This is a genomic window from Geobacter pickeringii, from assembly GCF_000817955.1.
GTDB lineage: Bacteria > Desulfobacterota > Desulfuromonadia > Geobacterales > Geobacteraceae > Geobacter > Geobacter pickeringii.
The window spans coordinates 1,777,180-1,890,994 of record NZ_CP009788.1 but is presented as its reverse complement, the minus strand read 5'-3'; the positions used below and the strand labels follow the sequence as shown (position 1 = coordinate 1,890,994).

118 protein-coding genes, 4 tRNA genes, 1 other RNA gene and 1 riboswitch (2 of these 124 running past the window's edge) are annotated in these 113,815 nt (G+C 56.9%); of the genes, 64 read left to right on the top strand and 59 right to left on the bottom strand.

What is annotated here, in order from left to right; genetic code table 11:
- The 15 genes from GPICK_RS17000 to GPICK_RS08455 all read left to right on the top strand — a co-directional run.
- A protein-coding gene (locus tag GPICK_RS17000) for a glycosyltransferase family 9 protein (RefSeq protein WP_084201387.1) crosses the window boundary here: on the top strand, positions 1-108 show its final stretch. The gene continues 990 nt to the left of window position 1, outside the view; only the last 108 of its 1,098 coding nucleotides appear in the window; its start codon lies off the left edge, out of view; it ends in the stop codon at positions 106-108.
- A 54-nt stretch (positions 109-162) separates the two neighbouring features.
- Positions 163-237, top strand: a tRNA-Val gene (locus tag GPICK_RS08515).
- Positions 238-312: 75 nt separating this feature from the next.
- Positions 313-2,223, top strand: a complete 1,911-nt coding sequence (gene thrS, locus GPICK_RS08510; RefSeq protein ID WP_039742210.1) for a threonine--tRNA ligase — start codon at positions 313-315, stop codon at positions 2,221-2,223.
- Between the two features lie 11 nt (positions 2,224-2,234).
- Positions 2,235-2,753, top strand: coding sequence for a translation initiation factor IF-3 (gene infC / locus GPICK_RS08505; protein WP_039742207.1), 519 nt, complete (start codon positions 2,235-2,237; stop codon positions 2,751-2,753).
- Between the two features lie 36 nt (positions 2,754-2,789).
- The gene (gene rpmI / locus GPICK_RS08500; protein ID WP_039742205.1) at positions 2,790-2,987 is read left to right on the top strand and encodes a 50S ribosomal protein L35; all 198 of its coding nucleotides are present in this window, start codon (positions 2,790-2,792) and stop codon (positions 2,985-2,987) included.
- Between the two features lie 85 nt (positions 2,988-3,072).
- A complete protein-coding gene (gene rplT, locus GPICK_RS08495) occupies positions 3,073-3,426 on the top strand; it encodes a 50S ribosomal protein L20 (RefSeq protein ID WP_039742202.1) in 354 nt (117 codons plus the stop codon).
- Positions 3,427-3,497: 71 nt separating this feature from the next.
- A complete protein-coding gene (pheS, locus tag GPICK_RS08490; RefSeq protein ID WP_039742199.1) occupies positions 3,498-4,514 on the top strand; it encodes a phenylalanine--tRNA ligase subunit alpha in 1,017 nt (338 codons plus the stop codon).
- Between the two features lie 56 nt (positions 4,515-4,570).
- Positions 4,571-6,976: a phenylalanine--tRNA ligase subunit beta gene (pheT, locus tag GPICK_RS08485; RefSeq protein WP_039742196.1), complete on the top strand. Its 2,406-nt coding sequence runs from the start codon at positions 4,571-4,573 to the stop codon at positions 6,974-6,976.
- A gap of 96 nt (positions 6,977-7,072) precedes the next feature.
- Positions 7,073-7,348 carry an integration host factor subunit alpha gene (locus GPICK_RS08480; protein WP_039742194.1) on the top strand — a complete coding sequence of 92 codons (276 nt, stop codon included), beginning with the start codon at positions 7,073-7,075 and terminating at the stop codon, positions 7,346-7,348.
- A gap of 19 nt (positions 7,349-7,367) precedes the next feature.
- Complete coding sequence (locus GPICK_RS08475) at positions 7,368-7,721, top strand: MerR family transcriptional regulator (RefSeq protein ID WP_201773191.1); 354 nt, start codon at positions 7,368-7,370, stop codon at positions 7,719-7,721.
- A gap of 7 nt (positions 7,722-7,728) precedes the next feature.
- Positions 7,729-7,805, top strand: a tRNA-Pro gene (locus GPICK_RS08470).
- Between the two features lie 59 nt (positions 7,806-7,864).
- Positions 7,865-8,611 (top strand): 5'/3'-nucleotidase SurE, encoded by a 747-nt coding sequence (gene surE / locus GPICK_RS16995; protein WP_084201386.1) that lies wholly within the window; start codon positions 7,865-7,867, stop codon positions 8,609-8,611.
- A gap of 58 nt (positions 8,612-8,669) precedes the next feature.
- Positions 8,670-9,320 (top strand): protein-L-isoaspartate(D-aspartate) O-methyltransferase, encoded by a 651-nt coding sequence (locus tag GPICK_RS08465; protein ID WP_039742190.1) that lies wholly within the window; start codon positions 8,670-8,672, stop codon positions 9,318-9,320.
- Between the two features lie 25 nt (positions 9,321-9,345).
- The gene (locus tag GPICK_RS08460) at positions 9,346-10,317 is read left to right on the top strand and encodes a sigma-70 family RNA polymerase sigma factor (protein ID WP_039742188.1); all 972 of its coding nucleotides are present in this window, start codon (positions 9,346-9,348) and stop codon (positions 10,315-10,317) included.
- A 19-nt stretch (positions 10,318-10,336) separates the two neighbouring features.
- Positions 10,337-10,837 carry an adenine phosphoribosyltransferase gene (locus tag GPICK_RS08455; RefSeq protein WP_039742185.1) on the top strand — a complete coding sequence of 167 codons (501 nt, stop codon included), beginning with the start codon at positions 10,337-10,339 and terminating at the stop codon, positions 10,835-10,837.
- Between the two features lie 41 nt (positions 10,838-10,878).
- On the opposite strand, the gene GPICK_RS08450 is transcribed toward GPICK_RS08455, so the two are convergent.
- Positions 10,879-12,038 (bottom strand): IS3 family transposase gene (locus tag GPICK_RS08450; protein ID WP_144400011.1). Its coding sequence is split into 2 segments (ribosomal slippage): positions 10,879-11,777 and positions 11,777-12,038, totalling 1,161 coding nucleotides; the frame shifts between segments, so codons are not numbered across the junction.
- Positions 12,039-12,209: 171 nt separating this feature from the next.
- Here GPICK_RS08450 and GPICK_RS08440 point away from each other — a divergent pair.
- Positions 12,210-12,286 (top strand) — tRNA-Arg (locus GPICK_RS08440).
- 178 nt (positions 12,287-12,464) lie between these two features.
- Here GPICK_RS08440 and GPICK_RS08435 read toward each other — a convergent pair.
- The 5 genes from GPICK_RS08435 to gap all read right to left on the bottom strand — a co-directional run bounded on the left by GPICK_RS08435 (position 12,465) and on the right by gap (position 16,127).
- Positions 12,465-12,551, bottom strand: a tRNA-Leu gene (locus tag GPICK_RS08435).
- 54 nt (positions 12,552-12,605) lie between these two features.
- Entirely contained in the window at positions 12,606-12,971 is a 366-nt protein-coding gene (secG, locus tag GPICK_RS08430) for a preprotein translocase subunit SecG (protein WP_039742182.1), read from the bottom strand.
- Between the two features lie 71 nt (positions 12,972-13,042).
- Entirely contained in the window at positions 13,043-13,798 is a 756-nt protein-coding gene (gene tpiA, locus GPICK_RS08425) for a triose-phosphate isomerase (RefSeq protein ID WP_039742178.1), read from the bottom strand.
- 15 nt (positions 13,799-13,813) lie between these two features.
- Positions 13,814-15,013: a phosphoglycerate kinase gene (gene pgk / locus GPICK_RS08420; protein WP_039742175.1), complete on the bottom strand. Its 1,200-nt coding sequence runs from the start codon at positions 15,011-15,013 to the stop codon at positions 13,814-13,816.
- Positions 15,014-15,128: 115 nt separating this feature from the next.
- A complete protein-coding gene (gene gap / locus GPICK_RS08415; RefSeq protein WP_039742172.1) occupies positions 15,129-16,127 on the bottom strand; it encodes a type I glyceraldehyde-3-phosphate dehydrogenase in 999 nt (332 codons plus the stop codon).
- A gap of 233 nt (positions 16,128-16,360) precedes the next feature.
- Here gap and GPICK_RS08410 point away from each other — a divergent pair, with 233 nt between their 5' ends.
- The 8 genes from GPICK_RS08410 to pyrE all read left to right on the top strand — a co-directional run bounded on the left by GPICK_RS08410 (position 16,361) and on the right by pyrE (position 27,603).
- A complete protein-coding gene (locus GPICK_RS08410) occupies positions 16,361-18,433 on the top strand; it encodes an ATP-binding protein (protein WP_039742170.1) in 2,073 nt (690 codons plus the stop codon).
- 128 nt (positions 18,434-18,561) lie between these two features.
- Positions 18,562-19,332 (top strand): MBL fold metallo-hydrolase, encoded by a 771-nt coding sequence (locus GPICK_RS16990; protein ID WP_084201385.1) that lies wholly within the window; start codon positions 18,562-18,564, stop codon positions 19,330-19,332.
- Positions 19,333-19,395: 63 nt separating this feature from the next.
- Positions 19,396-20,691, top strand: a complete 1,296-nt coding sequence (gene purB / locus GPICK_RS08400; protein ID WP_039742164.1) for an adenylosuccinate lyase — start codon at positions 19,396-19,398, stop codon at positions 20,689-20,691.
- A complete protein-coding gene (locus GPICK_RS08395) occupies positions 20,684-21,766 on the top strand; it encodes a mechanosensitive ion channel family protein (protein WP_039742161.1) in 1,083 nt (360 codons plus the stop codon). Before purB ends, GPICK_RS08395 begins: the two co-directional genes overlap by 8 nt.
- Positions 21,766-24,756, top strand: coding sequence for a phosphoribosylformylglycinamidine synthase subunit PurS (locus GPICK_RS08390; RefSeq protein WP_039742158.1), 2,991 nt, complete (start codon positions 21,766-21,768; stop codon positions 24,754-24,756). The genes GPICK_RS08395 and GPICK_RS08390 overlap by 1 nt, the downstream gene beginning before the upstream one ends.
- Position 24,757: 1 nt before the next feature.
- The gene (locus GPICK_RS08385) at positions 24,758-25,585 is read left to right on the top strand and encodes a phosphoribosylformylglycinamidine synthase subunit PurQ (RefSeq protein WP_039742155.1); all 828 of its coding nucleotides are present in this window, start codon (positions 24,758-24,760) and stop codon (positions 25,583-25,585) included.
- Between the two features lie 51 nt (positions 25,586-25,636).
- Positions 25,637-27,037 (top strand): amidophosphoribosyltransferase, encoded by a 1,401-nt coding sequence (gene purF / locus GPICK_RS08380; protein WP_039742152.1) that lies wholly within the window; start codon positions 25,637-25,639, stop codon positions 27,035-27,037.
- 17 nt (positions 27,038-27,054) lie between these two features.
- On the top strand, positions 27,055-27,603 hold the full coding sequence (gene pyrE / locus GPICK_RS08375) for an orotate phosphoribosyltransferase (protein ID WP_039742144.1): 549 nt from the start codon (positions 27,055-27,057) through the stop codon (positions 27,601-27,603).
- Between the two features lie 156 nt (positions 27,604-27,759).
- Here pyrE and GPICK_RS18110 read toward each other — a convergent pair whose 3' ends face one another.
- Positions 27,760-28,137 (bottom strand): hypothetical protein, encoded by a 378-nt coding sequence (locus GPICK_RS18110; RefSeq protein WP_330217042.1) that lies wholly within the window; start codon positions 28,135-28,137, stop codon positions 27,760-27,762.
- A gap of 302 nt (positions 28,138-28,439) precedes the next feature.
- Here GPICK_RS18110 and GPICK_RS08365 point away from each other — a divergent pair, with 302 nt between their 5' ends.
- Entirely contained in the window at positions 28,440-28,757 is a 318-nt protein-coding gene (locus GPICK_RS08365) for a TFIIB-type zinc ribbon-containing protein (RefSeq protein WP_039742140.1), read from the top strand.
- A gap of 67 nt (positions 28,758-28,824) precedes the next feature.
- Here GPICK_RS08365 and GPICK_RS08360 read toward each other — a convergent pair whose 3' ends face one another.
- The 3 genes from GPICK_RS08360 to purM all read right to left on the bottom strand — a co-directional run bounded on the left by GPICK_RS08360 (position 28,825) and on the right by purM (position 30,876).
- Complete coding sequence (locus GPICK_RS08360) at positions 28,825-29,097, bottom strand: cytochrome c7 (RefSeq protein WP_039742138.1); 273 nt, start codon at positions 29,095-29,097, stop codon at positions 28,825-28,827.
- 61 nt (positions 29,098-29,158) lie between these two features.
- Positions 29,159-29,791: a phosphoribosylglycinamide formyltransferase gene (purN, locus tag GPICK_RS08355; protein WP_039742136.1), complete on the bottom strand. Its 633-nt coding sequence runs from the start codon at positions 29,789-29,791 to the stop codon at positions 29,159-29,161.
- 38 nt (positions 29,792-29,829) lie between these two features.
- The gene (gene purM, locus GPICK_RS08350; protein ID WP_039742135.1) at positions 29,830-30,876 is read right to left on the bottom strand and encodes a phosphoribosylformylglycinamidine cyclo-ligase; all 1,047 of its coding nucleotides are present in this window, start codon (positions 30,874-30,876) and stop codon (positions 29,830-29,832) included.
- Positions 30,877-30,996: 120 nt separating this feature from the next.
- On the opposite strand from purM, the gene rimI reads away from it, so the two are divergent.
- The 4 genes from rimI to GPICK_RS08330 all read left to right on the top strand — a co-directional run bounded on the left by rimI (position 30,997) and on the right by GPICK_RS08330 (position 34,339).
- Complete coding sequence (gene rimI / locus GPICK_RS08345) at positions 30,997-31,488, top strand: ribosomal protein S18-alanine N-acetyltransferase (protein ID WP_236685504.1); 492 nt, start codon at positions 30,997-30,999, stop codon at positions 31,486-31,488.
- Complete coding sequence (locus tag GPICK_RS08340) at positions 31,478-32,293, top strand: dihydroorotate dehydrogenase electron transfer subunit (protein ID WP_039742133.1); 816 nt, start codon at positions 31,478-31,480, stop codon at positions 32,291-32,293. Before rimI ends, GPICK_RS08340 begins: the two co-directional genes overlap by 11 nt.
- 10 nt (positions 32,294-32,303) lie before the next feature.
- On the top strand, positions 32,304-33,221 hold the full coding sequence (locus tag GPICK_RS08335; protein WP_039742130.1) for a dihydroorotate dehydrogenase: 918 nt from the start codon (positions 32,304-32,306) through the stop codon (positions 33,219-33,221).
- A 77-nt stretch (positions 33,222-33,298) separates the two neighbouring features.
- Positions 33,299-34,339: a KamA family radical SAM protein gene (locus tag GPICK_RS08330; protein ID WP_039742129.1), complete on the top strand. Its 1,041-nt coding sequence runs from the start codon at positions 33,299-33,301 to the stop codon at positions 34,337-34,339.
- 9 nt (positions 34,340-34,348) lie between these two features.
- Here GPICK_RS08330 and epmA read toward each other — a convergent pair whose 3' ends face one another.
- From epmA to infA, 3 genes are all read right to left on the bottom strand, one after another.
- Complete coding sequence (gene epmA / locus GPICK_RS08325) at positions 34,349-35,272, bottom strand: EF-P lysine aminoacylase EpmA (protein ID WP_039742128.1); 924 nt, start codon at positions 35,270-35,272, stop codon at positions 34,349-34,351.
- A gap of 3 nt (positions 35,273-35,275) precedes the next feature.
- Entirely contained in the window at positions 35,276-35,839 is a 564-nt protein-coding gene (gene efp / locus GPICK_RS08320) for an elongation factor P (protein WP_039742127.1), read from the bottom strand.
- Between the two features lie 356 nt (positions 35,840-36,195).
- The gene (infA, locus tag GPICK_RS08315; RefSeq protein ID WP_012469967.1) at positions 36,196-36,414 is read right to left on the bottom strand and encodes a translation initiation factor IF-1; all 219 of its coding nucleotides are present in this window, start codon (positions 36,412-36,414) and stop codon (positions 36,196-36,198) included.
- Between the two features lie 119 nt (positions 36,415-36,533).
- On the opposite strand from infA, the gene GPICK_RS08310 reads away from it, so the two are divergent.
- The 11 genes from GPICK_RS08310 to GPICK_RS08260 all read left to right on the top strand — a co-directional run bounded on the left by GPICK_RS08310 (position 36,534) and on the right by GPICK_RS08260 (position 47,892).
- Positions 36,534-37,817, top strand: coding sequence for an aspartate aminotransferase family protein (locus GPICK_RS08310; RefSeq protein ID WP_039742125.1), 1,284 nt, complete (start codon positions 36,534-36,536; stop codon positions 37,815-37,817).
- On the top strand, positions 37,814-39,145 hold the full coding sequence (locus tag GPICK_RS08305; RefSeq protein WP_144400070.1) for a cyclic 2,3-diphosphoglycerate synthase: 1,332 nt from the start codon (positions 37,814-37,816) through the stop codon (positions 39,143-39,145). The genes GPICK_RS08310 and GPICK_RS08305 overlap by 4 nt, the downstream gene beginning before the upstream one ends.
- An 82-nt stretch (positions 39,146-39,227) precedes the next feature.
- The gene (locus tag GPICK_RS08300; protein ID WP_039742120.1) at positions 39,228-39,629 is read left to right on the top strand and encodes a hypothetical protein; all 402 of its coding nucleotides are present in this window, start codon (positions 39,228-39,230) and stop codon (positions 39,627-39,629) included.
- Complete coding sequence (rlmD, locus tag GPICK_RS08295; protein ID WP_039745531.1) at positions 39,622-40,944, top strand: 23S rRNA (uracil(1939)-C(5))-methyltransferase RlmD; 1,323 nt, start codon at positions 39,622-39,624, stop codon at positions 40,942-40,944. Before GPICK_RS08300 ends, rlmD begins: the two co-directional genes overlap by 8 nt.
- 73 nt (positions 40,945-41,017) lie before the next feature.
- The gene (locus tag GPICK_RS08290; RefSeq protein ID WP_039742118.1) at positions 41,018-42,037 is read left to right on the top strand and encodes a tetratricopeptide repeat protein; all 1,020 of its coding nucleotides are present in this window, start codon (positions 41,018-41,020) and stop codon (positions 42,035-42,037) included.
- 105 nt (positions 42,038-42,142) lie between these two features.
- A complete protein-coding gene (locus tag GPICK_RS08285; protein ID WP_039742116.1) occupies positions 42,143-42,418 on the top strand; it encodes an HU family DNA-binding protein in 276 nt (91 codons plus the stop codon).
- 91 nt (positions 42,419-42,509) lie between these two features.
- Entirely contained in the window at positions 42,510-44,078 is a 1,569-nt protein-coding gene (locus GPICK_RS08280) for an OmpA family protein (protein WP_039742113.1), read from the top strand.
- 2 nt (positions 44,079-44,080) lie between these two features.
- Entirely contained in the window at positions 44,081-44,533 is a 453-nt protein-coding gene (locus tag GPICK_RS08275) for a hypothetical protein (protein ID WP_052263363.1), read from the top strand.
- A gap of 147 nt (positions 44,534-44,680) precedes the next feature.
- Entirely contained in the window at positions 44,681-45,319 is a 639-nt protein-coding gene (locus GPICK_RS08270; protein WP_039742112.1) for a hypothetical protein, read from the top strand.
- Positions 45,320-45,340: 21 nt separating this feature from the next.
- Positions 45,341-46,972, top strand: coding sequence for a Na/Pi cotransporter family protein (locus GPICK_RS08265; protein ID WP_039742110.1), 1,632 nt, complete (start codon positions 45,341-45,343; stop codon positions 46,970-46,972).
- A 2-nt stretch (positions 46,973-46,974) separates the two neighbouring features.
- Positions 46,975-47,892 carry a Ppx/GppA phosphatase family protein gene (locus tag GPICK_RS08260; RefSeq protein WP_407920199.1) on the top strand — a complete coding sequence of 306 codons (918 nt, stop codon included), beginning with the start codon at positions 46,975-46,977 and terminating at the stop codon, positions 47,890-47,892.
- A 75-nt stretch (positions 47,893-47,967) separates the two neighbouring features.
- Here GPICK_RS08260 and GPICK_RS08255 read toward each other — a convergent pair whose 3' ends face one another.
- Positions 47,968-48,285: a c-type cytochrome gene (locus GPICK_RS08255; protein WP_039742099.1), complete on the bottom strand. Its 318-nt coding sequence runs from the start codon at positions 48,283-48,285 to the stop codon at positions 47,968-47,970.
- A gap of 207 nt (positions 48,286-48,492) precedes the next feature.
- Here GPICK_RS08255 and iorA point away from each other — a divergent pair, with 207 nt between their 5' ends.
- The 11 genes from iorA (at position 48,493) to GPICK_RS08200 (ending at position 59,788) form a co-directional block, all read left to right on the top strand.
- On the top strand, positions 48,493-50,250 hold the full coding sequence (gene iorA, locus GPICK_RS08250; protein WP_039742096.1) for an indolepyruvate ferredoxin oxidoreductase subunit alpha: 1,758 nt from the start codon (positions 48,493-48,495) through the stop codon (positions 50,248-50,250).
- Positions 50,247-50,825, top strand: coding sequence for an indolepyruvate oxidoreductase subunit beta (locus GPICK_RS08245; RefSeq protein ID WP_039742094.1), 579 nt, complete (start codon positions 50,247-50,249; stop codon positions 50,823-50,825). The genes iorA and GPICK_RS08245 overlap by 4 nt, the downstream gene beginning before the upstream one ends.
- 14 nt (positions 50,826-50,839) lie before the next feature.
- Positions 50,840-52,144 (top strand): phenylacetate--CoA ligase, encoded by a 1,305-nt coding sequence (locus GPICK_RS08240; RefSeq protein WP_039742092.1) that lies wholly within the window; start codon positions 50,840-50,842, stop codon positions 52,142-52,144.
- 51 nt (positions 52,145-52,195) lie between these two features.
- On the top strand, positions 52,196-52,627 hold the full coding sequence (locus tag GPICK_RS08235) for an ACT domain-containing protein (RefSeq protein WP_039742089.1): 432 nt from the start codon (positions 52,196-52,198) through the stop codon (positions 52,625-52,627).
- Between the two features lie 33 nt (positions 52,628-52,660).
- Positions 52,661-53,797 (top strand): ABC transporter substrate-binding protein, encoded by a 1,137-nt coding sequence (locus GPICK_RS08230; RefSeq protein WP_039742086.1) that lies wholly within the window; start codon positions 52,661-52,663, stop codon positions 53,795-53,797.
- A gap of 18 nt (positions 53,798-53,815) precedes the next feature.
- Positions 53,816-54,958 (top strand): ABC transporter substrate-binding protein, encoded by a 1,143-nt coding sequence (locus GPICK_RS08225; protein WP_039742082.1) that lies wholly within the window; start codon positions 53,816-53,818, stop codon positions 54,956-54,958.
- A 140-nt stretch (positions 54,959-55,098) separates the two neighbouring features.
- Complete coding sequence (locus GPICK_RS08220) at positions 55,099-55,983, top strand: branched-chain amino acid ABC transporter permease (RefSeq protein WP_039742079.1); 885 nt, start codon at positions 55,099-55,101, stop codon at positions 55,981-55,983.
- A gap of 22 nt (positions 55,984-56,005) precedes the next feature.
- Positions 56,006-56,986 (top strand): branched-chain amino acid ABC transporter permease, encoded by a 981-nt coding sequence (locus GPICK_RS08215; protein ID WP_039742076.1) that lies wholly within the window; start codon positions 56,006-56,008, stop codon positions 56,984-56,986.
- Entirely contained in the window at positions 56,979-57,731 is a 753-nt protein-coding gene (locus tag GPICK_RS08210) for an ABC transporter ATP-binding protein (RefSeq protein WP_039742074.1), read from the top strand. Before GPICK_RS08215 ends, GPICK_RS08210 begins: the two co-directional genes overlap by 8 nt.
- A 4-nt stretch (positions 57,732-57,735) precedes the next feature.
- Positions 57,736-58,479, top strand: a complete 744-nt coding sequence (locus tag GPICK_RS08205) for an ABC transporter ATP-binding protein (protein ID WP_039742071.1) — start codon at positions 57,736-57,738, stop codon at positions 58,477-58,479.
- Between the two features lie 7 nt (positions 58,480-58,486).
- Complete coding sequence (locus tag GPICK_RS08200; RefSeq protein WP_039745527.1) at positions 58,487-59,788, top strand: phenylacetate--CoA ligase family protein; 1,302 nt, start codon at positions 58,487-58,489, stop codon at positions 59,786-59,788.
- 366 nt (positions 59,789-60,154) lie between these two features.
- Here GPICK_RS08200 and GPICK_RS08195 read toward each other — a convergent pair whose 3' ends face one another.
- The 4 genes from GPICK_RS08195 to GPICK_RS18170 form a co-directional block, all read right to left on the bottom strand.
- Positions 60,155-60,661, bottom strand: a complete 507-nt coding sequence (locus GPICK_RS08195; protein ID WP_039745525.1) for a hypothetical protein — start codon at positions 60,659-60,661, stop codon at positions 60,155-60,157.
- Between the two features lie 8 nt (positions 60,662-60,669).
- A complete protein-coding gene (locus GPICK_RS08190) occupies positions 60,670-60,828 on the bottom strand; it encodes a hypothetical protein (RefSeq protein WP_236685503.1) in 159 nt (52 codons plus the stop codon).
- A 37-nt stretch (positions 60,829-60,865) separates the two neighbouring features.
- Positions 60,866-61,288, bottom strand: a complete 423-nt coding sequence (locus tag GPICK_RS08185) for a helix-turn-helix transcriptional regulator (protein ID WP_039742060.1) — start codon at positions 61,286-61,288, stop codon at positions 60,866-60,868.
- A gap of 459 nt (positions 61,289-61,747) precedes the next feature.
- The gene (locus GPICK_RS18170) at positions 61,748-61,924 is read right to left on the bottom strand and encodes a cytochrome c3 family protein (protein WP_407920198.1); all 177 of its coding nucleotides are present in this window, start codon (positions 61,922-61,924) and stop codon (positions 61,748-61,750) included.
- Here GPICK_RS18170 and GPICK_RS17815 point away from each other — a divergent pair.
- Entirely contained in the window at positions 61,916-62,053 is a 138-nt protein-coding gene (locus tag GPICK_RS17815) for a hypothetical protein (protein ID WP_236685502.1), read from the top strand. The genes GPICK_RS18170 and GPICK_RS17815 overlap by 9 nt on opposite strands.
- Positions 62,054-62,365: 312 nt before the next feature.
- Positions 62,366-62,443, bottom strand: a riboswitch (cyclic di-GMP riboswitch).
- 125 nt (positions 62,444-62,568) lie between these two features.
- On the opposite strand, the gene GPICK_RS08175 is transcribed toward GPICK_RS17815, so the two are convergent.
- The 3 genes from GPICK_RS08175 to queD are packed head-to-tail and all read right to left on the bottom strand — an operon-like array spanning position 62,569 to position 64,418.
- Entirely contained in the window at positions 62,569-63,291 is a 723-nt protein-coding gene (locus tag GPICK_RS08175; RefSeq protein WP_039742056.1) for a creatininase family protein, read from the bottom strand.
- Positions 63,292-63,304: 13 nt separating this feature from the next.
- Positions 63,305-64,057, bottom strand: a complete 753-nt coding sequence (locus GPICK_RS08170; protein WP_039742054.1) for a 7-carboxy-7-deazaguanine synthase QueE — start codon at positions 64,055-64,057, stop codon at positions 63,305-63,307.
- On the bottom strand, positions 64,050-64,418 hold the full coding sequence (gene queD / locus GPICK_RS08165; protein ID WP_039742052.1) for a 6-carboxytetrahydropterin synthase QueD: 369 nt from the start codon (positions 64,416-64,418) through the stop codon (positions 64,050-64,052). The genes GPICK_RS08170 and queD overlap by 8 nt, the downstream gene beginning before the upstream one ends.
- Before the next feature lie 169 nt (positions 64,419-64,587).
- Here queD and GPICK_RS08160 point away from each other — a divergent pair, with 169 nt between their 5' ends.
- Positions 64,588-64,938: a hypothetical protein gene (locus GPICK_RS08160; RefSeq protein ID WP_039745522.1), complete on the top strand. Its 351-nt coding sequence runs from the start codon at positions 64,588-64,590 to the stop codon at positions 64,936-64,938.
- A gap of 33 nt (positions 64,939-64,971) precedes the next feature.
- On the opposite strand, the gene pgl is transcribed toward GPICK_RS08160, so the two are convergent.
- From pgl to tkt, 5 genes are read right to left on the bottom strand one after another with little or no spacing between them, the layout of a single operon-like run.
- A complete protein-coding gene (gene pgl, locus GPICK_RS08155) occupies positions 64,972-65,706 on the bottom strand; it encodes a 6-phosphogluconolactonase (RefSeq protein ID WP_039742047.1) in 735 nt (244 codons plus the stop codon).
- The gene (gene zwf, locus GPICK_RS08150; RefSeq protein WP_039742040.1) at positions 65,703-67,217 is read right to left on the bottom strand and encodes a glucose-6-phosphate dehydrogenase; all 1,515 of its coding nucleotides are present in this window, start codon (positions 67,215-67,217) and stop codon (positions 65,703-65,705) included. Before zwf ends, pgl begins: the two co-directional genes overlap by 4 nt.
- A complete protein-coding gene (gnd, locus tag GPICK_RS08145; protein WP_039742036.1) occupies positions 67,214-68,245 on the bottom strand; it encodes a phosphogluconate dehydrogenase (NAD(+)-dependent, decarboxylating) in 1,032 nt (343 codons plus the stop codon). Before gnd ends, zwf begins: the two co-directional genes overlap by 4 nt.
- Positions 68,245-68,742, bottom strand: coding sequence for an RpiB/LacA/LacB family sugar-phosphate isomerase (locus GPICK_RS08140; protein WP_052263362.1), 498 nt, complete (start codon positions 68,740-68,742; stop codon positions 68,245-68,247). The genes gnd and GPICK_RS08140 overlap by 1 nt, the downstream gene beginning before the upstream one ends.
- Positions 68,739-70,826 carry a transketolase gene (gene tkt / locus GPICK_RS08135; protein WP_039742034.1) on the bottom strand — a complete coding sequence of 696 codons (2,088 nt, stop codon included), beginning with the start codon at positions 70,824-70,826 and terminating at the stop codon, positions 68,739-68,741. The genes GPICK_RS08140 and tkt overlap by 4 nt, the downstream gene beginning before the upstream one ends.
- A gap of 248 nt (positions 70,827-71,074) precedes the next feature.
- Between tkt and GPICK_RS08130 the strand changes: the two genes are divergently transcribed.
- Positions 71,075-71,665 carry an OmpH family outer membrane protein gene (locus GPICK_RS08130; protein ID WP_039742031.1) on the top strand — a complete coding sequence of 197 codons (591 nt, stop codon included), beginning with the start codon at positions 71,075-71,077 and terminating at the stop codon, positions 71,663-71,665.
- Positions 71,666-72,115: 450 nt separating this feature from the next.
- On the opposite strand, the gene ssrA is transcribed toward GPICK_RS08130, so the two are convergent.
- From ssrA to GPICK_RS08085, 10 genes are all read right to left on the bottom strand, one after another.
- Positions 72,116-72,471, bottom strand: a transfer-messenger RNA (tmRNA) gene (gene ssrA, locus GPICK_RS16975).
- A gap of 32 nt (positions 72,472-72,503) precedes the next feature.
- Positions 72,504-72,959, bottom strand: a complete 456-nt coding sequence (smpB, locus tag GPICK_RS08125; protein ID WP_039742028.1) for an SsrA-binding protein SmpB — start codon at positions 72,957-72,959, stop codon at positions 72,504-72,506.
- Between the two features lie 67 nt (positions 72,960-73,026).
- Positions 73,027-74,289: an amidohydrolase family protein gene (locus GPICK_RS08120; RefSeq protein ID WP_039742024.1), complete on the bottom strand. Its 1,263-nt coding sequence runs from the start codon at positions 74,287-74,289 to the stop codon at positions 73,027-73,029.
- A 13-nt stretch (positions 74,290-74,302) separates the two neighbouring features.
- A complete protein-coding gene (panD, locus tag GPICK_RS08115; RefSeq protein ID WP_039742022.1) occupies positions 74,303-74,701 on the bottom strand; it encodes an aspartate 1-decarboxylase in 399 nt (132 codons plus the stop codon).
- Positions 74,702-75,553, bottom strand: a complete 852-nt coding sequence (gene panC, locus GPICK_RS08110; protein ID WP_039742019.1) for a pantoate--beta-alanine ligase — start codon at positions 75,551-75,553, stop codon at positions 74,702-74,704.
- Between the two features lies 1 nt (position 75,554).
- Positions 75,555-76,358: a 3-methyl-2-oxobutanoate hydroxymethyltransferase gene (panB, locus tag GPICK_RS08105; RefSeq protein WP_039742016.1), complete on the bottom strand. Its 804-nt coding sequence runs from the start codon at positions 76,356-76,358 to the stop codon at positions 75,555-75,557.
- Positions 76,359-76,596: 238 nt separating this feature from the next.
- On the bottom strand, positions 76,597-78,588 hold the full coding sequence (locus GPICK_RS08100; protein ID WP_039742015.1) for a methyl-accepting chemotaxis protein: 1,992 nt from the start codon (positions 78,586-78,588) through the stop codon (positions 76,597-76,599).
- Between the two features lie 199 nt (positions 78,589-78,787).
- Positions 78,788-79,879 (bottom strand): 6-phosphofructokinase, encoded by a 1,092-nt coding sequence (locus tag GPICK_RS08095; RefSeq protein WP_039742013.1) that lies wholly within the window; start codon positions 79,877-79,879, stop codon positions 78,788-78,790.
- Positions 79,880-79,913: 34 nt separating this feature from the next.
- Positions 79,914-80,894 (bottom strand): ROK family protein, encoded by a 981-nt coding sequence (locus GPICK_RS08090; protein WP_039742011.1) that lies wholly within the window; start codon positions 80,892-80,894, stop codon positions 79,914-79,916.
- A 5-nt stretch (positions 80,895-80,899) separates the two neighbouring features.
- Complete coding sequence (locus tag GPICK_RS08085; RefSeq protein WP_039742009.1) at positions 80,900-81,388, bottom strand: HIT family protein; 489 nt, start codon at positions 81,386-81,388, stop codon at positions 80,900-80,902.
- A gap of 294 nt (positions 81,389-81,682) precedes the next feature.
- Between GPICK_RS08085 and GPICK_RS08080 the strand changes: the two genes are divergently transcribed.
- Both GPICK_RS08080 and GPICK_RS08075 read left to right on the top strand, forming a co-directional pair.
- Positions 81,683-83,941 carry an NADP-dependent malic enzyme gene (locus tag GPICK_RS08080; RefSeq protein WP_039742007.1) on the top strand — a complete coding sequence of 753 codons (2,259 nt, stop codon included), beginning with the start codon at positions 81,683-81,685 and terminating at the stop codon, positions 83,939-83,941.
- A gap of 130 nt (positions 83,942-84,071) precedes the next feature.
- Positions 84,072-84,764, top strand: a complete 693-nt coding sequence (locus tag GPICK_RS08075) for an energy transducer TonB (RefSeq protein WP_039742004.1) — start codon at positions 84,072-84,074, stop codon at positions 84,762-84,764.
- 13 nt (positions 84,765-84,777) lie between these two features.
- Here the strand turns inward: GPICK_RS08075 and GPICK_RS08070 are convergent, their stop codons facing one another.
- The 4 genes from GPICK_RS08070 to GPICK_RS08055 all read right to left on the bottom strand — a co-directional run bounded on the left by GPICK_RS08070 (position 84,778) and on the right by GPICK_RS08055 (position 90,675).
- Positions 84,778-86,835 carry a tetratricopeptide repeat protein gene (locus tag GPICK_RS08070; protein WP_039742003.1) on the bottom strand — a complete coding sequence of 686 codons (2,058 nt, stop codon included), beginning with the start codon at positions 86,833-86,835 and terminating at the stop codon, positions 84,778-84,780.
- Between the two features lie 108 nt (positions 86,836-86,943).
- Positions 86,944-88,884 carry a transglutaminase family protein gene (locus tag GPICK_RS08065; protein WP_052263361.1) on the bottom strand — a complete coding sequence of 647 codons (1,941 nt, stop codon included), beginning with the start codon at positions 88,882-88,884 and terminating at the stop codon, positions 86,944-86,946.
- Positions 88,871-89,644: a DUF58 domain-containing protein gene (locus tag GPICK_RS08060; RefSeq protein WP_236685685.1), complete on the bottom strand. Its 774-nt coding sequence runs from the start codon at positions 89,642-89,644 to the stop codon at positions 88,871-88,873. Before GPICK_RS08060 ends, GPICK_RS08065 begins: the two co-directional genes overlap by 14 nt.
- An 89-nt stretch (positions 89,645-89,733) precedes the next feature.
- On the bottom strand, positions 89,734-90,675 hold the full coding sequence (locus tag GPICK_RS08055) for an AAA family ATPase (protein WP_039742000.1): 942 nt from the start codon (positions 90,673-90,675) through the stop codon (positions 89,734-89,736).
- A gap of 175 nt (positions 90,676-90,850) precedes the next feature.
- On the opposite strand from GPICK_RS08055, the gene thrC reads away from it, so the two are divergent.
- Positions 90,851-92,236, top strand: a complete 1,386-nt coding sequence (gene thrC / locus GPICK_RS08050) for a threonine synthase (RefSeq protein WP_039741998.1) — start codon at positions 90,851-90,853, stop codon at positions 92,234-92,236.
- A 25-nt stretch (positions 92,237-92,261) separates the two neighbouring features.
- Complete coding sequence (gene yrfG, locus GPICK_RS08045; RefSeq protein ID WP_039741995.1) at positions 92,262-92,948, top strand: GMP/IMP nucleotidase; 687 nt, start codon at positions 92,262-92,264, stop codon at positions 92,946-92,948.
- Positions 92,949-93,004: 56 nt separating this feature from the next.
- Here yrfG and GPICK_RS08040 read toward each other — a convergent pair whose 3' ends face one another.
- From GPICK_RS08040 to GPICK_RS16970, 9 genes are all read right to left on the bottom strand, one after another.
- On the bottom strand, positions 93,005-94,315 hold the full coding sequence (locus tag GPICK_RS08040; RefSeq protein ID WP_039741993.1) for a homoserine dehydrogenase: 1,311 nt from the start codon (positions 94,313-94,315) through the stop codon (positions 93,005-93,007).
- A 41-nt stretch (positions 94,316-94,356) separates the two neighbouring features.
- A complete protein-coding gene (nusB, locus tag GPICK_RS08035) occupies positions 94,357-94,773 on the bottom strand; it encodes a transcription antitermination factor NusB (protein WP_039741991.1) in 417 nt (138 codons plus the stop codon).
- A 2-nt stretch (positions 94,774-94,775) separates the two neighbouring features.
- Positions 94,776-95,240: a 6,7-dimethyl-8-ribityllumazine synthase gene (ribH, locus tag GPICK_RS08030; protein ID WP_039741989.1), complete on the bottom strand. Its 465-nt coding sequence runs from the start codon at positions 95,238-95,240 to the stop codon at positions 94,776-94,778.
- 81 nt (positions 95,241-95,321) lie between these two features.
- On the bottom strand, positions 95,322-96,524 hold the full coding sequence (locus GPICK_RS08025; protein ID WP_039741986.1) for a bifunctional 3,4-dihydroxy-2-butanone-4-phosphate synthase/GTP cyclohydrolase II: 1,203 nt from the start codon (positions 96,522-96,524) through the stop codon (positions 95,322-95,324).
- A gap of 40 nt (positions 96,525-96,564) precedes the next feature.
- Complete coding sequence (locus tag GPICK_RS08020; RefSeq protein WP_039741984.1) at positions 96,565-97,215, bottom strand: riboflavin synthase; 651 nt, start codon at positions 97,213-97,215, stop codon at positions 96,565-96,567.
- Positions 97,200-98,288 carry a bifunctional diaminohydroxyphosphoribosylaminopyrimidine deaminase/5-amino-6-(5-phosphoribosylamino)uracil reductase RibD gene (gene ribD, locus GPICK_RS08015; protein WP_039745515.1) on the bottom strand — a complete coding sequence of 363 codons (1,089 nt, stop codon included), beginning with the start codon at positions 98,286-98,288 and terminating at the stop codon, positions 97,200-97,202. Before ribD ends, GPICK_RS08020 begins: the two co-directional genes overlap by 16 nt.
- Positions 98,289-98,317: 29 nt before the next feature.
- Positions 98,318-98,770, bottom strand: a complete 453-nt coding sequence (nrdR, locus tag GPICK_RS08010; RefSeq protein ID WP_039741982.1) for a transcriptional regulator NrdR — start codon at positions 98,768-98,770, stop codon at positions 98,318-98,320.
- The gene (locus tag GPICK_RS08005; protein WP_039745512.1) at positions 98,767-99,231 is read right to left on the bottom strand and encodes a deoxycytidylate deaminase; all 465 of its coding nucleotides are present in this window, start codon (positions 99,229-99,231) and stop codon (positions 98,767-98,769) included. The genes nrdR and GPICK_RS08005 overlap by 4 nt, the downstream gene beginning before the upstream one ends.
- An 86-nt stretch (positions 99,232-99,317) precedes the next feature.
- Positions 99,318-99,641 (bottom strand): peptide chain release factor family protein, encoded by a 324-nt coding sequence (locus GPICK_RS16970; RefSeq protein WP_039741981.1) that lies wholly within the window; start codon positions 99,639-99,641, stop codon positions 99,318-99,320.
- Between the two features lie 126 nt (positions 99,642-99,767).
- Here GPICK_RS16970 and GPICK_RS07995 point away from each other — a divergent pair, with 126 nt between their 5' ends.
- Both GPICK_RS07995 and GPICK_RS07990 read left to right on the top strand, forming a co-directional pair.
- Positions 99,768-100,313, top strand: a complete 546-nt coding sequence (locus GPICK_RS07995; RefSeq protein WP_039741980.1) for an HD domain-containing protein — start codon at positions 99,768-99,770, stop codon at positions 100,311-100,313.
- A gap of 110 nt (positions 100,314-100,423) precedes the next feature.
- Positions 100,424-101,881: an RtcB family protein gene (locus GPICK_RS07990; RefSeq protein ID WP_039741978.1), complete on the top strand. Its 1,458-nt coding sequence runs from the start codon at positions 100,424-100,426 to the stop codon at positions 101,879-101,881.
- A 35-nt stretch (positions 101,882-101,916) separates the two neighbouring features.
- On the opposite strand, the gene GPICK_RS07985 is transcribed toward GPICK_RS07990, so the two are convergent.
- The gene (locus GPICK_RS07985) at positions 101,917-102,369 is read right to left on the bottom strand and encodes a YaaR family protein (protein ID WP_039741976.1); all 453 of its coding nucleotides are present in this window, start codon (positions 102,367-102,369) and stop codon (positions 101,917-101,919) included.
- A gap of 14 nt (positions 102,370-102,383) precedes the next feature.
- Positions 102,384-102,755: a hypothetical protein gene (locus tag GPICK_RS16965; RefSeq protein WP_236685684.1), complete on the bottom strand. Its 372-nt coding sequence runs from the start codon at positions 102,753-102,755 to the stop codon at positions 102,384-102,386.
- A gap of 301 nt (positions 102,756-103,056) precedes the next feature.
- Here GPICK_RS16965 and GPICK_RS07980 point away from each other — a divergent pair, with 301 nt between their 5' ends.
- From GPICK_RS07980 to GPICK_RS07965, 4 genes are all read left to right on the top strand, one after another.
- Positions 103,057-104,148: a phosphotransacetylase family protein gene (locus GPICK_RS07980; protein WP_039741974.1), complete on the top strand. Its 1,092-nt coding sequence runs from the start codon at positions 103,057-103,059 to the stop codon at positions 104,146-104,148.
- A 17-nt stretch (positions 104,149-104,165) separates the two neighbouring features.
- A complete protein-coding gene (locus GPICK_RS07975) occupies positions 104,166-104,597 on the top strand; it encodes an archease (protein WP_039741972.1) in 432 nt (143 codons plus the stop codon).
- 67 nt (positions 104,598-104,664) lie between these two features.
- A complete protein-coding gene (locus GPICK_RS07970) occupies positions 104,665-105,069 on the top strand; it encodes a CoA-binding protein (RefSeq protein ID WP_039741969.1) in 405 nt (134 codons plus the stop codon).
- Positions 105,059-105,922 carry a winged helix-turn-helix transcriptional regulator gene (locus tag GPICK_RS07965; RefSeq protein ID WP_039741967.1) on the top strand — a complete coding sequence of 288 codons (864 nt, stop codon included), beginning with the start codon at positions 105,059-105,061 and terminating at the stop codon, positions 105,920-105,922. The genes GPICK_RS07970 and GPICK_RS07965 overlap by 11 nt, the downstream gene beginning before the upstream one ends.
- Positions 105,923-106,004: 82 nt before the next feature.
- Here the strand turns inward: GPICK_RS07965 and GPICK_RS07960 are convergent, their stop codons facing one another.
- From GPICK_RS07960 to GPICK_RS07925, 8 genes are all read right to left on the bottom strand, one after another.
- Positions 106,005-107,498 (bottom strand): TolC family protein, encoded by a 1,494-nt coding sequence (locus GPICK_RS07960; RefSeq protein WP_039741964.1) that lies wholly within the window; start codon positions 107,496-107,498, stop codon positions 106,005-106,007.
- A 332-nt stretch (positions 107,499-107,830) separates the two neighbouring features.
- A complete protein-coding gene (gene glyA / locus GPICK_RS07955; RefSeq protein ID WP_039741962.1) occupies positions 107,831-109,078 on the bottom strand; it encodes a serine hydroxymethyltransferase in 1,248 nt (415 codons plus the stop codon).
- 96 nt (positions 109,079-109,174) lie between these two features.
- Complete coding sequence (gene rpiB, locus GPICK_RS07950) at positions 109,175-109,621, bottom strand: ribose 5-phosphate isomerase B (protein WP_039741960.1); 447 nt, start codon at positions 109,619-109,621, stop codon at positions 109,175-109,177.
- Between the two features lie 12 nt (positions 109,622-109,633).
- The gene (fabF, locus tag GPICK_RS07945) at positions 109,634-110,866 is read right to left on the bottom strand and encodes a beta-ketoacyl-ACP synthase II (RefSeq protein ID WP_039741958.1); all 1,233 of its coding nucleotides are present in this window, start codon (positions 110,864-110,866) and stop codon (positions 109,634-109,636) included.
- Positions 110,867-110,961: 95 nt separating this feature from the next.
- Complete coding sequence (gene acpP, locus GPICK_RS07940; RefSeq protein ID WP_039741956.1) at positions 110,962-111,195, bottom strand: acyl carrier protein; 234 nt, start codon at positions 111,193-111,195, stop codon at positions 110,962-110,964.
- 98 nt (positions 111,196-111,293) lie between these two features.
- Positions 111,294-112,034, bottom strand: coding sequence for a 3-oxoacyl-[acyl-carrier-protein] reductase (gene fabG / locus GPICK_RS07935; RefSeq protein ID WP_039741954.1), 741 nt, complete (start codon positions 112,032-112,034; stop codon positions 111,294-111,296).
- Positions 112,035-112,043: 9 nt separating this feature from the next.
- Positions 112,044-112,967 carry an ACP S-malonyltransferase gene (gene fabD / locus GPICK_RS07930; protein WP_039741951.1) on the bottom strand — a complete coding sequence of 308 codons (924 nt, stop codon included), beginning with the start codon at positions 112,965-112,967 and terminating at the stop codon, positions 112,044-112,046.
- Positions 112,968-112,992: 25 nt separating this feature from the next.
- Positions 112,993-113,815 carry the 3' portion of a beta-ketoacyl-ACP synthase III gene (locus GPICK_RS07925; RefSeq protein ID WP_039741949.1) on the bottom strand. Its footprint extends 158 nt past the window's final position, so 823 of the gene's 981 nt are visible here — the last part of the coding sequence; its start codon lies off the right edge, out of view; it ends in the stop codon at positions 112,993-112,995.

Genomic DNA, 113,815 nt, shown 5'->3' with positions numbered 1-113,815 from the left:
CCAAAATGTCCCATTGATGCCCGCTGCATGGCGGAAATAACCGTTGACGAAGTTGAGGATGCGGTATTGACTCTTTTGGCGCGGGGAAAATGTGACGCACATCAATAAAAAGCCTTGACTTCTTTTGAGTCAGTTGATATTTAGATAATCCGCTTTGCATGAAGGCACGTAGCTCAGGGGGAGAGCGCTACCTTGACACGGTAGAGGTCGGCGGTTCGAGACCGCCCGTGCCTACCATTCAAACTGCTGGTGTGGCACTCAACGTAAGGGGCATCGAAGGTTCGATGCCTCTTTCTGTTAAGGGGTATCTTTATGGGTGACGTCAAGGTTAGGTTGCCGGATGGTTCGGAAAGAGTGCTCGCTGAAGGCTCGACCGTGCGTGATTTGGCTGCTTCGATCGGTGCTGGTCTGGCCAAGGCCGCAATTGCTGGGAAGCTGGATGGCACTCTGGTGGATATTGCTACGCCGCTTTTTGACGGTGCAGCGGTTGAGATCGTCACGGAAAGGTCTCCTGAGGCCTTGGAGATAATCCGGCACTCAACGTCACATCTCATGGCTCAAGCCGTGAAGCAGCTTTTTCCTCAGGCAAAGGTCACTATCGGTCCGGCCGTTGAAAACGGATTTTATTACGATTTTGATATCGATCACCCCTTTGGTCCTGAGGACATTGAGAAGATAGAGACCCGGATGGGGGAGCTTGCCAGGACGGGTCAGAAGATCGAGCGGCAGGTGGTCTCAAAGGGTGAGGCGCTCAAGCTTTTTCGGGACATGGGAGAGAGCTACAAGGTTGAGCTCATTGAAGCAATTGATGGCGACACGGTTTCCCTGTACCGGCAGGGGGATTTCGTCGACCTATGTCGCGGTCCCCATCTTCCGTCCACGTCTTTATGCAAGGCTTTCAAGTTGACCACGCTTGCTGGTGCCTACTGGCGCGGGGATGAGAAAAATAAGATGCTTCAGCGGGTCTACGGAACCGCATTTGTGGATAAAAAGGAACTTGATGCTTATCTGGAGCGCCTTGAGGAGGCCAAGCGCCGCGATCACCGGAAACTCGGGCGCGAACTTGACCTCTTTTCATTTTCGGATGAGGTTGGCGCCGGTTTCGTTATCTGGCATCCGAAGGGAGCGATGCTTCGTACCGTTCTGGAGGATTTCGAGCGCAAGGAGCATCTGAGGCGCGGTTATGATATCGTGGTTGGGCCACAGATACTCAAGACCGAGCTTTGGCAACGTTCGGGGCATTATGATAACTACCGTGAGAATATGTATTTTACTGAGGTTGAAGGTCAGGGGTTTGGCATCAAGCCGATGAACTGCTTGAGCCACATGATGATCTACAAGTCTCAGCTCCGTAGCTATCGTGATCTGCCACTCCGTTTTTTCGAGCTCGGAACGGTGCATCGTCATGAGCGCGCTGGCGTTCTTCACGGTCTTCTCCGGGTCAGATGCTTCACTCAGGACGATGCACACATCCTCTGTACCCCTGAACAGTTGGATGCGGAGATCAGGGGGGTCATCTCGTTCGTCAATGATGTGATGGGTATCTTCGGCTTCGAGTATGAGATGGAGCTCTCGACTCGTCCTGAAAAGTCCATTGGTTCCGATGAGGACTGGGAACGGGCTACTGGAGCCCTGTTGGGGGCACTGAAGGCTTCGGGTCGGTCATATGAGATCAATGAGGGTGATGGCGCCTTCTACGGTCCAAAGATAGATATCAAGCTGCGGGACTCTCTTGACAGAAAGTGGCAGTGTGCTACAATCCAGTGCGATTTTACGCTCCCCGAACGATTTGATCTGACGTATGTTGACGCGGATGGAGAGCGTAAGCGTCCTGTTATGGTACACCGGGTAATACTCGGTTCAATCGAGCGTTTCATTGGTGTCCTCATAGAGCACTTCGCCGGGAATTTCCCGCTCTGGCTCTCGCCGGTTCAGGCAATAGTTCTGACTGTGACCGACAGCCAGCTGTCTTACGCATCAGAAGTCTTCGAACTGTTGCGTTCGCTGGGTGTAAGAGTGCTGAAGGATTTCCGCAATGAAAAGCTCGGCTACAAAATCCGCGAAGCACAGTTGCAGAAAATTCCCTACATGCTTGTCATTGGTGATAAGGAAGTCGAAAGCGCGACGGTGACTCCCCGGTACCGGAACGGGGCGAACCTTGCTGCCATGAAGCCGGAAGAATTTGCCTCGTTTGTTTCAGATGAAGTGAAAAGCTTTAAATAGGAGGTGGAGCCATAGCTAAGCCTACAGTAAATATCAATCAAGCCATCAGGGCACGTGAAGTTAGGGTTGTTGGTGCTAACAGCGAACAACTCGGGATCATGCCGCTTCATGAGGCTCTGTCGCTTGCTGATAGCCAGCAACTGGATCTTGTTGAGGTTTCACCGACGGCGGTGCCGCCGGTCTGCCGGATCATGGACTATGGCAAGTTCAAGTACCAGCAGAGCAAGAAGATGCAGGAAGCAAAAAAGAAGCAGACGCATGTTCAGTTGAAGGAAGTGAAGCTGCGTCCGAAGACCGATGAGCATGATCTGCAGTTCAAAATCAAGCACGTCAGGCGCTTCATTGAGGAAGGCAATAAGGCCAAAGTGACGTTAGTTTTCCGCGGCCGTGAGATTACCCACACCGATATCGGTCTGAAGGCCCTTGAGCGGGTTGCCAGTGAGTTGGATGACATCGCTGTGGTTGAGTTCAAGCCTAAAATGGAAGGCCGTAGCTTGTACATGATTGTCGCCCCGAAGGGGAAGAAATAGTAAGTTTATTTTATTCACGCATAAAAGGAGAAAGCAATGCCCAAGATCAAGACCAATCGTGGCGCTGCCAAGCGTTTCAAAAAGACGGGAACCGGAAAGATCAAGAGAAGTCACGCGTTCACGAGTCACATCCTCACCTCCAAGACGAGAAAGCGCAAGCGTCAACTTCGGTCCGGCGCTTTGGTTGCTGCTGTTGATCAGAAGAACATCGCAAAGCTGATCCCCTACGTGTAGTTAAGGGGCATGATTTCGTCCGCGAACCGTGAGGAAACGTCTCCCCTTGCGGATCCGGCGCAATACCAGAGAAAAGGAGTAGTAAATGCCAAGAGCAAAACGTGGATTCAAAGCGAGACAGAGAAGAAACAAAGTTCTCAAGTTGGCAAAAGGGTACCGTGGGGCAAGAAGCAAACTGTTTCGGAGCGCAACAGAAGCGGTCGATAGAGCCCTCAACTATGCGTTCCGTGACCGCAAGGTCAAGAAGCGTGATTTTCGAGCCCTCTGGATAACCCGAATAAATGCCGCCTCACGACTCAACGGACTTTCCTACAGCAAGCTTATTTTTGGGCTTAAAAAGGCGAGTGTAGAGATCGACCGGAAGGTCTTGGCAGACTTGGCGGTTTCCGACCCGCAAGGGTTCGCAGAGATTGCAACTCTCGCAAAAGCGCAGTTTTAATCAAATATTCGGATAAAAAAAGAAATGGAATGCTAAGCGTTCCATTTCTTTTTTTATAGAGGTCAACCTAAATGAAGGAACAACTTGATCAACTGCTTCAGTCCGCTCTACAGGAGATAGCCGGAACGAAAAGTGAAGATGCTTTGCAGGAGTTGCGCATCAAGTATCTCGGCAAGAAGGGGGCTCTCACTGCTCTCATGAAGGGACTCGGTACTCTTCCCGCGGAAGAACGTCCGGCTGTGGGGCAAATTGTCAATACGGTCAAGATGCAATTGGAAGCGAGGCTTGACGATGCATTGGCTTGCGTCAGGGAGGCTGCCAAGAAGGAGCGCCTGGAAACTGAACGTCTTGACGTAACCCTGCCGGGGCGTCGCGTGGGACGTGGAACTAAGCACCCAGTTTCGTTGGTGATCGAGGAAGTTTCCGAGATTTTTGCAGGTCTGGGCTTTCAGGTAGCTGAAGGTCCGGAGATCGAGCTCGATTTTTATAACTTCGAAGCGCTCAATTTTCCAAAAGATCATCCTGCCCGGGATATGCAGGATACCTTTTTTGTTGATGATAACATCCTTCTTCGCACGCACACCTCTCCGGTACAGGTGCGAACCATGCTCAAGCATGCACCGCCCGTCCGGATCATTTCGCCGGGCACGGTTTACCGGTGTGATTCCGACGCCACTCATTCACCGATGTTTCATCAGGTTGAAGGATTGATGGTGGATAACGGGGTGACGTTCGGTGACCTCAAAGGCATTTTGACAACCTTCGTCAATCAATACTTCGGGAAAGGGACGGGGGTTCGGCTCCGCCCGAGTTTTTTCCCTTTTACTGAGCCAAGCGCCGAGGTTGATATTGCATGCGTAATGTGCCGCGGCGCTGGGTGTCGAATCTGCAAACAAAGTGGATGGCTGGAGATCCTTGGGGCAGGAATGATCGATCCTGAAGTATATCGACACGTTGGCTATGACTCTGAGAGTATTTCGGGGTTCGCCTTTGGAATGGGGGTCGAGCGTATTGCCATGTTGAAATACGGAATAGGTGACATGCGCTTGCTCTTTGAGAACGACGTGCGTTTTCTTTTGCAATTTTAGATAGAAGCGGCAATTGTCTGTGGAGATTGTTTAACAAAACTACTGCGAGTGAGATTATGATCATTACGTATAACTGGCTTAAGGAATTTGTCGACTGCGACCTCTCACCGAAAGATTTGTCAGATCTTCTGACCCTGCTCGGTCTTGAGGTCGAAGCAATGCGTCATGTTGGTGGTGACCTAGACGAAGTCGTAGTCGCTCTCGTTGAGGCTAAGGAAAAACATCCGAATGCAGACAAGCTGTCGCTCTGCAAGGTTAACAATGGAACTGGTATCCTGGATGTAGTGTGCGGGGCACAGAATTTCAAGGCAGGAGATAAGGTGGCTCTTGCCCAGGTCGGCGCACTCCTCCCAGGCGAATTCAAGATCAAGCGTTCAAAAATCAGAGGCGAAGAATCGTGCGGAATGCTCTGCTCGGAAAAGGAGCTGGGCCTCTCCTCAGAATCGTCCGGCATCATGATTCTTCCTGAAGATTTGCCGCTTGGCGTGCCCCTTTTTGAAGCTCTCGGGCTTAAGGATACGATTTTTGAGATTGGTCTGACACCAAATCGTGCTGACTGTTTAAGCGTTGCGGGGATTGCTCGGGAGATCGCGGCAAAGCTCGGACGCAAATTCAATCTTCCCGAGATAAAAGTTCGAGAGTCAGGTAAGGAGGTGCACGAGTATGCCACCGTGGCGGTCGAGGCACCGGATCTTTGCCCCCGCTACACGGCGCGCTATATCAGCGGGTGTACAGTCGCGCCCTCGCCAGCTTGGCTCGTGAGACGCCTGGAAGCCGTTGGCATGCGATCAATCAACAACGTCGTTGACGTAACCAACTATGTGTTGATGGAGTATGGTCATCCGCTTCACGCTTTTGACGCCGATTGTCTTGAGGGTGGCAAGATTATTGTTCGTCGTGCTGCAGATGGGGAGCAGTTCACGACGTTGGATGGACAGGAGAGGGTGCTAAACGATTCTGACCTGACTATACGCGACTTACGGAGGGGTGTTGCTCTCGCCGGAATCATGGGGGGAGAGAATTCCGAAATTCAACAATCGACGGCGAATATTTTACTTGAAAGTGCCTATTTCAACCCCTCGGCGATTCGCAAGACTTCGAAGCGGTTGGGGATTCATTCGGAATCTTCCCATCGTTTTGAACGGGGAGCTGATATTAACATCTTGCCACGTGCCCTTGACCGGGCGGCTTCGTTGATAGCGGAACTTGCTGGCGGCAGCATTGCTCAGGGGATGATCGATGAGTATCCGACGAGTATTGCACCTCGAGCCATCGATTTTAGAGTAGAACGGTGCAATGGATTGTTGGGCATCATCCTCTCTGCAGAAACGATCAGAGATATTCTTGAGCGGCTTGGCTTTACCGTGGACGAGGTATGCGCGGGGCAATTTAAGGTGACGGTTCCAACCTCTCGAGTCGATCTCGAGCGTGAAATCGACCTGGTTGAAGAGGTCGCCCGCATGAACGGCTACGAAAAGATTCCGGTTACCATGCCTAAGGCGCGCGTTTTTTCCGACAGGCCAACCCGCCACCAAAGGTTTGAGCGGCGGCTCCGATCGCTCATGGTGGGGAATGGGTTTACGGAAATTATAACATTCAGTTTCATGGCCCCTGCCGTGCTTGACAAACTTCTTCTGGATGCCTCGGATATCCGGCGAAATGTGGTTCGCCTTCGTAATCCGCTGGTCGATGAGCAGTCAGTCATGCGTACGACGTTGTTGCCGGGAATGCTGGAGGCCGCTGCTGCCAACATTAACCATCGTTCGCTTGACCTTCGCATGTTCGAATTACGTCGGATATATCAGCCGGTTGCCGGTCAGGAGTTGCCGCACGAACCACTTTATCTGGCGGGGCTAATCACAGGGTTAAGAATTCCTGAAAGCTGGAACGAGGCAAAGAATTCCACCGATTTTTATGATGCCAAAGGAGCTGTCGAGATCGTCTTGGATGCGTTTGGCGTATCTGCGGCAACATTTTCGGCAACGGCGGTTGATCCCTTTTATCACCCGGGTAAGAGCTGTATTGTGAGTTCTGCTGGTGAGGCGTTGGGGACACTGGGAGAGATACACCCCGACGTGCAGGACAATTTTGGTATCAATCAAAAGGTTTATTATTTCGAACTCAATTTTGAGAAGCTCTTGGCGAGAGTTTCAGAAAAAGTTACGGTGAGGGCTCCATCGAGATTTCCTGATACTTTCCGTGATATAGCAATGCTCGTTCCGGACGAGATACCTGCTGCACGTGTCGTTGACACAATTGCGGGTTTAAAGATACGAGAGATAGAATCATCATCAATCTTCGATCTCTACAAGGGGGCTTCGATTCCTTCTGGATTGAAGAGTCTCGCTGTCAGGGTTCGCTACAGGTCTTCAGAGAAGACGTTGACCGACGACGAAGTTGGCGTGCTTCATAACCGTGTGATAGGCTGCCTGGTGGAAAAGTTGGGCGTGACTGTGAGGTAAAAACAGGTTGATTATCTTTCAGCGCTGTGATATAAAACCAAACGCCTTAGGTGAACGGGCTCTGTTGAGTTTAGTGTAATAATTTTGAGGGAGTATATGACCAAGGCAGACATTGTTGAGCAGATCTACGAGAAGGTTGGTTTCTCGAAAAAAGAATCCGCCGAGCTTGTTGAGCGAGTCTTCGGGTTGATTAAGGAAACTCTCGAGAAGGGCGAAAAGATAAAGATCGCAGGCTTCGGAAATTTCGTGGTCAAGGAGAAGGCGGATCGTCGTGGACGTAACCCTCAAACGGGTGATGAAATCATAATTTCGGCCCGCAAAATTCTCACCTTCAAGCCAAGCCAGGTTTTGAAGACCTCTATTAATTCCTGATACTCTTTCCGGAGAGAAGGTGGAAGCAGCGCTTCCAGATAAGATGTATTTCAAGATCGGAGAGGTGTCTCGAATAACCGATCTTAAGCCCTCAGTCATTCGCTTCTGGGAGTCTGAGTTTAAAGAGCTTTGTCCGGCAAAAAGCCGAAGTGGGCAGAGAGTGTATAGGCACTCGGATATTCAGTTGCTTCTCCGGATCAAGACATTTCTTTACTCGGAGCGGTTAACAATTGAGGGTGCTCGATGTCGACTTGCTCAACAGGCCTTCAAAAGTGATTCAGACATGCAGAAACATGAGGGTAATGACCCGGTTGTTCTCAAGCTTCTAAGGGATGTAAAGGCGGAACTCCAAGAGCTTTATTCAATGTTTTAGATTGTTTCGGGGCGTAGCGCAGCCTGGTAGCGCACTAGACTGGGGGTCTAGTGGTCGCTGGTTCGAATCCAGTCGCCCCGACCATTTTATAGATAGACGGCTTTAATAGGCCGTCTATTTTTTTATCAAAATGGGGCACACTCATGCTTGTTCTGGTCACCAACGACGACGGAGTTTATTCTCCGGGAATTGTTGCACTCGCTAGCGCGATGCGTCATGTGGGGGATGTTCTGGTGGTTGCACCAGACAGGGAACGAAGTGCGGTCGGACATGCGTTGACTTTACACCATCCTTTGAGGGTCTCGGATCTTGGTGATGGGGTCTTCTCAATAGATGGAACACCAACCGATTGCGTAAATATCGGCATCCACAAACTGCTTTCAAAAAAACCGGACATCGTTGTCTCAGGCGTCAACCACGGCGGTAATCTTGGAGATGATATAACATACTCCGGGACGGTGTCGGCAGCCATGGAAGCGACTCTTATGGGGATTCCTGCCATTGCGGTTTCGCTGGTTACTACCGGGGCAGGGAAGAATTTTTCTTCCGCCGCCGCAATCGCAGCTCGTCTTACCAGTTTTGTTGTCATGAAAGGATTGCCACCTGACACGTTTTTGAATGTGAATGTTCCCGATATGGAGGAGGACCAGCTTTGCCCTCCGATAATTACCTCTCAAGGCAAGCGCGAATACGAAGGTGAAATCATTGCTAAGGTTGACCCTCGGGGACGCAATTATTATTGGATTGGTGGGAATGCTCCGCAATTCCGGGACGACGAAGGAACCGATTATCATGCGATCAAGCGTGGTCATGTATCAATAACGCCACTTCATCTTGATCTTACGAATTATGCATCCATGGCAATACTTCGAGAATGGCGCATATCCTAATCTAGACAGTGATAGAGGCGTTTGTTATAGTCATACCTCCCCAAGCCGGAGATTTATTATGAACTTTGATGTAGCACGAAAACGGATGGTGGATTTGCAGATCATCGCACGCGGCGTTTCCGATCGCCGGCTTATAGATGCGATGTTGAAGATTCCTCGCCATATATTTGTTGAAGAGGCCATGGCTGCACAGGCATACAGTGACACGCCTCTGCCGATAGGAGAAAAACAGACAATTTCTCAACCTTATATGGTTGCACTGATGACTGAACTGCTTGTGCTTGACGGGTCTGAAAAGGTTCTGGAAATTGGGACCGGTTCCGGATACCAAGCGGCAATCCTTGCGGCATTGGCAGACCGCGTCTACACGATTGAACGAATTCGTCCTCTTGCCTTGAGGGCCCGTAAGGCGCTTGACAGTTTAGGGCTTCTCAATGTGAATATCAGGATATCCGATGGAACTACGGGGTGGGAGGAAGAGGCGCCCTTCGACGCAATCATCGTGACCGCGGGGGCACCTGACATCCCCCAGAAATTTATTGACCAACTTGCCCTTGGCGGCAGGTTGGTCATACCTGTCGGAAGCCAGTTCGAGCAGGTATTGGTGAGGATTACAAAAGATGTTGATGGAACACTGAGTCGTGAACAGATAACCGGTTGCCGCTTCGTCAAACTCGTCGGTGCCTATGGATGGAATACTGAGGATTAAACTTTCAACCTGTCGGGAGTGAAATATGGAAGACGGTGTATTTGTCGATAAGGAGCTGGAGGAGCCGGAAGAATCCAGTGAAGATTTCATTGAGCCCGAACCGTCTTCCTTTGAGCTGGATGAGGCTGAAGAAGAGGAGCGCGAGGAAGAAGTCAAGGTGCTGGAGCAGGAGCATTTTGATGATGCTATTAAGCTCTATCTCAGGGAAATTCAGAAGACAACATTGCTTACGGCTGATGAAGAGAAAGCGCTCGCCAGTCGGATTGCCAAAGGTGACAAATCTGCTCGCGACAAGATGATAGAGTCGAACCTTCGTCTCGTTGTCAAGATCGCAAAGCGTTACATAAACCGCGGGCTTCCGTTTCTCGACCTGATTGAGGAGGGAAACATGGGGCTAATCAAGGCGGTAGAACGGTTTAAGCTTTCCAAGGAATGCCGTTTTTCCACCTACGCTACATGGTGGATCAGGCAATCGATTGAACGCGCCCTTGTTAATCAGTCAAGAACCATCCGATTGCCGGTTCACGTTTCAGATGACATTAACAAGATGCTCAAAATTACACGGGAACTTGTTCAAAGACTGAACCGCGAACCCAATGTAAAAGAAGTAGCAACGGCAATGAATGTAAATTCTGCTTATATTCGCAGGCTGATGGTACTTCTAAAAAAGACATATTCTATCGAACGACCAATGGGAGAGAATAGCGACTATTTCCTCATTGATACAATTGAGGATACATCAACTGTATCACCTGCAGTTCTCCTTGAAGATTTAAATAAATATGAGATTGTCTCTAAATGGTTCTCTTCGCTTTCAGAAAATGAGCAGAGAATTCTTACGCTTCGTTTCGGTCTTGATGACAAGGAACCGCAAACACTGGACACAATTGGTCGAAGCTTTGGTGTGACCCGCGAACGAATCAGGCAAATTGAGGCAAAATCGCTTGAAAAACTCAGACGGTTTATCGAGGGAAGTGATTCTCAGTCAATCGATTGAATTTCAGCCGGAGGTATGTATGGAGGAACTAAAGAACATTATCAGAGATGTCCCTGACTTCCCTAAAAAGGGTATAGTGTTCAAGGACATCACAACGCTTCTCGCCGATGCCAAATCTTTTCAGCGCATGGTGGACTTGCTCGCTCATCGTTATGTTGGAGAGAGGATCGATAAAGTTGTCGGGGTCGAAGCCCGCGGATTTATCATTGGAGCAGCTTTGGCGTATAAGCTCGGTGCAGGTGTCGTGTTGGTGCGCAAACCGGGGAAACTTCCCTCTGAGACTTTTAGCAAAAGCTACGAGCTTGAGTATGGAACCGATACCCTGGAAATTCACCGCGATGCCATTAAGCCTGGAGAGAAAATACTGATTGCAGATGATGTGCTCGCTACAGGGGGAACCATGGCCGCGGTAGTAGACATGGTCAAGACCCTCGGCGGTGAGATTGTTGATTGTTGCTTCATGGCAGAACTGGACTTTTTGCAAGGTCGTTCAAGGTTGAGAGGTGGTCCCAGTTTGTAGGACAGGTTGGCGGCGGGAATAAGGTGGATTGCCGGTTGTAGTCATGCCGCCAGTGAGAGAATACGGCCGGCGTAGCCAGGCCGGGGTTTTTGCCAATATGCCTCATGCGGCGTCCGGTCGTCTAGTTTCGAGTGCGGGCGGCGCATGTTGTAGAAATTGATCCAGCGGCTCAAACCTTGACGAACCTCGCTGCCGGTCTCGAAGGCGTGCAGGTAGATGCACTCGTATTTCAGAGAACGCCATAGCCGCTCGATCATGACGTTGTCCCGCCAGCGCCCCTTGCCGTCCATCGAAATGCGGATCTCAGCGTCCTTGAGGACCTTGGTGAACGCATCGCTGGTGAACTGGCTCCCTTGGTCGGTGTTGAAGATCTCGGGTTTGCCGAAGCGAGCCAGGGCGTCTTCGAGCGCGGCAACGCAGAAATCGGCGTCCATGGTGTTGGAAAGCCGCCATGACAGGACCTTGCGACTGGCCCAATCCATGATCGCCGCCAGGTAGAGGAAACCTCGCCTCAGCGGAATATAGCTGATATCGGCGCACCAGACCTGGTTTGGCCGGTCGATGGTCACGCCACGCAGCAGGTAAGGATAGACCCTGTGCTGCGGATGCGGCTTCGACGTGTTCGGCTTCTGGTAGATAGCCGATAGTCCCATCAACTGCATCAGCCGACCGATGCGCTTGCGATTGACGGCATGACCCTCCCGGCGCAAGTGCCGGGTCATCTGTCGGGTGCCATACCACGGTGTTTCGAGATGCTGCTCGTCGATCAGGCGCATCAGTTCCAGGTTCTGTGGGCTTTCGCCCACTGGCTGGTAATAGTAGGCCGATCGTTTGATCGAGAGCAGTTCACACTGCCGGGCAATACTGAGTCGGTCATGGTCGGGTTCGACCAGGGCCTTCCTTCGGGTTGTACTCAGCGACAGCGACCGAAGGCTTTGGCCAAAAAATCCCGCTCCACGGTGAGTTGTCCGATCTTGGCGTGCAGGTCCTTGATCTGATCGTCATTCGCCTTATTGCTGTGCTCGGCGGCTCCGGAAAACACCGCTGCCATGTTCTCGATGGCCTGCCGTTTCCAGTTGGTGATCATATTGGGATGCACTTCATAGCGGGCGGCCAGATCGCTCAGGGTCTGCTCGCCCCGGATCGCTTCCAGGGCAACCTTGGCCTTGAACTCGGCGGAAAAACGACGACGGCTCTTCATGGGTGATCCTCCTTCAACAGGGTAAGGCTGTCCACCTTAACACACTGTCCGATTTTCGGGGACCACCTCTTTGCCGTCAGGGAAGGTCTACTCGCTCATTAAGTTTTAAACTTGCGCGGTGGAAAGAGGTTGCATTAATTGACAAGATAAGTTATATAAGCTCTTCGTTTTGTCCCCGTAGCTCAGCTGGATAGAGCACTTCCCTCCTAAGGAAGGGGTCGGACGTTCGAATCGTCTCGGGGACGCCAGGAATATCAAAGGCTTACAGTTTAGAACTGTAAGCCTTTTTGTTTTGCATGCGGCTCCGAATTGTTAGACAGGGGGAATTGCGCGTGACCTTCTAGATGTGGGGTAAAGAACAGGCTGATTTCGGAAATCGAAAAGCGCCTAAATCTGAGAGATTTAGGCGCTTTCAATGAATGATACTGGTGCCGAAGGCGAGACTCGAACTCGCACGAGCTATTGCCCGCCACCCCCTCAAGATGGTGTGTCTACCAATTCCACCACTTCGGCAGGGACCAACTTTATATCACTGTTACCGTTTTTGTGTCAATAGGTTTTTCGAATTTATTTTGCAGGAGCCTGGACGGGAGCCGGTTGCGTCGGGAGGGCTGGCTGCTGCGGTTGCGTGGCCGGCGAAGGCGCCGTCTGCTGGGGTGCCGGTTTCGTTGTTCCCTTTGAGGACATAATGGACGACGACCCTGACTGACCGGAGAGGTAGGCAAGGGTGAGCGAGGTAAGCATGAAGATGATCGCGGCACCAGTGGTGAGTTTGCTCATGAACGTCGTTCCACCGCCTGCACCAAAAACGGACTGGCTCCCGCTCGCACCGAAGGATGCTCCCATTTCTGCCCCTTTCCCAGACTGGAGAAGGACTATTGCGATAAGGGCCACTGAAACCAGAACGTGAAGAATAATAAGAAGAATCATCATGTTGAATTAACTCCGATTACTTTTGTAATCTTTTGTAAATACCATAACAGCCGGATAATGCCAAGACTAAATTATTCGTTATAGTTTGCAATAGCTGCGAAGGAGTCGGCGTTGAGACTTGCTCCACCCACAAGGGCACCGTCAATGTCTCGCTGGGCCATAAGTCCCTTGATGTTCTCGGGCTTAACACTCCCGCCGTAGAGGATCCTGACTGTTTCGGCGGCGTCGTGGTCATACAGTCCAGCAAGAAAGGCCCTGATGTGGGAATGGGCTTCCTGGGCCTGTTCATTTGACGCTGTTTTGCCCGTGCCTATTGCCCAGACAGGTTCATAGGCGATGATCATCTTTGAGATGTCCTCCCGTCTGATACCGGCAAGGCCATCACGGATCTGGGAATTGAGAATGTCGAACGTTTTTCCTGATTCGCGTTCAGCAAGCGTTTCCCCGATGCAGAAAATGACGGTGAGTCCGGTGGAGAGGGCTGCTGTTATTTTTTTGTTCACGGTTGCATCGGTTTCCCCAAAATATTGCCGGCGCTCTGAATGTCCGATAATTACGTGACTACAGCCGGCGTCGCGCAGCATGCCGGGTGAGACTTCACCAGTGTAGGCCCCTTCTTCTTCCCAGAAGCAATTTTGAGCCGCAAGCATTACGCTTGTGCCGTCAATAGCATCCTTTACTTTGCCAAGGACTGTAAAAACCGGCGCGATAATAATTTCTACCCCCGCTGTCTCTTTAACCAGAGGAAGAATGTTTGTGACAAGGTCCTGCGCCTCAGCGCTTTTTTTGAAGAGCTTCCAGTTTCCAGCAATGACAGGTTTTCTCATTTCCGGCCTCCGTAACTATTTCTTCCCGTTTTCTTCGAGAACTCTGATTCCAGGAAGCTTCTTCCCTTCGAGAAGTTCGAGAAATGCTCCGCCACCTGTGGATATGTAGCTGATTTTGGCGTATTCGCCAGCGCGATGGACCGCTACGTCGGTATCGCCGCCACCAACAATGGTAAGAGCATAGGAGTTGGCAACCGCTGAAACCATGGCAAACGTGCCACGGGAGTAGGCATCCATTTCGAAGACCCCCATGGGGCCGTTCCAGATGATGGTTTTGGCGTTCTGGAGCGCTTCAGTAAAGAGCGCCACCGTTGCGGGACCAATGTCGAGGGCCATCCATTCTTCCGGAATCTCCTGGACCGTGGTCACCTTCGTTTCTGCCTCGGGATTGAAGCGATCTGCCGCAACGCAGTCGACCGGCAGATAAAACTTGATCCCTTTTTCGCGGGCCTTGTTATAGGTGTTGAGGGCGGTCTCAAGAAGGTGTTCCTCAACAAGAGACTTGCCCACGTTGTAGCCAAGGGCCTTCAGAAAGGTGAACGCCATTCCACCACCGATGATAATTTTGTCAACCTTGTTGACGAGGCTCTCGAGTACTTCGAGCTTTCCAGAGACTTTTGCCCCCCCCAGTATGGCTACCAGCGGCCTGATAGGATTCTGCATCGCCTTCTCGAAGTAGTTCATCTCGTTCTTCATAAGAAAGCCGGCTGCCACTACCGGAAAGTATTTGGTGATGGCTTCGACGGAAGCATGGGCACGATGGGAGACGGCAAAGGCATCGTTGATGTATATGTCGCAATCGTTGGCAAGAGCCTTGGCAAAATCGCTGTCGTTCTTTTCTTCACCTTCATAGAACCGGACATTTTCCAGCATTATGATGTCGCCGGGATTGAGAGCAGCGATCATCTTCTTGACTTCGTCGCCGAGGCAGTCCGGTGCGAGTTGGACTTCTTTGCCCAGTAGCCGCGAAAGGCGCTTTGCGGCGGGAGCCATTGAATACTTCGGTTTGCGTTCACCTTTCGGACGTCCCAGGTGCGACGCCAGAATGATCTTTGCACCGGCATCGAGGGCATAGTTGATAGTAGGGAGAACTGCCCTTATCCGCGTATCTTCCGTGATGTTCTGGTGTTCGTCGAGGGGGACGTTGAAGTCGACCCTTATAAACACTTTTTTCCCTGCAAGATCCGTAATCTCATCAATGTACCGGATTGACATTGGATTCCTCCTGAAGCAGATGGACTCAATTGGTTGATGTGGGGTGGGGGCTGGGGGGTGCTCTGTTACGCAAAAAGAGGGGGGATTACTCCCCCCTCTTTTTGTTGGCATGGGCTTATTTTGCGATCAGTTTCAGGAGGTCGACAACGCGATAGGAGAAGCCGGTCTCGTTATCGTACCAGGAAAGGACCTTGACCATGTTACCGTCGAGTACCTTGGTGCAGCTCGCATCAACGATGGACGAGAGGTTGTTGCCATTGAAGTCGATTGATACGAGCGGGTCTTCGCTGAATCCGAGAATTCCTTTGAGAGCGCCTTTGGATGCTTTTTTGAGGGCAGCGTTTACCTTTTCGGCATCTGTCTTCTTTTTGAGAGTAGCCACAAGGTCAACCACGGAGACATTGGGGGTCGGAACCCTGATTGCCATGCCATCAAGCTTGCCTTTGAGTTCGGGCAATACCAGTGAAACTGCCTTGGCGGCACCGGTTGTTGTGGGAATCATCGACATGGCTGCGGCGCGTGCCCGGCGCAGGTCTTTGTGGGGGAGGTCGAGAATCTGCTGGTCGTTAGTATAAGAATGGACGGTGGTCACGAGACCTTTCTCGATTCCGAAGGTTTCGTGCAGAATCTTGGCAACCGGCGCGAGGCAGTTGGTAGTGCAGGATGCGTTGGAGATAATGTTGTGTTTCTTCGAGTCATAGGCGGTGTGGTTAACGCCCATGACAATGGTAATGTCTTCATTGGTGGCCGGGGCAGAAATAATAACCTTCTTGGCGCCTGCCTTGAGGTGCAGTTCCGCCTTCTCCCGCGCAGTGAAGAGGCCGGTCGACTCAAGAACTACATCAATTTTTTCTTTCTTCCAGGGGAGTTGTTCCGGGTTGCGCTCGGCAATAATCTTGATGGCCTTGCCATTGACAATAATCTCGTTGGTTCCGACTTCAACCTTGGCAGGGAAAATGCCATGGATAGAGTCGTACTTGAGAAGATGTGCCAGAGTCTTGGCATCGGTGAGGTCGTTAATGGCGACGATCTCAATTCCTTTCTCCTTATACACTGCACGGAGCACGGAACGCCCGATTCTTCCGAAACCATTGATTGCAACCCTTAGAGCCATTGATCCCTCCCGTTAAAGTAAGTATGTGCAAGCCTGATGGCTATGCTATAAACGCGACAATAATATAGAGTTACCCTCCCAACGTCAACTTCTTTTCACGACGCTGAACCCTCTTCCGATAAGGCCCCACGGGCGATGCTGGCGAACAAATTAATGCGTGAGCCTGCTGCGTCAGTTGTGCTACTATGTGAAAGTGAAGAAATATCCAAGGTCACTTGCCTCTTACTATTTTAATGAAGAATACTCTTGAAAAACGGATCATATTGCTCGCTTTTGCGATTCTGTTCCTGACCATTGCCGCAAACTCGGGGATGGATATCGTGGGGTTTCGGCGTGATTATGTTCAGGCCCTTATCCTGAGATCGCAAAGCCTTGGCACGTCGCTCAAAGCGAGCATTGAAAAGGTTGTCGGGCTCGGCCTCGATGTGCGTGAAATCACCGGATTGACAGAGCGTTGTCGCGAACTTGTGCAGGCCAGCCCCGAGATTGCCTACTGCGTCATTACCGACAGCGAAGGCAATGTCTTGTTTTTCAACGATGCCTCCCTCAGCAGACTCCGCTTTGACATAATTAAGAAGGCGTTTACCACGCGACTGGACCAGAGCATTCATCTGATCGGCGACGAGAACGCGTACTACGACACCGTCACACCGGTTCGAGCACCTGACGGCAAGCAGGTCGCGCTCATTCATATCGGTTTTTCCGATGATGTGGTAGGGCAAAAGGTTGACCGTATCATCCTTCGCTCCCTGATGGTTCTCGCGCTTTTTTTCCTCATTTCCTTCTCACTGGTGGTCATATTTGTCAAAAGAAGCATTGTTCAACCGATTTCTGCTCTGCTCAGCGGGGTAAAGAAGATTTCAGAAGGGGATTTTGAACAGAGAATCAAGTCACTACCTGTTTACGAATTCGATGAACTGGCAAAGAGTGTCAATGTCATGTCAGAGGCTCTCAGAAACAGGGAAGAGGAGATCAGACGCAATTATCAGGAGCTTGAGAATATTCACAATGACCTTCACTCTTCATACCTCAAGCTCGAAACCTTGAGTCTCGATCTCGAAAAATCGGAAGAACTTTATAAGTCGCTTCTTGAAGATGCAAGCGATGCCATTGTCGTTATTGATGAGAATGAGATCGTCAAAATGGTCAACAAGATGGCGGAGGAGTTTTTTGGACATACTTCCGATGAAATTGTCGGGTTCCCCCTTGGCCGAATGCTTACCCATATCGGAGCACTCAACGCGCCGGTAGTCTATTCTTTTTTTCAGCAGGCAGGGAAGGGCAAGCCGGTAGCTGAAGAAATACATTTCCAGCGTACGACGGGCGAACACGTTGTTGGCCTCATCCATGCCAATATCGTTACCATCGGGAGCGAAAAACTCATTCAGGCCATCATTCGGGATGTAACGAGGGAACGAGAGATTCTCTTCAACCTTGAAAAAAGCGCCACCGACTTGGCGCGCCTCAACAAGATGAAAGACTCGTTCCTCGGCATCGCCTCCCATGAGCTCAAAACTCCCCTCACGGTCATCATGGGATATGCGGAACTGATTCTGTCCGATATTCCCGACAAGGTCGATCACAACATCCTGGAGATGATCCAGAACATTGCCAACGCCGCTGCAAGGCTTGACGGCATTGTCAAGGATATGGTGGACATCTCCATGATCGACGAAAAGCGACTCCAGCTGCGCTTGGATGAGGTCAACGTCAATCAGTTGGTATCGGATTCCGTCAATGAGCTTCGTTTTTTCGTTTCGATGCGCAAGCAGCAGATCGGCCTGGAATTGGACGAGACGATCCCCTTGATAAATGGAGACAGTGTTCGGTTGATGCAGCTGCTTTCGAATGTCATTGGAAATGCCATCAAATTTACTCCCGATGCGGGGAAAATCACGGTTTCGACCCGGGCAAAATACCTCCTGCGGTCCAAGCAGTCTCCGTCGGCCGAACCGGTGCAGCAGGTGGTCAACATAGGCAAGGATCAGCACCTTTACGTAGAGATAACCGTTGCCGATACCGGAATCGGCATCGATATTGACGACCAGCTCCGAATCTTCGACAAATTTTACGAGGCCGGCAATATAGAGGAGCACAGTTCCGGCAAGGTCGCCTTCAAAGCTCGCGGAGCCGGACTTGGTCTGTCGATAGCAAAGGGAATCGTCGAGATGCACGGAGGAGAGGTCTGGGTCGAGTCCCCCGGTTACAATCCGGAGTACTTCCCCGGCTCCACATTCCATATCGTTTTGCCTCTTAATCCCGTCACCGGCGATGGCACGATAGATTACCTGAATCTTCTCAAGTAACAACTCTCCTGTTAATTAAAAAAAACTACCGTGTTTCACCTTGAATATCTGCCGGCATTTCGGTATAAAAAATTGGTTATGCCATGGGGCTGGGCCAGCGTCTTTGGGGCCAATAAATCGGAGGGTTCGTGAAGGTCTGCCTGCTCGCCAGCGGAAGCAAGGGGAACTCCCTTTATGTCGAATCGGGCGAGAGCAGGGTCCTTGTTGACGCAGGGCTTTCGGCGCGGGAGATCGTGCGGCGGCTCGCTGCTATCGGTGTCGATGCCGCTGATCTGGACGGCCTGTTCGTCAGTCATGAACACGTAGACCATGTACGCGGGGTAGGGGTGCTTGCCCGTAAGTATCATCTGCCCGTCTATGTAAGTTATCCGACACATCGGGCATTGGGAGACGCACTCTCGGGAGTGGTGGTTACCGAGTTCGAATCGGGTTACTCGTTCATGTGCCGGGATATTCTGGTCGATCCTTTTCCCATTACCCACGATGCCTGTGACCCGGTCGGATTCACCTTCGAAAGTGGTGAAGGTAAGGTCGGTGTCGCCACCGATTTCGGCGTCGCGACCCGTCTCGTTGCCGAAAAGCTCAAGGATTGCCGGGTGCTGGTGCTCGAATCGAATCATGACGAAGAGATGCTCATCAATGGCCCCTATCCCTGGCACCTTAAACAACGGATCAAATCCCGTCACGGGCATCTTTCCAATAACGATTCTGCGGCCCTGCTGTCGGATTTACTGAGCCCCGGTCTTAAAGGCCTTTTCCTTGCACACCTTTCCGAAATCAACAACGACCCGACCGTTGCACGGGACGTGACACAGAACCTCTTGAACTCGCAGAGCGTCTGCTTGCCCCGGCTCATTGTCGGTGAACAGTCCCAGCCAAGTGAAGTCCTCCGCCTCTGATCATCGCAGGGCCGACGCGAAGTCAGCCCTTTTACTTCCGTTTTCGACGAAGGAGAATCTACCGTGATCGAACGTTACAGCCGTCCTGAAATGACCCGCATCTGGGAGCCGAGGAACCGCTACCAGAAGTGGCTTGACATCGAAATCTACGCCTGCGAGGCCCATGCTGACCTGGGAAACATTCCGGCGGAAGCGGTCGAGCGGATCAAGTCCAAGGCCAACTTTGACGTGGAGCGCATTGACGAGATCGAGCGGACCGTAAAGCATGACGTCATCGCCTTCCTCACCTCGGTCGCCGATTACATCGGTGACGATTCGCGCTTTGTCCATCTTGGGCTCACCTCTTCGGATGTTCTCGACACCTCTTTCGCCATGCTGCTTGCAGAGGCCTCCGACCTCATTATTGAGGACATCAAGCGCCTGATGGAGGTTATCAAGCGCCGGGCACTCGAGCACAAGGATACCCCGATGATGGGGCGTTCCCACGGAATCCATGCAGAACCGGTGACTTTCGGTATCAAGATGGCGCTCTGGTATGACGAGATGCGCCGAAACCTCCGCCGGATGGAGGCGGCTCGAGAGACCGTGGCTTACGGGAAGATTTCCGGTGCGGTCGGCACCTTCGCGAATATCGATCCCCGGGTCGAGGAGTACGTCTGCCTCAAGGCGGGGCTGAAGCCCGCTCCCTGCGCAACGCAGGTCATCCAGCGCGACCGCCACGCCGAGTTCTTCTCGACGCTGGCGATTATCGCAAGCTCCATCGAGAAGTTCGCCGTCGAGATCCGTCATCTTCAGCGGACGGAGGTCCTGGAGGCCGAGGAGTTCTTCAGCAAGGGGCAGAAGGGATCGTCGGCCATGCCGCACAAGCGTAACCCGGTCCTGTCCGAGAACCTCACCGGATTGGCCCGCCTGGTGCGCGGTTACGCCGTATCGGCTCTGGAGAACGTGCCGCTCTGGCACGAGCGCGACATCTCCCACTCCTCCGTAGAACGGATCATCGGTCCGGACGCGACGATCGTGATGGATTTCATGCTCAACCGCTGCATCGGTCTCATCGATAACCTCGTGGTCTATCCCGAAAACATGATGAAAAACCTCAACCTCATGCGGGGACTTATCTTTTCGCAGCGCGTCCTGCTTAAACTGGCCACTGCCGGCGCTTCCCGCGAAAAGGCCTACGAGCTCGTCCAGCGCAACGCCATGAAGGTGTGGGAGCAGGGAAAGGATTTCCAGACCGAGCTCCTGGCCGATGACGAGGTGAGGGGGTACCTCCCTGAGGAAGAGATTTGCGAGGCATTTGACCTCAACTATCACCTCAAGCACGTAGACACCATTTTCTCGAGGGTCTTCGGTGGATAATATCCTCGAGCTCTTCAGAAGCGGAGCGGGCGACAACTCTCTGGTGTTCTGGCTCAAAGAACTCCTGGCGGCTGTCGTCATCTTCACTTTCTACTGGGTTCTTTCGCTCGTCGCCCGTTATCTTCTGACCCGTTGGGCTCCGCGGCTGACGTCGTTCACGCGCACTGATCTGGACGACCGGATCCTCAGGCGGGTGACGCCGCCCACGTGCCTCCTCGTGGTGCTGGCAGGTCTCTACTTCGCCGTAAAGTCCCTGCCGCTGCCCGAGAAGGCCCATGTTGCCCTGTCGGGCGCCGTGTTCATTCTCAACGTCATAGTCGTCACCAACATCGCCTGGCGCGCAATCGACGAGCTTTTGGTGTGGTACGGCACGCGCCTCGCCGAGCGCCACGGGACGGGGGTGGACCGGCAGATCATCCCACCGCTCGAAAAACTGATCACCATCTTCCTCGCGGGCATTGCCCTGATGGTGACGCTGCGGCATTTCAACTACGACATCCTGTCGGTCGTGACCGCCCTCGGAATCGGTTCTCTGGCCATCGGTATGGCGGCCAAGGATACCCTGGCCAACATGATTTCAGGTTTCACCCTCATGGTGGACCGGCCGTTCCGGATCGGCGACCGCGTCCAGCTCACCTCCGGTCAGTGGGGGGACGTTGCCGATATCGGGCTCCGCACCACCAAAATCAAAACCGTCGACAACACGCTCCTCATCATCCCAAACTCCGAACTATGCAACACGACGATCATCAACATGGCGTTTCCCGATATGCGTGCCAAGGGAAAGGTGAGCGTCGGCGTCGGATATGGGAGCGATGTGGGGATCGTGAAGCGAATCCTGACCGAGACGGCCCTCGACTTTCCCGATGTACTCAGGGATCCCGCTCCGGAGGCTTTTCTGGTCTCCTTTGGCGAAAGCGCCCTCAATATGGCGCTCTTCTTCTGGGTTGAGGATTATGGTCGGGTCTTTGCGACCACCGATCGTATCAACGAACGTATCATAACCCGTTTCCGGGAGGAGGGAATCGAGATTCCGTTCCCGACCCGGACAGTTTTCTTGGAAAAGGAACAGTAATGGCGAGACGAATCGAGATAGCCCTCAGGAATGGGGTACGCGACGCCCGCGGCGAGCGGATCAAGCGCGAAATCGAACATTTCCTCCATCTTTCGGTTGAAGGCGTCCGGACCATCGACGTCTACACCGTGGATGCCGAGCTGGCCGAGGACGATCTGGTGAAGGCGGCCTCTGAGCCTTTCTGCGATCCGGTCATTCAGGACTGGAGCATCGACCGGCCGGTGGCGACGGGGTTCGATTTCCTCGTTGAGGTCGGGTTTCGCCCCGGCGTTACCGACAACGTCGGTCGGACCGCCCGTGAAGCGATCGAGTACATATCCGGTCGCCCCTTCGCTGCGGGAGAGGGGGTCTATACATCGGTCCAGTATCTGCTGAACGGTGCGCTATCCCGAACCGACGTGGAACGGATTGCAAAAGACCTGCTGTGCAACACCCTCATTCAGCGTTTCGTCATCCTCGACCAGGCCGAATTCATGGCCCAGGGAGGGGTACCCGTCTCCGTTCCGAAGGTTACCGCCGAGACCCGGAGCCAAGTGCGCGAAATCGATCTGAACGTTACGGACGAGGAGCTGATGCGGATCAGCAAGGATGGGGTACTGGCCCTCACCCTTGATGAGATGAAGATCATCCAGGCTCACTATCGTGATCCCGCGGTCCTTGCCAAACGCCAGGAGATGGGGCTTTCGGACAAACCGACCGATGCGGAGCTTGAGGCGCTGGCCCAGACCTGGTCCGAGCACTGCAAGCACAAGATCTTCTCCGGAAACGTCGAGTACATCGATGAGCACGGGAATCGCGAAGAGATCAAGTCCCTGTTCAAGAGTTACATCCAGCGGACCACGGCCACGGTTCGCCAGCAGCAGGGGGAGAATGACTACTGCCTGTCAGTGTTCAAGGACAACGCGGGCGTCATCAGGTTTAACGATGACTGGTCACTGGTCTTCAAGGTCGAGACCCACAATTCTCCGTCGGCACTCGATCCCTACGGCGGGGCCCTGACCGGCATCGTCGGCGTTAACCGCGATCCCTTCGGCACTGGCATGGGGGCCCGGCTTATCTTTAACACCGATGTCTTCTGCTTTGCCTCTCCGTTCTACGAAAAACCGCTCCCCAGTCGTCTCCTGCATCCCCGTCGCATCTATGAAGGGGTTGTGGAAGGGGTGGAACACGGCGGGAACAAGAGCGGCATCCCGACGGTGAACGGTTCTCTGGTCTTCGATGACCGCTTTGCCGGCAAGCCCTTGGTCTTCTGCGGTACCGCCGGTCTCATGCCGGCCACCATCAACGGCAAGCCGGCCCACGAGAAACATATCAATCCGGGCGACCTCATCGTCATGACCGGCGGACGGATCGGCAAGGACGGCATCCACGGTGCCACCTTCTCGTCTGAGGAGCTGAACGAAAATTCCCCGGTGACCGCCGTCCAGATCGGCGATCCGATCACCCAGAAGCGGATGACCGACTTCCTCATCCGTGCCCGTGACAGGGGACTCTACAACTTCATCACCGACAACGGTGCTGGCGGGCTCTCCTCATCGGTCGGCGAGATGGCCAAGGAGTGCGGCGGCTGCCGGATGGATCTCTCAAGGGCGCCGCTCAAATATCCGGGACTCGATCCTTGGGAGATTCTCATCTCCGAGGCCCAGGAGCGGATGAGCCTCGCCGTGCCGCCGGCCCATATCGACGAATTCCTGGCCATGGCGAAGCGCTTCGGAGTGGAGGCAACGGTGCTCGGTGAATTCACCGATACGGGCATCTTTCATATCGAGTTCGGCGAGCGGACCATCGCCTATCTGCCGATCAGCTTTCTCCATGAGGGGCTCCCTCCCATGGAGATGCGGGGGGTCTGGGAGATCAAGCGGCACGAGGAACCGGCCATCGAGGTTTCGTCCGATTATACCGCCGATCTCAAGCAACTTCTCGGCGCGCTCAACATCTGTTCCAAAGAGTCGGTGGTCCGCCGTTATGACCACGAGGTTCAGGGGGGGAGCGTGGTGAAGCCCTTCACGGGCGTTGCCAACGACGGTCCTTCCGACGCAGCCGTGGTTCGTCCGGTGCTTGATTCCTTCGAGGGGGTCGTGGTGGGCCACGGCATCTGCCCCCGCTACAGCGACATCGATACCTATCACATGACCGCCAACGCCATCGACGAGGGATTGCGCAACTACGTGGCCGTCGGCGGCTCGCTGGATCTGGTGTCCGGACTCGACAACTTCTGCTGGTGCGATCCGGTCCAGTCGGAGAAGACGCCGGACGGCGAGTACAAGATGGCCCAGCTGGTCCGCTCCAACAAGGCATTGTACGACTACTGCGTCGCCTATGGCATCCCCCTCATTTCCGGCAAGGATTCCATGAAAAACGACTTTTACGACGGAGCGGTCAAGATTTCCATTCCGCCGACGCTCCTCTTCTCGGTCATCGGCAAGATCGATGATGTGCGCAAGGCCGTCACCATGGACGTCAAGCGCCCCGAAGATATCGTCTACCTTCTTGGTGAAACGGCAAACGAGCTTGGTGGCTCCGAGTACTTCGCCCTCCGCGGGGAGATCGGCAACAATGTGCCGAAGGTCAATGCCGAGGCTGCCCTTACGCGTTACCGCGCGCTCCACCGGGCCATTACCGACGGGTTGGTCGCCTCCTGTCATGATCTTTCCGACGGTGGCCTCGCCGTGGCCCTGGCGGAAAAGGCCTTTGCCGGCGGCTTCGGGATCTCGGCCGACCTGAAGAGCGTCCGGTGGAGCGGTGACAGCACCGAGAAGAACGATGCCGTTCTGCTCTTCTCCGAATCGGCTTCGCGGCATCTGGTAACCATCCGCCCCCATCACCGTCAGGCCTTTGAGTCGGTGATGGGGGAATGTGGAGTTTCGGCCATCGGGGTTGTTACGGAGGAGGCCGTTCTGCGTATTGACGGCCTGGCAGGTACACCGGTGATCAACGAGCGGATAGACGAACTCAAGCAAGCGTGGCAGAGCCCGCTGAGGGAGCTGTAAGATGGCGAAAGCACGAGCGATAGTCATGACCGGCAACGGTACCAACTGCGAGACGGAGGCGGCCCATGCCTGCCGGCTCGGCGGTTTCGACGATGTCGTCATTGCCCATATTTCCGATCTATTGGCGGGTGAGGTGAGGCTGGACAATTTCCACTTCCTGAATCTGACCGGCGGGTTTCTCGACGGAGACGATCTCGGCAGTGCCAAGGCCCAGGCCAACCGGCTCAAATACGCAAAGGTCGACGATCTCCGTGAACACCTGCTCGATCAGCTGACACGCTTCATCGCTGACGGCAAGCTGATTCTCGGTGTCTGCAACGGCTTCCAGCTGATGGTGAAGATGGGGCTTTTGCCTGCGTTTGACGGGCGCTATCTGACACAGGCAGCGACCCTTACCTTCAACGACTGCGGCCGGTTCCAGGACCGGTGGGTGTATCTCAAGACCGATTCCGCTTCGACATGCGTCTACACGAAAGGGGTAGCGAAGGGGCTGTACCTTCCGATCCGCCACGGCGAGGGGAAATTCGTTGTCGACAGCCAGGCAACCCTGGACACCATCGAGGCGAAGCATCTGGCGGTCTTCAAGTATTCCGACAGCTCTTATGCAACGCCTACCATGGAGTTTCCTCTCAATCCGAACGGCTCGGTGAATGCCATTGCGGGACTCTGCAACGAAACCGGCCGTCTCATGGGGATGATGCCGCATCCCGAGGCTTTCGTCCACCGGATCAACCATCCGCGCTGGACCCGCGAAGAGCTTCCCGAGGAAGGCGACGGACTCATCCTTTTCAAGAATGCCTCAGAGTATGCCAGGAAGAATCTGCTGTAACACCCGGGCGGCTGTAATCGTGCAGCCGCTTTTATCGTACATGGAGACGTAATGAAGCTTTACAGACCAACGGAAGAGTGTGGCATTTTTGGTGTTTATGGGCATCCGGAAGCAGCCAACCTGACCTACCTCGGCCTTTATGCCCTGCAGCACCGCGGCCAGGAGAGCTGCGGCATCGTGTCGTCGGACGGCAGGACCCTCTTCTCCCACAAGAGCATGGGGCTTGTGGCGGATGTCTTCGGCGACCAGGAGATATTCAAGAAACTGCCGGGGCGCTCGGCCATCGGTCATGTCCGGTACTCCACTACCGGAGATTCGGTCATCAAGAACGTCCAACCGATCATGGTCGACTACTCCCGAGGCTCCATCGCCGTCGCGCACAACGGCAACCTTGTGAACGCCCAGACGGTGAAGGACGAGCTGGAGGCCTGGGGCTCCATCTTCCAGACCACCATGGATACGGAGGTGCTCCTGCACCTTCTCGCCACGTCCAAGCAGAATTCGTTGGAAGACCGTATCGCCGAGGCTCTCGGGAGGGTTAAGGGGGCTTACTGTCTTCTCTTCCTCACGGAGACCCGCATGATCGCCGCCCGCGACCCCCAGGGATTCCGCCCCCTGTGCCTCGGAAAGCTTGGCGAAGGGTGGGTGGTCGCCTCCGAAAGCTGTGCCCTTGACCTTATCGAGGCCGAGTTCATCCGTGAGATCGAGCCGGGGGAGATCGTTGTCATCACCAAGGATGGCGTCTCCTCCCATTTTCCTCTCGCCAAGACCGAAGCGGCGCCCTGTATCTTCGAGTTTGTCTACTTCGCCCGCCCGGATTCGTACATTTTCGGCAAGAACGTCTACATGGTGCGGAAGGAATTCGGGCGCCAGCTTGCTCGCGAGCACCAGGTCGACGCCGATATCGTCATTCCGGTTCCGGATTCGGGAGTTCCCGCGGCCCTCGGCTATGCCCAGGAATCGGGGATTCCCTTCGAGCTCGGTCTCATCCGCAATCACTACATCGGCAGGACCTTCATCGAGCCCCAGCAATCGATCCGCCATTTCGGCGTCAAGATCAAGCTCAATCCCGTGCGTGACATCCTGAAGGGGAAGCGGGTCGTGGTCATCGACGATTCCATCGTCCGCGGCACGACGTCGCGCAAGATAGTCAAGATGGTGCGCAATGCCGGTGCCAAAGAGGTTCATGTCCGCATTTCCTCTCCGCCGACGAGCTATCCCTGCTACTACGGCATCGACACGCCGACCCGGAAAGAGCTCATTTCATCGTCGCACACCATTGACGAGATCAGGCGGTATATCACTGCCGATTCCCTCGGATACCTGTCCGAGGAAGGTCTGCTGGAGGCCGTGGGGACCGGTACGAACCCCTACTGCAAGGCCTGCTTCTCCGGCGGCTACCCCATCCGATTCCCCAAATTGGCGGCTGAACCCCAGCTTGACCTCTTCTGAAAGGAGCACCTTCGATAATGACCGATAGGGAACGACTCAAACAAATCATCCTGCAGCTCTCCTATGAAAAGCGGAAAGTCACTCTCGCCTCGGGACGCGAGAGCGATTTTTACTTCGACGGGAAGCAGACCACCCTCCATGCAGAGGGCGGACTCCTGGTCGGTAAGCTGTTCTATGAAGCCATCAAGGACGTGGAAGGTGTTCAGGGGGTAGGGGGGATCACCTTGGGAGCCGACCCCATTGCCACCGCCACCTCCATTGCTGCCTATCTCGAGGGGCGGCCGATGCACGCCTTTATCATCCGCAAGGAGCCGAAAGGTCATGGCACCGGTCAATGGCTTGAGGGGCGGAAGAATCTTCCTCCCAGCTCTAAGGTCATCATTGTGGAGGACGTCGTCACCACGGGCGGCTCCTCCATGAAAGCGGTCCGCCGTGCGGAAGAGGAAGGGCTTGAGGTTCTCGGCATCGTCTCCCTCGTCGACCGTCAGGAGGGGGGGCGCGAGAACATTGAAAAAGAGGGGTTCTGGCTGAAGACCATCTTCACCAAGGCAGACCTTCTCGCGTAACGTCTCCGGCGGAGCGAAACATTCAGCATAGCAAAGGCGGGGAAGCTCTCCCGCCTTCTTTTTTGGGGCATTATGGATCGAATACTTTCCGAATACGGCGCTCTTCTTTCCGAGGTGGACCGCTGGTTTCACCATTGCCTCAGCAGTGCAGGGACATCAATCCGCTGCAGTGAGGGATGTTCCGAATGCTGCCGCGGTCTCTTTGACATTACGCTTCTCGACGCTGCGTACCTGAAGGCTGGCTTCAATCAGCTCGATGAAGGTACCAGGTCGCAGGTTCTCGACCGGTGCCGAAAACGCTCCGATGGATTCCGAGAGCACTGGCCTGAGTTTACGGAACCGTATCTCCTCAATTATCGCCCCGAGGATGACTGGGAACTTCTCATGCCGGATGATGATGAAACGCCCTGTCCCCTGATCGGGTCTGACGGAAACTGTCTCATCTACCCGTATCGACCCATGACCTGCCGGCTTCACGGAATCCCACTCGTTGACGTTTCCGGAGAGGTGCTCCACGACGAGTGGTGCAGCCATAATTTTGTCAGTGAAGATCCGCTTGACGACAGACGACTCCGGGGGGAATTGTCGTCGATCTTCCGCCGTGAGGTCCAGTTGTTCCGGCAATTCTCCCAGGAGCTCACGGGAGATTTATTCCTGGAATTGGATACCTTCATACCGACTGCAGTGCTGATGGATTTCGATGGATACGAATGGACGTCCCTTGCTGAATGGTTTAGGTGCCACAGGCGTTGAATCCGAGGTGAGTCCTGCGCGATGAACGCGATCTGGTATACTGCTACTAAGGGAAAGCGCTATCGTGCGGGAGGGACCACACCATGAAAAACATCTGGCAAGAGCGCGAGAAGGCATTGGAGAATCAGTATATCTTCAGGCAGGATCGGGAAAAGATCGAGCAGATGCGCGCAGAAACGAAAGAAAAACTCATCCGTGAACTCTGCAAGGATCGTTGTCCCAAATGTGGAGACGAGATTGAAGCCATGACATTCAGAGGAGTGCCGCTCGACAAATGCCCCGGGTGTGGCGGTGTCTGGCTTGGTCCCAACGACCTGAGAATTCTGGCCTCGAAAGACCACAGAAGTTGGTTCGATAAATGGTTCAAGGGCGAGAATGAGGCGCCCGAAACTTTCGAGTGACGTCTGAAACGAAAAAGCCGGTTCCCATTGGAACCGGCTTTTGATTTGCTCTCTGAATCGGTGAATACTACTTCTTGTGGCACAACCCGCACTTGGTCGGTCCCGCACCCCGCAGTTCATGGCATCCCTTGCAGGTCTTATGTGCAAAGTCTTTCCCGAAGCCGGCGATTCTGCCCGGGGACTTGTCGTGGCAAAATCTGCATTCACGCAACATGTCGTTGTGCTTTTTGTGATTGAACGCAACGTTTCCATTTTTGGATGGGAACACGAGGGTGTCCGCACCCGCTGCCAGCGATGCCCACCACAAAGATGCAATCAGAAGGATAATGACCCTGTTCATATCACGTTCCCTTTCCCCGCATGAGCATAGGCTGCAGCCATCGGTGAAATGCTGACTTTCGTCATGATTGGGTACTGATCACATCGGTAATGGTTACTTTGCGGCCCACAACCTGCAGCCGGCCTTCCGCGAAGAGTCTGACCGCTTGGGGGTAGATGCGATGCTCTTCAACCTGGATCCTGGCGGCAAGCGTCTCCTCGGTATCATTGCCCATGACCGGCACAGCCGCCTGGATAACAATGGGGCCCGTATCCGTTCCTTCGTCCACGAAATGAACCGTACAGCCGGAAATCTTTGCCCCGTACTGGAGCGCCTGCCTTTGGGCGTGGAGTCCGGGGAATGCGGGAAGAAGCGCTGGATGGATGTTCATGATCGAAAGGGGGAACGCTTCGAGGAGGACCGGCGTTATGATTCTCATGAAGCCGGCCAGCACCACAAGGCGGACGCCGTACCCCCGGAGTGTCTCGACGACGGCAGCATCGTAAGCCTCGCGGCCGGCAAAGGCGCGGTGATCCAGAAAGAAAGCCGGTATCCCGTGCCGTTTCGCCCGCTCCAGTGCGAAGGCATCGGATTTGTTGGCAATAACGCAGGCTATCCGGGCCTGGATGACGCCCGTTTCAACCTGATCGATAATGGCTTGAAGGTTCGAGCCGTTTCCGGAGGCCAGTACGCCAATTTTCAGTGGTTCAGCCATTACTCGGTATCCGTTTGGGACGACAGATATGATTTGGTTCAGATGAGGTCTACGGATTCAGTGCCGGCATCGCATTTTGCTACCTCGCCGATAACAAAAGCTTTCTCATGAAGTCCCGAGAGGCGGATCAGAATTTCGTCGGCCTCTTTTTCCGGTACGGCCAGGACCATGCCGATGCCACAGTTGAAGGTGCGGTGCATCTCAGCCATGTCAATCTTGCCGGCATCCTGAATAATGCGGAAGATGTCGGGAACTGCCCAGCTGTCGAGTCGAATGACCGCTTTGCATCCTTTCGGAAGGACACGCGGCACGTTCTCCAGAAGTCCTCCGCCGGTGATGTGAGCAATGCCGTTGATGCGGAAATCACGCAGGAGGTTGAGAACCGATTTAACGTAAATCCGAGTGGGGGTGAGAAGGGCGTCGGCCACGCTCTGGGAAAGTCCCGGGAGGGTGTCGTTGATCCCGAGCCCCATGACATCGAAGATGACCTTGCGGGCCAGAGAATAGCCGTTGCTGTGGAGACCGCTTGAGGCTATGCCGATGAGTTTGTTGCCGACGGTGATGGACGAGCCGTCGATGATCTTTTCGCGGTCCACGACGCCGACGGTGAATCCTGCAAGATCGTATTCGCCGGGCTGGTAAAAACCGGGCATCTCTGCGGTTTCACCGCCGATGAGCGCACAGCCGGCCTGAACACACCCCTCGGAAATCCCCTTGACGAGTTCGGCTCCCTTGGCCGGATCGAGTTTGCCGGTGGCAAAATAATCGAGAAAGAAAAGGGGCTCGGCCCCCTGGACGACGATATCGTTCACGCACATCGCCACCAGGTCGATACCGACGGTATCGTGGCGGTCAGCCATCATGGCAATCTTGAGCTTGGTTCCTACACCGTCGGTGCCGGAAACCAGTACCGGATTCTTGTATTTGCTGGCATTCAGCGAAAACAGGCCGCCAAATCCGCCGATGTCGGAGATGACCTCCGGCCGCGACGTGGCCTTTACGAACGGCTTGATCATCTTGACAAACGTATTGCCGGCGTCGATGTCAACGCCTGCATCCTTGTAGGTTACTCCGGTATCGTTCAAGCTGTTCCTCCCGTGAAATGAGGAAGAAAATTTAACCCATGAGCAGGCAAAAGTCAAACCCTATCTGGCGCTGCAACTGCCCGAAAAAACAGTTTACAAGCGGGGTGAGCTTCGCTTAAGATGCTGCCCGAGATGGATCTCGACGCTGCCACAATTCATCCGATGACCGCCGCCGATCTCGACGAGGTAATCGCGATTGAAACGGACTCATTCCCCCGGCCCTGGACCAGGGATCACTTCCTTGCAGAAATAGATTCTCACCGTTCTCTCCCCCTTATTGCCCGAATCGGGCAAGGTCAGCTTGCGGGCTACATCTGCGCGACGTTTGTCCTGGATGAAGGCGAGATACTGGATGTGGCCGTTCGCCGCGATTGCAGGGGGCGAGGCGTTGGCAGGATGCTGGTAGACACGGCCATCTCGGCCCTCGCTGCCCACGGGGTCAGAACGGTAGGACTTGAGGTCCGGGTGTCCAACGAATCTGCCATAGCGTTGTACCGGCGAATCGGTTTCGAGGATGTCGGCGTCAGGAAGAGTTATTACGAGAACGGAGAAGACGCCATCTTGATGGCATACACAATAAACGACAGTGAGGGTAGAGCCGATGCAGTTTAAATCGACGGTCATCTCCAATCAGGAGGTCTCTCCGGGCTATTTCAGGATGCGGATGACCGCCCCCCCGGAACTGGCCGGTTCGCAGCCGGGTCAGTTCATCATGGTACGGGTTCGGGATGCGATTGATCCGCTTTTGCGCCGCCCCTTCGGCATCTTCGACGTCGGCGTGGCCGAGTCGGAGTTCCCGGGCCTTGGAGCAGCCACCTACCTCGAAATGTTGTACAAGGTTGTGGGTAAGGGTACCGAGGCACTTTCCGGTTATCATCACGGGGACCATGTTGACGTGATTGCGCCACTGGGAGCCGGCTTTGATCTCGGTGACCCTGAAGAAGAGAAAATTCTTGTCGGAGGCGGAATCGGCATTGCACCGCTCTACTACCTGGCCAAGACCCTGGTGCAGCATTCCCGGGTCCGGTTTTTCCTCGGAGGGAGGACCAGGGACGACATCCTCTGCGTCACGGAATTCGAGCGGCTCGGTGTGGAGACGTATGTCTCGACCGATGATGGCACGCTGGGGGACCGGGGCCTCGTGACCGAGGTCATGGAACGGCACATCCGTGAGAACAGGAGCCGGAAGACCCTGTACGCCTGCGGTCCGATGCCGATGCTGAAGGCGGTTGCAGAGATTGCCCAGCGCACGGCCACACCCTGCCAGGTTTCACTCGAGGCGTACATGGCCTGCGGCATGGGGGCCTGCCTCGGGTGCGTCGTCAAGGGGAAGGAACATTCGGACGAGACCCCCGATTACCGCTGCGTCTGCAAGGACGGGCCGGTGTTCGCCTTCGATCAACTGAAATGGGTATAGTGGAGCTACGATGAGCAAGCCTGATCTTTCTGTCGAAATTGCGGGTATAACGTTTAGAAACCCGGTCATGACCGCCTCCGGGACCTTCGGGTATGGCGAGGAGTTTGCGGACTATGTCGATCTGGAATCGATCGGCGCCATCATCACCAAGGGACTTTCCATCAAACCCAAGGCCGGCAATCCGACGCCGCGCATCCAGGAAACGACCGGCGGCATGCTGAATGCCATAGGTCTTCAGAACGTGGGTATCGAAGCCTTTGTCGAGCACAAGGTACCATTCCTGCGCACCGTTTCGACGCCGGTGATCGTGAATTTCTTCGGCAATACCGTTGAGGAGTATGCCGAACTTGCCGAGCGACTCGATCGGATTCCCGAGGTGACGGGGGTCGAGATCAATATTTCCTGTCCCAACGTGAAACATGGCGGCATCGTCTTCGGCACCGATCCCAAGGCGGCCTACTCAGTGGTCAAGGCGGTACGCGAGGCGACCATCAAGCCGGTTATCGCCAAACTTTCTCCCAACGTAACCGATATTGTCGAAATGGCGTGGGCCTGTGCCGATGCTGAGGCCGACGCGCTCTCTCTCATCAATACCCTGACCGGAATGGCCATAGACGTGAAGAGACGCCGACCGGTGCTGGCGAATGTGACCGGTGGCCTTTCCGGGCCTGCCGTGAAGCCGGTGGCGCTGAGGATGGTATGGCAGGTCGCCAGGGCGGTGAAGATTCCGGTTATTGGCATTGGCGGCATCATGTCGGGAACCGATGCCCTCGAGTTCATGCTGGCCGGGGCGTCTGCCGTTCAGGTGGGAACGGCCAACTTCCTCGATCCGTCGGCTGCCCAGCGGATCGCCGGCGAGATGGAGACGTATCTGGAACAAAATGGTATCCATGATGTAAAGGAACTGATCGGCGCGCTGGAAGTCTGAGAGAAGTCAGCGCAAAATCAGGGGATGCGAAGGCGGGGAAGTCCCCCGCCTTTGTCCGTTTGGAGAAGGAGTAGGGGATGGAATTGTGGCGTCGCCGGCTCGCGGAAAGCGTCACCGCGCCGGAAGAGATTGCGGAGAAGTTCGGCATGGACCCGGCGCTCCTGGCCCCCGTGGTGCGGCGGTATCCGCTCCGGATCACCCGCCACTACCTCGGGTTGATCCAGGGAGTGGGAGACCCGATCTGGCGGCAGTGCGTCCCCGATCTCCAGGAGTTGGAGGACGACCAGCAAGCCGACCCCCTTGACGAGGAGCGGCTTTCACCGGTCCCCGGTCTCATCCATCGTTACCCTGACCGGGTGGTCTGGCTTGTGTCCAATGAATGTGCTGTCTACTGCCGCTTCTGTATGCGCAAACGCCGGGTCGGGTGCCCGGGGCAGTCGGCAGATGACCGAACGGTCGAAGACGCGCTTCGCTACATTGCCGAAACCCCTCAGATTCGCGACGTAATCCTTTCGGGAGGGGATCCGCTCCTCCTTGATGACGACTTTCTGGAGCTGATCCTCGCGCGGTTGGCGGCGATCCCCCACGTGGAAATGGTCAGAATCGGCACCCGTGCCCCCGTTACGCTGCCGGAACGGATTACGCTTCGTCTCTGCCGGATGCTCCGGCGGTATCACCCGCTCTATGTCAACACCCATTTCAACCATCCCCGCGAAATTACGCCGGAGGCTGCGCACGCATGTGCGCGGTTGGCCAATGCGGGGATTCCACTCGGCAACCAGACGGTGCTCCTGCGGGGTGTCAACGACGACCCGGCGGTAATGGCGCTGCTCATGCAGCGGCTTCTCGCCATCCGCGTCCGGCCGTACTACATCCACCAGATGGATCTGGTGCGGGGAACCCGCCATTTTCGGACAACGGTCGATACCGGGCTCTCGATCATGGAGCGGCTGCGCGGGCACACCTCGGGGATGGCGGCTCCGTATTACGTCATTGATGCGCCGGGAGGGAAGGGGAAGATCCCGCTCCTTCCCGATTGTGCGAGTCGCCGTGGAGATGTCTGGCTTCTTCGCAATTACTGCGGGGAGATCATCGAATATGAGGATCTGGCGGGTTAGTCGTGATGGCTAGAGTTCTTCCGGTGTGAAGGCGATCACGTCGTCGATGGTGGCGGCGTCGAGGAGAATCATCACCAGCCGGTCGACGCCGAGGGCAATGCCGGCGGATGGGGGCATATCGGCGAGTTCGTCGAGAAATTTCGCGGGAAGCGGAATGGGGAGGTTGCCGACAGATTCACGGTACGCCGATTCCTGCTCGAAGCGGAGTCGCTGTTCGGCGGGGTCTGTCAGTTCCGAAAATGCATTGGCCAGTTCAACCCCGGCAATATAGAGCTCAAAACGCTCCGCGACCGTAGGATCATCCCCCCGCAAACGGGCCAGGGCGCTGCGTGTTGCCGGATAATCGCAGATAAAAGTCGGCCGTACTCTTCCCAACTGCGGCTCTATCCGTTCCACCATCACCTCGTCGAACAGATCATCTTCCAGCGCCTTATCCATCCTCATCCCACCGAATTTGACAAAGGCTTCCCGCACCGTTATCCGTTCCCACGGCGGGGTGAGGTCGATCTCGCTCCCCCGAAACGACACGCTGCCGCCGATGCCGGATTTCACCGCAACCGAGCGGACGAGTTCTTCGCATTCGGCCATGAGCGCGAAATAATCGGCATCCGCACGATACCATTCGAGCATGGTGAATTCCGGAACGTGCATCCTGCCGCGTTCGCCGGCACGCCAGCAGTGGCATATCTGGAAAATGCGATCAAAATCTGCAGCCATCAGCCGCTTCATGCAGATTTCCGGGGAGGTGTGGAGATACCACCCGTCGGCGCAGACCGGGTCGATGTGCGATTCGGGGGCAGGGGCGGGAATACGAAGGGGGGTCTCCACTTCGAGATACCCCCCTTCAATGAAAAAACTCCGTATGTGCTGAACGATATGGGCCCTGGCCCGGAGCGTTTCCCGCTTGCGGGCCAGGGCCCAGTTTTGCGACATTGTCTACCCTTTTACCCGTGTCGAGTACTCACCGGTTCTCGTGTCGACGACAATCATTTCACCCTCCTCGATAAAGGGGGGGACGCGGAGGACGTAACCGGTTTCCATGGTAGCGGGTTTGGAGTCACTGCCGGAGGTGTCCCCCTTTACCCACGGATCGGTCTGCACGACCCGCAGGTTGACGAAGTTGGGAAGAGTGACACCGATAGCCTTTTCGCCGAAGATGAGGATGTCGACTTCAAGGTTGTCGATGAGGAAGTTCTTGGCATCGCCGACGGCATCCTCGCTCATCTGCACCTGCTCGAACGTCTGGTTGTCCATGAAGGTGTAGTGGGTATCTTCCTTGTAAAGATACTGCATCCTCCGTTCCTCGAGGCTTGCAGGCTCAAAGGTTTCGCCGGAACGATAGGTCCGGTCGAGAGTTACCCCGCTGATCATGTTTTTCAGTTTGGTGCGGTAGAGCGCCTGGCCCTTGCCCGGCTTGGAAAACTCAAAGGCAACGACCACATAGGGGGCGCCGTCCAGCGTAAGTTTCAGTCCTTTTTTCAAGTCAGCAACAGTGTACATACTTCGATCCTCGTTTTTCTGATTGGTAGTGTTTTGCGACAATAGTGCCCAGAGGCACCATAATCGCCGTAAAAAGTACGGAATGAGCCGAGCCGTTCTGGACAGCCACGGTGTTTCCCGTAAAATTGAATTTACAGCTTAATGAAGGTCAGAGCTCATTTGAACCAAAGCCACAGGGGTCAGGGTGTGGAATGAAGCAGGGGTCATTCCGGCGGGATCAGCCTGCGGATTCGAGTCAATTGTGCGAGAAGCGGGACAGGATTGCGGTCGGCGACCAAGGGTGCGCCCCTCGCAATGCGGAACGCAACGGAGCTTCGCCCGGAGAGACGCGGCGGCATCTCCCGATGTTCGGGCCACTACTTGGCGCGGTAGGTGATGCGCCCTCTGGTCAGATCATACGGGGAAAGCTCGACGGTTACCTTGTCGCCCGGCAGAATCTTGATGAAATACTTCCGCATCTTGCCGGAAATGTGAGCCAGGACGATGTGGTCGTTCTCGAGCTTCACACGGAACATGGCGTTGGGAAGTGGTTCGATAACCGTACCTTCTACTTCGATTGCTTCTTCTTTACTCATTGGTGCTCCTCGTGCGGTGTTGGATGCGTGTGATGCAGCTTTAATCAAACTTTCTCACTCTATCCGGTAATCGAGAAAAAAGCAATGGATTTGATAGGATCTCGGGAGGACATTCTACTATGAATCATGATGACCTTGTTGCGCGCGCTGCCCATGTCTTCACGCCGGCTCTTCACCTGTACTGGCCGATTACCGTGGTGAATGCCGACGGAGTGTATGTCGAAGGTGCCGATGGCAGGAGCTACCTCGATTTTTCCTCCGGCCTGGCGGTCCTGAACATCGGCCATAAATCGGTGCGGGTCATGGCCGCGGCCCGCTGCCAGATGGAGCGCTTCGTCCATACCGGCGGGGTTTACCATAACGCGGCCACCGTGACTGCTGCGGAGGACCTCGTCTCCATTACCCCCGATGGCCTGGACATGGTGTTTTTCAGCAATTCGGGGGCCGAAGCCGTGGAGGGGGCTTTAAAGCTCGCCCGCTTCGTAACGCGCCGGCAGGGGATCATCAGCTTTACCGGCGCGTTTCACGGGCGTACGCTCGGTGCCGTGTCAATCACCACCAGCTCTGCCATCTACCGCAAGCGATACCATCCGCTTCTCCCGTCAGTGTATCAGGTCCCCTATCCCTATTGCTTTAGATGTCCCTTCAGGAAGAGCCCCGACCAGTGTGACCTCTGCTGTCTCTGGTTTATTGAGAAAACCCTTGTTCACCATATTGACCCCGACGAGGTGGCTGCCTTCATTATTGAGCCATTTCTGGGGGAAGGAGGGTATGTTCCCGCGCCCCGGGAGTTTCTGTCGGGGCTTCGCGAGCTCTGCGACCGATACGGGATCATGCTCATTTTTGACGAGGTGCAGTCGGGGATGGGGCGAACCGGCTCATGGTTTGCTGTCGACCACTATGGAGTTACACCCGATATCCTGGTGGTCGCCAAGGGGATCGCGTCAGGCTTTCCGCTTTCGGCTGTCGTCTCGCGCCGCGAGATCATGTCTCAGTGGCCATCGGGAGCCCACGGGACAACCTTCGGCGGCAATCCCGTATCCTGCGCTGCAGCATCTGCCACGATCCATACCATCAGGGACGGGAATCTTCTGGAACGCGGAACCCAAATAGGTATCCAGATACTTACCCGCTTACATGAGCTGGCGGCGGAATCGCGTGCCATTGGCGACGTGCGAGGCTTCGGCTGCATGATCGGTGTGGAGTTTGTCGACGAAACGGGAAATCCGGACGGACAGGTGTGTGAACAGATCATGAACCGTTGCCTCGAAGAGGGGTTGATCCTGATCAACTGTGGGCCGGCGCGAAATATCGTTCGCTTCATTCCGCCGCTCATAACCGACGACGACGACCTGGAGCGGGCGCTCGACATCTTCACCTCCGCGGTGAGGAGCCTTCAGTGAACGAGCAGCGCGTTGTCATCATGGGGGCCGCAGGAAGGGACTTTCACAATTTCAACACCGTCTTCCGCGATAATCCGTCGTTCCGGGTTGTGGCATTCACCGCCGCCCAGATTCCGTTCATTGCTGACCGTAGTTATCCGGCTTCTCTGGCAGGGCGCCTCTATCCGGAAGGAATTCCGATCTATCCGGAATCACGTCTACCGGAACTGGTCAGGGAGCACCGGGTCTCGAAAGTGGTCTTCGCCTACAGTGACATCTCCCATGAAGAGCTGATGCACACCGCTTCGACGGTGCTGGCGACGGGCGCTGATTTTTGGTTGATTGGCCCCGATGAGACGATGCTCCCAAGCCGGCGGCCGGTGATCTCGGTGTGTGCAGTGCGGACCGGCTGCGGCAAGAGCCAGGTGACCCGCCATCTCTGTGGTCTGCTGGCCGAAGCCGGCGTGAAGCCGGTGGTGGTCCGCCATCCCATGCCCTACGGTGATCTGGGGGTGGAGACGGTGGAGCGATTCGCCGGCTTCGACGATTTGGAGCGGCACCACTGTACCATCGAGGAGCGGGAAGAGTTTGAACCCCTCGTCAGCCGTGGGATCGTGGTCTATGCAGGTGTCGACTATGAACGGGTCCTTCGCGAGGCCGAACGGGAAGGGGAGGTGATCGTCTGGGACGGCGGTAACAACGATTTTCCGTTCTTTCGGCCAGACCTGGAGATCGTCCTGGTCGACCCGCTCCGGCCCGGGCATGAAACTGCTTACTATCCGGGGGAAGTCAATCTGCGGCGTGCCCATCTCGTGATCGTCAACAAGGTAAACGCCGCCCCCCCTGGCGTAGTGAGCCACCTGGAGGAAACCGTCAGGCGCATCAATCCGGAAGCCGAAGTCGTGAGAAGCGCTTCGCTCATCACCGTAGACGACTCTGCCGCCATTGCCGGGAAGCGGGTGCTCGTGATAGAGGACGGGCCAACCGTCACCCATGGCGGGATGCCGACGGGGGCAGGGTATGCGGCCGCCCGGGAGTTTGGCGCCGCAGAGGTGGTCGATCCGAGGCCGTGGGCGGTCGGTTCCATTGCCGGGGCCTTTGCGGCTTACCCCCATCTCGGCCCCGTGCTCCCCGCCATGGGGTACCGCCCGGAACAGGTGGACGAGCTGCGGCGCACCGTCGAGGCAGTCCCCTGTGATACGGTGGTGTCGGCAACCCCCATCTCCCTGGAGCGGCTGTTCCGTCCACACAAACCGGTGGCACGCGTTTCGTACGAGATCGGGGAATCGCCTCCCGCTCCGCTGCGGCGGGCGGTCGGGCGATTTCTGGAGAGCCGGGGCTGGGAGTGATGACAAACATGCTTTACTTCCACGGGGCAAGCATAGTATGTATTTTCAGGCAACAGAACGATCCCCCTAAGGTTACGGCATCATGGCACAACTCATCAGGGAACTGCCCCTTGAAAACGGTCTCACACTCTGTATTTTCGACCACACCCGGCATTATTTCGGCGATTTTCATCTCGTAAAACTCGAACTGACCTGCGAAATATCGCTTTCATCAGCTCCCTTCGACAATGCGGCCGAACGGGAGGCTGCCCAGCGCCTCCTGGGTGCAGCTGCCGTTTATCGCCGTTTCGTGGAGCAGATGGGGGTCCCCACCGCCGACGTTCAGCCGACTGTCGAACAGTTGATCGGCAATTTCACCACCCATTCCCTTCCCTATCTCTCCTCGCCCGACTTTGCCCGCCGTTTTGTCAGCGCCGAGTTCGAGCGGGCCCACAAGAAAAAGAGCCGGCCGACGATGGGGTATGCAGCGGGTCGCCATGACTGAAGCCATCGTCCGGATCGATTCCCTTGCGTTCGGCGGCGCCGGATTCGGCCGCATCGACGGCAAGGCCTGCTTTGTCCCCTTCACCGCGCCGGGGGACCTGGCCAGGGTACGCATTGCCGTTGCCAAGCCGTCCTTTCTCGAGGGAGAGCTTGTCGAACTGCTGGAGCGGTCGCCGATGCGGGCGGTCCCTCCATGCCCGGTCTTCGGAACCTGTGGCGGCTGCAGCTGGCAGCATCTGAATTATGAGGCTCAGCGTGAGGCAAAGCGCTCCATCTATGCCGAGACGCTGTGGCGATTCGGGCGGGTTCCTCCGGAGGTGATCGGTGCGGCCGTTGCGGCGCCGGAACCCTATGGATATCGTTCTCGGGTTCAATTCAAGATCCGCTGGAGTGGCGGACGCCTTCACATCGGCTTCTATCGGCGCGGTTCGCACTATGTCGTTGACATCCCCGGGGGGTGCGCCATCTGCCATCCGGTTCTCAATCGGGTACTTGCCGAGATTCGCCCCGTACTGGCCCGTTTCTCCGAACCGGATCGGATTCCCCAGGTGGATGCAGCGGTGGGCGATGACGGGGCAGCACTCATCATCGTCCATTATATCGGCACCGATCGCCGCGCGGCGCGCGAGTTTTTCGCCGCCAACCGCGAAGATCTCCCGTCGGTTACCGGTCTGCATCTTCAGCTCGGCCGCAAGGAAACCATTGAGGAGGTCTGGGGCATAGAAGCCCTCAGTTACCGCGTGCCTGACGGATTCCTGCCGGGAGTGCCCGAAACGTCCCTCTCCTTCAGTCGTGGTGGGTTCTCCCAGGTCAATTACCGGCAGAATCTGGAGCTCGTCCGCGCCGTCGGCCGCCTTGCCCGTGCGGAGGAGGGGATGCGGATTCTCGATCTCTACTGCGGCAACGGAAACTTCTCGCTTCCCCTGGCGCAACAGGGGGGACGGGTGGTAGGGGTGGAGGAATATGGTCCTTCCCTCGACGATGCCCGGCGCAACGCTTCGGCCAACGGCATCAGTTCCATCGAGTTTATCCAGGCCGATGCCGCGGAGGGGATACGAATGCTGCGCAACCGCGGCGACCGCTTTCCGGTTGTCGTCCTCGACCCTCCCCGAACGGGGGCCAAGGAAGCCGTTGCCGGAATTCTCGCCCTCGCACCCGAGCGCATTGTTTATGTCTCCTGCGACCCCACCACGCTCGCCCGGGACGTGGGGATGATATGCAAGGCCGGTTATCGGGTTTGCGAGAGCTTTCCCGTTGACATGTTTCCCCAGACCTACCATATCGAGAGTGTGACCCTCCTGCAGAAAACCGACTGATTCCCCTGTTTGCCCTTTCCTTGACACTCCAGACAAAATTCAGACAAAAAACAGCGACAAGAGAGGTATCGCCATGTTTTTCAAGAAACTGTTCCGCAAAGACCACGAATCGTATCGCGAGAAGGGGGAAAAACTTCTCGCCGCCGGACGTATTGCCGAGGCGCGCGGATTGTTCCAGGATGCGCTCGAGTCGCTTCCGCCCGATCTCCCCGACAGACCTTCCATCGAGTTCCAGCTTCGTGACCGCATTGTCCAGACGGGGAACCGGCTTGCCGAGCTGAACCTCGAAGAGGCGGGGCATGCCCTGCAAACCGGTGATGTCGCGAAGGCTGAGGAACACCTGGATTTGTCCCTCGACTTGGCAGAAGACGTAACTATCCGGGAAAAGGCTGAAAAAATTCGTGCTACGATTCAGGGCCATGCCCACCATGATCATGCAGCGCACGGAGCCGCCGGCTGCGGCGGCTGTCATGGTTCAAGTTGTCAACCCGTTGAAACTGCGAATATTTCAGACCATGACCTGGTGGACTCCGATCGTTTTGAGCTTCTCGTCAGGCCGTTGCCCGGCGATCTGCCGGAACGTTATATTGAATTGGGAAAGGAATTTGCAAAGGGCTATTTAGCGGCAGATGCCGGTGACATCGCAACTGCCAGAAGGATCTATGAGGAGCTCCTGTCGCGGGGGGATGACGACATTCTCCGCTATGAAATTGCTCTGCTTGATCACCGGTCTGGGGATAACGGGCGCTGTGAGCAGGAATTGCGGCGCGCTCTCGAATTGAACGGCGCCAATCCGCTCTGCAATCTCGTCCTCGTTCAGCTCTTTGTTGAAAGCGGGCGGTTCGCCGAAGCTGTTCCCCATCTGTTTGGCATGGTGGAGCGGGACATTCTCCGTGAGCAGGCCGAGATGTTTCTGGGGGACATATTCCACGCCCAAGGGGACCATGCTCAAGCCATAGAGCATTATTCACGGCTTCTTCCCGGTCAGTTCAAGCGGGAAGCCGCAGAAAGACTCGCGGGGGTCCTTGCCGAGTGTGGGAGAACCGATGAGGCGGAGTATGTTGCGAAGCAGTATCTCAAGGGGTGCTGCTGAGGTTTTTTGCCGAAATTACTAAAGTTTTTCTCTGCTTCCGCCGATTGAATAAATGACATTGCTTGCGATGTATTTCGTGAGTTCATAAACACGGGAGGTTACCGTATGAACAAGTCCGAACTGATTGAGGCGCTCGCTGCAGAGAAGGGACTCACCTACAAGAAGGCCGAAGAGGTGGTCAATATCATCTTTGATGCCATGTCCGAAGCCATGGAGCAGGAGGAACGGATCGAAATCCGTGGATTTGGAAGCTTTGTCGTGAAGGACTACAAGGCATATACGGGAAGAAATCCGAAGACAGGCGAACCGATCAAGGTCAAACCAAAGAAACTTCCCTTTTTCAAGGTCGGCAAAGAGCTGAAGGAACGGGTCGACGGCTGATGCTGCCCGGGCCTTGCCCGCCGGAGGCCACCCCCTCCCGTTGTACCCTGCTGATGGAAACCGGAAACGCCGACAGGACCAGCCGAATACCATGCTGAAATTTCGTATCATCGTGATAATCTGCCTTATCGGCCTCGCCACCTCGGTCCGCGCAAATCCGACCATGAACGGCGAAACGGGCCTCATTACCGTTCCGTCGGCCGAGACCCTCGATGCCGGCAATATCTGCATTGGAGCGTGGGGCGAAGGGGTTAAGGGGGTGGGGGGAAGCGCCATTACCGTTCCGGTGGCCCTCACGCTGGGCATCGGCACGTTCTGGGAACTGTACGGCACCTATCCCAATATTCTGTTTAACGGCGAGGAAGAGGCCAGCGGCAGAGGCTATGCGGAGCTCGGTTCGAAGATTCGCTTCATCGGATCGCGAAGCTCCGCCTTCAAGATGGCATTCGATCTTTCCGTGCAGCGTCAAATCTCGAACCAGAAAAGCGTGGACGGCACAACCAGCGGCGGCGGCAGGGTCATTGCATCCTACGGCACCGACCGGTTTGGGATTCACGGTTACGCCGGATATCTCTTCTCCGGTTCCCCGGAAGGGGTGCAGTATGACAACGAAGCCCTCTACGGCATCGGTGTCGAATATGTTCCGGCCATGAGGATGAAGCTCACCGGCGAATTGACCGGCAGCACGGGCCGTGATCCGTCGGCAGCCGCACCGCGGGAAGCACTGATGGGCTTCCAGTATTATCTTTCACCACACCTGACCCTCAACCTTGCCGGCGCTATCGGGCTTTCCAAGGCAAGTCCCGATTGGCGCGGCATCATCGGTCTCACCGCCTGCCAGGGTGTCGGTACCTATATCAAGCCGATTCCCCGTCTCGGTCAGGGACTCGATTCCGAGGAAGAAAAGAAGAAACCGGTCAAGGTCAGCAAGATAATCCCCCTCTCATCGCTTCTGATAAAGTCCCTCGCCCCGGTTTCTGCGCCGGCCAGCAAGCTGGAGGTACCTGTCGAGCCAGACAAGGAAGAGATCGTCATAAAGCCGTACGGGCAGGTTACACTCACGCCCCAGCCGGCAGCGGCAAAAGCATTGATTCCAGCCACCCACGAGGAAGTTTCCATCTCTCAGAAGGGTGAAGTTGTGCGCCTCGTGTCGCGGGTGGAGGCGTCACGTGAGAATTCCGCCCTGGAGTATACGCTCAACCGTCTTGAGGGAGTGACGCCTGTTTACGGGGTCGATGTCAAGGGGCAGAATATCCAGATGGCTTCCGCCAAGGATGAGCAGATTCCGGAATCGATGACGGTTTACCGGAAATTCCGCTTCCCCGATGTCGCCTTCGATTTCGATCAGTGGAGCCTCTCGTCTGAGGGAAAGAAGTCACTCAGCGAGGTTGCCGATCTGATCCGCAAGGACAAGCGGTGGGTCTTTCTCCGTGTGGATGGACACACCGACAATATCGGCTCTGCCAGCTACAACATGGATCTTTCCCTCAAACGGGCGATTTCTGTTGCCAGTTATCTGATCGCCCGTGAAGGGATCGAGCCCTCCCGTATTTTCATCAAAGGTCTCGGCAAATCCAAGCCGTTAGGCGACAATGCGTCCCCCGAGGGACGCAAGCTCAACCGCCGTTGCGAGATCCTTTTCCTGACCCCGAAGGAGTGACGATGAGACTCGCGCCGGCACTCCTCACCATTCTTGCAGCGGCCATGGCCTCTGTTCCTGCCCATTGCAACGAACCGCAGCAGATACGCGCCCTTCACGACGAACTCATCGCCACCATCGCATCCCACAGCAGATCGGTTTGCCTGGATCGCGAAATGATTAAGAATATCGACGCGCTTGCGCCGCGGCTCAGGGCCTTGGTCCCCGGAAGCGTGATCCTGCTTGAAGGGTACTCGCGCCACGGTGCCGGCCGGGAAGAGCAGGTGAGAAATTCCCTGTATCTGGCGCTGGAGGCTCAGAAGTATCTCCGTACAATGCACGGGGTCACTTCCGACGTCTATCTTGCCGTTTCCCGGGACGGCCAGGGCTCCGCCACGGATTTCATCCGCATCTCCGTCTTTGCGGATGCCTTTTCCGCAATTCATGTCGCCCGCGTCGGAGCCCCTTCCCGGTGACCATTCGACGCATTACCGCTTGACGCTGATCCCTTGTCATGACGTATAATTTGTCGGCCGGTCGTTGGCGGACAGAGCCGCTGCGTCATGGTACACTGTCACAAGCGGCCGCACAGACACCGATTTCCCTCAAGGGGGTACCCCGACATGAAAAGACTCGCACTACCACTCATCCTTGCCGCGGTCGTTCTTTCCGGCTGTTCGCTGAAGGTCGTTCCACAACCTGTCTCCCAGGGGATCGTGGACTCATCGGACAATTCGCAGACCATCACGAAGGATGGCGTTTCCGTCAAGGTCGCCAACAGCGATGCGGAAATCGTCACCTATAATCTCGAGAACATGGTGACGGCCTTTTCGGTCACGGTCCACAATCAGACTGACCGCGAAGCGGCATTCGATTCCGATTCCTTTCTCCTCCTCGATGACCAGAACCGCCAGTACTTTCCCCTGATGCCGGAAAAGGTGAAGGAGCTCGTTTCCCGCGACTCCTACTACCTGATTCCCTATCCCTATGTGGGCTTCTACTATTTGGAGGATTACGAGAAGACCTCCTTCTACAACGCGACAAATTCGCAGCTTCCGTTCTATTACGAAATCTATCCCCAGGATATCTACACCCGGGCGCTGAATGCCAGTTCCATCATTCCGGGCGCCAAGGCGGCCGGCCTCGTCTATTTCAGAATTGACCTTTCAACGGTCAAAGAGGTCAGGCTGCTGGTCTACCGCAAAGGGGCGTCCAAGTCTGCCCCGCCCGAATACACATTCCCCTTTGTCATCAAGAAATAGCGCCCGGGAGCGGTTCTTCCCATGACGTTGCTGTACATCCTCGAAGCGCTCGGGGGGCTCGGGCTGTTCATTCTCGGCATGAAGTCGATGTCGGGGGGGCTCCAGAAACTCGCGGGCGACCGCTTCCGCCGCTCACTTGAACGTGTCGCCGGCAACCGACTGACGGCGGCACTTCTCGGCAGTTCGCTTTCGGCGCTCTTCCAGTCGAGCAGCGCCGCCTGCATCCTCACCGTCGGCTTCGTCAACGCCGGTCTCATCTCCCTCTACCAGGCCCTGGGCATTCTTCTCGGCACCGGCATCGGCACGACGCTGGCCGTGCAGTTCATTGCCTTCAAAATCACCTCATTCGCGCTTCCCGCCATCTTTGTCGGCGTTTTGCTCAAATGCTTCTGCACGAGGCGCAGATGGGTAAACGCGGGTGAGCTGATCCTCGGCGCCGGTCTCATCTTTCTCGGGCTGCGGATCATGGAAGCGAACCTTCTCCCCCTGCAGCAGAATGCGCTTCTGTTCGGCCACGAATCGTTTCTGATTCCAAAACGGGCAACAGCAGTCATCTTCGGTGCTTTGCTCGCGCTTCTCGTGCAGTCGGGGAGCACCGCCGTCGGAATCGCCATGGCCCTGGCGGGGAGTGGGCTCGTTTCCTTCGATACTGCCGCCGCCATGGTCATCGGCGAGTTGGTCGGGACATCGGTGATCACCGCAGTGGCATCCATCGGCGGCACACTGGAGGCGAAGCGGACCGTTCTGTTCTACTTCCTGATCAATCTGTTCGCCGTAGTGGTTGTCATGGTGCTGTTTCCGTCCTTTCTCCGGCTGGTGGCGGTCGTCTCTCCCTCGGACATGACCGCGTCATCTGCCATTTCCCGAAGTCTCGCCAATGCCCACACGCTTTTCAGCGCCCTGAACGCCTGTATTTTTCTTCCACTTGTCGGTTTCTTCGCCCGTTCCGCGCCCCGCATCCTCCCCGGGCGGCAGGGCGTCGCAGGGGTGGAGCTCCGGACGGTGTTCATCGATCCCCGCGTCATCAATACCCCTCCCATTGCCCTTCTTCAGGCGCGGAACGAACTGAAGCGCATGGCCGAAATCGTCCGGACCATGTACGCCGAGATGGCGGACCAGTTCTTCCGCTACGATGCAAAGAAGGCATCGGCGATCAGCCAGAAGGAGACGGCCGTCGACATCATCCAGCGCGACATCTCCGATTTCCTGGTTTCTCTTTCACGCAAACCGCTTCCACCGGAAAACAGTTACGAAATTCCGGTGATGCTCCAGCTTGTCAGCGAGCTTGAACGGGTGGGAGATCAGGCCGAAGCGGTGTTGGAGTATCTGCGGCGGAAAAAGGAGGAAAAACTAGTCTTTTCCACCACAGCCATGACGGAGATACGCAGCCTGGCCCGAAAGGTCCAGGAGCTGATGGTACTCGCCACCGACACAATAGATGCGCCTCAGGGGGAATCAGAGGAAAAGGGTCGGATGATTAGGAACGAAGTGGCACTGATGCGGGACGCCATGCTGAACAATCACCTCAAGCGGCTCTCGGCCGGCAAATGCACCGTCAGGGCCGGCCTGATCTATGCGGATATGATTTCGGCGTTTGCCAAGATTGCCGATTCGTGCCTCACCATCATCGAAACGAAAAGGGAGTTTATCTGATGTTGCCACAGACGTTCGCCTCCATCGATCTCGGTACCAACACCGCCCGCCTCCTCATCGGCCGGGTAGACGGAGAAGAGATAGTTCCCCTTGGCGTCAAACGGCAGATAACACGCCTGGGCGGGGGGTTCACCCGGGAGCGGGGAATCTCCGCAGAAGCGTGGCAGCGCTCCCGCGATGCCCTGATCGGATTTGCCGAAGAAATACGAAGCGCCGGAGTAAGCCGTGCGCGGGCCGTGGCAACAAGCGCGGTGCGCGATGCCGTCAACGGTCCCGCTTTCTGCGCCGATATTCTGGAGCACACCGGCATAGCCCTGGAAGTAATCGACGGCCGGGAGGAAGGTCTTCTCACCTTGAGGGGTGTGCTTTCCGGCCTTGATCGGAAGCACGGTGATTTCTGCGTTTTCGACGTGGGAGGCGGAAGCACCGAATATACGCTTGCAGATGGAGCCACGCCGCTCTTCACCGAAAGCCTCCCCCTCGGCGTTGTCCGCCTTACGGAGGGGAAACCGGATATTTCTTCCATGAAGGAGAAGATAGCGCGGGAACTGGGGGGCGTGAAGTCCCGGATTGCCGCCGAAGGGTATCTTGACCGGCTCGTCGGTGCACGGCTGGTGGGCACTGCCGGCACCGCCACGACCCTTGCCGCCATAAGCCTCAAGATGGATGACTACGACTATCGCCGGGTGAACAACTATGTTCTCCCGATCGCGGAGATTCGGGATATTCTCGCCAGGCTCGTCCCTCTGTCACCGCCAGAACGTCTGAAGGTCCCGGGGCTTGAAAAGGGAAGGGAGGATCTCATCATCGCCGGTACCCTGATAACGCTCGCGACTATGGAAATACTCGGTTTCGAGCAGATGACGGTCAGCGACTTCGGGCTTCTTGAAGGGGTTCTTCTGGGTCTGTTGAATAGTTGAGCGGGCAGGAGAGGATGAAGCCCGCAGGAGAGACGAAAACGGGGGGGCGTTCAGCCCCCCCGTTGCGTGAGCGCTCTATTTCCCCGGAGCGCCAAAGGTCTTGATGTAGGCAATGAGCGATTTCATGTCGTCCGAGGCGGGATCCAGCGGTTTTCCCTTCAGAGACTTCTCGATGCAGCGGTTGACGATCTCCGTCAGCTTCTCATCGTCATAGGTACTGGCTGCCCATTCCAGCTTCCTCCCGCCGGGGTGGCAGCTGGAGCAACTCTTCCCCGATGTGCCGAGCTTCGGGCTCTCGAACAACTCTTTTCCGCGATCAAGGGATGTGTCGGCCGCATAGGCGACCACTCCACCCGTCAGGAGGGCGAGAAGACAACAAGCCGATCTTTTCATGCGGTTCCTCCTTTGCCAAGGTTTCCTTAAAGGGTAATCACTGAGGCGTCAATGTCAATCCAGAAAGCCTTGTTTGGTAATATCAAACAAGGCTTTCGTTTTAAAAACCTGTTCTACAAAGCAGTTGACTTACAAATAGCTTATTTTGTATAGTCCATGGGCGTTTAAGGGGGCTGCCCCTTATTTTATTTTTCAGGGAACTCAATCATGAAAGAAATACTTTCCGGCAACGAAGCGATCGCCCGTGGTGCTTTCGAGGCGGGGGTCAAGGTTGCCAGCGCGTATCCGGGCACACCCTCCACCGAGATTCTCGAAACCATCGTGAATTACAGGGATATCGACGCATCGTGGTCCCCCAACGAGAAGGTTGCCCTCGAAGTGGCCATCGGTGCCTCCTTTGGTGGCGGTCGCGCCATCGCCTGCATGAAGCACGTCGGGGTCAACGTGGCGGCAGATCCTCTCTTCACCCTCTCTTACACCGGCATTGGCGGCGGCCTCGTGCTGATTACCGCCGACGACCCGGAGATGCACTCGTCCCAGAACGAGCAGGACAATCGCAACTATGCGAAATTTGCCAAGGTTCCGATGCTGGAGCCGGCGGATTCACAGGAGTGCAAGGATTTCACCCGCCTTGCCTTCGAATTGTCAGAGCGCTTCGACACGCCGGTGATGCTTCGGACCACCACCCGCATCTCGCACAGCAAGTCGATAGTGACCCTGGAGGAGCCGGTGACGGGGCTACCCACCCCGAAGCTCGTGAAAAATGCCGCCAAGCTCGTCATGCTTCCGGGGAACGCCCGCGTGCGCCATCCGCTCATCGAAGAGCGGACTTCGGCGTTGGCCGAATTCGGCGCGACCGCACCGTTCAATCGTCTTGAGATGCGGGATGCCGAGATTGGCGTCATAACGGCCGGGGTTTCCTATCAGTACGTTCGGGAGGTTCTCCCGAAGGCGTCGGTGCTCAAGCTCGGGATGGTCAATCCGCTCCCCATGGGACTTATCAGGGAATTCGCCGCGAAGGTGAAGACGCTGTATGTCGTCGAGGAGCTCGACCCGTTCATCGAGGAGCAGGTGCGGGCTGCCGGCATTGCGGTGATCGGCAAGGAGATCATCCCGGTGTGTGGCGAACTGACGCCGTCGAGGCTCCGGAAGGCATTCGGGCTCCCCGATGCGGTTCAGACCACCATCGAAAAACTCCCCGGCAGACCGCCGAATATGTGCCCCGGCTGTCCGCACCGGGGGGTCTTTTATTCCCTCAAGCAGCTTCAGGCGTATGTGACGGGGGACATCGGCTGCTACACCCTCGGTTTCATGCCGCCGCTCAGTGCCATGGATACCTGTGTCTGCATGGGGGCAAGCATCAGTACCGCCAGTGGGATTGTCCGCGTTCTCGGCGCTGACGAACAGAAGAAGGTGGTGGCGGTTATCGGCGACTCGACGTTCCTCCATACCGGCATCAACAGCCTCATGGAGATGGCCTACAACCAGTCACCGGCAACGGTCGTAATCCTCGATAACCGAATTACCGCCATGACCGGTCGTCAGGATAACCCCGCTTCGGGGTGGACCCTCATGGACGAACCGACCACCCCCCTCGATCTGGCTCAACTCTGCAAGGCGGTGGGGATCCGGAACGTCAGGGTCGTTGATCCCTTCGATCTTGAGCAGACGCGAACGGCGCTGAGCGAAGAGATGAACCGTCCGGAACCGTCCGTAATCATCACCAACCGGCCATGCGTGCTCGTGAAGCGCGAAGGAGTGTTCGAGAAGGGATTGGCACTGTCGGTTGACCCGGACCATTGCAGCGGCTGCAAGGCGTGTCTGAAACTCGGCTGCCCGGCCATCGAGTGGCAGCCCGCTCCCGACGGGAAAAAAGGAAAGGCCTTCATTGATCCGCTACTCTGCAACGGCTGTGATGTCTGCCGGCAACTCTGCAAATTCGATGCAATCGGGAGGTGCAAATGAGCGACGCTATCACCAACATTCTCCTTGTCGGCGTCGGTGGACAGGGGATCCTGCTCGCCTCCGAAATCCTCTCCGAGGCGTTCATGCTGGCCGGTTTCGACGTAAAGAAGAGTGAGATTCACGGCATGTCGCAGCGGGGGGGGAGTGTCGTCTCCCATGTCCGCTACGGCAGAGAGGTCTTTTCCCCCATCGTCCCCGAAGGGGAGGGGGATATCCTCTTCGGTTTCGAGATCCTCGAGACCTACCGCTCCCTTCCCCTTCTCAAGAAGGGGGGGACCGTGGTTGCCAACGATCTGCGTATCCAGCCTCCTTCCGTGCTCCTCGGCCAGGAGCCTTACCCCGAAGGGCTGCCGGAGCAGATCCGGGCACAGTTCCCCGATTTTCTCCTGGTGGACGGGCAGAAACTGGCAGCGGAGGCCGGTAACCCCCGCGCTGCCAATACGGTGCTCCTGGGGGCGGTTTCCAAACGGCTCGACATTGCGGAGGAGTACTGGCTCAAGGCGCTCGAAAAGATGGTCCCTGCGAAGGCTTTGGAGATCAACCGTACGGCATTCCGGCTCGGCAGGAACCTGTAACCAGCGAGGCCCCCATGATGTACAACGAAGAGTTCGAGACACTTCCCCGTCAGGCCCTTGAAGCACTGCAGTTCAAACGCCTTCAGGCCACTGTTGGCCGGGTCTATGGTTCCGTGCCGTTTTACCGTCAGGCCTTCGAGAAGGCGGGAGTCAGACCTGAGAGCGTCAAATCCCTCGAAGACCTGCAGCGGCTTCCGTTCACCCTCAAGCAGGATATGCGGGACAGCTATCCTTACGCTCTGTTCGCCGCTCCCATGGACGACATCGTGAGAATCCACGCTTCGTCGGGAACCACCGGCAAACCCACGGTGGTTGGTTATACCCGCAAGGACATTGAGATATGGTCGGAATTGATGGCCCGCTCCCTTGCTGCTGCAGGGGTCCACAAGGGCGACATCATTCACAACTCATACGGTTACGGACTCTTTACCGGCGGCCTTGGCGCCCACTACGGAGCCGAGCGTCTCGGGGCATCAGTCATACCCATGTCTGGCGGGAACACCAGAAAGCAGATCATGATCATGAAGGATTTCGGGTCCACGGTTCTTACCTGCACACCATCCTATTCTCTCTTCATGGCTGAAGCCGCAAAGGAAGAGGGGATCGATTTCCGCTCCCTCAAACTTCATGTCGGTATCTTCGGTGCTGAGCCGTGGTCGGAAGCGATGCGGGGTGAGATCGAAGCAAAGCTCAACCTTTGTGCCATAGATATCTATGGCCTCTCGGAAATAATGGGTCCCGGCGTCGCCATTGAATGCCGCGAGGCGAAGAAGGGCCTCCATATCTGGGAGGATCATTTCATCCCCGAGATCATCGATCCCCAAACCGGTGCAGTACTGCCCGAAGGGGAGCGCGGAGAGCTGGTGATCACCACCATCACCAAAGAGGGGATCCCGCTCATTCGATACCGGACTCGCGACATTACGAGCCTGACGTATGAACCGTGCGCATGTGGCCGAACCCACGCCCGACTCTCCCGCATGACCGGCCGCAGCGACGACATGCTCATCATCCGTGGGGTCAATGTCTTCCCATCCCAGATCGAATCGATCCTCATGCGGATCGAAGGGGTCGAACCTCACTACCTCCTCATCGTCGACCGCAAGGAGAACCTCGATACCCTGGAGGTGCAGGTGGAGGTCGACGAGCAGCTCTTCTCGGACGAGATCAAGGTCCTCCAGGCTCTGAGCCATCAGGTCGAAAAGGAAATCAAGGACCTTCTCGGGGTCACCTGCAAGGTCCGCCTTGTCGAGCCCCGAACCCTGGCCCGCACCGAGGGGAAAGCAACGCGGGTCATAGACAAGCGCACGTTATCCTGAGACTCGACACGGTCATCGCCAACATTTCTCCGGCCGGAGAGGGAGGGCACCATGAAAGTAGAGCAGATTTCGATTTTCATCGAAAACAAGTCGGGACGCCTCGCGGAGGTCACCCGCGTCCTGGGCGAGGCAGGTATCAATATCCGTGCTCTCTCGCTCGCCGATACTTCTGATTTTGGCATCCTCCGCCTCATCGTGAACGACCGGGAGAAGGCGAAGCAGGTCCTCAAAGAGCGGGGATTCACCGTAAGCAAGACCGAGGTGGTTGCCGTTGAGGTGCCCGACTGTCCCGGCGGCCTGTCGCAGATTCTGCAATCTCTGGATCGGGAGAGCATAAATGTCGAGTACATGTATGCCTTCGTCGAGCGATGCGGCGAGAATGCGGTCATCATTTTCCGGTTCGACGAGACCGACAAAGCAATCAAGGCTCTTATAGGCAGTGGTTTCACGGTTCTTGCGGGAGAGCGACTCTACGCAATGTAGCTTTCTGATGGCGTTGAGCAAAGGAGGGGATGAATGGGGAGAATTGTTGCGACAATTGTCGGCATCGTTTCACTTTTTGTGACCGTACTTGCCCAGGCGGCCGAGCCGGTTCGCATTGGTGCGCTCTTCGCCGTGACCGGTCCTGCGTCGTTTCTTGGCGAGCCCGAGAAAAACACCCTTGAGATGCTGATTAAGGACGCCAACTCCAAGGGGGGGATCAATGGTCGCCGTCTCGAACTCGTCGTCTATGACACTCAGGGCGATGTCACCAAGGCGGTGCAACTCGCCAACAAGCTCATCAAAAATGACAAGGTGACCGTCATCGTCGGCCCGAGCACCACTGGCGAAACCATGGCGGTTCTTCCCGTGGCGGAAAAAGAGAGGATTCCCCTCATCTCCTGCGCGGCGGGCATCAAGATCACGGAGCCGGTGAAGAAATGGATTTTCAAAACTCCGGCAAATGACCACATTGCTGCCGAAAAGATCCTGCTTCACGCCGCACAGCACAAAGCGAAGAGTATTGCGCTCATTACGGTCTCCGATGGCTTCGGCTCCTCGGGCCGCGAACAACTCAAGGGGCTTGCCGGGAAAAAGGGCTTCAAGGTTGTGGCCGACGAAGTGTATGGCCCGAAGGATACCGATATGACCGCCCAGCTTACGAAAATCAAGGCGGCCAAACCAGATGCGGTCATCTGCTGGGGGACCAATCCCGGTCCTGCCATAATTGCCCGCAACATGAAACAGCTTGGCATCAAGATTCCCCTCTACATGAGCCATGGCGTTGCCTCGAAGAAATTCATCGAGCTGGCGGGTGCCGACGCTGCTGACGGGATCATGCTGCCGGCAGGCAAACTCGCGATCTTCGACAAGCTCTCGAAGGGCGACACCCAGGCGAAGCTCCTCAAAGAATATGAGCAGTCCTACCGGAAAGCTTACGGCGTGGAGGCCTCCACGTTCGGGGGATACGCCTATGACGCGTTCTTGCTCATCAGCAGCGCCGCCAAAAAGGGAGTTACCCCGGAGCAGATCCGAAACGGCATTGAACAGGCACGGAAGATGGTCAGTATTTCCGGCATCTTCACCATGTCTCCCGGCGATCACAACGGACTCGATCTCTCCGCATTCGAGATGGTCAAGATCGTGAGGGGTGACTGGGAACTCGTCAAGTAATCGGGCAGGAGGGTGACTGTGCTGAGAAAAATTTCTTTCGTTATTGCATCCGTTGTGACGATTCTGTCGCTGGCCGTCTGCGCCAGCGCTGCTCCTCCCATCAAGATCGGCGGGCTTTTTGCCGTGACCGGTCCGGCATCATTTCTCGGAGAGCCGGAACGCAATACTGCCCAGATGGTTGTGAACGAAATCAATGCCGGCGGCGGGATCAAGGGGCGCAAACTTGAGCTTGTTGCCTATGATACCCAGGGTGACGCGACAAAGGCTGTCCAGGCCGCCAACAGGCTCATCAAGGAAGACAAGGTCGTAGCCATTATCGGCCCCAGCACCACCGGGGACACCATGGCGGTGATCCAGGTTGCAGAACGGTCGCACATCCCGCTCATTTCCTGCGCAGCGGGGAGCAAGATCACGGATCCGGTCAAGAAATGGGTCTTCAAAACGGCGCAAAACGATGGTCTTGCTGTTGCCAAGATCTACGAGCACCTTTCCAGGAAAAAGCTCTCGAAGGTTGCGGTACTGACGGTTTCCGACGGATTCGGCTCCTCGGGGCGCGAACAGTTGAAGGCCAACGCGGCCAAATTCGGTATCCAGATCGTCCTGGACGAGACCTATGGTCCCAAGGACACCGACATGACCGCCCAACTGACCAAGATCAAGGGAAGTCAGGCCCAGGCCGTCATCTGCTGGGGGACCAATCCCGGCCCGGCTGTGATAGCCCGCAATGCCCGACAGATCGGTTTGAAGATCCCTCTTTTCATGAGTCACGGCGTGTCGTCGAAAAAATTCATCGATCTGGCGGGAGATGCCGCCGAGGGAATCATCCTGCCGTCGGGTCGCGTCATTGTGGCGGATATTCTTCCGAATTCCGACAAGCAGAAAAAGCCGCTGCTGGCCTTTGTGAAAGACTATCAGAAGCATTACCGGAGCGAGGGCGACCACTTCGGCGGGCACGCCTGGGATGCCATAATGCTTCTCAAGACGGCTCTTGAGCGAGGAGGGGACAACCCCGCCTCCATCCGCGACCAATTGGAAAAGATCCGGAGTTTTGCCGGAATTGGCGGTGTATTTTCATATTTATCGGCCGATCATGCTGGTCTCAACAAGGATGCTTTCGTGCTGGTTGAGATTAAGAACAAGGATTGGGGACTCGTAAAGTAACCAGTTTTCCCTGATCCTTTATTGTCGTCCGATTGCAGGAGCGCAGGTTGTTTCGGTCTGCGCTCCTTTCGTTCTGTCGAGAGATTTCCCATCAAGACCGCAGCGGGGTCAAACCTGGCGTTGGCGCAGAATTGGTTTCCATGAATCTCATCCAGCAGCTTTCGCAGTACATCCTGTCGGGCCTCTCAACAGGGGCTATCTACGCCCTCATCGGGGTGGGCTTCGCCATAATCCACAACGCGACGGGAATCATCAACTTTGCCCAGGGCGAGTTCGTGATGCTCGGAGGGATGCTCACGCTCTTTTTCTCAGCGACTCTCAAACTGCCCCTTTTGCTTGCCGTTGTTCTGGCGATAGTCGTTTCCACCATTGCGGGAATCGTGTTCGAGCGGCTTGCCATTCGGCCCCTTAAAGATGCAACTCCCATCAATCTGGTCATCATCACCATCGGCGGAAGCATCCTCATCCGTGGAATTTCCATGCTTCTCTGGGGGAAGGAAACTCATTCGCTCCCCACGTTCTCGGGCGACGAGCCGATCCTGCTTGGAGAGGCGACCATTCTGCCGCAGCATCTCTGGATCTTTGCGGTAACCACCGTCTTGATCGTTTTCAGCAAGCTCTTCTTCAGCTACACCATCAGCGGCAAGGCAATGCGGGCCTGTGCGTACAACCGTCGGGCAGCAGGTCTGGTCGGGATCGACGTGAGGCGAATGGTGCTTTTTTCCTTCGCCATCAGTTCGGCAATGGGATCTTTGGCGGGCATCATTATCGCCCCCCTCACCATGACCTCCTATGACGTTGGCGTCATGCTCGGCCTGAAGGGCTTTTGCGCCGCAATCATCGGCGGCATGAGCAGCGGACTCGGCACCGTTTTCGGGGGAGTGATCCTCGGCGTCCTGGAGGCTCTCGGGGCAGGTCTTCTCTCCTCAGGATACAAGGATGCCATTGCATTTGTAATCCTGTTACTGATCCTCTTCATCAGGCCTCAGGGCCTTTTCAGGAAGGGGGAGTCGGAGCGGGTCTGAGCCGTTCCGGTGCAGGATTGTCATGAATATGAACTCTCTTTTACGAAATGAAGGTTTCAGGTTCATCCTCTTCGCGGTCCTGATTATGGCCCTTCCCTCGATCCTCTCAGGAGGATACCTCCTCAATGTCTTCGTATTCGTCGGAATCCACACATTGCTTGCTGTAGCGCTCAACCTGCTGCTCGGCTACGCCGGTCAGATTTCGCTCGGACAGGCGGCGTTTTTTGGCCTCGGTGCGTATGCGTCGGGAATTCTCACCGCAACCTATGGTCAAAACCCCTGGGTTTCAATGGTTGCGGTGGCGGCGGCAGTCGGGCTGTTGGCGTTTCTCATCGGCTTTCCCATTCTGAAACTGAAAGGTCACTATCTGGCCATGGCGACACTCGGTTTCGGCATTATCGTCTACATTGCCTTGAACGAGGCCGTTGATCTGACGGGAGGTCCATCGGGCCTGTCGGGAATCCCCAACCTCGCGCTTGGGGGACTTACGTTCGATAATGATCTGAAAAATTACTATCTCGTCTGGGGCGTGACGCTGGCGACGATTCTCCTGTCGCTCAATCTGGTAAACTCCCGTGTCGGGCGCGGCCTGCGGGCAATCCACGACTCGGAAGTCGCCGCACGGGTCATGGGGGTACATGTTCGGCTTCTCAAGGTCCAGATATTTGCCCTCTCCGCGGTCATCTCCTCTCTTGCCGGCAGCCTCTATGCCCACACCATGACGTTCGTATCTCCGGCATCGTTCGGCTTCAATTTCTCCGTCGAACTTGTCACGATGGTGATCATCGGCGGACTCGGGAGCATCTACGGTTCGTTTCTTGGTGCCGCACTCCTGACGTTGCTCCCTGAAATGCTCAGAGCCTTTCAGGACTACGACATCATCGTTTATGGCCTTCTCCTCATTATAATGACCATGTTCATGCCCGGCGGTCTGGTACGAGGAGTGCCGGCACTGGCACGGCGACTTCTGACCCGGTCGGAAAAGGGGAGGGCAGATGCTTGACGTGACAGGAATCACCCGGAGATTTGGCGGCGTTACGGCGCTGGATAACGTTTCGTTTCGAGTCGGCGCTGGGAGTATAACCGGCATCATCGGCCCCAATGGCGCCGGGAAAACCACGCTGTTCAACATTGTTACCGGCATTTACACCCCCACATCCGGTACCGTGCATCTCGAAGGGAAAAATGTCACGCGACACCCCCCCGAGCGGCTTGCGGCTCAAGGGATGGTACGGACATTTCAGAATATCGAGCTCTTCGGAAGGATGACGGTGCTCGAAAACGTGATGGTTGGGCTTCACACCAAAAGCAGGTGCGGCATCCTCGCCTCTGCCCTTCGTCTCCCTTGGCAGATTGCGGAAGAGCGCCGGCTGCGGGAACAGGCACGGCACTGGTTGGATTTTACCGGTATAGGTGATCTGGCCGACATAGAGGCAGGCAATCTCCCTTTCGGCAAGGGGCGGCTATTGGAAATCGCCCGCGCCATGGCGCTCCAACCGAAAGTGCTCCTGATGGACGAACCTGCTGCAGGGCTCAACAGCCGAGAAACCCTCGAATTGGCACGATTGATCCAGAGAATCCGCGAAACGGATGTAACGGTGGCATTGGTTGAGCACGACATGGAGCTGGTCATGGACATCTGTGAAGCGATCGTTGTGCTGAACCTGGGCAAGAAGCTGGCCGAGGGGACTCCCCGGGAAATCCAGGAAAATCCTGATGTGATCGCCGCATATCTCGGCGAGGGGTAGGGCGATGCTCACGATCAAGAATATCAATGCCCACTACGGCAAAGTCCATGCCCTCAAAAATGTCTCGATTCATCTGGGCAAAGGGGAGATCGTGACGCTTATTGGCGCCAACGGTGCCGGCAAGACCACGATGCTGAATACCATCTCCGCCGTAACTCCTCCGTCAGCAGGAAAGATCGTTTTCGAGGATCAGGAACTCGCCGGCCTGTCTCCGGACCGAATAGTCAAGCTCGGTATTTGTCAGGTTCCCGAAGGAAGGCAGGTTTTCAAACCGATGTCGGTGGAGGATAACCTGGAATTGGGAGCCTATCTTCGGTATCGGGGGAGGGAAGGGCGCAGGGAGATCCGCCGGGACCTTGAGGAAATTTACACGCTGTTTCCACGCCTTCTGGAGCGGCGAAAGCAGGCCGCCGGCACTCTCTCCGGAGGCGAACAGCAAATGCTCGCCATGGGCAGGGCGCTTATGGCACGCCCCAAGTTGCTGCTTCTCGACGAGCCGTCCATGGGCCTTGCCCCCCTTGTGGTGCAGGAAATCTTTCGTGCCATTGAACAGCTCCGGCAGGAACGGGGAACCACAGTTCTGCTTGTCGAGCAAAATGCCAAAGCTGCCCTTCGCATGGCAGATCGCGGATATGTGCTGGAAACAGGTAAAGTAGTACTTGAAGGATTGGCGTCAGATTTACTGGAAAATAAAGATGTACAGCGTGCATACCTGGGAAAAGACAAGAAGGAAATCTGGGAGCGTTGAGGTGCTTATGCCGATATGGGAACCGACATTAGAATGCATGCCACGGGAAGAGTTGGAGCAGCTCCAACTGGAGAGGCTCCAGGCCACCCTGAACAGGGTGCATAAAAGTGTGACCTGCTACCGGAACAAGTTCAACGTGATTGGCATCGTTCCCGAAGATATCCAGTCGCTGTCGGATTTGCAGAAATTGCCTTTCACGACCAAAGAGGACCTCCGCCTCAATTACCCCTACGGCATGTTCGCCGTGCCGCTCCGGGAGGTGGTCCGCATCCACTCGTCGTCAGGAACAACGGGGAAACCGACCGTCGTCGGGTACACCAAGCACGATATCAAAACCTGGTCCAATCTCGTTGCACGCTTCATGACTGCTGCCGGCGTTACCCATGACGATGTGGTTCAGATTGCGTTCGGGTATGGTCTGTTCACCGGAGCCTTTGGCCTGCATTACGGGGCGGAGGCAATCGGCGCGTCGGTGATCCCCATGAGTGCCGGCAATACCGAGAAGCAGATCATGATCATGCAGGACTACAAGACCACCGCCCTGGTCTGCACCCCCAGTTACGCCATAACGATCGCCGACAGAATGGAGAAAATGGGGATCGACCCGAAGAGCCTTTCATTAAAAGTCGGGCTTTTCGGTGCCGAGCCGTGGTCGGAAGCGATGCGCAGAGAAATTGAGAATCGACTCTTCATCAGCGCCACAGACAATTACGGGCTTTCCGAGATCATAGGTCCGGGCGTCGCTGGTGACTGTGAATACAAATGCGGTATGCATATTTTCGAGGATGCGTTCATTCCCGAGATCATCAACCCGGAGACGGGTGAAGTCCTCCCGCCAGGAAGCATAGGGGAGCTGGTGCTGACAACCCTCACCAAAGAGGCGTTTCCTATGATCCGCTACCGGACCAGGGATATCACATGCCTCGACTATGCGCCCTGTGCATGCGGCAGAACCATGGTCCGCATGAGGAAGACCATGGGGCGCAGCGACGATATGCTCATCATCAAGGGGGTCAACGTATTCCCGTCGCAGATCGAAGAAGTTCTGTTTGCGATCGAGGGATGCGAACCCCATTACCAACTCGTAGTCGATCGAAAAGGGGCCATGGACGTGCTGGAGGTCCGCATCGAAGTCACGGAGAACATCTTCTTCGACGAGATGAAGCGCCAGCGGGCATTCCTGGAGCTGGTGGAAAAGCGGCTCGACTCAGTACTCGGGGTTGGCGCGACGATAAAACTTGTGGAGCCCAACAGCATCCCGCGGCACGAAGGGAAAGCCACAAGAGTTATCGACAAACGACAGCTCTGATTTTTTGTTGGGACGGCACTGGAAAAACGACGCCCTAGAATGGCTTCTGAGCGCTTTGGGGGGCGCGACCCATGGGTGGGGCTGGGCGTCGTTGATCCATATGCATCGTCAGTTTAATCCTTTCTATTTACGTCCCATAAGATATACTACTGTAATTCCGATATGTTACCGAGCGGAGCTTACCCTTACCCACACCGGAGAACGCTTACCTGTCCGCCGTTGTAGGAGGATTGTCCGCCAAAGTCAACAGCTTCACATCACCTCGCTTTCCCTGACCCGACCACAGGGATACGAGGCCTTGAACGCGCGAAACCGGCCCGACGAGCGCGCCACGTTGGCGCTTCGGGCCACGCGCTGGCCTCATCCCTATGGACGGCTCTTCACTTTTCGCAATCGACCGCACGACCGCAGAACCGACAAGACCACGTCATAACTCGCCCAAGGGGAGCCGGACGCCTTGAGAGCGGAATTTGTGCGTTTGACGGCCTCTTTCCGTTCCATCCCCTGAGCCGTGAAGCTGTCGAAGAGGGTGCAGACCTCTTCCCGGAAATCCGCTTGCCGTTGGTCACGTTCCTTGATCTTTGCCGGGTCCATTGCCCGAGCCTGAGCCGAAGCCGAGCGAGACTTGACGTCCACCGCCCGCATGAAGCCGCACAGGGATTCAAGAAGGGTGACAAAGCCGCGGGTCATCCCTTCCGGAAGTGCGACCGAGAGAAAGACGTAGCCGTCCTGCGCCCCGGAGACGTGGAAATCCACCAGCCGGTCGTTGTGAAGCGGGTTGAAGGTCCGGTTGACGTCCCCCAGAAGCCTGTCAATGTCGAGAGGGAAGGGCGCGCCCGGTAGAACCGGTTGAGCCCTTCCGGTGTATTCCATTGCCCCGGTCATGGCAACCTCACCCCGGCGTATTTGCGCCGATCTTCCACGAAGCGGCAGACGAGGTGCCGCACGATCAGGGAGACGCTGTAACCCTCCCGTCTTGCGTAGTCCTCCAGAAACGCGAAGCGGTCAGCATCAAGACGGACGCTAACCTTTCTTTCCAAAGTGCCGCCATTATTGGCGTTGAATCGAGTCATGTACTTACCCCTTTACTTGAGAGCGAAGCCACGCTTCGACCGTTTCCCGGTGATACCGAACCTGTCCGCCGAGGGTGATGCAGCCGGGAACCTGTCCGGCCTTTTTCAGACGGAAGAAGGTGGAACGGGAAATCTGAAGTAGACCGCAGAGGTCCGCCACGGTCAGAAGCAGAGCATCCGCCGCAGGAGGATCACCAGCAGGAACCGGAGCTGCCCCCGTCCCCGCCCCTGCGGCGGGACGGGCCTCTTCTTCCACGGTGGAGCCGCTGAGGAAGGCGTTGACGTCATCAAGAGTTTCACGTCTTGCCCCCGATACGGGCCGGGGGAGAGCGGGGAACTTGAGAGCGGTGGACTTGTCAAACTCAGCCTGCAGAAGCTGGTCAGGGGTCAGATTTACCCGTTTGGTCTTTTTGGTCTTGCGTGACATGTGCACCTCAGTGTCAAATAGTGTCAATCAGTGTCATTTGGTATTGCGCATGCTTTTTACCAGATACCCAATACAGTGTCAATGAGTATCACAGAGTGTCAATCAGTTTCAAAATCGGGAGTTACCCCCATGTTATACAATGGGGGGTCTTGACCAAGCGCAAATGACGAGGCTTTTCCGATTCGCAATCACCATTCAGGCGATGGACCAATAACGCGCGAAACAGACGCCTTGCCAACCCTTGGTCACTTTTGAAGAGGTCACAGTGGTCGCGCTTCATTTCGGCCAGAGTTTCATTGACCATGACAAAGACCTCGTTTTCCATCTCAGCAAGGGTATCGGGTCGCTCCATTTTGTCCCCCACAATTTACGTCCCATAAGATATATTATGTTAAGTTGGTCGGGGGTGCCCGGTGAACGGCAATCAGGTCGATTTTCGCTCCTTTTCAGGTGCCATTTTCACCGTTCATGGCACGAGAGACAAAGTTGGCTCGAATTGTTGTTGATGGTCAACAGTGATCGTTCCTGACTTAGCATATTGTGACAGGATAGACATCCCACTTTGCCGTCAACCAATGTGATCCGCCCGTCCAGATGATCGGGCCGTTTGAGACTCAGATCGTGGCGTTGGAACATCACCTTTGCGTAATCTACTCCAATAACATGGTCCCGGCCCAGGGGGCTCTGTCCATCGTCTCCTTTGTGGAGGAAGCGGACCCGTCCGGGCGCCATGCCATTGTCGTGGCAGATCAGGCATTGAACTGAGAACTTGTCAAAATCCAAATCCGGTGACTGGCCAAACAACTCATGTGAAGTTTTCGATTTACTCAGGACCTCTCGCGACCAGCGAGCGGCCGACGAATAGTCACTTTGGATCTGCCGTGCGTGATCACATGCGGCATGAACCGGTACTGTTATGACTATGAAAGCCATTGATGCCACCAGAAAACATATCCTCTCGCCTTGCATCGTCACCCCCACGGTTATCGAAGATCGCAGATGACTTCTACTCCCCATAAAAAACAAAAATCCGCCAGGCACACAAAGGCACAGGCGGGCATTCAGCCTTTATGCCACTTCGACAGCCCCTCTTTCCAGCCAGCTGGATAGGTAGCTTTGTGCCACCCGGTTACCCGGGCTTTACCTTTTCGGTGACAAAAACAAAAAAATTTATTTATGGAGTTTTTATTATTTGATCGGATTATATTCCGGAAGCTTTAGAGCTTTCGCGACCTCCTGGCCCCTCGGAGAGCACATTCTCCGATTTATTGGCAGTGAATTCAGTCGTCTGTGAATTTATCCATGAAATCAGTCAGTTCAACAATTTTGGCTACCACCAGCTCCTCTATCTGCTTACCTTTTACAGCCGATGCTTTGGTCGGGTCTCCCCAGACACCGTTGGGCCAGTATTTGCGCTTGTTCCGGACGAGCATCCCGACGGGGAAGTTTGGGAACTCCCTGGCGCCGGTCCCTTTCACGAGGTCGGGATGGCTATGGAGAATGCGTGATGTCTCGATTTCCCCGGCGTGGGCGTCCCCTTCCGTTTCGATTACCTTCCGGCCTTCCCGGGCAGCGAGATCGTATTCAGTCAAGACGGCTATTTTCAGTTCTGCCAGTTCGTGCAGGAGTTCTTCTCCCGCGTCCTGAAGCGCCATCCGATGGGAGCCGCCGGCATGGCCGGTGAGGACGATGACATTGCGCAGCCCCTGTCCATAGAGGGAGCGGACAATGTCTTTGAGCAGCGCCTTGAGAGTTGCAGTTGAAATGGAGATGGTGCCGGGATGGCACGATGTTGAGCGGCACGAACCATAGTGAATCGGAGGAGCGACGAACAACGGGATCAGGCGCGAGGCCTTCTTGCCCACTTCATAGGCCTGAATCGTGTCGGTGGAAAGTGGCAGATGGTAGCCGTGCTCCTCAACGGAGCCAAAGGGAATCAGGATGGTTCGAGTTACTTTCAGCCCCGCCTCGAACTCCCCCATCGTCATTTCCTCTATTATCATCGTTCCTCCGCCTTCAGAGCTGTCCCATGAACTTGTGGGTCTGGGGAATGACACGAACAGCCCGCAGATACCGGGAGGCAATTTCCTGTAATTCGAGCACCCTCACCGGAGCGATGCCGATGGTGCCGTCAAGTCGGGTGATCGGCTGGAGGATCAGGGGAATCTCACGCCCCTCCCCGCCGACGATCTCCGCAGACCGCTCCACTTCCCACTCCTCGGTCTGCTCTCCCACGACGACCTTGACGAAGACATCCTTTGTCGCGGCTACACGGAGGAAACGACGGTGATCGTCCCAGAGATCGGTGCAACCCGATGTTGACGGGATCTTGATATCCATGCCAATCATGTCGATATGATCGATGAGGAGCTCAAGGGCGGTGTGCATTACGCCGTTCGTTTCGAGATAAACGGGAAGCAGCGATCTGAGGTGCGGCAGCCATGACCGTAAAATCTCATGGCTCACGAGCGGTTCTCCACCCGTGATGCTGACGGAATGATGGACGCCGGGCCATCCCCGATGCCAACCCTCAATGAGGGAAAGAATCCGGTGCAGCGCCACCGGGTTTTCAACCGGTACGAAATCGCGACGACCGGGGGTCTGCTCTGCAAGGCACGGCTCGGCAGAGAAGTCCGTTGGCGTGTCGCAGTAATCGCACTGCAGGTTGCAGCCGCGAAAGCGGACAAAGACCTGTCGCAGCCCGATGAGCCCACCCTCTCCCTGGATGGATGAGAATACCTCCGCAAGTTCCGCGGACGAACTACTCATAGTAAGTGGCAGCGGCGTTATCGGATTCCCAGACCGTAATGCTGGCGACCGTCACATTGCCGTCGTTCAGCCTTCTGGAGAGTTCGGCGTAAAGATAGCGCGAGATATTTTCGGATGAAGGCGAGATCTCACGAAAGGGGTCGAGTTCGTTGAGATATTTGTGGTCAAGGGTCCGCAACAGGCTGTTCGTCTCCTGCTTGAGCACCTTGAAGTCGATGCCGAGTCCGGCCTTGTCAAGCTCACTGGCGGTGACCTCCACCTCAACCTTCCAGTTATGCCCGTGAAGATTCTCGCAGTCTCCCTGGTAATTGATGAGGCAATGGGCTGCTGCGAAGGATGTGACGATTTTCAGTCTGTACATGATATTTCCTTCCGTTAATTCTGTATGGCGCAGGGCGGGATAGTACCATGCCCAGGGCAAAAAATCAAAAGAGTCTCTGGGAGTAGTGGTCAGTGGAATTTGGTTGCATGGGTAAGTATGTATGATTATAATGCGTCCGCAAATTACTCAGCTAGGTGGTACCCTCGCCGTGACCAATGAACCACTTGAAGGCCAAATGGCGCTCTTCGGGGAGCCTCAGGTCAAAGCATCAAAACCAAAGAGTGCACGTGAGAAGAATCCTTCCGCCCCGACTGCGGCACAGGACCGGAAATCTTCCGCGGCTGCCGGAAAAAAGCCGGCAAAGAGCGCTTCACCCAAGAAGCGGAAGGACGCACCGAAGGGCGCCCGCAGCCTGTCCGGCCTTGTCCCCGAGGGTGATGTGAGGCTGACCGCCAACATTCGCGAAGATCTCCATTTGAAGCTGAAGATTGCTGCAGCGCGGCAACGGACGACAATTGGAGAACTTATCGAGTTCATGGTTGAAAAATATATTAAATAATAGACAGTTGCACGCCATATTTAATCTAACACTTTAAGCCAAACCCCCTCCCCTCACCTCTTGTGCCAGCCTTACTGCCGCCTCGTCCAGCAGCCAGAACAGCTTGCCGTCCACCGGGTGGATCAGCCGGGCCGGCATTTCACGCATACCCGCGAGTGCTTCCCGCACGATCGGAGCCTTTTCCTCGCCTGATACCAGAAAAACGATGAGAGCAGCCTGGTTGATGACGGGTACGGTAACCGTTACCCGCTGGATTGCTTCGTTTTCCCGTGTGGATACCGCCACCAGGCGCTCCGTTTCGCCAAGCAGGCGGCTTCCTGGAAAGAGCGAGGCGATGTGACCATCTTCGCCAATACCCAGGAACACCAGATCGAATCGCGGTATCCCTCCGTGGGAGAAGGCGCGCAATTCGGCTTCGTACCAGGCGGCACCGGCATCGGCGCCTCCTTCGCACGTGATCGGATGGATGTGCGAGGGGGGGATGGGGAGATAATCCAGCAATGCTTCCCGCACCATCCGGTAATTGCTGCGCGGGTCGTCGCGGGGAACACAGCGTTCGTCTCCCCAGAAAAGGTGGACTCTCTCCCAGGGAACCTGGTCCCGCAAGCGAGAACAGGCCAGCAGTTCGTAAGTACGGCGGGGAGTTTCACCACCCGAAAGAAGGGAGATGAAACTTCCCCGTTCGGCAATTGCCTGACGGGCTTCCCGGACAAAGAGTTCTGCGGCGGCAGATGAAAGGGCTTCCCGGTCGGGATGAATAAGGATCATGGGCTCTCCTCCGCACCGGCCGGCTGCAGCCAGTTATGGCGGTCCCGGGCAATGAGCAGATCGGCCGTTTCCGGCCCCCAGGTCCCTGCGGGATAGTCGGGGAAGGTAGCGGTTGGCACCGTTTCCCAGACATCAAGGATCGGCGAGATGACCCCCCAGGCGCTTTCCACCTGATCGGCCCGCATGAAGAGGGTGGCATCGCCACGGATCACGTCAAGGAGAAGCGTCTCGTAGGCCTCGGGCGATGATCCCCTGAAGGCTTCACGGTAGTGAAATGCCATGTCGACCGGACCCAGCAGCATCCGCGTTCCCGGCTGCTTTACCTGAATGCGGGATATGATCCCCTCTTCCGGCTGGATGCGCAGCACGAGACGATTTGGTTGCCAACTCTCCACCGCTGCCGCGGGGAACGGGTGATGGGGGGCGGGACGAAAGACGATCGAGACCTCGGAAACCTTGGTGTGCATCCGCTTCCCGGTCCTCAGGTAGAACGGCACTCCCTGCCAGCGCCAGTTGTCGATAAGGAGCTTGAGGGCTGCATACGTTTCGGTGGTGGAGGAAGGTGCGACGCCCGGTTCCTCCCGGTAGGCCGGCACGGCTTTCCCCTCGACGGCGCCGGGTCCGTATTGGCCGCGGACGGCGAAATGATGCACCTCTTCGGCCGGAATCGGGCGAATGGCGCGCAACACATCCACCTTCTTGTTGCGAACCTCGTCGGCAGCAAAGGAGACCGGCGGCTCCATGGCAATGAGACAGAGGATCTGGAGCAGATGGTTCTGAACCATATCGCGCAGCGCACCGGCATCCTCGTAGTACCCTCCCCGGCTCTCAACCCCCACGGTTTCAGCCACCGTGATCTGGACATGGTCGATGTAGCGCCGGTTCCAGACCGGCTCGAAGAGGGAATTGGCAAAGCGAAGCGCCAGGATGTTCTGGACCGTCTCCTTCCCCAGATAGTGATCGATGCGGTAGATCTGCGATTCGTCGAACATTCCGGTGAGGAGACGGTTGAGAGCCCGGGCCGAGTCGAGATCACGGCCGAACGGTTTCTCCACCACCAGACGGTCGTGACCGCAGTCTTTGCAGAGACCGAGCTGTTCAAGCTGCCGCGTCGCCGCCTCGAAAGAGGTCGGAGGAATCGCGAGATAGAAGATCCTGTTCGCCCGCTCACCCCATCCCCGTTCGATCTCCTCGAGACGCACTTTCAGCCGTTCTCCGGTTTGTGCTGCGGTAAAATCGCCCCTGAAGTAGAAAATCCGGTCGGCAAACCCTTGCCAGGTCTCGGGGTCGGTCGCGCCGCGGCGCGAGAACCGGTCGACCCCCTCCCGCAGCCGCAGGCGGAACGAATCGTTGTCCGTTTCCTGTCGCGCCACCCCGATGATGACGAACCGATCGGGAAGATAGCGGTCGTGATGGAGATTGTAGAGAGCCGGAATAAGCTTGCGCCAGGTGAGGTCGCCGCCGGCTCCGAAGATGACGAGAATGGTCGGTTCCTTCGAGGTTGCGTTCATTGTCCGCTGCCCCTCTGCCCACCCTTTTCCCGGTGCCCGCCGAATTCGAAGCGCATTGCGGAGAGAAGACGATCAGCGAAGCCGGCATCGCCACGGGAGCTGAACCGCTGATAAAGAGCGGCTGACAGCACCGGAGCGGGAACCCCCTCGTCGATCGCCGCGTTCACCGTCCAGCGCCCTTCGCCCGAATCTGATACGTGCCCCGCGAAACCGGCGAGATCGGTGCTCTTCAACAGGGCTGACGCCGTAAGATCGAGAAGCCATGACGAGATGACACTTCCCCGGCGCCAGAGTTCGGCGATTTGGGGGAGATCGAAGTCGTATCGGTAGAGCTCCGGTTCGCGAAGCGGCGATGTTTCGGCGTCGGCATCACGCGAAACCGTTCCCGCATTGGCGTGGCGAAGGATGTTGAATCCCTCGGCGTATGCTGCCATCAGGCCGTATTCTATGCCGTTATGCACCATCTTGACAAAATGGCCTGCCCCACTAGGGCCACAATGGAGGTAACCACGCTCGGAACGTTCCCCCTCTCCATGACGGCCTGGGGTCCGCGGCGCCGCGTCGATGCCGGGGGCAAGAGTGGCGAAGATCGGATCGAGCCTCTCGACGACCTCATTTTCTCCACCGATCATCAGGCAATAGCCCCGGTCAGTTCCCCAGACGCCACCACTCGTCCCCACATCGAGGTAATGGATTCCGCGCGACCTCAACTCCTCAGCGCGTCGAATGTCGTCGCGCCAGGAGGAGTTGCCGCCGTCGATCAGGATATCGTCTGCGGCGAGAAGCGGTGCCACCTCCGCAATCGTCTGGTCAACCACGGCCGAAGGGACCATGAGCCAGGCAATCCGCGGCGCGGAAAGCATGGCAGCGAACTCAGCCAGGGACCGCGCACCGCGAGCTCCTTCATTCTCCAGCACCTCGACAACAGCATGATCGAGGTCGTAGACGACGCACTCATGCCCCCCGCGCAGCAGCCGCTGCACCATATCCCTCCCCATTCTTCCCAGACCGATCAGTCCGACCCGCATTACACCGTTCCTTTCGCGACAGGATGGTGAGGCTCTTCCATTTCGGGCAGCTCTCCCCGCTCGACCGCTGCGACCTTGGCAAGACGCCGGCGGTGCCGCTCGGCACCACTGAAACGGGCGGTGAGGAAGCTGCTCACCAGTTCCCACGCCTGGGCGTAGCCCACGACGAGGCTCCCGAGGCAGAGAACGTTCATATCGTCATCCTCCACCCCCTGATGGGCGGAGAAATTGTCATGAACCAGGGCGGCCCGCACCCCCTGAACCTTGTTGGCAACGATGGATGCCCCAACCCCGCTGCTGCAAAGGGCGATGCCGCGCTCCATCTCGCCTCTCGCCACGGATTGGGCCAAGGGGATGACAAAGTCGGGGTAATCGTCCGTCGGATCGAGGGAATCTGCCCCGAAGTCGGTGACCTCGTACCCCGCATTCCGCAATGACTGGGCCAGCCGCTCCTTCATCGTGAATCCGCCATGATCTGCAGCAACACCGACCTTCATGCCGGCTCATCCTGGCAGCCGATGAGGCTCAGGGCATGTCGACAGATGTTGTCGACCGTGAAACCGTATTCGCGCATGACCACTTCACCCGGTGCCGACGTGCCGAAGCGCTCCACTCCGATGACCGCCCCCCTCTCCCCCACAAAGCGGTGCCAGCCGAGGGGAGACCCGGCCTCGACCACGAGACGGGCCGTCACCGCGGGGGGAATTACCGCATCACGATACTCGCGCGGCTGGGCATCGAAAAGTTCCCAGCTCGGGAGTGAGACTATCCGCGCCCTGATACCCCGTTCGCGAAGCCGCTCTTCAGAAGCAATCACAAGGGGAATTTCCGAACCCGTGGCGATGAGAATCAATTCCGGGCCCCCTCCCTCGGTCTCCCTGAGCACATACCCCCCCATCCTGACTCCGTCAGCGGCGGCGAATCGGGTACGATCGAGCACGGGAAGATTTTGTCGCGAGAGGACAAGAGCCGTCGGCCCGTTCCGGCGTTCAAGGGCCAGACGCCATGCAACGACGGTTTCGTTGGCGTCTGCCGGGCGGATCACCGTCAGATTCGGGATCGCCCGAAGTGCCGCCAGCTGCTCCACGGCCTGGTGAGTCGGACCGTCTTCCCCCAGGGCGATGCTGTCGTGGGTAAATACGTGAATGACCCGTACCCCCATCAGGGCGGCAAGGCGAAGGGAAGGACGAAGATAATCGGAAAACGTGAGGAAGGTGCCACCAAAGGGGATCATCCCCCCGTGGGCCGCCATTCCGTTGAGGATCGCCCCCATCCCATGCTCGCGGACGCCGAAATGGATGTTCCTCCCTCCATACCCCCAGGAAGGACCCACGGAACCCTGCCGGTCCGTGTCTTCGGCAGCGGGAGGCTCGAAATCTCCTTCGCCGGGAAGAACGGTGTAGGTTGAGGGATTCAGGTCTGCCGAGCCTCCCATAAGCTCGGGGATGCGGGGGGCGACGGCTGCGAGAAATTTCCCCGAGGCAAGCCGGGTCGATATCCCCTTGGGATCGGCGGCGAAATGGGGAAGACTCTCCTCCCATCCGTCGGGGAGCTCTCCGGCCATGATACGCTTCAGTTCGGCAGCTTCGTGGGGGAATTTCCGCGCATACTCCGAAAACGCCGCGTTCCAGGACTCTTCTCCTTGCCGCCCTTCCCCCAGCGCCTGCCGGAAGTGGGCCAGCGCCGGGGCCGGAATGAGAAACGGCGGTTCCGTCGGCCATCTGAGCTTGAGCTTGGTCAGCCTGACCTCATCCAACCCCAGCGGGGAGCCATGGGCCTCGAAGCTGTCCTGCTTGTGGGGTGAGCCGAAGCCGATGTGGGTCCGGACGAGAATCAGCGACGGGCTTTCGGTTTCCGCCCGGGCCGCGTCAATGGCTGCACCGATGGCGGCCAGATCGTTGCCATCGGCAACCGTCACCACATGCCAACCGTAGGCGGCAAAGCGTGCGCCTCGATCCTCGGTGAATGAAAGTGCGGTTGAAGCGGCGAGGGAAATGCGGTTGTCGTCATAAAGGCAGATGAGTTTCCCCAGTTTGAGGTGGCCTGCGAGCGAGGCTGCCTCGGCGGCAACACCTTCCATCAGGTCGCCGTCTCCAACGATGCAATAGGTGTGATGATTGACGATATCAAGGCCCGGGCGATTGAAACGCGCCGCCAGCTGCGCCTCGGCGATAGCCATGCCAACGGCATTGCCAAGCCCCTGCCCCAGTGGACCGGTGGTGATTTCGACGCCAGGCGTGTGCCCCCGCTCCGGATGACCGGGGGTGCGGCTTCCCAGCTGCCGGAACCGCTCCATTTCAGAAAGGGGCAAACCGTAGCCGGTGAGATGGAGCAGACTGTAGAGAAGCATCGATCCGTGTCCGGCCGAGAGAACAAAGCGGTCGCGGTCGAACCAGTGGGGATTGCCGGGATTGTGTTTCAGGTAGCGAGTCCAGAGAGCGTACGCCATGGGTGCAGACCCCATCGGCATGCCGGGATGCCCGCTGTTGGCCTTTTGAACCGCATCGACAGAGAGAAAGCGAATAGTGTTGATGCAAAGGGTATCAAGATCCGTGGCACACGCTTGCGGGGGGGTGGACATGGTATCTCCCTGACGGTTGGTAAATACTGGCATACCTCTTTATGCGCGGGCAGAATTGTGATCCTGCCTGAAGACTTGTTCGTTCGATTTCAGATTCACAGAAGTCACGCATCCACCATACCGCTCTTCTCTGCTTTTGCAAGCCACCCTCCGCTGCCGGCTGCCGTCAACTGAGCCGGAATGGTTGATTGAATCGTCCTGAGCGGGTATAAACAACAGGAGCAGTTCCATTCAAAACGAGGTGTACGATGAACAAAGCCGCTGTCGTCCTATCCGCCGCCCTCCTCTCATTTAATTTCACCGTCGCCGTTATGGCAGACGAACTCCCCAAACCGGCAACTCCGCAGCCGGTCTCCTCTCCAAAGGGAGTCGAGGCCGTCCGCACCGAACGTCCTGTCAAAATTGGATACGTTGACATGGAGAAGATAGTTGACGAGTCGGATCGCGGGAAAAAGGCAAAAACCCAGCTAAAAGATAAGACGGAAAAATATCGCTCGCAGATTGCCGTCCGACAGAAAAAACTTGAAAAAATGAAGAGCGATCTGGAGTCGAAAATTTCCACGCTCTCCCCGCAACAACGCGAGACAAAGGTGAAAGCGCTTCAGAAAAAAGTCACCGAGTTCCAGGAGTATGTTCAGGGTGCGGAGAAAGAGATGCGGAAAATGGAGGGAGAGTTGACCGAATCGCTTGTCCGTTCGGTGGAAAAGGCCGCCGCTGAGTACGGAAAGGCCAATGGTTTTGCTGCCATCATCCCCAAGCGGGATATCTTCTATCTGGGAGAAACAGTGGAAGTGAAAGACGTTACGGCGGAAGTGGTGAAATCTCTGCCACAACCATGAAGTGCCGATCAAATTGAATTAAAGGCCAGTTATCCACTTTTCTGTAACTCTCGTGTAATGCCGGCACTACATCCGATTTACCTCGGATACCCGTATACCTTTAAATAGTTATTGACATGTAATTACCGCATGTTACGAGCCTTGCTCATCCCTTGTGCAGCTTGCAGAAGTGCCCAAGACTACGTAACTATTCAAAGAGTTATCCACAGATGCTGAACGCTTATCCACAGGGGGAGTGGAAAGAACCGTTTTGTCCGAAATTGAAGCCTTTTTATTCTCAGCGGTACAATCCGTTCAGGCCAGGGAGCCATGATCCTCAATTTTGCTTTGATCCTTTAAGCTTGCCTCTGCAATCGGGCTGAATAATCGTAAAATAAAAAGGCCCTGATTAAAAAGGCCCTGATTTCTCAGGGCCTTCTGGTTTTGTCCGGACGATGCCGGACTTTTAATTGGTGGAGGTGGCCGGAGTCGAACCGGCGTCCGAAGATCATACACTAAAGGCGTCTACATGCTTGTGCGAGGGTTTTGATTTAACGGCCCGGAACTCCCCCTGCCGGGATTTCTGGGCAGCGATCCTGCTAAGGTTTCGCCTCGGGGCCGCAGGCGTTCCCGTTGACTATCCCACTAAAATGACGATCCATCCTTGCCCGTGGGAGAGGCTCAGCGGATCGGTAGCAGGGTATTAAGCTGCTACAGCGTAGTCGTAATTATCGGCGTTTAATTCGCCCCGGGCTGTTTTACGAGACCTGCCCGGACCTCGGCATGCAACCTTTGCTTCCTATCCCCGTCGAAACCTTTACACCCCCAAAACTTTAGTACGCCTCCGCAGAGGAGGTCGCTATTTGTTCCGTTCTTTCAGTGCTACTGCCATTTCCCGCTTCTGATCCTTCTTCTTCAGGTCTTCCCGTTTGTCATAGAGTTTTTTCCCCTTAGCGAGACCTAACTCAACTTTAATGCACCCATTCTTGAAGTAGAGACGAAGCGGAACGACCGAATATCCCTTTTCCCGAATCTTCCCGTACAGGCGGTTGATTTCGGCTTTATGCAGAAGCAGCTTGCGCATCCGTTCGGGATCGTGATTCTCCCGATTACCGAAAGCGTATGGCGAGATATGCAGATTGTGCAAAAAAACCTCTCCCTCCCGCACCAGCGCGAAGGAATCGTTGAGGTTTCCTTTTCCAAGACGGAGCGACTTCACTTCAGTCCCTTTGAGAACCATACCGGCCTCAAATTTTTCTTCTATGAAGTAGTCGTGGAAGGCTTTCTTGTTATTGCAAATCAGCTTCTCGCCCATATAGATGCATAGTAGCAGATGTGCCGAAGGCATTGCAAGGACAAAAAGCGGACTTTTTTTGTCTTCTTTAAGGGGTGATTATATAATCTGACGGTGGCCTGCCGGCAGCGAATACTTCGGCAAGGGCTCCTCCGTGAATGATTGCTTCACAAAGATTCTGCTCGGAGGAAAATTGAGGAAGCTTGATGACGAGGAAATCGGCCCGTTTCCCCGGATCGAGCGATCCTAAACGCTGGTCGGTACCAATGGCGCGGGCGGCGTCGAGTGTGGCCATGGCGAGTATCTCGTCCGGGCTGAAGACTTCCGGATACGCGTCGGAGGCAAAGCGCATTTCGTCCCACAGGGAGAGAGAATCGTTGCTGGCGAGGGAGTCGGTGCCGAGGGAAAGGGGAATGCCGAGCTTTTTCAAAAGATGCGCCGGCGCCATGCCGACGGCAAGCTTTTCATTGCTGCGGGGACACAGAACCACTGCTACACCACGCTCTTTGAGAATCTCGGCATCAGCGGGAGTGAGATGCACACCATGCACGCAGGTTGTGCTTCGGTCGAACAAACCATGACGGTCAAGCCAGGACGTTGCGGTTGTGTGCCGCGGCGAAGGGATGAATTCTTCCCAGTGGACATGGGGGTAGAGAACGTCCGCAATCATTCCGGAGGAATCGAAGTAGAAATCAGATTCGGCACGGGATTCAGCCAGGTGGATGATGCGGGGAATTCCCATCTGCATCGCGAGATGACGGAGGCTGTGGTGAAACTGCTCCGAGAGCGTATGGGGTGCATGGGGGGAGAGACCACGCTCGAAGCTGCCGCAGCGGAAAACGGACAAGTCGGTGTGAAGCGCGCTCAGCGACTCCTCGCAACGGAGAGGATCATGACCGATCGCCTCGAAGAAGATGCGGCCGGACAGCGGTGTGTCGCAATAGAGGCTAAGAAACGACCGATCACTCAGGATCTCGCCTATTGAGGTTGTGCCGGATTCAAGGCAGATTCGAAGCCCTTCGCGAATGGAGAGCTGCAGTTCGTGAGGTGTGAGCGCCCGCCTGATCTTGATTACCTGGATGATCCAGTCGACATAAGTGCGGGGGGCATAGTCGATCCCCTTGCGGATTTTCCACGATGGAAAGTGTGTAAGCTCAAGATGGGTGTGGGCGTTGACAAGTCCGGGTATGATGGCGCAGCCGGGAAAGTCGCGCGGGGGGACGCTGTACCGTGCGCGCAACTCGGCCAGCGTCCCCGTTTCAATGATACGGTCGCCGTCCACCACCATCGCACCGCCGGGAACGGGGGGAGACGAGATCGGAACGAGGTATGAGGCGGCGAACAGTTCCATGGCTCTCCAGGTACTACCAGGCTACTTTTTTTAGACTCCCCTGCCCCGCCACTTCCTTGCGTGTGGGAAGCATGCAGTTCTTATCGTCGACAAAGACCAGTTTCGGCTCGTAATTCAGAGCCTCCTCGTTCTCCATGTTGACGAAACTTGCGATGATGACGAGATCTTTCGGTGCCACAAGCCGGGCAGCAGCGCCATTGATGCAGATTACCCCTGACCCGCGCTCGCCTTCGATTGCATAGGTTTCGAAGCGGTTGCCGTTGGTCACGTTCCAGATCGCCACCGCCTCATACGGAATGATGTCGGAAGCTTCCATCAGGTCGAGGTCGATGGTGATGCTTCCCTCGTAGTGGAGATCGGCGCCCGTGACCGTGGCGCGGTGAATCTTGCTTTTGAGCATCTTGCGTTCCATTTAATTTTCCTCCCCTAGGATACAGTTGTCAATCAGCCTCGTTTTTCCGACTCTGACGGCCAATGCCAGCAGGGTATCTTCATCGGCCGTTTCCACAGCGTCAAGGGTGTCCTTGTTGCGAAAATCCGCATAGTCAATCGATGTTCCGGGAACCTCGCCGATGAGGCGCACCACCCGTTCCCTGAGGGTCTGCGCCGAACGTTCGCCGCCGTTGAACAGTCCTCGCGCCGCGGCAAGGGCCCTACAGAGACAGAGGGCGTTTTTCCGTTCTTCAGGCTGAAGGTAGGCATTGCGGGAACTCATGGCAAGCCCGTCGTCCTCCCGGATAATCGGCATGCCGACGATTTCGATGTCCATATTCAGATCGGCGACCATGTGTCTGATTACGGCAAGCTGCTGGAAGTCCTTCTTGCCGAACAGGGCGACCGTAGGCTTGATGATATTGAACAGCTTGGTCACCACGGTGGTGACTCCCCGAAAATGGCCGGGACGGCTGGCGCCGCAGAGGGGAAGCGTCAACTCCTCGGCATTAACATAGGTCTGGTAACCGCGCGGATACATGTCGCCGGCCTTTGGAGCGAATATGACATCGACTCCGGCCCCGGTAGCGACTGCCGTATCGCGCGCAAGGTCGCGAGGATAAGAGTCGAGGTCTTCGGAAGGACCAAACTGGGTCGGGTTGACGAAGATGCTGGCAACCAGGATGTCGCCCCGTTTTCTCCCTTCCTTCATGAGAGAAGCATGGCCCTTATGGAGATACCCCATGGTCGGCACCAAAGCGATGGATTTTCCTTCCCTGCGGGCCTCCCGCGCAAATGCCTGCATCTCGGTAACCGATTCGATAATTTTCATGTCAGTTAAACGAATGTCCCTCGTCGGGGAACTCTCCTTTCTTGACTTCGGCGATATAGGAAGCGACCGCATCAGCAATTGCTCCCTTGACGTCGGCATAACGCTTGACAAACTTCGGCGAGTATTTCTCACACAGCCCGAGGATATCGTGAATGACGAGCACCTGGCCATCACAGTGGGGACCTGCCCCTATGCCGATGGTGGGGATCGTGAGTTCGTCGGTCATCCGTTTGGCCAACTTCAGCGGGATCCCTTCCAGAACCACGGCGCAGGCGCCGGCCTCCTGGACGGCCAGGGCATCCTCCAGGAGGCGCTGGGCCTGCTCATCCTTCTTCCCCTGTACTCGGTAACCACCCATACGGTGTATGGACTGAGGAGTAAGACCGATGTGCCCGACAACCGGGATATCCATATCGACGATGGCGCGGATGGTATCGGCGATATGGGCGCCCCCTTCGAGCTTGACCGCCTCTGCTCCCCCCTCTTTCACCAGTCGCCCTGCGTTGAGGCGGGCATCACGGAGATCTGTCTGATAGGAGAGAAACGGCATGTCGGCAACGACGAACGCCTTTGGACGGGCACGCATGACGGACCGCGTGTGATAGATCATCTCATCGACGGTGACCGGCAGCGTATTGTCGTGGCCCCCGAATACGACTCCAACCGAATCACCCACCAGGATGGCATCGATGGCGCAGTCATCCATGATCCGGGCAAACGGGAAATCATAGCTGGTGAGCATGGTTATCTTTTCGCCAGACTCCTTCATCTTCTGGATATCGAGAATTGTCTTCTTCCGGTTCACTCGAAACTCCTCATCAACGAAAAAATGCGCCCCCGGAAAACGGAGGCGCACGTAAAGACCGGGAGAAAACACCCTCTCTGTCGGTGCGGCTATTGCCTTCCGTCCCGGTTCTTGGCGAATCCAGGCAGTATGTGCGTACGAAGGGTTAAACGATTCAACGGCTCCACCGGTGTTGCGGGCCGTTCTCAAAACACTATTTTACTTATCACAAATAAAGCGGTTATGTCTACCGTATAATTCAGCCGGCGATTTTCTTCATCATTTCCAGCTCTTTGACGACTTCGCTGCTCTCCTCCCGGCGAACTTCCATATCCTCGAAAATTCTGGTCACCATCTGGCCGACTGCCTCGACCGACTTTTTAATCTCGGAACCATCTTCCACCTGCTTGACGGTCGCCTTGACCATTTCCTGAGTCATTTCCTTGATCGCATCGATGGAGCGGACGATACTCATGGCTGCGTCAGACTGCTCCTTGGATGCCTTGAAAATCTGGGAACTCATGCTGCTCACGTTCTCGATGGAGTGGGTGACGAGCTGGACGCTTCGGGCCTGCTCCTCGGTGGCCGTCTTTATCTCGCGGGTCATGTCCATGGAGCGGACCGAACTTCCGTGAATCACCTCAAGCGACTGCCCCATGACGCCACCGAGCTCGACCCCGCGACGCACCCGGTCCTTTGAGGCGGAGATGTTTTCCGCCGCATGGCGGGATTCATTCATGATCTCTTCGATGATGTTGGTGATTTCACCGGTGGATTGGCCGGTCTGCAGCGAAAGATTACGGATCTCGTCGGCAACGACGCCGAAACTCTTGCCATACTCTCCCGCCTGGGCGGCGATGATCGACGCATTGAGTGCAAGAAGGTTGGTCCGCTTGGTGATGTCGTTGATAACCCCGACAATGCTCTCAATGCGGCCGCTGTTTTCGGTCAGACGCTTCATCCCTTCGAAGGAAAGTTCAACCGAATTCTGTATCTCGGCAAGCGCCCTGATAGTTTCATCCACCACCGTGCGTCCCCGGTCGGCTTCTGACTTCACCTTGCTGGAGACTTCATGGGAGATGGCGGCACTCTGCTCGACGTTCTTGATGGTCGAGTTGAGTTCCTCCATGGCTGATGCCGATTTGTCGATGGATTCGGAGAGATAATCGAGATTCCTGCTCACCTGCTCAATGGAAACATAGATATTGCTCACGGCGGAACTGGTCTCGTCGACTGACGTCAGCACGCTTTCCGCTCCCGACGCAATGTGGGCGGTGCCGTCGGCCACCGAATTCACCGCATCCTGCAGATTGATGACGTAGCGAGAGTAGTGATCGCGATTCTTCAGCAGATCGGCGAAGGTTGTTTCCAGTTCCGACGTCAGGGCACCGATTGCCTTCAAGAGATTGATCCGGACGATGGCGGAAGCGGCCTGATCGGCAAACAGCTTTATGGTGTCGACATCAGTGTCATTGAGGGATCGCTTGCTGAGGCAGTTGTCGATGCCGAAAAGACCGATCGCTTCACCCTTGACGACGATGGGACAGACTACAAAGCTGCTTGAACGCAGTGCCTTGATGGCATCGTACGGCGGCTGAAGTTTGAAGTCCGACGGATAGACGCCGATGTCGTCGATCATGAAGAGTTGCCTGTCATTGAAACACTTGAAGATGACGCCGCTCCGGAGATCGAGGGGAAGCGTCACGCCGCTCGGGTTGAAACCGGCGGTACCGATGGACGCAACGAATGAGAGTGAAGTGCGCGCTTCGTCGGCCATGAGGATGTTGACCCGTTCGTAGCCGAGCACATCGTGGAGGCCGTCGGCGCAGAGGCGCAGAACCTCGTCCACATCGATGGATCTTTGAATCTTGCTGCTGATCTGGTGAAAATTCTTTATGTTGCTGTCGAGAACCCGGTAGCGATTTTCGAAGACCTCCTTCTGGGATGCAACTTCCTGATGAAGACCATCGAGTTCCACGGCTCGGGCATGGAGTTCGTCATTCGTCTTGCCGATGTAGTATCCGACCACTGCCAGCACGGTGGCGGTGCCGATCCCCATGTAGGAGTAGAGGGCAAGGTTGTAACCATTTTTAAAAACGTCACCGAAAATCTGGGACAAAAACGGCTGGTCCGGATCGGAAAAGAAGATGAGCCGAATGACGGTCCAGGCCACGGGAGCTCCGATTCCCATGGCGCAGCCGAGGATGCCGTAGAGGCTGCTCCTGTTTTTGATGATTGCCCCGGTTTCCATAAAGGCTACCCTCCAGTGAAGATATCCACGTGCATGGCGAGGAGGCCACCATCGGCTTCCTCAATAACATTCTGCCGAGAAACGCTTAATCTACGATCACAATTGAACGCACTCTATATCGCCAAGGCCGCAAAGTCAACAATTTGCCGGCGTTTTCCCACCCCCCAAACCCTCCCGCGAGAGGGGAGAATCGAGATGATCAGCGACGACCGACGGCTATCCCCAACTCTTCTGCCGCATAAACCATCTGCCCTCTGGGGTTGACGAGCTTCAGGCGGCGCACCGCCTTTTCGATCGACACCGACCGGATATCCCGTCCCCGCAGGCAGACCATCTCGCCGTAACGCTCCTTGTCGATGAGTTCCACTGCTCCGACCCCAAAACGGCTGCCGAGGCAACGGTCGAAGGTGGAGGGAGAGCCTCCTCTCTGGAGATGCCCTAAGACCATCGATCTCGTATCCATCTTCAGACATGAGGTGAGCTCCCGCGCAACGTACTCACCGATTCCGCCGAGCCGTTCCACGGGATTTGCTTCGCTCGCCTCCCTTCGGACGACCCTTCCGCCCCCCCGCGGGTAGGCACCCTCGGCAGCAACAACGATGCTGAACGTATTTCCGCGGCGACAACGTTCATCAATGGCCCGGCAGACCGACTGGATATCGAAGGGGATCTCCGGAATGAGGATCACGTCAGCCCCGCCACTGATTCCCGATTCCAGGGCAATCCAGCCGGCATAGCGCCCCATCACCTCCATGATCATCACCCGGTGGTGGCTTTCCGCCGTGGAGTGGAGCTTGTCCAGGGCATCGGTCGCCGTTTCGAGGGCCGTGTTGTAACCGAAGGTGACATCGGTTTCCATGAGATCGTTATCGATGGTCTTGGGAACGCCTACTATGGGTACCCCCTTGCGCATCAACTCGAGGGCGATCTTGAGGGAGCCGTCCCCACCCACGGCAACCAAGGCGTCGATTCCCATTTTCCGGATGCTGTCGACGACCTGGTCGGATATGTCGGTAAGTATTGTCTTACCGTTGTTCTCTACGGGATAACAAAAGGGATTGCCCCGGTTGGAGGTTCCGAGGATGGTCCCTCCCCGCGGCAGAATGCCCCGCACGTCCCCAAGGCCGAGGAGCCTCGTCCTGTCGGTTTTGAGAAGACCGTCGAAACCGTCTTCGATACCGACAACCTCCCACCCTCTTCGGATGATGGCGCTCTTGACCACCCCCCTGATTACCGCATTGAGCCCCGGGCAGTCCCCTCCACCGGTAAGTATTCCGATTCGCCGTTTCATCGCCCCTCCGTCAAGAAAAATCCCGAAAACAACATCAGTCCCATGTTCCGTTATCACGGACCTGCATGGCGAGGGCCGCGCTGCCAATCAATCCCCCGTTTTCTCCCAGGATCGCAGGAATGATCTGGAGCCGTTCGCCCGGGAGCGGGAAGGCCCGCGTCCGCACCTCCTGCTTCATGGCATCCTTCATCAGGTCGAAACTTGCAGCCACGCCACCGCCAACGATGAACGCCTCCAGATTCAGAATATTGGCAAGTCCGGCTGCGGCAATACCAAGATAACGGCCTGCATCCGCAAATACTGCGGCAGCCCGTGGATCGCCCCCCCGTGCTGCCGCGGCAACTGCTTCGGCGGAGATGCCCTCCGACCTGACCACCCCAGGCGCCCACCCCGTTTCACCCGTCATCGCTTCGCGGGCACTGGTCGCAATGGCGGTTGCCGAAGCGTACTGTTCAAGACACCCGCGGTTGCCGCAGGTGCACGGTCTGCCGTTCGGCTCCACCGTCAGGTGGCCGAGTTCTCCGGCAACTCCATCGACGCCGGTCCAGAGGCGGCCGTTGAGAACAAGCCCTCCCCCCACCCCGGTCCCCAGCGTCACCATCATGAAAGAGGAGAAGTGCGCACCCGCGCCATACCTCCGCTCCCCCCAGGCAAACGCATTGACATCGTTGGCGATGACCGTCGGCAGGGCGGTGATCCGCTGGAGATCGTCCCGCAGGTTGACCCGGTCGATGGGGGGGAGATTGACGGAGACATGGACATACCCATCATTGGCGATGAGCCCCGGCACCCCCACCCCAAGAGCGGAAATCGTTGCACCCAGTTCGGCGGCACGGCCGCGGAGGCCGTTGATCCCCTCACGGATTCTCTCGTATAAGAGGTCACGTCCACCGGCGATCTCGGTTTTCAGGCGAATCCGGTGCCGTATCTCCCCTGCCCGGTCCACCAGGGCAAGGCGGAGGTTCGTTCCGCCAACGTCGATCCCGGCAAAAAGCTCCCTGTCGTCATCTCTCATTGAAGTCACTCGTGAAGGGCGGCAAAGTGGGGAAGCAAGCGGTCGTAGGCGACGAGGAGACCCTCGGGAACGACCCTGACATCGGCTACGACGCTCATGAAGTTCGTGTCGCCGTTCCAGCGCGGAACAACATGGAAATGGAGATGGTCGTCGACTCCCGCCCCCGCCGCCTTCCCCAGGTTAAGCCCGATATTGAACCCCTGGGGCGACGCCTCTTTGTTGAGGATCGCACGGCAGAGGCGAACAATCCGGAAAAGATCGAGCATCTCTTGCTCGGTGAGTGAATCCAGGTCGGCAGTATGCCGATGGGGAGCGACGAGCAGGTGTCCGTTCGTGTATGGATACCGGTTGAGCATCACCAGCGATAACGGTGTTCTGTGAAGAACCAGACGATCACGGTCGAGAGTGGTGTCGTCCGCAAGACAGAAGATGCAGTCCGACGACTTTTTATTGAAAATATAATCGGTTCGCCAGGGAGCCCAAATCCGTTCCATCTCCGCCTCCTTGCCGCTATCTGCCCGCCCGTTCACGGGTTTGCGGATTATCGACCAAACAGGTGCAAAATACAAGTCTCGCCAGCGGAGTGCCCCTCATTCACAAGTAAAATGATTTTTTAGTTTCACTGTAATTAGCGCTTGACAAAGCGTTAACACAAGGACTAAGGTGTCTCAATTTCAGTGAATTCAGCAAAATAAAACTCCGTAACGCAAGCGCGGCATGGACAGAAATATTTTACCACGAGTAAAAAAACTGCCTTGATGCCGTCGAAGAAAGGAGCCGAGTCCACCATGAGCAAAAAACAGGATGCCCTTGACTACCATTCGAGTGGCCGCAAAGGGAAGATCGAAGTAATTCCGTCCAAACCGTGCCTCACCCAGCGGGACCTCTCCCTCGCCTATTCGCCCGGCGTAGCCGAGCCGTGTCTCGAGATCGAGAAAAACCCTGAAGACGCATACAAATATACTGCCAAAGGCAACCTTGTCGCCGTCGTTTCGAACGGCACCGCCGTGCTGGGCCTGGGCAACATCGGCGCCTTGGCCGGTAAACCGGTCATGGAGGGCAAAGGGGTCCTTTTCAAGCGCTTTGCCGACATTGATGTCTTCGACATAGAAGTAAACTCGGAAGACCCCGAGGAAGTGATCAAGGTCTGCCAACTCCTGGAACCGACCTTCGGCGGCATCAATCTCGAAGACATCAAGGCCCCCGAATGTTTCTACATCGAAGAAAAGCTCAAGGAGACCATGAACATTCCGGTCTTTCACGACGACCAGCACGGTACCGCCATCATCTCTGCCGCCGGACTGATTAACGCCTTGCTGCTGGTAGGAAAGAAAATTGAGGAAATCCGCCTCGTGGTAAACGGTGCCGGCGCCTCCGCCATCGCCTGCGCCAATCTGGCGCTCTCCCTCGGCCTCAAGAAAGAGAACCTTATCATGTGCGACACCAAGGGGATAATCTACCAGGGCCGCACCGAAGGAATGAACAAGTACAAGGAGCGTTTTGCCGTTGACACGCCGCTGCGGACGCTCGAAGAGGCGGCCGCAGGAGCAGATGTTCTCTACGGCCTCTCCTCCAAGGGTGCCTTCACTCCCGAGATGGTGCGCAAGATGGCAGCCAACCCAATCATCTTCGCCATGGCCAATCCCGATCCCGAGATAACGCCGGAGGAGGCGCGGGCGGTGCGCGGGGACGTCCTCATAGCCACCGGACGTTCCGATTATCCCAACCAGGTGAACAACGTTCTCGGCTTCCCGTTCATCTTCCGGGGGGCCCTCGACGTACGCGCCACCACCATCAACGAAGAGATGAAAAAAGCTGCGGTCTTCGCCCTGGCCGAACTGGCCCGCGAAGAGTGCCCCGACGCGGTCTGCCGCGCATACGGCAATGTAAAATTCTCCTTCGGCCGAGACTACATCATCCCCAAGCCGTTTGATCCGCGGGCCCTTCTCCGTGTTGCCCCGGCGATCGCCAGGGCTGCCATGGAATCGGGGGTTGCCCGCCAGCCGATCGAGGACATGGATAAGTATGTCGAGCATCTGGAGTCTTTGCAGGGGAAGGCCAAGGAAACCCTGCGAATGATCATCAACAAAGCCAAATGCGACCCGAAGCGGATCGTTTTCCCCGAAGGGGACAACGAGAAGATTCTCAAGGCAGCCCAGATACTCATCGAAGAGGGGATCGGCAGGCCGATCCTCATCGGCAGCCATGAAAAGATCCACGCCAAGATGGCGGAGCTCGGCCTCGAACTCAACGGCGATGTGACGATCGTAGACCCGACGAACTTCGAGCGCTCCGAAGAGTATGCCGACGAGCTCTTCAGGCTCCGTCAACGGAAAGGACTCACGCTTTCCGAGGCACGGCGGATCATGACCCGCAAGTCCCGTACCCATTTCGGCTGCATGATGGTTCACATGGGGGATGCCGACACGCTGCTCTCGGGCATTGACACCCACTACCCCGAAACCATCCGGCCGGCACTGGAAGTGATCGGCAAGCAGCAGGGGCTCTCCAGCGTTCACGGCCTCTACATGATGGTCTTCAACAAGGGAATCTTCCTCATGGCGGACACCACGGTCTGCATCGAGCCCACGGCCGAGGAACTGGCAGAGACCGCCATCCTTGCCGCCGAAAAGGCACGGATGCTCGACATCGAACCGACAGTCGCCATGCTCTCGTTTTCCAACTTCGGATCGGTTCACCACCCGCAGGCCCTCAAGGTAAAGCGGGCGGTGGAGATCGTCAAGGAGCGTGATCCGAACCTGGTCATTGATGGAGAGATGCAGTCCGATACGGCCGTTGTGACCGAGATTCTCCAGAAGAGCTTCTCCTTCGCAAACCTCAAGGAAGCAGCCAATGTCCTCATCTTTCCCGATCTCAACTCGGGGAACATCTGCTACAAGCTCCTGCACCATCTTGGAGGAGCAGAAGCCATCGGGCCGATCCTGATGGGGATGAAAAAGCCGGTTCATGTCCTGCAACGGGGAGACGACGTCAGCGACATCGTGAACATGGCCGCCATTGCCGTCGTGGATGCGCAGAACTCCTGACGCCATAGCTGACATCGCACGCAAGAAAGGGGGCCCCGACCGGCCCCCTTTCTCTTGCCATCACACCCCCCTCTTTGCTAAGATTTCTCTCAGTTTTTCCAATAAATCCGTCTCAGGGAGTTTTCCCGCAATGGAGCACCACTCCGCCTTCCATCGCCACACAGGGGAGCGTTTGCCACGGGCGCTGCTTCTCTCTCTTGCGCTTCACGGCGCGCTGGCGGCAACAATTCTGGTTCTGCCCCGGGCCCAGTCCACGCTCAATACGCTTTCCACGGTGACCGTGGACTTATCGGACAGAAACGATCTTTCGGCACCATCCACTTCCCGGGTGGCAGCACATGATAGACGATCCGTAACTGCGGTGCGTCCTGCAATGGCGCTCCCCACCCCTGCAGAGAAAATTGTCGAGGAACAATCGCAACCCCCTTCGCCACCCCCGGCTAACGAGGCCAAGCCTTCATCCCTTTCACTAGGGATGAGTCGAGGATTTTTCAGGAGCCTCGCCGATGGGGAGACCTTGCGCAGCGACATCAAGGAATATTACTTTACCTTGGTCCAGAGGATTAACGAGCAGTGGTGGTCAGTGGCAGGCCAAGCGGAAACCGGACCCGGAAAGCGGGAGGCGTTGGTTACGGTCGTGCTGAAAAGAAACGGGGAGATCTTTGATGTAAGGCTGTTGAAAAGCTCGGGAAGCCCGGAATACGACCGGCTGATCCTGAACGCCCTGCAGGCGGCGCCGCTTCCCCCTCTTCCAGACAGTTACCCCGGCGAGTTCTTTCAGGCGCCCTTTCGACTCATGGCCCCGCTGGGGCTCCTCTCCTGAGGGATGGGCGCTGTTAACCGGTTACCCCGTCGGTATCGTCGAGATCTACAAGCTCAATGTCGGCGAGGTCAAGTGCTTCGTCATCGCACTTAAGGCGGGCAATCTTCTGGACCGTGTCCCTGAAATCGGGGCTCATGACGTGAATCTCACGATATTCGCAAAGCGCCTGATCGCACGCCCCCATCGCTTCGTGAAGTAGCGCCAGCTCGTACTTGAGGCAGAGCAGTTCTTCATCCGCGAGTCCCGGCAAGGCAACTCCTCCCTGGAGGAGCTCCTCGGCCTGCAGGAAATCTCCCTTCTCCCGGCAACAGATCCCCTGGAGTGTGATGCAGTCAATACGGCGTTGCGGGTCCTGCGAGGCGGTTCTGAACTCGGAGATGGCATCGTCGTAAAGCCCCATCTCCTTGTAGGCAATGCCCAGGTTGTAGTGGGTCTCGGTATCGCCCTGATCGAGCTGTTCGCCAACACCTTTCTTGAACGCCGAAAAGAGGCCATCGAGGCCGTACTTGTCACGCTTTGCCGGCTCCGGTGCCGCAGGAATGAGATCGTCGAGCTCTCCCTCGGAGAAATCAAGATCGAGAGATCCGATACCGGTCTCTTCCGCGGGAGAGAGTTCGGCATCTTCCGCTCCGTTCAGCCAATCGTCGGATACCGTCGTGAGGTGAGATATGTCGAGTTCGATCGTATCGCCCTCGTCGATGCCCCTCCCCTCTGCCGCCTCGTTTCCTGCCATGAATAGAGGAAAGTCAAACGACCCGGCATCGCCACCAGCCAAATCCTCCCCTTCATCTCCCATCGCCGGAGCATTGGCCGACAATGAGTCGGTCTCATCCTCCGCGAAGGATTCAACCGAGCTACCTAGGAAGGGGGCGGTTTCGGGCAGTTCGTCCTCTTCGAACGTGATATCGAGCTCGTCCTCCGCCTGCAACCCGGCGGCATCCTCACTTTCGGCATCGGCATGGTTGAAAACCGGTTCTGTTTCCGTTGCCAGGAAAGACGGTTCTGCCGAGGAAGGAGATTCCTCGGTCGTCGTCTCGGTCGGCGATGGTGCCACCTCCGCTTCAATGCCAGCCTCAATGCCGGGCCGTTGTCCCGTTTCGGCAAAGCGGGGGTGTTGAGGTGCGAGGTCGCGCAGAGCACGGTACAATCCATCGACGGTGGCGGGCTCCACGGAACGCAACTCCGACTCGAACATCGTGAGATACGCGAAGGCTTCATCGACATTCCCTTCATCGATGAAGCAGGAAATCAGGCCGCTGCGGGCCGCAACCTCGCCCGGATAACGCTTGATGATCTGACCGTACGCACCCTTCACGATCCGGAAATCGCCGGCAGCGCGAGCCGCATCCACCAGGAGATAGAGCGCCTTGGGATTAAACCGGTCGTCGGAGACAAGCTGTTTGAGCAGCGGCAGCGCCGCCAGGGGAGCTCCCCTCTTTACCTGCCCTTCCGCCACCGTAAGGAGAAATTCCTTTCGCTCCGGAAACAGTTGTGCAATCCGTTCACACACCCGCGCAAAGGCCGTCTCGTCTCCACGGCTTTTGATATCCTGAGCGAGCCCGGTGAAATCCTCGTACGCCTGTTCCTTCTCTCCGGCGCGGTGCCGGGTTTCGGCCAACTTGAAGCGGATGTTGACGTTTTCCTTATCGGCGGCAAGCATCTTCTCGAGAACCGAAATCCCCTCGGAGAGCTGCCCCGTTTTCTCGTAGTGGTCGTAAACGGCCTTGTATTCCGCCAGTGCGTTGCCAATGAGGCCCTGCTTTTCGTTCAAGGAAGCGAGATTGAGGGAAATGGAGAGATTGCGGGGATCGGTGCGCTGAATCTGCTTGTAGACGGCGATGGCCTTCAGGTAGAAACCGTTGTCGGCGTAATACTTGCCAATGACCTCAAACTCTCGGACCGCATCATCCTTGCGGTTTGCACGCATCAGAAGCTCGGCAAACTTCTGCCTCACCCGAATGTCCTTCGGGTCCAGGGCAACCGCCTGCTCGTACTCGCGGAGGGCCCGGTCAAGCTGCCCCTTCACGAGAAATTTCTGAGCACTGTCGAGATGTTTTTCTTTCTTGGTCAAGGCTTCTCCATCACCGCCGATTCATGCGCAACAACCTTGTAAACTAAAGGAAAGAGGCCCCCTTGTCAAGCCATATGAAAGCCCCGCAAACCGCGCTCCTGCCGGCTTTCAGGCGCGATCGCCGCCTTCGTCGCCTCCCCGTGCCCGACCGATTTCATCGATGAGTCTTCGAAGCTCACGGTACTCGTCTGGCGTGGGTCGCCGGTCCCGGTACACCGCTCGACCGTACAGTGCGGCGAATCCGGATACTGCCGGATCGTCGGTCAATTCGGCCAGTTCATAGAGCCCCAGGGACAGGCCATTCCCGGCATTTCCATATACCTTCCTTATCCGTCTCCGGAGCCGTGCAACGAGCCGCTCTTCCTGCGAGATCTTTCCCCTGATCCTGACAAGCCAGACGAGGATGCCGATGGCCGAGAGCGGGAGAGCGATCCGTGCAATGCTGCCAAGTAGCGGCCTGAACGGGACGCCCCTGATGCGCGAGTTTGCCATACTCACCAACTGGAACTGTTTCTGGAAATCATAGGTAATGACCGCCTGGTTCCAGTAATAGGTAAGCGAATCGAAGAGATCGGCGATCCGACGGGACGTGTCGGCACTCTTGGTTGTTCCGACGGTATCGAAATTGGAGGCAAAGGAACTCGGGTCAACCCGGAGCCACCCCTTCCCCCTGACAAAGGCCTCCACCCAGACATGAGCGCGATCTCCGGTGACGAGATAATAGCCGCCCAGGTCGTTGTAATCGCCTCCGTAGTAACCGCCCACCAGCCGCGAGGGTATCCCGGCGAGCCTGAGGATAACGGCAAATGAGGTGGCAAACAGCTCGCAGTGGCCTCTGCGATGGGTGAAGAGAAAGGTGTCGACGGGGTCGTCGGTCAGGGGAAGACCGGAGGTGGCATAGGTGAAACGCTGGGAGCGATACCACTCCTCAATGCGGGCGAGCGTTTCGAGATCGGAGCCGGCAGGGGACGCGAGACGCCGTGATAACGCCATCGTTCGCGCCGAGATGCGAGGAGGGAGGGCACGGTAGAATTTCCGGTCGATCTCTCCGTTGACCGTTATGGCATCGGCAAGGATCGAGAGCGCCTCGTACCTGACACGCCCTCCCGGTGCCCCCCTGAAGGTAAAGACAAAGTCAGAAGCCTGAACGGAACGGACGCCATCGATGCGCGTCGGGACGTTGAGAGCCAGCAGATAGCCCAGGCGCGCCGGTTCGGGATAGACTACCTGCCTGACGCTTTTCCCTTGTGCCGCGACGGCGCGCTCAGCGGGGCGGTGTTCGCTTCTGACCCAGGTGCTGCCGGCAAGGGCGTCGAGAACGATCCCCCGCCAGTAGAGATCATGCATCGGGAGTTTCTCGCACTCGACCCGCAAAGCCACGCGCCTCGTTTCGGTCACCTGCGACACCTTCCCCGGCTCCACGCTCTCGCTGAAGCCGGTGGAGCGCTCGGCGGGGGTATTGAGAAAGTTGAGCAAAGGATACTGGGTACGCGGCAGGATGGCGAAGAAGAGCAGGATAAGCGGTACCGAAGACACCGGCATGAGGAGCGACACGGCAAACACCCGCTTCAGCGAGGCGCGGGAGAACGACATGCCGGCATCGACGGCATGAAACGTAAGCAGAACGAGCGCAATGGCGATGATGGCCAACTGGAACCCAAGATAGACGAGAAAGATGGCGCTCAGGTTGAAAAGCGACGAGCTTGCCAGGGCAAACAGCGCAAGAGCGAATATCTGGAGGAGGTTGCGTGGACTTTTTTCGTTCAGAAGCCGCACCGCGAGGAGAATCACGATGAAGTTCACCACCGGCGTCGCGGGGTTGGCCATGCTGAGCTGCGCTGCGTAATAGATGAAAAAGCCGATCGTCGCCACGGTCGAGGCGACGCCGGCGCAGGGATGGTTTTCGCGGAGGTCGAACAGGATTCCGGCGGCCATTGTCAGGGGGAAAGCCGCACGCGCCACCGGATCGGCATAGGCGAATACCGGCAGATAGCCGAGGCACGCCACCAGGTAGGCTAGGATGGTGATGACGGAGCTAATGCGAACCATGGAGAGCAAGTACCGTCAGGAGTTTCAGGCGATGGGGGCGTGATGCCGCGGGTGCTATCAGGGTCTCTCCCGCGATAAGCCCCACTGGCTGATTGGCGCGTATACCGCGGTTGACGAGCCACGCGCCGCACGAAAGGGCCTCTTCGATGCTGCGCCCCGGCAGGCGGGATATGTCGATCATCAGCGGATCGGCGGCGGATGAGGTCAGCTCCTTGACCTTGAGATCTCCGTGCCGGGCCGACAGGCGCCAGTGAATGAGCTTGAGGGGCTCAGTTCCGGTGTATCCGGCAATCTTCTCCACCTCCCCTTCGAATCCGCGCTGAAGGCTTCGCCGCTCCCCCCGCCACCGCCGGCCGGGGGAAGCGGGCCCCCCTTCGCATGGCGCTGGCCGGGGAAAGACGATACAGCGTCCGTCGAGATACACGGATCTGCTGCGGACGAAAAAATTGATGGGAAACGGTGAGCTGACGACCGCGCTCACACCCCTCTTTTCCCCGCGACCGCGGAAGGTTACGGGAAGAACGCCTGTTTCGACGGTCCGCCGGCCGACCATGGGGAAGTCGATCCATGCCCCGCCGATCTCGATCCGCAGGAGAAACGACGTCATCACCCGCTTGCGGTTCTCCACGCGAAGCGAGGCAAAGGTTTCCTGACCGTCATAAATCTCGTCGGCAAACCTCACCGCCAGGGAGAGATCCCGGATGTTCAACCACCCCATCACCCCCGAAACCGCCATGAATCCCAACAGTGCCGAGACCACCAGAAAGAGGAGATTGTTGCCGGTGTTGACCGCCGCGAACCCGAACAGGAGCGTTATGGCGATATACGCACCACCCGCCCGGGTGAGTTTCAGGCCAGGGGAACCGGGATGGTGTTCAGGATGGCGTGTAATAAATCCCCCTTGTCGAGGTTCTCATCTTCAACGGAGAGAATGAGACGGTGCCCACCGACCGGTACGGCGACCGCCTTCACGTCTTCGGGCACCGTATAATCCCGCCCCTCGAGATAGGCATGGGCCTTGGCCGCCTCTGCCATGCCGATGGCCCCGCGGGTCGATATCCCCGACGCTATTGCCTTATGGTTGCGGGATGCGGCGACAAGGGCGTAGATATAATCGACGACCTTGTCGGAGAGATAGATCTGCTCCCTGACACAGCGCTGCGCCTCCAGGATATCGGCAACACCGACGAGGGGGGCGAGTCCCTTGATCCCCTCCCGTATGCTCCCCCCTTTGATGATTGCTTTTTCAATGGCTTCGGGAGGGTACCCGATTCCGCTCCGAACGAGGAAACGGTCGAGCTGGGATTCGGGCAGCGGATACGTGCCCACCTGCTCCATCGGGTTCTGGGTCGCCATGACCAGAAAGGGGCCGGGAAGCTGATGGGTCGTCCCTTCCACCGTCACCCGGCGCTCTTCCATAGCTTCGAGGAGGGCGCTCTGGGTCTTCGGCATGGCACGGTTCACTTCGTCCACCAGGACGATGTTGTTGAAGACCGGTCCGGGGATGAACGTGAAGCGATTCTCTTCGCGGTTGAAAATTGAGAGTCCGGTGATGTCCGAGGGGAGCAGGTCGCTCGTACACTGAACCCGGCCGAAAGAAAGGCCGAGCGCCTTTGCCAGGGCGAGGGCCAGGGTCGTTTTGCCGAGACCGGGAATATCCTCGAGCAGGATATGGCCGCCTGACAGGAGGGCAATGACTGCCAGCCGCACTGCCCGTACCTTTCCCTTCAGGTAGTGGGTGGTGAGGGTGTCGATGACATGGAGCATTTCGGCGCGTTTCGCAAGAGTCATGGGCCACCTTTCACGGGAGCGAATCGAGGAGTCACTATCCGCAATAGTACCACATTCGGGCAACGCCGGGAAAGGGCCGCACCCCCTTCCCTTTTGGCCGGCTTGCTGGTAAGATGCCCCGTTACCGAGCCAGCATTGTTGCGCGAAACACGTGCATGCCAGGAGAACTTTTCCCATGAACTACATCAGCACACGAGGAACCATAACGCCGATCGGCTTCAAGGACGCGGTCATGATGGGACTTGCCACCGACGGAGGGCTGCTGCTGCCGGAGACGATCCCGGCGCTCGACCGCAGCACTCTCGAAGCGTGGAGAACGCTTTCCTATCAGGAGCTCGCCTTCAACGTCATGTCACTCTTTGCCACTGACATGCCGGCCGGCGACCTCAAGCGGCTCATCGACACCTCCTACGCCACCTTTACCCATGCGGAGATCACGCCGGTGGTTAAAAAAGACGGGGTCCACATCCTCGAGCTTTTCCACGGACCGACCCTCGCCTTCAAGGATGTGGCTCTGCAGTTTCTCGGCAACCTCTTCGAGTATCTCCTCAAGGAGCGGGGGGAGCGGATGAACATCGTCGGCGCCACCTCGGGGGACACGGGAAGCGCGGCAATCTACGGCGTCCGGGGAAAGGAAAACATCAATATCTTCATCCTCCACCCCCACGGCAAGACCTCGCCGGTCCAGGCGCTGCAGATGACGACGGTCCTCGACCCGAACGTCCACAACATCGCCGCCCGCGGCACCTTTGACGACTGCCAGAACATCGTCAAAAGCCTTTTCAACGACCTCCCCTTCAAGGAGCGCTATGCGCTCGGCGCGGTCAACTCCATCAACTGGGCACGGGTCCTTGCCCAAGTCGTGTACTACTTCTACGCCTACTTCCGGGTTGCCGAACCGTTCGGAAGCGAGGTGGTCTTTTCTGTTCCCACCGGAAACTTCGGCGACATCTTTGCCGGATACGTGGCGAAACGGATGGGGCTCCCGGTGCAGAAACTCCTGCTTGCCACCAACGAAAACAACATCCTGGCCCGCTTTGTCACCGAAGGCGACTACTCCCTCGGGGATGTGGTCCCCACCGTTTCTCCCTCCATGGATATTCAGCTCGCCTCCAACTTCGAGCGCTACCTCTTCTATCTCTTCGATGAGGACCCCGCGCGGGTTTGCCAGGCGTTTGCCGCCCTCCCCACCAAGGGGCGGATCGACTTTTCTCCCGCCGAGATGGCGCGGGTCCGTGACGAATTCATCTCCCGTTCGGTGAACGAAACGGAGACCATTGAGACGATCTCGTCCTTCCATGCGGAAACCGGCTACATCCTTGACCCCCACACCGCGGTCGGCGTAAAGGCGGCCCGGGAACTCGTGACGGACGGAACTCCGGCGATCTGCCTTGCCACCGCCCATCCCGCCAAGTTCGCCGAAGCGGTGGTCAGGGCCGTCGGCTTCGAGCCGCCGCGCCCCGCCTCTCTCGAAGGAATCGAGCAACTGCCGAGCCGCTGCCAGCTCCTTGATGCCGACCGTGACTCGATCAAGGCGTTCATAGAGGAAAAGGCCCGCTAAGGGTCTTTTCTTTGCCATCATCGCCATGATTATCGATTGGAACCAGATCGACACCGTCCTGCTCGACATGGACGGCACGCTCCTGGACCGCCACTTTGACGACCACTTCTGGCTCGAGCACGTGCCCAAGCGCTATGCCGCCAAAAACGGCATCTCCCTTCCCGACGCGAAGGCGCTGCTCTACAGCCAGTTCCGCTCCCAGGAGCGAACGCTCAACTGGACCGACCTCGACTACTGGTCTGACCGGCTCGGCCTCGACATCCCTCTCCTGAAACTCGAAGTGGAGCACCTGATCGCCGTCCATCCGGGAGTGGTGGAGTTTCTGCTCTTCCTGCGCCAGAACGGCAAAAGTGCCTGGCTCGTCACCAATGCCCACGGCAAGACCCTCACCCTCAAAATGAGGAAGACCCGGCTCGGCCCCTATTTCACCGGCATCGTGTCGGCTCACGACATCGGCCTTCCCAAAGAGGAAAATGCCTTTTGGGGGAAACTGCGCGAAAAGGTTCCCTATGATCCCGCCCGCACCCTCCTCGGGGAAGACAGCGAGACAAACCTCGGCACCGCCCAAAATTACGGTATCCGTTTTCTGATCTACGTGAGCCGTTTCAGCTCCGCCATTCAGCCGGTACCATCGGCATGCTTCCCCTCAATCAACCACTTCACCGAGCTCATTCCCCATCAGGACGCCTGCCGTACCGAGAGCCCCAAATAGCAAAGGCGGCCTTTGGGGCCGCCTTTGCACATTACGGAAAGCGAATCGCGTCCGGATCATTCAAGATTATCCTCGATCCGGATCAGCCTGCTCTTCTGGGTTATGATATCGAAGGTGTCGATCTCGTCCAGGGCCTTGCGTACATACTCTTCCCGGGCCTCGTGGGTCATGATGACGATCGGCACCTCTTCGCCCGCCATCCGCGCACTCTGGACCATCGACTCGATGCTGATGTCATACTTTCCGAGAACGCCGGATATCTTGGCCAGGACGCCCGGCTTGTCAACCGCGCTGAAACGAAGGTAGTACTTCCCCTCGATGCTCCCCATCGGCTTGATCGGAAGGGTGACGACCGCATTGTCACCGTACCCGAGGGGGGCAGCACGCCGGCCGATGCCGGTCATGATGTTACGGGCAATGTCGATGATGTCGCCCGCGACGGCGCTGGCGGTCGGGTCCATTCCCGCCCCGCGCCCGTAGAACATGACCGGCCCGATGAAGTCACCGGTGAAGCGGATCGCATTGAAGACGCCGTCGACGTCCGCGAGGGGGTTGCTGACCGGGATCATGGTCGGGTGCACCCGCGCCTCCACTCCATCGGCATCACGCTTGCCGATGGCCAGCAGCTTGATCTTGTAACCGAAATCCCGTGCAAACTTGATGTCGACTGACGAAAGGGAACTGATCCCCTCGGTGTGAATATCGTCGAAGTTGACCCGGGTGCCGAAACAGAGCGAGACCAAGAGCGCAAGTTTGTGCGCCGTGTCGACTCCCTCGACATCAAAGGTGGGATCGGCTTCAGCATAGCCGAGCTCTTGAGCATTCCTCAAAACATCTGCGAAATCAACCCCTTCCTTGGTCATCCGGGTAAGTATGTAGTTGCATGTACCGTTAAGTATCCCGAAGACGGTGGAGAAGTTGTTGGCAGCCATATTCCCCCGAAGGGCGGAGATGACCGGAATGCCTCCCCCCACAGCCGCCTCGAAAAGCACCTCGACTCCCTTGCGGGCGGCAGCGGCGTAAATCTCAGCGCCGTGCAGAGCAAGGAGCGCCTTGTTGGCGGTTACCACGTGCTTGCCGTTTTCGATCGCCTTGAGCACGAACGCCTTGGCCGGGTTATAGCCCCCGATCAATTCTATCACGACACTGATCTCCGGATCGGTCAGCACCTCATCGGCATTTGTCGTCAGGACTCCGGCAGGGACGGAGATGCCACGGTCCGTGGTGATGTCCAGATCGGCGATTTTTTTCAGAGTGACCGGGGCACCAACCTTTGCGGCAATCAGGTCCGCGTTGGTCGCAAGCAGCTTCGCGACGCCGGTCCCGATGGTGCCGAAGCCCAGCAGGCCAACCTTTATCTCGTTCATAATCCCTCGCTTCGCTTTCAATGGAAGGGTTCGGTGCGGACTCAACCTTTATCGGGGAGGGTGGAGGCGATTTCGTCGAGGATGCCATTGACGAAGGACGGCGACTCCTCGGTGCCGAATTTCTTCGCCACTTCGATTGCCTCATTAATGGTAACGTTCTTCGGAATCTCCTCCCGGTAGAGGAGCTCGAAAACGGCGAGCCGGAGAATGTTCAGATCTACACGCGCCATTCGGCTGATGGACCAGTTCTTCGACTTGTCGGCGATGGCCGCGTCCAGCGCCTCGCGGTGCTCAAGTACACCCCGCACCAGCTCGTCGGCAAAGGCGCGCCCCGCCGCCGCACCGGCCTCCGATTCGTCGAGAACGAGTTCCATGGCGGGACCAACCTCGCCGGCCGCGTAATCGCGGGCATACAACATTTGGAGGGCAATCTCCCTCCCGTGACGACGCAGACCCACTCTCAGAGCTCCTTGTAAAGACGTGCGGTTTCAATGGCGGTCATCGCCGCATCGAATCCCTTGTTGCCCGCCTTGGTCCCGGCCCGCTCCACCGCCTGCTCAATGGTATCGGTAGTGAGAACGCCAAAGGCGATCGGAACCCCCGTATCCAGCGAGACATGGGCGATCCCCTTCGACACCTCGGCCGCAACGTAATCGAAGTGGGGCGTCGCGCCGCGAATCACGGCCCCAAGACAGATGACGGCATCATATCCCTTTTTTTCGGCCATCTTCTTTGCAGTGAGGGGGATCTCGAACGCCCCCGGCACCCGAACGACGTCGATGGCCGCGTCATCGGCACCATGACGGACCAGGGCATCAACGGCCCCTTCCAGAAGACGCTCGGCAATGAAGCTGTTGAAACGGCTCACGATAATCCCGAACTTGAGGCCAGAGGCATCCAGTTTGGCTTCAATGATTCTCGGCATGTGGTTTCCTCCTCAAAAGGTCAATGGACGAAGGACGTGGAGGGATGAAAATCAGCCATCATTGCCCCCCGGCAGGTCGTCTCAGATATTTTCCAGCAGGTGTCCCAGCTTCTCGCGTTTTGTCTTGAGGTAGCCGAGGTTGGTGGTGGTGGGGGGGATTTCAATAGAGACCCGATCGACAATGTTGATGCCATACCCCTGAAGCCCGATGAGCTTCCGCGGATTATTGGTCATGAGACGGATGGAGCGGACCCCCAGGTTCACGAGAATCTGGGCCCCGATGCCGTAATCGCGCAGATCGGGCTTGAAGCCGAGCTCCAGATTCGCCTCCACCGTATCTTTACCCTGATCCTGGAGGGCATAGGCCTTCAGCTTGTTGAACAGGCCGATGCCGCGCCCTTCCTGGCGCATGTAGAGGATGACCCCCTTCCCTTCCGCCTCGATCATCTCCATGGCACGATGGAGCTGGGCGCCGCAGTCGCAGCGGAGGCTCCCGAAGACATCGCCGGTCATGCACTCGGAGTGGACCCGAACGAGCACCGGCTCATCTCCCCGGATCTCCCCCTTCACCAGCGCCAAATGCTCCAACTTGTCCACATCGTTTTCGAATGCTATGGCGCGGAAGTCCCCGAACTCCGTCGGCAGCGTCACGTCGGCGGCGCGACGGACGAGGGATTCATGCTTGAGTCGATAAGCCACGAGATCGGCAACGGTGCAGATCCGGATGCCGTGTTCCTTGGCGAATTTCTTGAGCTGCGGCATCCGGGCCATGGTGCCGTCTTCGTTCATGATCTCGCAGATGACGCCGGCAGGTTTCAGGCCGGCGAGCCGCGCGAGGTCCACGGACCCTTCGGTCTGCCCTGAACGAACAAGAACACCGCCGTTTCTGGCCCGAAGCGGAAATATGTGACCAGGGCGCGCCAGGTCGTCAGGTTTGGTGGAGTCGGCCACGGCGGTAAGGATGGTGTGCGCCCGGTCAGCGGCGGAAATGCCGGTCGTCACGCCACGCTTGGCCTCGATCGAGACGGTGAAGGCGGTGCCGAAGGAGGAGGTATTGTCGGAGACCATGAGCGGAAGCCGCAGGTAGTCGCACCGTTCGGAGGTCATGGTGAGGCAGATCAGGCCGCGACCGAATCTGGCCATGAAATTGATGGCCTCGGGGGTGATCATCTCGGCGGCCATGGTGAGGTCGCCTTCGTTCTCCCGGTCTTCGTCGTCCACAAGGATAACCATCTTCCCCTGACGGATATCCTCGACAGCTTCTTCAATCCTTGCAACAGGCATTAGCGGCTCCAATACAGGAATTTGACAAGCTTTTTATATCTCACAGAAAACCGCTCTTTGCAAGCAGTTCAAGACTCACCCCATCCCCCCTCCGTCCCGGTCCCCCGGCACCCAGAAGCCGCTCGACGTATTTGCCGAGGATGTCGGTCTCGATGTTTACCCGGTCGCCGGCGCGGGCCGTACCGAGGGTGGTCTTGGCGGCAGTATGGGGAATGATGTTGACCGAAAAGCCGTCGCTCGAAACGGCGTTGACGGTGAGGCTGATGCCGTCGATCGCCACTGACCCCTTGGCCACGAGATAGCGGGCGTGCTCGGAAGAACTCCGAAAGCCGAAGACGATATTTCCCGACAGCTCCCTCCGCTCCGAAATGGTGGCGATGAAATCGACGTGGCCGGTCACGATGTGCCCGCCAAGCCGGTCGCCGAGGCGCAGAGCCCGCTCCAGGTTCACCCGGGCCCCGGGAGCAAGGGCACCGAGCGTGGTTACCTCCAGCGTCTCCGGTGAGGCATCAAAAGTGAGTTCCCCTCCCCCCATGGCCACCACCGTGAGGCAGGCACCATTCACCGCCACCGAATCGCCGAGGGAGATAGAATCTGACGGCAGAGCGCTGCCGACGGCAAGCCGTGCGGCTGCTCCGGTACGCTCGATCCTCCTGAGAATCCCCACCTCCTCGATCAGCCCGGTAAACATGCTTCCTCCGGATAGGCCTCGACCATGATGTCATCGCCAAAGCGGCGTACAGCGCCGGTTTTCAACCTGAATGCCTCATCCATACGCATAACCGATTGCCCGCCGAAAAGTCCGACGCCCCCCTCTCCTCCGAGCAGTTTCGGGGCGTAAAAGAGCACGAATTTGTCGATCAGCCCCGCGCGAAGCGCTTCGCCTGCCAGCGTGCTCCCTCCCTCCAGGAGCACTGACTGAACTCCCCGGGCGCCAAGCCTTGTCAGGAGGTCCTTCAGATCAACCTGCCCGTCGCGACTTGCGCATCGGACAACTTCGGCGCCAGCAGAGCACAGGAGCGCACACCGCGCTTCATCGCCGGAGATGGTGGCAACGAGGGTTGCCGACGTCGATTCCTGGCTCAGCATTCGGGCTGTCCCGGGCAGGCGGAGGGTGCTGTCGACCACTACCCGCAGGGGGTCCCGTCCCCTTGGAATCCGGACGGTCAATTGCGGGTCGTCGGCAAGGACGGTGCCGATCCCCACCATAACCGCATCAACCGCCGCCCGAAGTCTGTGAACATAATGCCGCGACTTTTCGTTGGTTATCCAGCGGGAATCTCCAGAGCTGGTGGCGGTCTTGCCATCGAGGGTCAGGGCCGACTTGAGGATGACGAACGGCATCCCCGTCGTAACATGCTTGATGAATGGTTCATTGAGGAAATGACTCTCGTTTTCGAGGAGACCGGTGGTGACTTCAATACCGGCAGCCTCCAGCCTGCCAATCCCCCTGCCACAGACCTTCGGATTCGGATCGACCATCCCGACGAAAACCCTGGCAACCCCTGCCGCCACAAGGGCATCGGCGCACGGCGGGGTTTTCCCGTAGTGGGAGCAGGGTTCAAGCGTCACGTAGACATCGGCTCCCCGCGCTTGGCCGGCCGCCTGCCGCAGGGCATGGGCTTCCGCGTGGGGCGTTCCGGCCTTGCGATGCCAGCCTTCCCCAACGATAACGCCATCCCGCACGATGACGCAGCCGACCGCCGGATTCGGGCTTGTCCTGCCAATGCCACGCCGCGCCAGGGCAAGGGCACGCCGCATCATCCGTTCGTGAAAATCGCCCGCCACCACGATCACTTCTTCAACAGGTCCTGCAGCTCGGACATGAATTCGTTCACATCCTTGAACGAGCGGTAGACGGAAGCGAAGCGGACGTAAGCCACCTCGTCGATCTCGTGGAGTTCGGTCATCACCCATTCACCAATGGTGGTACTCGGAACCTCCTTCTCTCCCCACTCCTGGAGACGGCCTTCGAGCCGGTCCACAAGCCGGTCGATCGTCTCCCGTGACACCTGCCGCTTCTCACATGCCTTCTGGATGCCCGAGACAATCTTCATCCGGTCGAAGGGCTCACGGCGACCATCCTTTTTCAGGACGAGAGGAAGGGGCTCCTCGACCCGCTCGTAGGTGGTAAAGCGCTTGCCGCACGATTCGCACTCACGGCGGCGACGAATGGCTGCCCCCCCTTTGTCGGGGCGGGAATCGACCACTTTGCTATCGGGAAAGGAACAGAACGGGCACTTCACAAAGCGCCTCCCTGCAGTTCGCTGAATTTCTCGACCACCACGCCGGATTCCCCGATCATCTCGCGAGCCAGATCGTCGGAGTATCCCTCCTCGTAGACGATGCGCCGGATGCCGGCGTTGATCAGCATTTTGGAGCAGATGATGCACGGCATGGTGGTGCAGTAAAGGGTCCCGCCGTCAATATTGGTGCCGTGCTTGGCGGCCTGAATGATGGCATTTTGTTCGGCATGGAGGCCCCGGCAGAGCTCGTGCCGCTCTCCCGACGGTATTTGAAGGCGTTCGCGAAGGCATCCCACCTCAAGACAGTGAGCGACGCCGGACGGGGCGCCGTTGTAGCCGGTGGCGAGGACATTCTTGTCCTTGACGATGACCGCCCCCACCTGGCGGCGCAGGCACGTCGAGCGTTTGGCCACCAGATGAGTGATCTCCATGAAATATTCGTCCCAGGTCGGGCGGGCCATGGTCTTCTCCATAGGGGTAAATGGCGGCCAGCATACATTGAGAAGTACCGTCAGGTCAAGGTTTTAGGCGGGATTGACTGCGTCGGTCATTCAGGGGGAGCAGAGCGGAGACGCTTTGCGTGGGAACGTCGCTTCTTTCCCTCGAGACGGCGTTTTTTCTCGGCGTTGGGCACCCTGGTCGCCACCCGCGGCTTTTCACGCCGGGCGAGACGCTCCAGCGCCTTACGGAGCCGTTCAAGGGCCACTTCGCGGTTGCGCGCCTGGGAACGACTTTCGGTGGCTTGCACCACGATACCGGTGGGGAGATGGCGGATGCGGACTCCCGTCTCCGTCACGTTGCGATGCTGACCGCCCGGGCCGGAGCCGCGAACGAATTCAATTTTCAAGTCAATGTCACGTATTTCGATCACGTTTCGTCTCCGCCGACCCAAAGGCCCGCAACGCCGTGGAGCGGCCACACAAGGAGCCGTCAGTACCCCGATTGACAGAAACTCCCTGAAATTCGATAATAGCGCATCAACCATGAGAGGTAAACCATGAACGCAGAGGCCCTTCTGGCCAAACATTTCGGTGCGGACGCCAACGCCTGCAGAATCGTTCTCGAACATAGCAGGCTCGTGGCCGACAAGGCGCTGCGCGTTGCCCGTTTTCTGGGTGATCCGGCACTGGATCTCGGCTTCATCGAAGAAGCGGCGCTTCTCCACGACATCGGCGTCTGTCGCACAAGATCGGCCGGCATCGGATGCAGCGGCGACGCACCCTACATCCTCCATGGCATCATCGGCCGGGAAATTCTCGAGACCGAGAGTCTTCCCCGTCACGCCCTCGTCTGCGAGCGGCACATCGGCGTTGGCCTTACCGCCGACGACATTCTCCGCCAAAACCTTCCCCTCCCCCCCCGCGACATGGTCCCCATCAGCCGCGAGGAAACCATCATCTGTTTCGCCGATCTCTTTTTCTCCAAAAAACCCGACACGCTACGGCATGAAAAAAGCTGCGACGAGGTCAGGCGGAATCTCGGTACGTTCGGTGAGCACAAGGTCACTATCTTCGAAGAGTGGCTGACCATATTCACTACATAATCACACAAACACCTCAATACATACTTACCCGCCCCAGGCATCCGACAGCGCGATTTCGGTTTTGTGATATAGTTGCGAAATGAGGGGAATCGAATGATCGAGGTGGGACAATGACGGTGCCATCGGAATTGAGACGCATCGCGGATACCGTCTGGGAGCTTCCGCGATCCTACAAGCCCGGCATGCTCGTGCCGGCACGGATCTTCGCCACGGAAAAGCTGATCCGGGCCATGGACAGCGGGGTCTTCGACCAGGTTTCAAACGTCGCCTGCCTTCCCGGCATCCAGAAGTATGCGTTCTGCATGCCCGACGGTCACTGGGGCTATGGCTTTCCGATCGGGGGGCTCGCGGCCATGGATCCGGAAACCGGCGTCATCTCTCCCGGAGGCATCGGTTTCGATATCAACTGCGGCATGCGGCTTGTCCTCACGAATCTCACTTACGACGAAGTCCAGCCACGCCTGCGCGATCTGGTGGACGCCCTCTTCTACCGAGTGCCGGCAGGAGTCGGGTGCCACGGCTTTGTACGGCTCTCCCACGACGAGTTCTGCGCGGTGGCGGAGCAGGGATCGCGCTGGGCGCTCAAGAACGGCTATGCGTGGCCGGAGGATCTGGAACTGACCGAGGAAGGGGGATGCTTCGCCGGAGCGGACGCCGCGAAGATCAGCCATCGTGCCATCGACCGGGGGTTCAATCAGATCGGAACGCTTGGTTCAGGCAATCACTACCTGGAGATCCAGGTGGCACGCCCCGAAAACATTTACGACCAGGAACTTGCGCGCGCCTTCGGCATCACCGTGCCGAACCAGGTGGTCGTCATGTTCCACTGCGGGAGCCGCGGTTTTGGCCACCAGGTGGCAACCGACTACCTGCAGCTTTTCCTCTCGGTGATGGAGAAGAAGTACGGCATCCATACCAACGACCGGGAACTCGCCTGCGCACCGTTTCGCTCCCGCGAGGGACAGGACTACTTCGCCGCCATGAAGTGCGCGGTGAACATGGCCTTTGCCAACCGTCAGGTAATCCTTCACCGCATCCGTGAGGTCTTTGCCGACATCTTTGCAAAAGACCCGCGAGAACTGGGGATGGAGATGGTCTACGACGTGGCACACAACACCGCAAAGCTGGAAAACCACGTCGTTGACGGGATGAAGCGGGAACTCCTCGTTCACCGCAAGGGCGCTACGCGCGCTTTTGGCCCCGGCATGGAGGGAATTCCCGACCGTTACCGCGAGAGCGGCCAGCCGGTAATCATCGGAGGAAGCATGGAGACTGGTTCCTACCTGCTGGCAGGGATGCGGGGAGGAAGCGAGACGTTTTTCACCACCGCCCACGGCAGCGGCCGGACCATGAGCAGACACCAGGCAAAACGGCTGGTGAAGGGGCAAAAACTGCAGCGGGATATGGAACTGCGGGGGATCTATGTCCGCACGGCATCGTGGGGAGGTCTGGCGGAGGAGGCGGGAGCTGCCTACAAGGATATTGACGACGTGGCCGAGGCAACCGAGCGCTCCAATCTCAGCCGAAGGGTGGTACGCCTGGTTCCGATCGGGAATGTCAAGGGATGAGAGTTTCTGGAGGTAACCTGCCTGGATTATGGAGGCTATACGAGGAAGTCGACCACGAGCCCCTTCAGTTCCATGATTTTGTTGGTGATGGCCAGGCGATCCTTGTTTTGTGCCATGATCAACCGGTAGAGGTTGTCGGCTTCACGGTCGATCACGGTGACGATCTCGAAGCAGCGGGGATTGAGGGTGTTCCCCCCTACCCGTTCGAGCCGGTAGGCATGGGTCGTGACCTTCTTGGTAAGGGCCGCGATGAGGTCGCGAAACACCTTGAAATTGGCGATGCTCGGCTCGCGCTCCAGCTCGCTCCCCGCCCGGTCGATCTCATCCTTTAAATCCTCAAGCTCCTGTTCGTAGCTGAGGAACTCCGTCTGGTTCCGGGAGAGTGCCCGCACGAAGGGAGAAGAACTCCCCTCCCCAACCCTGCTCAAGGAACCCTTTTTCGCTTTCTTTTCGATATCCCGGGCAGAAAGCTTGTCGTTTATCCGCATCTTCGGTACCCTCGCTACTCCGCACCGGGGGAATTACGCTGCCACGGCGAGTCGGGAAGGGCAAGACAGTTGCCCGACCATCCCCAACTCGTAATGATCTCCTGCGCATCAACACCAAAGGTACGCTCGCATTTCAGATTTACCTGCCCACCGTAGGTGTAAACCCCGCCGCGATCCTCATACCAGTGGTAATATTTCGTACCAGCGTCATCGGAAGATACCGCCGAGGGAGGACCGACCTGGGCGATCAGTTCGCCAAGTCGGGCTCCCTGCCAGGCACTCAGTTGTCCCCGAACCGGGGAACATCCTGCAAGAACGATCAGGAGAAGTGATACGGCGAGGATAGTTTTCACGAACCCCCCACAACAATTCAGAATTTTGGCCATAATGCACGATTTGCGCTGAAAACACAAGCATCCCCGCGGATTTCCGGATGCTGTCCGGCAGGAGACTGAGACAAAATTATTTCTCACGGAACATGCCTCTCTGCCCCTCTCTCCCTCATCAGCCAGCAGATTCCTACCGCTAGCGAGGTTCGACCCCGTTTTTTGCGCCCGACTGACGCCAAGATGGTGTATACTTGCACATCGAGTGCCATTGTCCCTTTGGGCCTCATCTGGCGACGACGGCCTGTCCGAACGATTCATCTGATGTCATGACCTAATTCTTTAATGTCAAGGGGAGAGCATGGCCAAGAAAGTCTTCATCGGAGCAACCGGACAGAACTGCGGCAAAACCACCATGAGCGTTTCGCTCATGCACCTGGCACGACAGAAGTACCAGAGGGTTGGCTTCATCAAGCCGATCGGCCCCAAGATCGAGATCTACGGCTCGATGACCGTCGACATGGACGCGGTGCTCATGGCCAAGACGTTCGGACTCGAAGAAGACATCGCCCTCATGAACCCTGTTTCGCTCCACAAGAACTTTACCCGCGACTACCTGAGCGGCAAGCTGGACTGCCATGCCCTTAAGGCAAAGATGATCGAGGCCATCGAGGTTCTCGACAAGAAATTCGACTTCCTCATCATCGAAGGGGCCGGCCACTGCGGCGTCGGGTCGGTCATCGGACTCAGCAATGCCTGCGTCGCCCGCACCCTCAACGCTCCGGTAATCATCGTCGCCGACAGCGGCATCGGAAGCACGATCGACGCCGTGCACCTGAACCTGGCGCTGTACGAGAAAGAAGAGGCCGATGTCCGAATGGTTCTCGTCAACAAACTTCGAGCAGACAAGCGGGAATCGATCATCGGCTTCCTCTCCAAGGGCTTTCCCGGCAGAAAGATCCAGGTAACGGGGGGATTCAATTATTCGCCGATCCTGGCAAACCCCACACTCTCCCATATCGGCAAGCTCCTCAACCTCCCCGTTCATGGCGATCCCGAAGGGCGAAGCCGCATCATTCATCATATCCACCTGGGAGCAGCCTCTTCCCAACGGGTGGTTGACGGACTTGAAGAAGCTTCGCTGCTGGTTCTTACCAGCTCGCGGGACGAACTGATCGTCACCCTCTCCTCCCTCTACCACATCCCGACGTACCGGGAAAAGATCGTCGGACTCGTCATTGCGGGACATGTGCCGATCTCCGAAATCAGCCAGCAGATCCTGGATGACAGCAACATCCCCTATATCCGCATCCACGAAACGACTGCCAAGGTATTCACCGCCCTCATGGAGGACGTGGCAAAGATCACCGCCGAAGATCAGGAAAAGATCAACTGGATCAAGGCAAACGCCGAAAACGAGATCGACTTCGAGGCAATCGACGCCCTTCTCTGAAGGATCGGGGTGCTTCCATGCCGTACCGATATCTGGAAGAAATCGCCACTGCAGATGTCGCCTTCGAGGCGTGGGGCGGATCGCTGGAAGAGATGTTTGTCGCCGCAGCCGATGCCTTGACGAATGTGATGGTTGCCGACCTCTCCTCCATTGCGCCGATTCAAGCGATTCCTGTCGACCTTGAGCACGAAGCGGTCGATCTTCTTCTCTTCAACTTCCTGGAGGAACTCGTTTATCTTAAGGATGCCCGGCGCCTCCTGCTCCGCATATCTCAACCCACCATCCTGCACACCGCCTCCACCTTCGCCCTCCACGCCGTCGCCCGGGGCGAGGAGATCGATCCGCAGCGCCACCATCTCATCGTGGATGTGAAGGCGGTGACGCTTCACCGGTTCGAAGTGATCCAGCACCACGACTCTTGGCAAGCCACCGTCATTCTCGACATCTGAACCATATACACCGGTAAGTATAACCATGCCAAACAAGACACAACTCAAAACAGAGGAGAGGAAATCCATGGACATCAGAGAGCAGATCGATATTTTCTTCAAATCTGAGGAATTCGCCGTCATCGGGGCTTCGGCCGACCGCCACAAGTACGGCAACAAAGTATTACGGGTCTATCAGCAGCAAGGGCTTCGGGTGATTCCGGTCAATCCAAGGGAGAGGGAAATCGAGGGGGTACCGTGCGTGGCGAGCGTCATGGACCTGCCGGACACCGTCAAGAGCATTTCGGTCATAACGCCACCACCGGCCACGGAACAGGTGGTCGAACTGGCAAGACAAAAAGGGATCGAGAACATCTGGATGCAGCCGGGTGCCGAAAGCGATGCCGCGGTGGAAGCGTGCCGTCGCGGCGGGATTAACGTCATCGCTGACGGCAGCTGCATCCTGATCGAACTGGGATACCATGACCACTGAAAGAATCTCCCGCCTGGGACACCTCTTCCGGCAAGAGAGGCTTTCAACGGAGGTGACGGATCTCTTCCGGGAGATCATCAATGACCATTATCGGGAGAACGCCCGCATTCTCCCGTGGCGCTCAACCTTTGATCCCTATGCGATTTACGTCTCCGAGGTCATGCTTCAGCAGACTCAGGTGGAGCGGGTCAGGGTGAAGTACGAGGAGTTCCTTGCCCGCTTCCCCGACATCACGACCCTTGCCGGTGCGCCGCTCCACGAGGTCCTGGCGGTATGGCAGGGACTCGGCTACAACCGGAGGGCCGTCCTTCTCAAGAAATGCGCGGAAACCCTGATGGAGCGATTTAACGGCACCCTTCCCTCTGCCGCCGAAGCATTGGAGACACTGCCGGGAATCGGCCACTATACGGCACGTGCAATCGCTGCCTTTGCGTTTGGAGCCGCGGCCCCGTTCATAGAAACCAACATCAGGACGGTCTTTATTCATCTGTTCCTGCCCGACCGGGACCGCGTTCACGACCGGGAGATCCTTCCCCTGGTCGAAGGAACCATTGATCACACTGATCCGCGTCGGTGGTACTACGCCCTGATGGACTATGGTGCACACCTGAAACGGACGCATGTAAACCCGTCGCGCCGAAGCGCCCATCACACCCGGCAGGCCCCCTTCAAGGGATCGAACCGGGAGCTGCGGAGCCGGATCCTTCGAGCCGTCATGGCCCAGCCGGGCATCAGTGGCGCCGGCCTTGCCGATCAGCTCGATACGGCCATCACGGCCGTGATCGATAATCTTCAGCAGATGGAGTCGGAAGGTCTCATAACGCTCCAACAGGGCCTCTGTCGAATCCCCTGAACTAGAAACACCACGGCCATCCGGTTCCTGTTGAACCGCATGGCCGTGAGTGCTGCACCATTCTTGAACCGTGTAGTATGTGTCAGTCGTGCGCCATCTGGTCGTAGAGGGCATCGCCGTCTTTTTCGGTAACCCGGACTCCCAAGCGATCCAGAATCTCCCCCGTAGCCCGCCAGAGTTGAGTGATGGCATCGTTATACCCCGTCAGTGCCTTGATCTGGTTGCTCTTGGCCACCGCCAGATCATTTTCCACATCGAGAACGTCCTTCGTTGTTGCCAGTCCCACCTGGTTTTTCTTGATGAACGAACGGAGCCGCTCCTCGGCAAACGCCCTTCCCCGGTCAGTCACGTCGATCTGTTTATAGTTCGTTTCGATACCGCGAACCGCGCTTTTCACCTCATTTTCGACGTTCGCTTCGAGGCTTCTGATCTGGGTCCTGGTCTGGTCTGCCTTCAGACGGCTCTTGATGTAATCGTTTCGCGCAGCATCGTTGCCCAGAGGATATTCGAACTTAAACCCAACCCCCCAAACCGGATAGTCTGCGGTGCTCATCTTTTCCAGATCGCGGTTGTAATGGCGGTCGAGCCCCGTAACCGCAGCGCTGGCGGTGAGTGCGAGATCGGGAAGGGTCCGGTTGCGGGCCACACGGGTCTGGAGTTCATTCGTCTTGAGGGCAATACGCTGGGCCTTCAACTCGGGGCGGTTGTCGAGGGCTTGTCTGACGAGCTCCCCCGCGTTGGTGGCAACCGCTTCCTTCGTCGGAACATCAACGGGAACGAGTTCGTCGCTTGTCGAGATCTGGAGCAGAACCCTGAGGACATCGTTCTGGTCCTTCACCCCCCTCTCTGCATCAATGACGTCCTTCTCGCGGCTCGCCACGCCGAACTCGGCGTTGAGGATCTCCATGGCAGGCAGAACTCCTGCCTTGACCTGGGCCTTGGTGTCGGAGAGTATCTTGCGGGCCAGCTCCAGCGAAGCACGTTTAACCTCCAGATCCTCCCTCAGACTGTACAGCTTGTTGTACTCCGTTCGCACTCGGGCAACCGTATCCATAAGCTTGCTCTTGAACTGCTCGACCGATCCTTCTTTGCCATTGCGAGCAACCAGGATGGCGAGTTCGGTCGGTTCACGACCGAAGTTCTTCAGCAGGGGCTGGGAGAGGCTCAGCGTAAGGTCAGAGTTCCAATATTCTCCCGGTGAAAAACGCGTGTTGGTGTTGGTATATGTGTTATTGAAGGCCAGCCCGACCGTTCCGCCGGTTGGCATCAACTGACTCACACCGGGATTGAGTTCGAACGTTTTTTGTCTGTTGACATCCGTGAAGAAGGTACTCGCCGACTGGGTAACTGCGTACTGGAAGTTGGTAAAAACGCTCAGCAGGGGGTTGTAGATTCCCTGGTTCAGCCTTATGTCAGCTTCGGAGATGGCCGGATTGTAGAGTTCAGCCTTGACGTCGATATTCTTCTCCACCGCAGAGCGGATGGCTTCCTTCAGCGTGAGGCGCAACTCCCCCTCGCCCGCTGCCGCATTTGCGGCCCAAAAGCCAACTACCAGCACTGCAACCACACGTTTCATCGATCACTCCTCCTCACAAGGCCGTTGAGAATAAGGCTTGAGCACAAAACCGCTATCATTGAAACGATGAACCCTTGCAACAGGTTGAATTTAATTTTCGTTACGTCTGTCGAATTTTCCGGCAGAACACCGACGGGTCTCTTTCGCTGAGCTCTCGATCAGCGTGGACGACTGTTCAACAAAAGCATCACCCTGTCAAGGTCAAAAATATTTCACGTATGACCAAGGAAGACGCGAAAACGAGCGGAGAGACACGAGGCTGATAAATCTTACCAAAATAAAAAGGGGACGCCGTGTGGCATCCCCCTTTTCGATTATTCTGACATCAGAATCTACTTGAGACGTCCCGCGTATAGCGGGAAGCGCTTCATAAGCTCATTGACCCGTCCCTTGATTTCCTGGAGCTTGGAGTCATCAGCCACATTGGCCAGCGCTTCGGCAATAAAGCCAGCCACTTCAACCATTTCCGCTTCCTTCAAGCCATGACTCGTGGCGGCAGGCGTCCCGACCCTGAAACCGGAAGTAACAAACGGGGAACGCGTTTCAAAGGGGACCGTATTTTTGTTGACGGTGATCCCCGCCTTGTCGAGGGATTCCTCGGCAATTTTTCCAGTCAAGTCGGTACCGGTCAGATTGACAAGCATCAGATGGTTGTCAGTTCCACCGGACACGAGCCGGAAACCGCGCTTCATCAATTCATCGGCCAGGGTCTTGGCGTTCTTGACGATTTGAGCCTGGTACTCCTTAAAGCCGGGTGCAAGCGCTTCCTTGAAAGCCACCGCCTTTGCGGCGATAACGTGCATGAGAGGTCCCCCCTGAATTCCGGGAAATATGTTGGAATTGAGGATTTTTGCATATTCCTCGCGACAGAGGATCATACCGCCCCGGGGGCCGCGCAGCGTCTTGTGGGTAGTGGTGGTCACGAATTCCGCATGGGGGACGGGGTTCGGATGAAGGCCGGCAGCCACAAGACCGGCAATATGCGCCATATCAACCATGATAACGGCCCCGACCTTGTCGGCAATGGTCCTGAACGCGGCAAAGTCGAGAACGCGCGGATAGGCACTGGCGCCGACCACAATCATCTTCGGTTTATGCTCAAGAGCCAGCCGCTCGACCTCATTGAAGTCGATCATTTCGGTTTCCTGGGAAACGCCATAGGAAACCACGTTGAAGAAGCGACCGGAGAAGTTAACGGGGCTGCCGTGGGTAAGGTGACCGCCATGGGAGAGATTCATGCCGAGAATCGTATCCCCCGGCTTAAGTACCGAAAAATAGACCGCCATGTTGGCCTGGGATCCGGAATGGGGCTGGACGTTGGCGTGATCGGCTCCGAAAAGCTGCTTTGCCCGGTCAATGGCAAGGTTTTCCACGACATCCACATGATGGCAGCCACCGTAATAACGCTTGCCGGGATACCCTTCGGCGTACTTGTTGGTCAGAATGGATCCCTGAGCCTCCAGTACCGCCTCGGAGACAAAGTTCTCGGATGCGATCAACTCCAGGTTGTACTCCTGGCGTTCCGTCTCATGGCGAATTGCCTCGGCGACCTCTGGGTCGAAGGTTGCAAGTATCGACATTATTTTGCTCCTTTCGGTGGGATAAAAAGGAAAACGGGACCGCTGGCAGTCCCGTATCGTGCATACTTCCGTGTAGTGGCCGGAACCTTGGACAGGCTATTTCATGAGTTCCTTCTCCAAGGCGGCAATCTTGTCAAGTCGTCCCTGATGACGCCCCCCCTCGAAGGTGGAGTCGAGCCAGGTGCAGACCATCTGGCGGGCTGTCTCCTCGTTGAGAACCCGCCCCCCGAGGACAAGGATATTGGCATTGTTATGCTCTTTTGCCATCCGGGCCATGAACGGGTCAGTGGCAAGCGCTGCCCGTACTCGGGGGAACTTGTTGGCCACAATAGACATGCCGATTCCGGTGCCGCAGAAGAGAATCCCCTTCTCCGCCGCGCCATCCGAAACCTTCCGGGCCACTCTGATTCCGAAATCGGGATAATCGACGGAATCCCCGTTATCGGTGCCGCAATCCTCAACCGCGACCCCCCGATCAACCAGAAGCCGTTTGATTGCCGCTTTCAACTCCAGACCGCCGTGATCACTCCCCACTACAATCACCGTGCCGCCTCCCTAAATCTTCTTGAAGAGCAAGGTGGCATTGGTGCCGCCGAAGCCGAAATTGTTGCTGAGAGCGTAGGTGATCTTGGCGTCGCGCGCAGTGTTGGGAACGTAATCGAGATCGCACTCGGGGTCCTGCTCCTGGTAATTGATGGTCGGGGGCACAACGCCCTTTTCCATTGCCATCAGGGTGAAAACCGCTTCAACGCCGCCGGCCGCACCGAGGAGGTGGCCTGTCATCGACTTTGTCGAGGAGACCATAACCTTCTTCGCGTGATCGCCGAAGACCCGCTTAACGGCAAGGGTTTCGTAGTAGTCGTTGAAGGGAGTGGAGGTGCCGTGAGCATTGATGTAGTCAATTTGTTCCGGAGTCACACCTGCGTTGGCAAGGGCCATCTTCATGCAGCGTGCCGCTCCTTCTCCTTCAGGGGCCGGTGCCGTAAGGTGATAGGCGTCGCCCGAAAGACCGTAACCGACCACTTCAGCGTAAATCTTGGCACCACGCTTCTTTGCTGCCTCATACTCTTCCAGAACGACAATACCCGCGCCCTCAGCGAGGACAAAACCATCACGGTTCTTTTCAAAGGGGCGTGATGCCGCCTTGGGATCGTCATTACGGTTCGAAAGCGCCTTCATGACCGCAAACCCGCCAATGCCAAGCGGCGTAACCGTCGACTCGGTCCCGCCGGCAATCATCGCGTCGGCATCGCCGCGCTTGATCATGTGATAGGCGTCGCCAATAGAGTGAGTACCGGTGGCGCAGGCGGAAACCGACGACACATTGGGTCCCTTGGCACCGTACTTAATGGATATGTGGCCCGGCGCCAGGTTGATGATGAGCATCGGGATGAAAAACGGGGAAATTTTCTTATAGCCGCCATCAAGCATTGCCGAGTGATATTTCTCAATCGTCGGAAGGCCGCCCAATCCGGCGCCGACAAGAACCCCGACGCGTTCGGCATTCTCCTCGGTGATCTTGAGCCCCGAGTCTTCCATGGCGAAATGAGCTGCACCCATGGCGTACTGAATGAAGAGGTCCATCTTCTTGACCTCTTTCTTGTCAATAAACTGCTCAGGGTCGAAGTCCTTAACCTCGCCGGCAATTCTGACCGGGAGGTCAGATGCATCGAAGCGGCTGATCAGGTCAATGCCGGACGTTCCGGAAGTCAAAGCTTCCCAGTTCTTCTGGTTGCCGGTACCCAGCGGGGAAACTGCCCCGACTCCCGTCACCACAACTCTTCTCATAATGATCTGCTCCCGATGTGCGGATTCTGAGGACGTGACGGCGGAGCCGCACGCTGTGAAAAAGGGGGAGGTCCCCCTCCCCCCAAGCTTAACTATTAGGTGTGCTCGGTGATGTAGTCAATGGCATCCTGGACGTTCTGGATTTTCTCGGCATCTTCGTCAGAGATCTCGATATCGAACTCTTCCTCAAGCGCCATGACCAGTTCAACGGTGTCAAGAGAATCGGCACCGAGGTCGTCCATGAACGAAGCATCATTGGTCACCTGTGCCTCATCCACGCCGAGTTGCTCGGCCACGATCTCTTTTACCCGCTTTTCTATCGTCGACATGCTTTTTCACCTCCGTTTGGTTTTATACCCGTTCAGGTTTTTGGGTAATTTTTCTAGCTACATACCACGAAATATCCGTTTTGCAAAAGATAAATTTTTCACATATACATACCGCCGTTGACTGACAGAACGTGACCCGTTACGTAGCTTCCCAGGTCGGACGCAAGGAAGAAAACGGCATTGGCAACATCGTCCGGAGCACCCAGTCGTTCGAGGGGAATCTGCTGGAGCAACCCCTCCCTGACCTTCTCCGAGAGTACTGCCGTCATATCGGTTTCGATAAATCCCGGGGTAACCGCGTTCACGGTAATGCCGCGCTTGGCGAGTTCACGGGCCGCAGACTTCGTGAGGCCAATCATCCCCGCCTTGCTTGCACAGTAATTTATCTGCCCCGCGTTGCCCATTTCACCTACCACTGAACTTATGTTGATGATCCTGCCACTGCGAGCTTTCGTCATCAGCTTTGAGGCTTCTCGGACACAGTTGAAGGCACCTTTCAGGTTAACATCAATTACCGCGTCCCAATCGGCATCTTTCATCCTGAGGAGAAGCCCGTCACGCGTAATGCCGGCATTGTTGACGAGAATATCCACCTTGCCGAACGTTTCAACAACAGCAGCAAACAGAGACTCAACGGCAGCCGAATCGGAAACGTCCACCGCTGCAGCCAAGGATTTACGACCGATCGCTTCGATCTCGGAAGCCGTCGCCTGGGCACTTTCCAGTGTCGTGGCGGTTACCACAACATCAGCCCCTTCACGGGCAAGCTTAAGGGCCACGGCTCTACCGATTCCCCGGGAGGCCCCCGTTACGATCGCCACTTTTCCCATGAGGTTCATGATTGCTCCCTAGGCCAATGCACGGACACCGGCCGTGTCTTCAACGCTGTTCGTTGCAACATCCTTTGCGATCCGCTTGACGAGCCCGGAAAGGACCTTGCCAGGACCAATCTCGACAAAATCGGACACACCGAGGTTCACCATTTCGCGCACCGATGCATCCCACAGCACCGGAGCGCTCACCTGCCGCACCAAGAGCTCCCGCACCCGTGTCGCGTCGGAGTTGGCCTTGGCCTCAACGTTCGTTACAACGGGAGCTGAAAATTCAGCCACGTCAATGTGGGCAAGGACGTCAGCAAGACGCTCACCGGCAGGAATCATAAGAGTCGAGTGAAAGGGTGCGCTGACAGGAAGCAGCATGGCCTTTCTGAACCCCCGTCCCTTCGCAATTTCTATGGCCCGATTCACTGCCTCAGAGTGCCCCGCGATGACAATCTGTCCCGGTGAATTGAAATTCGCGGGAGAAACAACCTGACCTTGGGCGGCTTCTGCACAGATATCGGCAAGTACATCTGTTTCGACACCAAGGACCGCTGCCATCGCACCCACGCCGACCGGTACCGCTTCCTGCATGAAGGTACCGCGCGCCCGAACCGTTCTGACTGCATCGGCAAACCCAAGGGTTCCTGCCGCCACCAGTGCCGAGTATTCTCCCAGTGAATGCCCTGCGTTGTAATCAGCCACAGCGCCTGTCTCCTGACGGAGAACCCGAAGTGCGGCAATGCTTACGGCAAGGATTGCCGGCTGGGTATTGGCGGTAAGCTTGAGCGCCTCCTCGGGACCCTCGAAACAGAGTTTCGAAAGTCTCTCTCCGAGGGCATCGTCGGCCTCCTCAAAAGTCTGCCGCGCCACGGAGAAATTGTCCGCTAAATCTTTGCCCATCCCGGAAAACTGGGAACCTTGTCCCGGAAAAATGAATGCTTTTTTACCCATGAGTGTTGAATCCCTTGAGGAAAAATTACCAGCGAATCAGTGCCGACCCCCACGTGAGGCCACCACCGAAAGAGTCAAAGAGAACCACATCGCCCGCAGCAATCCGGCCAGTCCGATTTGCTTCATCAAGAGCGATCGGAATTGAAGCCGCCGACGTGTTTCCATAACGGTCCAGATTGACGAACACCTTGTCACCATTGAGTCCAAGCCGCTTACCGATGGCATCAATGATGCGGCGATTTGCCTGATGGGGGATAAAAATGTCGATATCTGCCGGCGTCAAACCATTGGTTGTCAACGCTTCCAGCGCTGCGTCCTCCATGGCTCTTACGGCCAGCTTGAAGACCTCGTTCCCCTGCATTCTCAGGAAATAGAGCCTCTCATCGAACGTTTTCTGAACCGCAGGGTTTCTGCTGCCGCACCCGGCCTGATAGAGAAGCTCCCAGTAATTTCCGTCACTGTGAATATGAGTTGAGAGTATTCCGTGCTCATCACTGCTGGATGACAGAACCGCTGCCCCGGCACCATCACCGAAGAGAAGACAGGTATTGCGGTCAGTCCAGTCGATGATTCTGGTCAGAACCTCCGCGCCAATGACAAGTACCTTGGATGCCGCACCAGTACGGATTGCGTTGCTGGCCAGCGAAAGACCGTAGACAAAACCGGAGCAGGCTGCAGAGACATCGAAGGCGGCAGCTTTTGAAGCTCCAATATTGCTTTGCACAATGCAGGCTGTGGAGGGAAACGGAAAATCAGGAGTTACCGTGGCAACGATAAGAAGGTCGATTTCGTGTGCTGCTATCCCGGCCATTTCAAGGGCACGCTCTGCCGCCCTCGTGGCAAAGGTC

Coding starts and splice junctions, on each gene's coding strand:
- thrS (WP_039742210.1), top strand. CDS start 313: ATGGGTGACGTCAAGGTTAGGTTGCCGGATGGTTCGGAAAGAGTGCTC.
- rpmI (WP_039742205.1), top strand. CDS start 2,790: ATGCCCAAGATCAAGACCAATCGTGGCGCTGCCAAGCGTTTCAAAAAG.
- rplT (WP_039742202.1), top strand. CDS start 3,073: ATGCCAAGAGCAAAACGTGGATTCAAAGCGAGACAGAGAAGAAACAAA.
- pheS (WP_039742199.1), top strand. CDS start 3,498: ATGAAGGAACAACTTGATCAACTGCTTCAGTCCGCTCTACAGGAGATA.
- pheT (WP_039742196.1), top strand. CDS start 4,571: ATGATCATTACGTATAACTGGCTTAAGGAATTTGTCGACTGCGACCTC.
- GPICK_RS08480 (WP_039742194.1), top strand. CDS start 7,073: ATGACCAAGGCAGACATTGTTGAGCAGATCTACGAGAAGGTTGGTTTC.
- surE (WP_084201386.1), top strand. CDS start 7,865: ATGCTTGTTCTGGTCACCAACGACGACGGAGTTTATTCTCCGGGAATT.
- GPICK_RS08465 (WP_039742190.1), top strand. CDS start 8,670: ATGAACTTTGATGTAGCACGAAAACGGATGGTGGATTTGCAGATCATC.
- GPICK_RS08460 (WP_039742188.1), top strand. CDS start 9,346: ATGGAAGACGGTGTATTTGTCGATAAGGAGCTGGAGGAGCCGGAAGAA.
- GPICK_RS08455 (WP_039742185.1), top strand. CDS start 10,337: ATGGAGGAACTAAAGAACATTATCAGAGATGTCCCTGACTTCCCTAAA.
- secG (WP_039742182.1), bottom strand. CDS start 12,971: ATGATGATTCTTCTTATTATTCTTCACGTTCTGGTTTCAGTGGCCCTT.
- tpiA (WP_039742178.1), bottom strand. CDS start 13,798: ATGAGAAAACCTGTCATTGCTGGAAACTGGAAGCTCTTCAAAAAAAGC.
- pgk (WP_039742175.1), bottom strand. CDS start 15,013: ATGTCAATCCGGTACATTGATGAGATTACGGATCTTGCAGGGAAAAAA.
- gap (WP_039742172.1), bottom strand. CDS start 16,127: ATGGCTCTAAGGGTTGCAATCAATGGTTTCGGAAGAATCGGGCGTTCC.
- GPICK_RS08410 (WP_039742170.1), top strand. CDS start 16,361: ATGAAGAATACTCTTGAAAAACGGATCATATTGCTCGCTTTTGCGATT.
- GPICK_RS08390 (WP_039742158.1), top strand. CDS start 21,766: ATGGCGAGACGAATCGAGATAGCCCTCAGGAATGGGGTACGCGACGCC.
- GPICK_RS08385 (WP_039742155.1), top strand. CDS start 24,758: ATGGCGAAAGCACGAGCGATAGTCATGACCGGCAACGGTACCAACTGC.
- purF (WP_039742152.1), top strand. CDS start 25,637: ATGAAGCTTTACAGACCAACGGAAGAGTGTGGCATTTTTGGTGTTTAT.
- pyrE (WP_039742144.1), top strand. CDS start 27,055: ATGACCGATAGGGAACGACTCAAACAAATCATCCTGCAGCTCTCCTAT.
- GPICK_RS18110 (WP_330217042.1), bottom strand. CDS start 28,137: ATGGCTGCACCACTCGTCGTGGAGCACCTCTCCGGAAACGTCAACGAG.
- GPICK_RS08365 (WP_039742140.1), top strand. CDS start 28,440: ATGAAAAACATCTGGCAAGAGCGCGAGAAGGCATTGGAGAATCAGTAT.
- GPICK_RS08360 (WP_039742138.1), bottom strand. CDS start 29,097: ATGAACAGGGTCATTATCCTTCTGATTGCATCTTTGTGGTGGGCATCG.
- purN (WP_039742136.1), bottom strand. CDS start 29,791: ATGGCTGAACCACTGAAAATTGGCGTACTGGCCTCCGGAAACGGCTCG.
- rimI (WP_236685504.1), top strand. CDS start 30,997: ATGCTGCCCGAGATGGATCTCGACGCTGCCACAATTCATCCGATGACC.
- GPICK_RS08340 (WP_039742133.1), top strand. CDS start 31,478: ATGCAGTTTAAATCGACGGTCATCTCCAATCAGGAGGTCTCTCCGGGC.
- GPICK_RS08335 (WP_039742130.1), top strand. CDS start 32,304: ATGAGCAAGCCTGATCTTTCTGTCGAAATTGCGGGTATAACGTTTAGA.
- GPICK_RS08330 (WP_039742129.1), top strand. CDS start 33,299: ATGGAATTGTGGCGTCGCCGGCTCGCGGAAAGCGTCACCGCGCCGGAA.
- epmA (WP_039742128.1), bottom strand. CDS start 35,272: ATGTCGCAAAACTGGGCCCTGGCCCGCAAGCGGGAAACGCTCCGGGCC.
- efp (WP_039742127.1), bottom strand. CDS start 35,839: ATGTACACTGTTGCTGACTTGAAAAAAGGACTGAAACTTACGCTGGAC.
- infA (WP_012469967.1), bottom strand. CDS start 36,414: ATGAGTAAAGAAGAAGCAATCGAAGTAGAAGGTACGGTTATCGAACCA.
- GPICK_RS08310 (WP_039742125.1), top strand. CDS start 36,534: ATGAATCATGATGACCTTGTTGCGCGCGCTGCCCATGTCTTCACGCCG.
- GPICK_RS08300 (WP_039742120.1), top strand. CDS start 39,228: ATGGCACAACTCATCAGGGAACTGCCCCTTGAAAACGGTCTCACACTC.
- rlmD (WP_039745531.1), top strand. CDS start 39,622: ATGACTGAAGCCATCGTCCGGATCGATTCCCTTGCGTTCGGCGGCGCC.
- GPICK_RS08290 (WP_039742118.1), top strand. CDS start 41,018: ATGTTTTTCAAGAAACTGTTCCGCAAAGACCACGAATCGTATCGCGAG.
- GPICK_RS08285 (WP_039742116.1), top strand. CDS start 42,143: ATGAACAAGTCCGAACTGATTGAGGCGCTCGCTGCAGAGAAGGGACTC.
- GPICK_RS08280 (WP_039742113.1), top strand. CDS start 42,510: ATGCTGAAATTTCGTATCATCGTGATAATCTGCCTTATCGGCCTCGCC.
- GPICK_RS08275 (WP_052263363.1), top strand. CDS start 44,081: ATGAGACTCGCGCCGGCACTCCTCACCATTCTTGCAGCGGCCATGGCC.
- GPICK_RS08270 (WP_039742112.1), top strand. CDS start 44,681: ATGAAAAGACTCGCACTACCACTCATCCTTGCCGCGGTCGTTCTTTCC.
- GPICK_RS08265 (WP_039742110.1), top strand. CDS start 45,341: ATGACGTTGCTGTACATCCTCGAAGCGCTCGGGGGGCTCGGGCTGTTC.
- GPICK_RS08255 (WP_039742099.1), bottom strand. CDS start 48,285: ATGAAAAGATCGGCTTGTTGTCTTCTCGCCCTCCTGACGGGTGGAGTG.
- iorA (WP_039742096.1), top strand. CDS start 48,493: ATGAAAGAAATACTTTCCGGCAACGAAGCGATCGCCCGTGGTGCTTTC.
- GPICK_RS08245 (WP_039742094.1), top strand. CDS start 50,247: ATGAGCGACGCTATCACCAACATTCTCCTTGTCGGCGTCGGTGGACAG.
- GPICK_RS08240 (WP_039742092.1), top strand. CDS start 50,840: ATGATGTACAACGAAGAGTTCGAGACACTTCCCCGTCAGGCCCTTGAA.
- GPICK_RS08235 (WP_039742089.1), top strand. CDS start 52,196: ATGAAAGTAGAGCAGATTTCGATTTTCATCGAAAACAAGTCGGGACGC.
- GPICK_RS08230 (WP_039742086.1), top strand. CDS start 52,661: ATGGGGAGAATTGTTGCGACAATTGTCGGCATCGTTTCACTTTTTGTG.
- GPICK_RS08220 (WP_039742079.1), top strand. CDS start 55,099: ATGAATCTCATCCAGCAGCTTTCGCAGTACATCCTGTCGGGCCTCTCA.
- GPICK_RS08215 (WP_039742076.1), top strand. CDS start 56,006: ATGAATATGAACTCTCTTTTACGAAATGAAGGTTTCAGGTTCATCCTC.
- GPICK_RS08210 (WP_039742074.1), top strand. CDS start 56,979: ATGCTTGACGTGACAGGAATCACCCGGAGATTTGGCGGCGTTACGGCG.
- GPICK_RS08205 (WP_039742071.1), top strand. CDS start 57,736: ATGCTCACGATCAAGAATATCAATGCCCACTACGGCAAAGTCCATGCC.
- GPICK_RS08200 (WP_039745527.1), top strand. CDS start 58,487: ATGCCGATATGGGAACCGACATTAGAATGCATGCCACGGGAAGAGTTG.
- GPICK_RS08195 (WP_039745525.1), bottom strand. CDS start 60,661: ATGGAATACACCGGAAGGGCTCAACCGGTTCTACCGGGCGCGCCCTTC.
- GPICK_RS08185 (WP_039742060.1), bottom strand. CDS start 61,288: ATGTCACGCAAGACCAAAAAGACCAAACGGGTAAATCTGACCCCTGAC.
- GPICK_RS18170 (WP_407920198.1), bottom strand. CDS start 61,924: ATGTTCCAACGCCACGATCTGAGTCTCAAACGGCCCGATCATCTGGAC.
- GPICK_RS08175 (WP_039742056.1), bottom strand. CDS start 63,291: ATGATAATAGAGGAAATGACGATGGGGGAGTTCGAGGCGGGGCTGAAA.
- GPICK_RS08170 (WP_039742054.1), bottom strand. CDS start 64,057: ATGAGTAGTTCGTCCGCGGAACTTGCGGAGGTATTCTCATCCATCCAG.
- queD (WP_039742052.1), bottom strand. CDS start 64,418: ATGTACAGACTGAAAATCGTCACATCCTTCGCAGCAGCCCATTGCCTC.
- pgl (WP_039742047.1), bottom strand. CDS start 65,706: ATGATCCTTATTCATCCCGACCGGGAAGCCCTTTCATCTGCCGCCGCA.
- zwf (WP_039742040.1), bottom strand. CDS start 67,217: ATGAACGCAACCTCGAAGGAACCGACCATTCTCGTCATCTTCGGAGCC.
- gnd (WP_039742036.1), bottom strand. CDS start 68,245: ATGCGGGTCGGACTGATCGGTCTGGGAAGAATGGGGAGGGATATGGTG.
- GPICK_RS08140 (WP_052263362.1), bottom strand. CDS start 68,742: ATGAAGGTCGGTGTTGCTGCAGATCATGGCGGATTCACGATGAAGGAG.
- tkt (WP_039742034.1), bottom strand. CDS start 70,826: ATGTCCACCCCCCCGCAAGCGTGTGCCACGGATCTTGATACCCTTTGC.
- GPICK_RS08130 (WP_039742031.1), top strand. CDS start 71,075: ATGAACAAAGCCGCTGTCGTCCTATCCGCCGCCCTCCTCTCATTTAAT.
- smpB (WP_039742028.1), bottom strand. CDS start 72,959: ATGGGCGAGAAGCTGATTTGCAATAACAAGAAAGCCTTCCACGACTAC.
- GPICK_RS08120 (WP_039742024.1), bottom strand. CDS start 74,289: ATGGAACTGTTCGCCGCCTCATACCTCGTTCCGATCTCGTCTCCCCCC.
- panD (WP_039742022.1), bottom strand. CDS start 74,701: ATGGAACGCAAGATGCTCAAAAGCAAGATTCACCGCGCCACGGTCACG.
- panC (WP_039742019.1), bottom strand. CDS start 75,553: ATGAAAATTATCGAATCGGTTACCGAGATGCAGGCATTTGCGCGGGAG.
- GPICK_RS08100 (WP_039742015.1), bottom strand. CDS start 78,588: ATGGAAACCGGGGCAATCATCAAAAACAGGAGCAGCCTCTACGGCATC.
- GPICK_RS08095 (WP_039742013.1), bottom strand. CDS start 79,879: ATGAAACGGCGAATCGGAATACTTACCGGTGGAGGGGACTGCCCGGGG.
- GPICK_RS08090 (WP_039742011.1), bottom strand. CDS start 80,894: ATGAGAGATGACGACAGGGAGCTTTTTGCCGGGATCGACGTTGGCGGA.
- GPICK_RS08085 (WP_039742009.1), bottom strand. CDS start 81,388: ATGGAACGGATTTGGGCTCCCTGGCGAACCGATTATATTTTCAATAAA.
- GPICK_RS08080 (WP_039742007.1), top strand. CDS start 81,683: ATGAGCAAAAAACAGGATGCCCTTGACTACCATTCGAGTGGCCGCAAA.
- GPICK_RS08075 (WP_039742004.1), top strand. CDS start 84,072: ATGGAGCACCACTCCGCCTTCCATCGCCACACAGGGGAGCGTTTGCCA.
- GPICK_RS08065 (WP_052263361.1), bottom strand. CDS start 88,884: ATGGTTCGCATTAGCTCCGTCATCACCATCCTAGCCTACCTGGTGGCG.
- GPICK_RS08055 (WP_039742000.1), bottom strand. CDS start 90,675: ATGACTCTTGCGAAACGCGCCGAAATGCTCCATGTCATCGACACCCTC.
- thrC (WP_039741998.1), top strand. CDS start 90,851: ATGAACTACATCAGCACACGAGGAACCATAACGCCGATCGGCTTCAAG.
- yrfG (WP_039741995.1), top strand. CDS start 92,262: ATGATTATCGATTGGAACCAGATCGACACCGTCCTGCTCGACATGGAC.
- GPICK_RS08040 (WP_039741993.1), bottom strand. CDS start 94,315: ATGAACGAGATAAAGGTTGGCCTGCTGGGCTTCGGCACCATCGGGACC.
- ribH (WP_039741989.1), bottom strand. CDS start 95,240: ATGCCGAGAATCATTGAAGCCAAACTGGATGCCTCTGGCCTCAAGTTC.
- GPICK_RS08025 (WP_039741986.1), bottom strand. CDS start 96,524: ATGCCTGTTGCAAGGATTGAAGAAGCTGTCGAGGATATCCGTCAGGGG.
- GPICK_RS08020 (WP_039741984.1), bottom strand. CDS start 97,215: ATGTTTACCGGGCTGATCGAGGAGGTGGGGATTCTCAGGAGGATCGAG.
- ribD (WP_039745515.1), bottom strand. CDS start 98,288: ATGATGCGGCGTGCCCTTGCCCTGGCGCGGCGTGGCATTGGCAGGACA.
- GPICK_RS08005 (WP_039745512.1), bottom strand. CDS start 99,231: ATGGCCCGCCCGACCTGGGACGAATATTTCATGGAGATCACTCATCTG.
- GPICK_RS07995 (WP_039741980.1), top strand. CDS start 99,768: ATGAACGCAGAGGCCCTTCTGGCCAAACATTTCGGTGCGGACGCCAAC.
- GPICK_RS07990 (WP_039741978.1), top strand. CDS start 100,424: ATGACGGTGCCATCGGAATTGAGACGCATCGCGGATACCGTCTGGGAG.
- GPICK_RS07985 (WP_039741976.1), bottom strand. CDS start 102,369: ATGCGGATAAACGACAAGCTTTCTGCCCGGGATATCGAAAAGAAAGCG.
- GPICK_RS16965 (WP_236685684.1), bottom strand. CDS start 102,755: ATGGCCAAAATTCTGAATTGTTGTGGGGGGTTCGTGAAAACTATCCTC.
- GPICK_RS07980 (WP_039741974.1), top strand. CDS start 103,057: ATGGCCAAGAAAGTCTTCATCGGAGCAACCGGACAGAACTGCGGCAAA.
- GPICK_RS07975 (WP_039741972.1), top strand. CDS start 104,166: ATGCCGTACCGATATCTGGAAGAAATCGCCACTGCAGATGTCGCCTTC.
- GPICK_RS07970 (WP_039741969.1), top strand. CDS start 104,665: ATGGACATCAGAGAGCAGATCGATATTTTCTTCAAATCTGAGGAATTC.
- GPICK_RS07965 (WP_039741967.1), top strand. CDS start 105,059: ATGACCACTGAAAGAATCTCCCGCCTGGGACACCTCTTCCGGCAAGAG.
- GPICK_RS07960 (WP_039741964.1), bottom strand. CDS start 107,498: ATGAAACGTGTGGTTGCAGTGCTGGTAGTTGGCTTTTGGGCCGCAAAT.
- glyA (WP_039741962.1), bottom strand. CDS start 109,078: ATGTCGATACTTGCAACCTTCGACCCAGAGGTCGCCGAGGCAATTCGC.
- fabF (WP_039741958.1), bottom strand. CDS start 110,866: ATGAGAAGAGTTGTGGTGACGGGAGTCGGGGCAGTTTCCCCGCTGGGT.
- acpP (WP_039741956.1), bottom strand. CDS start 111,195: ATGTCGACGATAGAAAAGCGGGTAAAAGAGATCGTGGCCGAGCAACTC.
- fabG (WP_039741954.1), bottom strand. CDS start 112,034: ATGAACCTCATGGGAAAAGTGGCGATCGTAACGGGGGCCTCCCGGGGA.
- fabD (WP_039741951.1), bottom strand. CDS start 112,967: ATGGGTAAAAAAGCATTCATTTTTCCGGGACAAGGTTCCCAGTTTTCC.